Origin of the sequence: Chryseobacterium cucumeris (assembly GCF_001593385.1) — a bacterium.
GTDB classification, from domain to species: Bacteria; Bacteroidota; Bacteroidia; order Flavobacteriales; family Weeksellaceae; genus Chryseobacterium; species Chryseobacterium cucumeris.
This window is the reverse complement of record NZ_LUVZ01000001.1, coordinates 346,030-461,372: the sequence shown is the minus strand read 5'-3', so window position 1 is coordinate 461,372 and position 115,343 is coordinate 346,030. Positions and strand designations below refer to the sequence as shown.

General features: G+C 37.3%; 88 protein-coding genes, 1 tRNA gene and 1 pseudogene (2 of these 90 only partly in view). 64 read left to right on the top strand and 26 right to left on the bottom strand.

The features are described from left to right. A protein-coding gene (locus A1704_RS02090) for a DUF4142 domain-containing protein (RefSeq protein WP_062670010.1) crosses the window boundary here: on the top strand, window positions 1–234 show its 3' end. Its footprint begins 378 nt before the window's first position; the window shows 234 of its 612 coding nt (coding positions 379–612); its start codon lies beyond the left edge, outside the window; its stop codon occupies window positions 232–234. A gap of 122 nt (window positions 235–356) precedes the next feature. On the opposite strand, the gene A1704_RS02085 is transcribed toward A1704_RS02090, so the two are convergent. Next, on the bottom strand, window positions 357–815 hold the full coding sequence (locus tag A1704_RS02085; RefSeq protein ID WP_062670008.1) for a PA2169 family four-helix-bundle protein: 459 nt from the start codon (window positions 813–815) through the stop codon (window positions 357–359). 253 nt (window positions 816–1,068) lie between these two features. On the opposite strand from A1704_RS02085, the gene pnuC reads away from it, so the two are divergent. Further along, window positions 1,069–1,665 carry a nicotinamide riboside transporter PnuC gene (pnuC, locus tag A1704_RS02080; RefSeq protein WP_062670006.1) on the top strand — a complete coding sequence of 199 codons (597 nt, stop codon included), beginning with the start codon at window positions 1,069–1,071 and terminating at the stop codon, window positions 1,663–1,665. Further along, window positions 1,652–2,683 (top strand): acyl-CoA dehydrogenase family protein, encoded by a 1,032-nt coding sequence (locus A1704_RS02075; protein WP_062670003.1) that lies wholly within the window; start codon window positions 1,652–1,654, stop codon window positions 2,681–2,683. The genes pnuC and A1704_RS02075 overlap by 14 nt, the downstream gene beginning before the upstream one ends. A gap of 463 nt (window positions 2,684–3,146) precedes the next feature. On the opposite strand, the gene A1704_RS02065 is transcribed toward A1704_RS02075, so the two are convergent. After that, window positions 3,147–3,220, bottom strand: a tRNA-Ala gene (locus tag A1704_RS02065). Between the two features lie 172 nt (window positions 3,221–3,392). Between A1704_RS02065 and A1704_RS02060 the strand changes: the two genes are divergently transcribed. Next, window positions 3,393–3,929 (top strand): GNAT family N-acetyltransferase, encoded by a 537-nt coding sequence (locus A1704_RS02060; RefSeq protein WP_062669998.1) that lies wholly within the window; start codon window positions 3,393–3,395, stop codon window positions 3,927–3,929. A 7-nt stretch (window positions 3,930–3,936) separates the two neighbouring features. On the opposite strand, the gene A1704_RS02055 is transcribed toward A1704_RS02060, so the two are convergent. Both A1704_RS02055 and A1704_RS02050 read right to left on the bottom strand, forming a co-directional pair. Then, entirely contained in the window at window positions 3,937–4,296 is a 360-nt protein-coding gene (locus tag A1704_RS02055) for a VOC family protein (protein ID WP_062669996.1), read from the bottom strand. Between the two features lie 64 nt (window positions 4,297–4,360). Further along, a complete protein-coding gene (locus A1704_RS02050; protein WP_062669994.1) occupies window positions 4,361–4,585 on the bottom strand; it encodes a hypothetical protein in 225 nt (74 codons plus the stop codon). Between the two features lie 341 nt (window positions 4,586–4,926). Between A1704_RS02050 and A1704_RS02045 the strand changes: the two genes are divergently transcribed. After that, window positions 4,927–6,507 (top strand): autotransporter outer membrane beta-barrel domain-containing protein, encoded by a 1,581-nt coding sequence (locus A1704_RS02045; RefSeq protein ID WP_062669992.1) that lies wholly within the window; start codon window positions 4,927–4,929, stop codon window positions 6,505–6,507. Between the two features lie 649 nt (window positions 6,508–7,156). Here A1704_RS02045 and A1704_RS02040 read toward each other — a convergent pair. From A1704_RS02040 to A1704_RS01950, 19 genes are all read right to left on the bottom strand, one after another. Next, complete coding sequence (locus A1704_RS02040; protein ID WP_082798683.1) at window positions 7,157–8,224, bottom strand: glycosyltransferase family 4 protein; 1,068 nt, start codon at window positions 8,222–8,224, stop codon at window positions 7,157–7,159. 11 nt (window positions 8,225–8,235) lie between these two features. Beyond that, window positions 8,236–9,456, bottom strand: coding sequence for a DUF1972 domain-containing protein (locus A1704_RS02035; protein ID WP_062669988.1), 1,221 nt, complete (start codon window positions 9,454–9,456; stop codon window positions 8,236–8,238). A gap of 126 nt (window positions 9,457–9,582) precedes the next feature. Continuing rightward, window positions 9,583–10,659 carry a glycosyltransferase family 4 protein gene (locus A1704_RS02030; RefSeq protein ID WP_062669986.1) on the bottom strand — a complete coding sequence of 359 codons (1,077 nt, stop codon included), beginning with the start codon at window positions 10,657–10,659 and terminating at the stop codon, window positions 9,583–9,585. A gap of 1 nt (window position 10,660) precedes the next feature. Next, window positions 10,661–11,896, bottom strand: coding sequence for a glycosyltransferase family 4 protein (locus tag A1704_RS02025; RefSeq protein WP_082798681.1), 1,236 nt, complete (start codon window positions 11,894–11,896; stop codon window positions 10,661–10,663). Continuing rightward, the gene (locus A1704_RS02020) at window positions 11,841–12,584 is read right to left on the bottom strand and encodes an acyltransferase (protein WP_062669982.1); all 744 of its coding nucleotides are present in this window, start codon (window positions 12,582–12,584) and stop codon (window positions 11,841–11,843) included. The genes A1704_RS02025 and A1704_RS02020 overlap by 56 nt, the downstream gene beginning before the upstream one ends. Beyond that, entirely contained in the window at window positions 12,581–14,890 is a 2,310-nt protein-coding gene (locus A1704_RS02015; protein WP_062669981.1) for a hypothetical protein, read from the bottom strand. The genes A1704_RS02020 and A1704_RS02015 overlap by 4 nt, the downstream gene beginning before the upstream one ends. A 119-nt stretch (window positions 14,891–15,009) precedes the next feature. Beyond that, on the bottom strand, window positions 15,010–16,314 hold the full coding sequence (locus tag A1704_RS02010; protein ID WP_062669979.1) for an O-antigen ligase family protein: 1,305 nt from the start codon (window positions 16,312–16,314) through the stop codon (window positions 15,010–15,012). Window position 16,315: 1 nt separating this feature from the next. After that, window positions 16,316–17,431: a glycosyltransferase family 4 protein gene (locus tag A1704_RS02005; RefSeq protein WP_062669977.1), complete on the bottom strand. Its 1,116-nt coding sequence runs from the start codon at window positions 17,429–17,431 to the stop codon at window positions 16,316–16,318. After that, complete coding sequence (locus A1704_RS02000; RefSeq protein ID WP_062669974.1) at window positions 17,422–18,648, bottom strand: lipopolysaccharide biosynthesis protein; 1,227 nt, start codon at window positions 18,646–18,648, stop codon at window positions 17,422–17,424. The genes A1704_RS02005 and A1704_RS02000 overlap by 10 nt, the downstream gene beginning before the upstream one ends. Further along, entirely contained in the window at window positions 18,645–20,792 is a 2,148-nt protein-coding gene (locus tag A1704_RS01995) for a GumC family protein (protein WP_062669972.1), read from the bottom strand. Before A1704_RS01995 ends, A1704_RS02000 begins: the two co-directional genes overlap by 4 nt. Before the next feature lie 10 nt (window positions 20,793–20,802). Beyond that, complete coding sequence (locus tag A1704_RS01990) at window positions 20,803–21,534, bottom strand: polysaccharide biosynthesis/export family protein (protein WP_062669970.1); 732 nt, start codon at window positions 21,532–21,534, stop codon at window positions 20,803–20,805. Window positions 21,535–21,540: 6 nt separating this feature from the next. Continuing rightward, window positions 21,541–21,981, bottom strand: a complete 441-nt coding sequence (locus tag A1704_RS01985; protein WP_062669968.1) for a response regulator — start codon at window positions 21,979–21,981, stop codon at window positions 21,541–21,543. Between the two features lie 114 nt (window positions 21,982–22,095). Next, entirely contained in the window at window positions 22,096–24,363 is a 2,268-nt protein-coding gene (locus A1704_RS01980; RefSeq protein WP_062669966.1) for a PAS domain-containing hybrid sensor histidine kinase/response regulator, read from the bottom strand. A gap of 2 nt (window positions 24,364–24,365) precedes the next feature. Beyond that, complete coding sequence (locus tag A1704_RS01975; protein ID WP_062669964.1) at window positions 24,366–25,502, bottom strand: FIST signal transduction protein; 1,137 nt, start codon at window positions 25,500–25,502, stop codon at window positions 24,366–24,368. Beyond that, window positions 25,503–26,852 (bottom strand): sigma-54-dependent transcriptional regulator, encoded by a 1,350-nt coding sequence (locus tag A1704_RS01970; protein WP_062669961.1) that lies wholly within the window; start codon window positions 26,850–26,852, stop codon window positions 25,503–25,505. Between the two features lie 200 nt (window positions 26,853–27,052). Further along, the gene (locus tag A1704_RS01965) at window positions 27,053–28,096 is read right to left on the bottom strand and encodes an MlaD family protein (protein ID WP_062669959.1); all 1,044 of its coding nucleotides are present in this window, start codon (window positions 28,094–28,096) and stop codon (window positions 27,053–27,055) included. A 12-nt stretch (window positions 28,097–28,108) separates the two neighbouring features. Then, window positions 28,109–28,879 carry an ABC transporter ATP-binding protein gene (locus A1704_RS01960; RefSeq protein ID WP_117753079.1) on the bottom strand — a complete coding sequence of 257 codons (771 nt, stop codon included), beginning with the start codon at window positions 28,877–28,879 and terminating at the stop codon, window positions 28,109–28,111. Window positions 28,880–28,888: 9 nt separating this feature from the next. Further along, the gene (locus A1704_RS01955) at window positions 28,889–29,653 is read right to left on the bottom strand and encodes an MlaE family ABC transporter permease (protein ID WP_117753078.1); all 765 of its coding nucleotides are present in this window, start codon (window positions 29,651–29,653) and stop codon (window positions 28,889–28,891) included. A 38-nt stretch (window positions 29,654–29,691) separates the two neighbouring features. After that, window positions 29,692–30,354, bottom strand: coding sequence for a BON domain-containing protein (locus A1704_RS01950; protein WP_062669955.1), 663 nt, complete (start codon window positions 30,352–30,354; stop codon window positions 29,692–29,694). 250 nt (window positions 30,355–30,604) lie between these two features. On the opposite strand from A1704_RS01950, the gene A1704_RS01945 reads away from it, so the two are divergent. The 7 genes from A1704_RS01945 (at window position 30,605) to A1704_RS01915 (ending at window position 37,571) form a co-directional block, all read left to right on the top strand. Further along, complete coding sequence (locus A1704_RS01945; RefSeq protein ID WP_062671545.1) at window positions 30,605–31,978, top strand: L,D-transpeptidase scaffold domain-containing protein; 1,374 nt, start codon at window positions 30,605–30,607, stop codon at window positions 31,976–31,978. A gap of 8 nt (window positions 31,979–31,986) precedes the next feature. Further along, window positions 31,987–32,862: a universal stress protein gene (locus tag A1704_RS01940; protein ID WP_062669953.1), complete on the top strand. Its 876-nt coding sequence runs from the start codon at window positions 31,987–31,989 to the stop codon at window positions 32,860–32,862. A 122-nt stretch (window positions 32,863–32,984) separates the two neighbouring features. After that, window positions 32,985–34,172 (top strand): PAS domain-containing sensor histidine kinase, encoded by a 1,188-nt coding sequence (locus A1704_RS01935; RefSeq protein ID WP_062669950.1) that lies wholly within the window; start codon window positions 32,985–32,987, stop codon window positions 34,170–34,172. A gap of 15 nt (window positions 34,173–34,187) precedes the next feature. After that, complete coding sequence (locus tag A1704_RS01930) at window positions 34,188–35,240, top strand: response regulator (protein ID WP_062669948.1); 1,053 nt, start codon at window positions 34,188–34,190, stop codon at window positions 35,238–35,240. 81 nt (window positions 35,241–35,321) lie between these two features. Beyond that, complete coding sequence (locus tag A1704_RS01925; RefSeq protein WP_062669946.1) at window positions 35,322–35,693, top strand: hypothetical protein; 372 nt, start codon at window positions 35,322–35,324, stop codon at window positions 35,691–35,693. Between the two features lie 69 nt (window positions 35,694–35,762). After that, on the top strand, window positions 35,763–36,179 hold the full coding sequence (locus A1704_RS01920; protein ID WP_062669944.1) for an Hsp20/alpha crystallin family protein: 417 nt from the start codon (window positions 35,763–35,765) through the stop codon (window positions 36,177–36,179). 12 nt (window positions 36,180–36,191) lie between these two features. After that, window positions 36,192–37,571, top strand: a complete 1,380-nt coding sequence (locus A1704_RS01915) for an MBL fold metallo-hydrolase RNA specificity domain-containing protein (protein WP_062669942.1) — start codon at window positions 36,192–36,194, stop codon at window positions 37,569–37,571. 10 nt (window positions 37,572–37,581) lie between these two features. Here the strand turns inward: A1704_RS01915 and A1704_RS01910 are convergent, their stop codons facing one another. Next, entirely contained in the window at window positions 37,582–38,877 is a 1,296-nt protein-coding gene (locus A1704_RS01910; RefSeq protein WP_062669940.1) for an NRAMP family divalent metal transporter, read from the bottom strand. A 416-nt stretch (window positions 38,878–39,293) separates the two neighbouring features. Here A1704_RS01910 and A1704_RS01905 point away from each other — a divergent pair, with 416 nt between their 5' ends. The 49 genes and pseudogenes from A1704_RS01905 to A1704_RS01665 all read left to right on the top strand — a co-directional run bounded on the left by A1704_RS01905 (window position 39,294) and on the right by A1704_RS01665 (window position 105,595). Beyond that, on the top strand, window positions 39,294–39,950 hold the full coding sequence (locus tag A1704_RS01905) for a MarR family winged helix-turn-helix transcriptional regulator (RefSeq protein WP_062669938.1): 657 nt from the start codon (window positions 39,294–39,296) through the stop codon (window positions 39,948–39,950). Between the two features lie 42 nt (window positions 39,951–39,992). Further along, window positions 39,993–41,483 carry a phytoene desaturase family protein gene (locus A1704_RS01900; protein WP_062669936.1) on the top strand — a complete coding sequence of 497 codons (1,491 nt, stop codon included), beginning with the start codon at window positions 39,993–39,995 and terminating at the stop codon, window positions 41,481–41,483. A 1-nt stretch (window position 41,484) separates the two neighbouring features. Further along, window positions 41,485–42,321, top strand: a complete 837-nt coding sequence (locus A1704_RS01895) for a phytoene/squalene synthase family protein (RefSeq protein WP_062669934.1) — start codon at window positions 41,485–41,487, stop codon at window positions 42,319–42,321. Between the two features lie 57 nt (window positions 42,322–42,378). Then, window positions 42,379–42,846 carry an SRPBCC family protein gene (locus A1704_RS01890; protein WP_062669932.1) on the top strand — a complete coding sequence of 156 codons (468 nt, stop codon included), beginning with the start codon at window positions 42,379–42,381 and terminating at the stop codon, window positions 42,844–42,846. 1 nt (window position 42,847) lies between these two features. Continuing rightward, window positions 42,848–43,300, top strand: coding sequence for a sterol desaturase family protein (locus A1704_RS01885; RefSeq protein WP_062669930.1), 453 nt, complete (start codon window positions 42,848–42,850; stop codon window positions 43,298–43,300). Then, window positions 43,297–43,986 (top strand): lycopene cyclase domain-containing protein, encoded by a 690-nt coding sequence (locus A1704_RS01880; protein ID WP_062669928.1) that lies wholly within the window; start codon window positions 43,297–43,299, stop codon window positions 43,984–43,986. The genes A1704_RS01885 and A1704_RS01880 overlap by 4 nt, the downstream gene beginning before the upstream one ends. After that, the gene (locus tag A1704_RS01875; protein ID WP_062669926.1) at window positions 43,976–44,524 is read left to right on the top strand and encodes a lipocalin family protein; all 549 of its coding nucleotides are present in this window, start codon (window positions 43,976–43,978) and stop codon (window positions 44,522–44,524) included. Before A1704_RS01880 ends, A1704_RS01875 begins: the two co-directional genes overlap by 11 nt. A 26-nt stretch (window positions 44,525–44,550) precedes the next feature. Continuing rightward, window positions 44,551–45,141 (top strand): GTP cyclohydrolase II, encoded by a 591-nt coding sequence (gene ribA, locus A1704_RS01870; protein ID WP_062669924.1) that lies wholly within the window; start codon window positions 44,551–44,553, stop codon window positions 45,139–45,141. A 317-nt stretch (window positions 45,142–45,458) separates the two neighbouring features. Then, window positions 45,459–45,758, top strand: coding sequence for a hypothetical protein (locus A1704_RS01865; protein WP_062669922.1), 300 nt, complete (start codon window positions 45,459–45,461; stop codon window positions 45,756–45,758). Between the two features lie 233 nt (window positions 45,759–45,991). After that, window positions 45,992–46,666 carry a MarR family winged helix-turn-helix transcriptional regulator gene (locus tag A1704_RS01860; protein WP_062669921.1) on the top strand — a complete coding sequence of 225 codons (675 nt, stop codon included), beginning with the start codon at window positions 45,992–45,994 and terminating at the stop codon, window positions 46,664–46,666. A gap of 209 nt (window positions 46,667–46,875) precedes the next feature. Beyond that, window positions 46,876–47,136 (top strand): hypothetical protein, encoded by a 261-nt coding sequence (locus A1704_RS01855; protein WP_238590563.1) that lies wholly within the window; start codon window positions 46,876–46,878, stop codon window positions 47,134–47,136. Between the two features lie 137 nt (window positions 47,137–47,273). After that, window positions 47,274–51,621: pseudogene (locus tag A1704_RS01850) on the top strand (CusA/CzcA family heavy metal efflux RND transporter). A gap of 2 nt (window positions 51,622–51,623) precedes the next feature. Then, window positions 51,624–52,778 carry an efflux RND transporter periplasmic adaptor subunit gene (locus A1704_RS01845; RefSeq protein ID WP_062669917.1) on the top strand — a complete coding sequence of 385 codons (1,155 nt, stop codon included), beginning with the start codon at window positions 51,624–51,626 and terminating at the stop codon, window positions 52,776–52,778. 42 nt (window positions 52,779–52,820) lie between these two features. Continuing rightward, complete coding sequence (locus A1704_RS01840; protein WP_062669915.1) at window positions 52,821–53,285, top strand: heme-binding domain-containing protein; 465 nt, start codon at window positions 52,821–52,823, stop codon at window positions 53,283–53,285. A gap of 75 nt (window positions 53,286–53,360) precedes the next feature. Continuing rightward, the gene (locus tag A1704_RS01835; protein ID WP_062669913.1) at window positions 53,361–55,868 is read left to right on the top strand and encodes a cation-translocating P-type ATPase; all 2,508 of its coding nucleotides are present in this window, start codon (window positions 53,361–53,363) and stop codon (window positions 55,866–55,868) included. A 37-nt stretch (window positions 55,869–55,905) separates the two neighbouring features. Further along, window positions 55,906–56,295 (top strand): hypothetical protein, encoded by a 390-nt coding sequence (locus A1704_RS01830; RefSeq protein WP_062669911.1) that lies wholly within the window; start codon window positions 55,906–55,908, stop codon window positions 56,293–56,295. Between the two features lie 70 nt (window positions 56,296–56,365). Next, window positions 56,366–56,809 (top strand): thioredoxin family protein, encoded by a 444-nt coding sequence (locus tag A1704_RS01825; protein WP_062669909.1) that lies wholly within the window; start codon window positions 56,366–56,368, stop codon window positions 56,807–56,809. A gap of 5 nt (window positions 56,810–56,814) precedes the next feature. Further along, the gene (locus tag A1704_RS01820) at window positions 56,815–57,741 is read left to right on the top strand and encodes an FAD:protein FMN transferase (RefSeq protein ID WP_062669907.1); all 927 of its coding nucleotides are present in this window, start codon (window positions 56,815–56,817) and stop codon (window positions 57,739–57,741) included. Next, window positions 57,738–57,959, top strand: a complete 222-nt coding sequence (locus A1704_RS01815; protein ID WP_062669905.1) for a DUF4266 domain-containing protein — start codon at window positions 57,738–57,740, stop codon at window positions 57,957–57,959. Before A1704_RS01820 ends, A1704_RS01815 begins: the two co-directional genes overlap by 4 nt. A gap of 35 nt (window positions 57,960–57,994) precedes the next feature. After that, window positions 57,995–59,185 carry a DUF3570 domain-containing protein gene (locus tag A1704_RS01810; RefSeq protein ID WP_062669903.1) on the top strand — a complete coding sequence of 397 codons (1,191 nt, stop codon included), beginning with the start codon at window positions 57,995–57,997 and terminating at the stop codon, window positions 59,183–59,185. A 569-nt stretch (window positions 59,186–59,754) separates the two neighbouring features. After that, complete coding sequence (locus A1704_RS01805) at window positions 59,755–60,342, top strand: Crp/Fnr family transcriptional regulator (protein WP_062669901.1); 588 nt, start codon at window positions 59,755–59,757, stop codon at window positions 60,340–60,342. A 54-nt stretch (window positions 60,343–60,396) separates the two neighbouring features. Next, window positions 60,397–61,080, top strand: coding sequence for an MBL fold metallo-hydrolase (locus tag A1704_RS01800; protein WP_062669899.1), 684 nt, complete (start codon window positions 60,397–60,399; stop codon window positions 61,078–61,080). Between the two features lie 288 nt (window positions 61,081–61,368). Continuing rightward, window positions 61,369–62,688 (top strand): aspartate kinase, encoded by a 1,320-nt coding sequence (locus tag A1704_RS01795; RefSeq protein WP_062669897.1) that lies wholly within the window; start codon window positions 61,369–61,371, stop codon window positions 62,686–62,688. A 925-nt stretch (window positions 62,689–63,613) separates the two neighbouring features. Then, window positions 63,614–64,339 carry an NUDIX hydrolase gene (locus A1704_RS01790; protein WP_062669895.1) on the top strand — a complete coding sequence of 242 codons (726 nt, stop codon included), beginning with the start codon at window positions 63,614–63,616 and terminating at the stop codon, window positions 64,337–64,339. Between the two features lie 15 nt (window positions 64,340–64,354). Next, on the top strand, window positions 64,355–65,839 hold the full coding sequence (locus tag A1704_RS01785) for a xylulokinase (RefSeq protein ID WP_062669893.1): 1,485 nt from the start codon (window positions 64,355–64,357) through the stop codon (window positions 65,837–65,839). Between the two features lie 106 nt (window positions 65,840–65,945). After that, entirely contained in the window at window positions 65,946–67,274 is a 1,329-nt protein-coding gene (gene xylA / locus A1704_RS01780) for a xylose isomerase (RefSeq protein WP_062669891.1), read from the top strand. 93 nt (window positions 67,275–67,367) lie between these two features. Further along, entirely contained in the window at window positions 67,368–70,262 is a 2,895-nt protein-coding gene (locus A1704_RS01775; protein ID WP_062669889.1) for a SusC/RagA family TonB-linked outer membrane protein, read from the top strand. Between the two features lie 12 nt (window positions 70,263–70,274). Continuing rightward, on the top strand, window positions 70,275–72,233 hold the full coding sequence (locus tag A1704_RS01770) for a RagB/SusD family nutrient uptake outer membrane protein (protein ID WP_062669887.1): 1,959 nt from the start codon (window positions 70,275–70,277) through the stop codon (window positions 72,231–72,233). 79 nt (window positions 72,234–72,312) lie between these two features. After that, window positions 72,313–73,500 carry a mannonate dehydratase gene (gene uxuA, locus A1704_RS01765; RefSeq protein ID WP_062669885.1) on the top strand — a complete coding sequence of 396 codons (1,188 nt, stop codon included), beginning with the start codon at window positions 72,313–72,315 and terminating at the stop codon, window positions 73,498–73,500. A gap of 19 nt (window positions 73,501–73,519) precedes the next feature. Then, on the top strand, window positions 73,520–74,335 hold the full coding sequence (locus tag A1704_RS01760) for an SDR family oxidoreductase (RefSeq protein ID WP_062669883.1): 816 nt from the start codon (window positions 73,520–73,522) through the stop codon (window positions 74,333–74,335). A gap of 127 nt (window positions 74,336–74,462) precedes the next feature. Then, window positions 74,463–75,881 (top strand): glucuronate isomerase, encoded by a 1,419-nt coding sequence (gene uxaC, locus A1704_RS01755; RefSeq protein ID WP_062669881.1) that lies wholly within the window; start codon window positions 74,463–74,465, stop codon window positions 75,879–75,881. 4 nt (window positions 75,882–75,885) lie between these two features. Continuing rightward, the gene (locus tag A1704_RS01750) at window positions 75,886–76,884 is read left to right on the top strand and encodes a sugar kinase (protein ID WP_062669879.1); all 999 of its coding nucleotides are present in this window, start codon (window positions 75,886–75,888) and stop codon (window positions 76,882–76,884) included. Next, window positions 76,881–77,513 carry a bifunctional 4-hydroxy-2-oxoglutarate aldolase/2-dehydro-3-deoxy-phosphogluconate aldolase gene (locus A1704_RS01745; RefSeq protein ID WP_062669878.1) on the top strand — a complete coding sequence of 211 codons (633 nt, stop codon included), beginning with the start codon at window positions 76,881–76,883 and terminating at the stop codon, window positions 77,511–77,513. The genes A1704_RS01750 and A1704_RS01745 overlap by 4 nt, the downstream gene beginning before the upstream one ends. Before the next feature lie 4 nt (window positions 77,514–77,517). Continuing rightward, on the top strand, window positions 77,518–78,792 hold the full coding sequence (locus tag A1704_RS01740) for an MFS transporter (protein WP_062669876.1): 1,275 nt from the start codon (window positions 77,518–77,520) through the stop codon (window positions 78,790–78,792). 174 nt (window positions 78,793–78,966) lie between these two features. Further along, entirely contained in the window at window positions 78,967–80,685 is a 1,719-nt protein-coding gene (locus A1704_RS01735; protein WP_117753076.1) for a glycoside hydrolase family 43 protein, read from the top strand. A gap of 86 nt (window positions 80,686–80,771) precedes the next feature. Further along, a complete protein-coding gene (locus A1704_RS01730) occupies window positions 80,772–82,379 on the top strand; it encodes a glycoside hydrolase family 43 protein (RefSeq protein WP_062669874.1) in 1,608 nt (535 codons plus the stop codon). A 100-nt stretch (window positions 82,380–82,479) separates the two neighbouring features. Next, window positions 82,480–83,352: an alpha/beta hydrolase gene (locus tag A1704_RS01725; protein ID WP_062669872.1), complete on the top strand. Its 873-nt coding sequence runs from the start codon at window positions 82,480–82,482 to the stop codon at window positions 83,350–83,352. A gap of 32 nt (window positions 83,353–83,384) precedes the next feature. After that, window positions 83,385–84,761 (top strand): glycoside hydrolase family 43 protein, encoded by a 1,377-nt coding sequence (locus A1704_RS01720; protein ID WP_062669870.1) that lies wholly within the window; start codon window positions 83,385–83,387, stop codon window positions 84,759–84,761. A 2-nt stretch (window positions 84,762–84,763) separates the two neighbouring features. Continuing rightward, window positions 84,764–86,701: a glycoside hydrolase family 97 protein gene (locus A1704_RS01715; protein ID WP_062669868.1), complete on the top strand. Its 1,938-nt coding sequence runs from the start codon at window positions 84,764–84,766 to the stop codon at window positions 86,699–86,701. A gap of 25 nt (window positions 86,702–86,726) precedes the next feature. After that, window positions 86,727–87,947, top strand: a complete 1,221-nt coding sequence (locus tag A1704_RS01710; RefSeq protein ID WP_062669866.1) for an SGNH/GDSL hydrolase family protein — start codon at window positions 86,727–86,729, stop codon at window positions 87,945–87,947. Window positions 87,948–87,964: 17 nt separating this feature from the next. Next, window positions 87,965–90,487 carry a glycosyl hydrolase 115 family protein gene (locus tag A1704_RS01705; protein ID WP_062669864.1) on the top strand — a complete coding sequence of 841 codons (2,523 nt, stop codon included), beginning with the start codon at window positions 87,965–87,967 and terminating at the stop codon, window positions 90,485–90,487. A gap of 269 nt (window positions 90,488–90,756) precedes the next feature. Next, window positions 90,757–93,495 (top strand): T9SS type A sorting domain-containing protein, encoded by a 2,739-nt coding sequence (locus tag A1704_RS01700; protein ID WP_062669862.1) that lies wholly within the window; start codon window positions 90,757–90,759, stop codon window positions 93,493–93,495. Between the two features lie 400 nt (window positions 93,496–93,895). After that, on the top strand, window positions 93,896–96,529 hold the full coding sequence (locus A1704_RS01695; protein ID WP_082798680.1) for a beta-glucosidase: 2,634 nt from the start codon (window positions 93,896–93,898) through the stop codon (window positions 96,527–96,529). Window positions 96,530–96,581: 52 nt separating this feature from the next. Continuing rightward, window positions 96,582–98,570, top strand: a complete 1,989-nt coding sequence (locus A1704_RS01690) for an alpha-L-arabinofuranosidase C-terminal domain-containing protein (RefSeq protein ID WP_062669858.1) — start codon at window positions 96,582–96,584, stop codon at window positions 98,568–98,570. Between the two features lie 128 nt (window positions 98,571–98,698). After that, window positions 98,699–100,399 carry a ribulokinase gene (locus tag A1704_RS01685; RefSeq protein ID WP_062669855.1) on the top strand — a complete coding sequence of 567 codons (1,701 nt, stop codon included), beginning with the start codon at window positions 98,699–98,701 and terminating at the stop codon, window positions 100,397–100,399. A 33-nt stretch (window positions 100,400–100,432) separates the two neighbouring features. After that, window positions 100,433–101,143: an L-ribulose-5-phosphate 4-epimerase gene (locus tag A1704_RS01680; RefSeq protein ID WP_062669853.1), complete on the top strand. Its 711-nt coding sequence runs from the start codon at window positions 100,433–100,435 to the stop codon at window positions 101,141–101,143. 39 nt (window positions 101,144–101,182) lie between these two features. Then, window positions 101,183–102,679, top strand: a complete 1,497-nt coding sequence (araA, locus tag A1704_RS01675; protein ID WP_062669851.1) for an L-arabinose isomerase — start codon at window positions 101,183–101,185, stop codon at window positions 102,677–102,679. A gap of 27 nt (window positions 102,680–102,706) precedes the next feature. After that, window positions 102,707–103,864: an aldose epimerase family protein gene (locus A1704_RS01670; protein WP_062669849.1), complete on the top strand. Its 1,158-nt coding sequence runs from the start codon at window positions 102,707–102,709 to the stop codon at window positions 103,862–103,864. 3 nt (window positions 103,865–103,867) lie between these two features. Beyond that, a complete protein-coding gene (locus tag A1704_RS01665; RefSeq protein WP_062669847.1) occupies window positions 103,868–105,595 on the top strand; it encodes a sodium:solute symporter family transporter in 1,728 nt (575 codons plus the stop codon). 613 nt (window positions 105,596–106,208) lie between these two features. On the opposite strand, the gene A1704_RS01660 is transcribed toward A1704_RS01665, so the two are convergent. Together A1704_RS01660 and A1704_RS01655 are read right to left on the bottom strand one after the other, a co-directional pair. Beyond that, window positions 106,209–107,783, bottom strand: a complete 1,575-nt coding sequence (locus A1704_RS01660; RefSeq protein ID WP_262486807.1) for an RICIN domain-containing protein — start codon at window positions 107,781–107,783, stop codon at window positions 106,209–106,211. An 803-nt stretch (window positions 107,784–108,586) separates the two neighbouring features. Continuing rightward, the gene (locus A1704_RS01655; RefSeq protein WP_062669843.1) at window positions 108,587–109,273 is read right to left on the bottom strand and encodes an NUDIX hydrolase; all 687 of its coding nucleotides are present in this window, start codon (window positions 109,271–109,273) and stop codon (window positions 108,587–108,589) included. A 516-nt stretch (window positions 109,274–109,789) separates the two neighbouring features. On the opposite strand from A1704_RS01655, the gene A1704_RS01650 reads away from it, so the two are divergent. The 3 genes in view from A1704_RS01650 to A1704_RS01640 are tightly spaced (at most 32 nt apart) and all read left to right on the top strand, a layout consistent with a single transcriptional unit that may run on beyond the window. Continuing rightward, on the top strand, window positions 109,790–112,165 hold the full coding sequence (locus tag A1704_RS01650; RefSeq protein ID WP_062669840.1) for a glycoside hydrolase family 127 protein: 2,376 nt from the start codon (window positions 109,790–109,792) through the stop codon (window positions 112,163–112,165). Window positions 112,166–112,197: 32 nt separating this feature from the next. Then, a complete protein-coding gene (locus A1704_RS01645) occupies window positions 112,198–114,099 on the top strand; it encodes a sialate O-acetylesterase (protein WP_062669838.1) in 1,902 nt (633 codons plus the stop codon). Between the two features lie 28 nt (window positions 114,100–114,127). Continuing rightward, a protein-coding gene (locus tag A1704_RS01640) for an MFS transporter (protein ID WP_062669836.1) crosses the window boundary here: on the top strand, window positions 114,128–115,343 show its 5' portion. The gene runs 230 nt beyond the window's last position; 1,216 of the gene's 1,446 nt are visible here — the first part of the coding sequence; its start codon is at window positions 114,128–114,130; the stop codon falls past the right edge of the window.

Sequence of the window (115,343 nt, the reverse complement as noted above, 5' to 3'; positions counted from 1 at the left end):
CTGGATGCCGAAAAGCAGAAGATGTATGATGACCTGAAAGCTAAGAAAGGTAAAGACTTTGACAAAAAATATACAGATCTAATGGTCAGTGATCATAAAGAAGATGTGGAAGCATTCAAAAAAGAGGCGTCAGAAGGAACAGAAGCCTCATTAAAATCTTTCGCAGCGAAAACCCTTCCGACACTTGAACATCATTTGCAGGAATCGGAAAAAGCTAAAAATGCGGTCAAATAATATTGAGTTTTTATGACCTGCATCATAAGTATGAGCATACAATATTTAATAATTTTGAATTGATTAAATATTATTTTGTTCTTGATTATAGTAAGCTCCTCTTTTTAAGAGGAGTTTTTTGATTATTCTTTCTTTTTATATTCTTCAATTTTCTTGAATTGTCTGTAAGAATCTTTAAGGATACGAAGCTGTTCAGACACAATCTCAGTACTTTTTGGGCTGAGCTCACCTGTGTCCAGGGCATTTTGATAAGCTTCAATAGCTGCTTTTTCGCCAAATACCACATTTTCTAATGTAGATTCTATGAGATTTCCCATGGTAAAAGAATTTTTAATGTCAATCCAAGTTCTGTGAACAGCTCCTGCCATGGACGTTGAGTCCTCCGGAGTGCCTTGCTTTTCTGTGATGAGGTTGATCAGTTCATTTTTCATGATTTTCGACTGCGAAATCATATGTTCGTACTCATCTTTTACATCCGGATACATTTCCCATACTTTTCCCTCAACTTTTTCAAAGCCTTCCTTTCTGTCGTTGGTAATGTGAAGTAAGTCATTAAGTACTGATATTTCTTGATTGTCCATAATATAAATTTTTAGTTATCCATAAAATTATAATTTCCCTCATCGACTCCTTATAATCGTGATCATATCCTGTAAATAAAAAAACAAAGTCCTTTCTTTTTTCAACAAAAAGCTGCACCTTTGCCGAACAATGGGGTGCTACAAAACAGTGGCTGAGATGATACCCAGGAATGTATTTCCACACCTGATCCGGATAATGCCGGTGTAGGGATTGCTTACTGATCATCTCATCATTTGATTTCTAATAATTAATATGATGCAGGACATTTTAAAACAAATTACCTTACCGGAATGGTTCGGAGTCTTATTTTCAGTCATTCAGGTTTTACTGGCCCGTAAAAACAATGTCAACAACTATCTTTTCGGAATTGCGGGGATTCTGCTTACGCTGTATGTGATGCTTACTTCCAAGCTGTACGCTGAATTTACCTTAAATCTTTATTATCTGATCATGAGCATCTATGGATGGTTATATTGGAAATTCGGAAAGCAGAAATCAGAAATGGAAATCTCTGTTACCACCACCACAGAAAAATGGATTACGGGAGGAATTGTTCTGGGAACTTTTATCTTATTCTGGTCTTTTCTGACCCATTTTACAGACTCGGATGTTCCTATCTGGGATTCTCTGGTGAGTGCTTTTGCCTGGGCGGGAATGTGGCTGATGGCGAGACGGAAAATTGAAAACTGGGTGATACTCAATGTCAGTAATATCATTTCTATTCCTTTAATGATTCATAAAGAATTGTATCTCTATGCTGTTTTGACGTCATTCTTATTTTTAGTAGCCATTTCCGGATATATAGAGTGGCAAAAAATTATTAAATCGAAGGCTAATGCTGAGTACTAAAGAGATCAGACGGGAACTTCATGGAGCCCCTGTAATTTCTGATAAAGTAATGCAGCATATTCATGAAGAAAAACTGCTTAAAATATGGGTTCCCAAAAAATATGGAGGACTCGGCTATCGTTTTGAAGAAGGACTTAACACCTTATTTAGCTGTGCAGAAACCGATGGAAGCTTTGGCTGGATGCTGACACTTTGTGCCGGAGCCAATTATTTTTCCAGAAATATCAAGCCTGAAATTGCTCAATTACTGTTTATCCATTCTGAAACCTGCTTTGGTGGCAGCGGAATGGTGGGAGGAACTGCAGAAAAAATAGACAACAGCCACTATCTGATCAACGGTTCATGGAATTTTGCAACAGGTGCACCTCATCTTACCCATTTTACATTGAATGCCAAAATTACAGAAAACGGAAAACCTTTAATGGATGGTCATGGCAATGGAATAATTCGATCATTTATTATTTCGAAAGAACAAGCTGAGGTTATTCCCAACTGGAAATCTATGGGAATGAAGGCCAGTGGCACCTATTCATTCATTGTTGAAAATGTGCTCGTTAATGAAGACTATAGTTTTGTTTACGATACTTTTTTCACCAATGATATTCTGGACACTATTCCTTTTCGGATTTTTGCAGACTTGACACTGTTGGTCAACTATTTTGGAATGGCTTCTCATTTTATTGAAGAAGCAGAATATATTCGTCCTGAGATCCATTTCAAAAGTTTCGCAGAGTCTGTTGAAAAGCATTTGGAAAAAGTATTGCAAATTGCCGGAGAAGTAGAAAATATACTTGGTGATCACAAAGATATTTCTGAAGGATATCAAAACGAAATCCACCAATATGGAGTAGAGCTGGTTCAAAGATTATCCCATCAGATGCTTACTATTTATACACAGCTGGGAATCCGGGCTACGGATATTAATTCTGAAGTGTATCAGGTGTTCTGTGATTATTTTACAGCTGCGATGCATTCTAATTTCAGACCTTCTGCTGATGATTTGGACTTTTCTTTTTGAGTAGAAAATTCTTTGTTAATAAACTTTTTATCTAATACTGATCTATTTCAGATCAAAATATTTTAAATACAATTTTGGAGAAAAAGAATAAAAATTTATGGGTATTGAGATTATTTGGTATTTCGTATATATCTGCGATTTCTTTTAATAAAAAAATTTCAATAACCTTCGGTAATAGAGAAATATCCATTTGTGAATTAGATTTATGTCTACTGTTCATAATCCATAGACCTCCATCATGACCTTCCTTTATATCTTTCCACTTTAATTGATAAGCATCTCTATAGAAAAGAGTCCATAACTTTGCTCTAACACAATGCAACATTTAAAGGTTATTAAAAGTGGAACTAAAAATCTTTGAAAACTATACCATTCCTTTTTACAAAATAAACCCTACAAAAATCAATTTTTGTAGGGTTTATCATATTTTCGTACATTATATACATTTTATAATTGCACTAAGTGGAGAATACGGGATTCGAACCCGTGACCTTTTGACTGCCAGTCAAACGCGCTAGCCAACTGCGCCAATCCCCCGTTTTTTTGTAAGGCGATACAAAAGTAAGTATTTAAATGATATTTGCAACTATTTTATAATTTTTATTGAATTAAAATTAATGGAAATAGGCTCAATGACCATAAAAATCCATCATTATCCCTAGAATAAATTCCTAATTAACCTATTTTTGTCTGAAATTATAATACAATCATGCAACTCTATACAAAAAGATTAGTTCTTCGGGATATTACGATTGATGACAAACAGGATATTTTCGATTACCGCTCAGATGCCGAAGCCAATAAATTTCAAGGCTGGATTCCTGAAACCCTGGAAGAAGTGGAAAGTTTTATCCAAAGAAACACAACTGAATTCAACCAACCTGAAAGCTGGTATCAGCTGTTGATTACTGATCAAGAAACAAAAGCAGTCATTGGAGATATCGGAATTCATTTTATTGGAGATGAAAATGTACAGGTAGAACTTGGAATTACCTTAAACACCTCATTTCAGGGTAAAGGGTATGCTTCTGAGGCTTTAAAAGGTATCATTGATTTTCTTTTTAATGATTTACAAAAACACAGAATTACAGCTTCCGTAGATCCTGACAACACTGCTTCTCTTCAACTGATGGAAAGAATTGGTTTAAGAAAAGAAGGGCATTTTGTGAAAAGTCTGTTCTGGAAAAATAAATGGGTTGATGATATTATTTATGCAGTTCTTCGTGAAGAATGGGTTACAGAATAGATGCCTTTCAGATATCATTGTTTTGCTGTACTACGCAAAATGAATTTCCTTCGGGATCAAGAAGAACTACATAGTCAGCATCATCTTCGTAATTCCAGCCTGGCATCTTTCCAGCCCCAATACTAAGAAGCCGCTCTACTTCCTGCCGCTGATTATCAGTTATCAGGTCCATATGATGTCTCTTTGGCTGTTCCGAACTGGTTAATTTTAATGATAACTGCATTCCATCTCCTTCCTTTGGTATCAGAATGGCAAAGTCAACATCAGGCTCATTCTTTATTTTGTAGTGCAAAGCTTCACACCAAAATGCAATTGCTCTGTTCAAATCCGCAACGCCCCAAACGATGGATAATATTTTTAATTTCATTTCAGTGTTGTTTTAAATAATAAAGAATTTAAGATCTTATAACTCTATTCTCAAAAAGAAATAATTACAAAACGGTATATTTTTCGTAAAATGGAGTGAATTTTGTTCTTACAATCGTTAAAGTAACTAAACCATTGCAAATCAAATAGGATACGATCATTGTATGAAACCACTTTTTAACCGTAACTGTAATCCAGTTATCATTTTCGATCAATGAATACATCTCTTTTTTTAAGTGCGTAATCACATGATCCTTTTTCTTTCCGTTTAATGAAAATAAGTCTTTCATAATCTTTGGTAATCTTTAATCATTTTTAGTTTAACAAGTCTTTATGTTGGCTTATTTCATGGGGTTAGTTTTATTATTCCAAATATAGTGAAATAATAAAAAATTACTTTATGACGCCAGTCATAAAAGAATACCAGTTACAAGTCCAGAATAACGGACTTTAGTTTTTAAGGTTGTCTGATTTGTTATATGATACAGCCTATTCTTTGATATTAATATTTGTGGATATTTTTCCACAAGCCTGTACATGTATTTCCACGGCATTCGAAGAATTTTTACATCTCTATTAGCATACCTTTACCCCGTAATAATATCAATTATGATATGTAAAACAATAATGAATGGTTAAAATTTATACAAAATTATTTATAGCAGTATTAGCTTTAAGCTCTACTTTTGCTTTTGCCCAGGCAGGAAATGTTGGTATTAATACTGCAAATCCAGGCTCCACTATGGATATTAATGGATCATTAGCAGCAAATTATAATGCTGTTATTACAAATTCTTATAATTTGAACTCATCAGATTTCCATGTTGCTTATAATGGTGGTTCCAATGCTGTTTTTAATCTCCCTTCCGCAGTCAGTGGGGCTGGGAATTATAAAGGACGTATTTACAGGATTAAAAATAATACAAACTTTAGTATTACAGTAAATTCTGCATCTCCCGAGACTATTAATGGAAATCCCAATGTTCTTGTACCAGCAAATCAAAGTGTAGAATTAATCAATACCGGGCTTACAGGAGCTTCTTCTACATGGGAAATCCTTTCAAAAGGAAGTTCTTCTACAGGAGATTATATTATTGTAAAACCAAACGCTATTCAAACAGTATCTACAGGGTCGGACGTTACATTTGGGTCTGTAATTGCAGCCAATAATATTACTTATAATGCCGGTGTTTTTAATTTGAAAGCCGGGAAAACCTATGTTCTCCGTTGCCAACTGCATGCTACAGAGTTCTCACTAGCTGGAGGTTTCTTTGTCTATGAGTGGGTTGATGCTTCAAATAATTCTGTTCTTCCCTCCAGTACCACCGGTGTTGTTGATGCGATAAATAATTATCCTGCCACTTCAATAGGAGGCCAGCCAGAAGCCTATGCTATTTACAGACCTACAGTGGATACCTCTGTAAAAGTACGATTAGGAGGAGCAGGAACAGCTCAGTTGAATCCTCAGATAGGATTTATGACTGTTACAGAGCTTGCTGGAGGGAATGGAAACGGAGGAACAACGATTATTAATAACAATATTACCGCAAGCAATGGTCTTACATTATCAGGTACAGATGTAAAACTGGGAGGAACCCTCTCACAAGCTACAGATATAGCAATGGCGGGAAACAATTTAAGTATTAATGGTACAGGAAAAGTCCTGATGGGGACCAATACGGTGCCCGCGGGTGCATCAAATGCAAAAGTTATTATTGATAATGGGACTACCAACGGTGCTCTTCAAATTAAAGATGGTACTCAGCAGTTGGGGTATGTCCTCACAAGTGATGCCAATGGTTTGGCAACATGGTCATCCACTGTTACTACAGCGTTCGCCAATAATTGGACACCATATACCGGGACATTAATAAATCCTTATACAGGCGGAACTGGAGCTGCAGGATTAAATACGGGAGTTCAGGTAACTATCCCTGCAAAAGGATGGTATTTTTTCCGATGTGGAGTTGCGATCAATTCTGATTGTAATGATTACTTTTTTTATATTAACGGTATTGGTGATGTCTGGAGAAGCTACTGTGGCTCAAACACTGCTGCATTCATGTTTCCAAGAGATCAGAACCGTGTATTATATTTTGCTACACCAGGAACCTACACTGTGTTAGCTGGTAAAACAAATGGAGTAGTTCCGACCTCATTCAATGCTGGAAACCCTTCTTTTTATCTGGATTTTGTAAAATTCCAAAATTAAATAGCGGCTTTTATGCTAAGGTTCAGCGATTCTAAAAACACAGAAAAAACTACAAGGATTATTTCTTTGTAGTTTTTTTATGGATTAAAATCACTACTTTTTCCCTACAAAGGAAAAAATAGTGATTTGATGTGATTTGTATTGATAAATTTTGTGTCTTTTATTTTTAGAGATAATTTGTATTGTTTTTTATTCTAAATTTATAAGGTCTTTAAAAGTATTCTACTCTTATTATAAGTGTTGAATTACCATACAAAAGCAATGTAGAACTACATCATATCCAATCACTTTATTGATGATTGGGCTCTAAAAAGCTCATTTTTATTTATAAGTAATTCTCTACAATAAAATTTTGCGCAATTTTATTGTAAGATTTTAAATATGTATAACAACAGTTAGTTTTCAATTGACTTTTTAGCTTTTACTGCTTTTAAAAGATGTTAGAAGTTTTATAAATCATGATGAAGCCAATTACTTTTTGCTCATCAGGAGAAACAGAGCATCCTTGCTTTCTTTGTTTATTACTTGCCCTTAGTTATTCTCATGAAGGGTTTCTACTAAAGTGCTCGCAGCATCTTGTTTTATAATTAGTGATAGAGCAGTTTATACAAGAGATTCCAAAAAATGACAGTGAATAAATGAAACAATCTTAGTTGTACTCTAATTCTTTTATCCTTTTTTTCCAGCTCAGGAAATGATTAATACTTTTAATGATTTTGAAAACAGCTATAAATATAAAAAAGGAGATTAATGAAGAATAAATAGAGTAGCTTTTAAAAAAAACATACTGAACGAGAAATGTCAGAACATTAATCAAAATAAAAGTAATACTTATTTTTTTATGAGAAAAACCTAATAAAAGAAGAAGATGATGGATATGGGTTTTATCTGCTTTGAAAGGTGATTTTCCTCTTAATATTCTATCAGTATACACTCGTATAGAATCAATTACGGGAATAGTAAATACAAAAAGTATAAAAAATACTCCATAAGGAAAAGTTGTTGTATTGTTATCAAACTTTGTGATGAAAATTCCCAGACATATCAATAAATATCCTAAAAATAGCGAGCCTGAATTTCCTAAGAAAATTTTATTTTTCTGAGAAAGATTATATTTTAGAAAAGCTATAATACTTCCAACAAAAAGTATAGCTACTCTTGCCAGCCCTAAGTTGCCTTCTATTAACATGATAATAAAGAACAAAACAAATCCTATTCCTGCTACACTACCTGCAAGCCCATCCACACCATCTATAAGATTAAAAGCATTAACTGCTGTTACGATAACCAAAACAGTGAGCAGATACTGGAAGTATGTATTAATTTCATAGATTCCGAACAATCCGTATAAAGATGAAATTCTTATTCCGGAAGTCGCTATAATGATACTTACACAAACTTGAATGATTAGTTTATAAATGGCTTTAATATCAGTTTTATCATCTAGAGTTCCCACCAGAAGTAAAATATAAGAGGTTACAATAATTGGAAGTATTATTCTCCAGCTTTTATCTGCGGAAATTTCAATTAATAGTAAAATAATCATTCCAATAGCCAGACCTCCAATTAATGGAATAGGAGTGTAATGTATTTTTCTTGTATTGGGAACGTCTACCAATCTAATTTTTTTGGCAATGATTCTCATTACGGGGATTATACAGATTGATAAAATGAAGGCAAGGGTTCCCGATATTAATAGTTCTATAAAATCTTTCATGGTACTTTGTTTTAAATGGGTTCACTGGGATTATTGAATAACTGTATGTTTTTCAGATGCTCTAAGTTGTACTTTTCAAGGATTTTTTTCTCCAGGTTACAAATTACAGGATATACTTTTGCTTTGTTTTTTGCAGTAAATGTTTCTTCAATAAGATTATGGTATTTTTTTGCGATTTTTTTCCAGATATATCTTCTTTCCGCTATCTGCTTCATCCTGATTGCACAATTTTGAAGATCTTCATTTTTCAGTTGAGCCAAAATATTTTTCAATTCTTCTGCATTTGAAAAATAGAATGCCTGATTTTCTGTAGTTGTTCTGTTGTAAGAAACACCATTGCTGATAACCGGTAGTCCTAAAAACATGGCTTCCACTAAAGAAGGATTGGTACCTCCTGCAGAATGACCGTGAATATAAAGCGAAGCATTTCCACGAATAAGATCTATTGTCTCTTGCTCATAAATTGGATCTAAAAGATGAATATTTTCGAAATCTGAATATTGCTGTTTCAATTCCACACCATATTGACTATTCTTCCAGTTACCAACCATTACGAGCTTGCGGCCAGGAAATTCGCTGAATACTTTTAAAATAGTGTGAACGTGATTCTCTGGTTCTATTCTGCACACTTTTACGGCGTACTCACCCAGTAAAAAAGGATATTCTTCAATATTTTTTGATGTGGGAACCAAATTTACTTTTGTGTGGTCTGCCCCATATTCTATTACCCTGCTGATTGTTTTATATCTTAAAGAAGTATAATCCTGAATAGATTCATTATCAGAAATATCAATATCAGAAAACTGTACTGCCAGTTTTTCTGCCCACCATAAATATAATTTGGCTGCTAATGACCATTTATCTCTCTTCCATTCGATACCATCTATGGAAATAATGATTTTTTTACTGGTAAACAGTTTTACAAATGGAAGAAGCCAGGCTCCGGCTACCCCTAAAATCAGTAAAACATCACAGTAAAATAATGAATGAATAATAGACCATGTATCATATGCAATACTCTGAACTCCATTGGCGTCTAGAGGAATATATTTTAGTCTGGCTCCTTTCCAGCTTTCGCTCCTTTCTTTTTCTGGGTATTTTTTTGAGGAACAGTATACTGTAAAATCATAGGTATCTGAGAGCTCTTCTACAAGATGAGCAGCTAAAGTTTCAAATCCTCCATAATTGGCAGGTAAGCCAACGGTTCCGATAATTGCTACTTTTGTTTTCATAATTAGTTGTATTTAAAAAGAGTATAACTATTCATGTTCCAAAAGTAAATTAGGTTGTAATTTATTGATAATCAGTATTTTATTTTTGTAAATACTTGTGCATAATTCCAAAAAATGGAAAATCTGTTATAAACTGGAAATAATATGGATTGATTCTTTCTCAAAATACTCCTCCGAGAACATCAGACTTTTAGCATAAGCTGCATCACTGAAAGATTGATAAATAATTCTATCTTTTAATATATAGTTTATTTTTTCAGATAGCTCATTTATATTTTTAGAATTAACCCAAAAACCATTTTCACCATTTTTCACAAGCTCCGTAACGCCGCCAATTGGCGGAACAATAGCAGGAAGACGATATCGCATTCCTTCCAGAATAGTTAATCCAAATGTTTCAACCCAAAGATCGGGATGAGATAGATTGACCACTAAATCAGCCTCACGGTAAAAAATATGAGTGTCAACCTGAGTAGGATAGATTTTCAGATTTTTTGGAATTTCTTTCATCCTGAAATAATCTAAAATTTCCTGCTCTGAAGCATTGACTACCAGTTTGAAAATATATTGTGAATTTTGTTGTGCCAGCTGCAAAAACTCGTTTACCCCTTTGTATATTTTTAAAGAGCATATCATTAAAACCACCGGAACTGTATTTTGATGATTTTGAAATTGGTCTGCTTTTTCAACAAAATCCTGTTCCAATACATTGTAAAGAAGAACCTGGTTGTTGATCAGAGATTCCTGCCTCAAAAGAAATTCTGAAACAAAAACAATCTTATGGGCTGTAAATTTTGCTATTCCAAAAAGCAAATTCTTAAAAATAGCAGGCTTGATTGAAGTTTCGTGGATATGATAGATTACTTTGCAGCCTTTTATTTTTCCGGCAATAGCTGCTCCAAAAGGAAGCACAGTATTGATATAGAGAATATCTTTTCTTTTCAGGAAAAACAAAAGCTTTATCATTAATAGAAACTGACAGAGAAAGAAATTACATATTCTTGTGACAGGATTGGGTGAAAAGCGATACCAGAAATAATGATTTCTCACTTTAGAAATATCAGAAAGAAAACCTTTTCTTCCACCTGAAGTAAAAAGATGGGTTTCCATACTATTTTTTGTCCAGGCTTTTAATGACTGCATCAGTACCTTTGGACTTCCGCTATAATCATTTAATAAATGGATGGCAACAATTCTTTTCATTTCAGATTTGATTATAAATTGTATTCAGATATTCACCTCTTTTTTCCCAGGAAAATCTTTCCAGATAATGTTTTCTTGCCCCGGTACTCATTTCTTTCCTTAGATTTTTTTCCAGAAAAAGCCTTAGTAATGCATAGCTGAGCTTCTCAATGGTTTCATTGTATTCCTGCTGTGGAATTGCAAAGCCACAGGTACGATTGATGAACTCTCCAGGGCCTTCATTTTCAAGACATACCACCGGTAATCCAAATGAGAGTGCTTCCGGAACTACCATTCCTGCCCCTTCATGTGACGGAAATAAAAATACTGATGATTGTTCATAGATTTTCATGAGTTCTTTCCGGTCAATCCATTCTATTATTTCAATGAAATTATTCATTTCAAGACTGCTGATAAGGGACTGGTAAGATTTTTTCTGTTCCCCCGTTCCAATAAGAGTAAGTTTGCATAATGCTTTATCTTTTTCTGAAATTTGATTAATGAATTGGGCAAAAGATTTTATTGTTAAATCAAACCCTTTTAAGGGAACGAACCTTCCTACGCTGATTATCTTAAAGTCTGATTTTGGAAGTAGTTCTTTTTTCTGGAAAAAGTCTTCTGATGCTACTGAAGGATAAAGTGAGTATTTGCCTTTACCCGGCTTCAGTTTTTCCGGAACACTGCTATTCATACACCAAATATGATCTGAATGCTGAATTGTATTTCTTAGTGATACGGAAAATTTCCAAAAGCAATTTTTGATCAGCCAGATAAGGCGGTCTTTAATTAAATATTGTATTGAATAATCTTTCAGATATTGTTTTGGAATCAGAGGATGATGTCCTACCGGTCCCCAAACCATAGGCTTATTAAGTTTCCATAAAAAGCTTGGCGTCCAATCATTATGAAAGTTGACATTATGAACAATATCAAAATCCAGTTTTTGTTTTTTGATAAAAGAGACAACTTTCTTTTGCCACAGATAGTAATAAAACATGGCACCGAGATTTCCTTTTTTCCAGAAGCGCATCCAGTAAGGAAGATCAAAATAAAGGAATTGGATATTCATATATACAGGATCAGGATTTTCTGCCATATATTTTTCAATATGGATTTTATTATTTTCTCTTGTAATGGCAATTATTTTTCGGAACCGGGCAATCTGATATACAAAATTCCAGCCCATGGCATCTTCCGAACCTTTATAGGGATTTACGGCATAGCAAGTCGCCAGTATAATCTGATTGGTAGTCATCATAAGTTCTCATTTTTATTAGTTTTGCAGGTACACCTCCTATAATACTGTTGTCTGGAAATGATTTTGTAATAACACTTCCTGCTGCTAAAATACAGCCGGAGCCAATTTCTACGCTGTCCAAAATTGTAACTTTACTGCCAATCCAACAGTTTTTGCCTATTTTAATTCCTTTTCGATTCACGCCCTGATGTCTTATGGAAATATCAGGATCTTCATAATTGTGATTTTCCGGATGGCAGCTAAGGTATTGTCCTACAATACAGTCGTCACCAATTTCAAGACCTCCGGAACCTCCGAGATAAGCAAATTCTCCAATCCCTACATTATTTCCAATTTTTATTTTTTCTCCAATATTATTTAATGAAGTAGAAACTATAATTCTGCTGAAAGCCCCTATAGAAACATTATTTCCAAATTCTATCCCCTGTTTAGCCAGTGCAGAAATATAAACGTCATTCCCTAATCTCAGAAATTTTCCCCATTGTATTTTTGAAACATTGAAGAATCCTACACGTTTTCCCAAAAGCATTCCTTTTGGATTTCTTAAAAAGAATATCGTCTTCAGTCCTCTGATGAGACTCCAGAACTGAACCCAAATCAGCAGGAATACGGCTCCGGAGTTTAATGCCTTATCTAAAGTAAAGTCCGGATTTCTGAGCTTTATGATTTTTTCAACAATTGTTTTCATTTTGCAGCAATTATAGTGTTCATTATAGTACCTAAAGTGGTGTCCAAATCATTATTTTCGATGGAAAGATATTTGATCTTCGGATCTTTTTTTTCCAGTTTTGAGAATAATCTGCCGTATGATGCTGTCAAAGCACATATTGAATGATAGGAAAGTTCTTTTTTTCTGCCCAGAATTTTTTCGGGAGCAGCATACAGAAAAAAATTAAATTTGGGTTTTAATAGCAGATGATATCCGTTTTCTGTGATGCCTTCCGGAAGTTTGATATTGCTTCTTTTACTATCTGCAATAAAATCAAAATAATATCTGTCATACAATACAATTTTTCCTCTTAACACATATTTCAGATAAATAATAAATTGTCCAATAATATAATCTGCATAGTAATATGTAAATCTTAACAATGAGGAGAAAAAATGATCATTCTTACCTTGTCTTGGCAGAGAATTTACAATATCCTGATGCGCTTTTTCTTTTCCCTTTGTAAATACACTCAATATCGGAAGGAGAGAAGGTCTGTGTCTGAGAACTTTTACAGGTCTTCGGTAGCGTTTTTCAATGAGCTCCGAAACTTCAGAAATAACCGTTGATTTTCCAACACCATCTACACCACTGAAAGTAATAATGAATCCTCTTTCTGAAAAAATATCTTTTAAATAGCCGCCGAGATTCTTAAGGAATAAAAATCCTCTGTTGCATTCTTTGTTTTTCAGCATTGTAATACATTCTGTTTTACTTTTCATTATTGTTTCTGAGGTATTCTCATATACAAAACTTTTATATGAATCCGGAATTTTACTATTATTTAGGGTATAAAAATAATACAGGTATTTTGCCGTATCTTGTGGAGATGATATTTTAATTCCATATCTGTTCTGCTCCGCATGATCTATCATTCTGTGTGTTTCCATAAATTCAAGATGTTTCCACTTCAGCTGATAAATAAGATCCAGATTAAGAATCTTAAGATCATGAGTAATAAGCCTTATGTTGTACATGAATGATTTTTTGACAATTTTTATTCTGTTGACCAGACTGTTCTGTTTTAGAAATACAGCCATTTTTGAAGCATCCTGGAAGGAGATAACAAGATCAATATCAGAGTTGAGAGGGAGGTTTTCCGGTTCTTTATCATGGAATTTCAGTGCAGCATATTTCTGAGGATATAAGTAATCAAAAATATCCATGATAAGAAGCTCTCGTTCGGTTTTGATTTCAGTAAGATACATATTCAAGGCCTCCGACCATACTTTTAAAAGCCAATGAATCTGAAGATGCCATTGTTCTTGTTCAGAATACAATTTCAGGTAATAAAGCACATTGGTCAGCAGATAGAATTTCAGATATTTTTTAAGTTCATTATCATTAAAATTAAATGCAGTTTTATTGTGCTTTCTGATTTGTGTCCAGGTTTCTTTCCATGGCATATGCTGTACAAGGATACTGTTCTGTATGATAAAGTGAAAGAAATCAAATCCTTTAGGTTTTTCAAATGAAGCCAGTTCCCAATCGTATATTCCAAGGATATCATCTTTTACACAGCAGTTCCAGGGAGTAAAATCCCCATGAGAAAAGGATAAGTGTATCATTTCATCTTTATCAATATTTTCCAGAATCATTTTAAGTTTTCGCATCAGATTTGGAGGGATCCGGTTATCATCAATTGTGGTGAAGTTTTCTATCAATGTGCCGAAATGTTTCCAATTGGATATTTTAATGGCAGTCTGATATTTTTCTTTGATTCCCTGAAGAGCTTTAGCATGAATTCCACTGAATTTCTTTTGTCTCTTTCCGTTATTTGAAATATCAGAAAGCCTTAATACATAATCATTAATTAAAGATGCAGAAGGTGTTGAATACAATCTGTTGGTTCCGGAGTAGGTGATGATTTTATATTCTTTATTGATAAGATTTTTTGCATTTTTTGTCGCAGCAATTTTGAAGAAGCATTTGTCTGCAAATAAAACGGCTTTGTTATTAGGGCCTGGAGTTCCGGTAAATATGGCCCAATCATTCATGATGTCAAATAAAGGGTTTTCTTCTGAGGTATAATATAAAGTCTCTTTTTTGAATACTACTTTCTGCAGATTCAGAAAGAATATGAGATGCACAACGAAGGCAAATAATTTTCCCTTAATCGTTGTTATATTATAGAACTTCAGGAATAAAGGCTTTTTTGATCGCGAATTCCAAAACCATCGTACACTTCCATCCTGGTTGGGAATATAAGAAAATGAGATTCTTTTACTTCCTGTCTGCTGTTTCAGATACAGTTTATATCCTATGTTTTTAAATAAGTTTCTCATGATGTTCTATTTTATATTAACATAGGATATAAACATCTTGCCAATTATTTAAGTTATTGAATTTGTGTTGTTTGTGTTGTTTTTTAGTGAGATGTGTTTTCCAAAAAATGGAAAAAAAACTATAGAATGGAATTTTTTTCTATAAGATCAGGTCTTTTTCTTTTAAGAACAATTTTTTGCAGCCTGGTAAGATGGTTGCTGTTTTTAATAGCCACGGAAAAGATTATAATTTGGTAAAATAAAATTCCGTAATTGCTTTCTCCAAATATTCCAAACTCAGTAAAAGAATTGATGATAATAGGAATAAGGATTCCAATGAGCATAAGTTTTGTTTCTTTGGGTTGGGACATTATTGATTTTAGAGTAAAAAAGACCTGAAAAAAAACAATGGTGAGCCCAATAAAACCAAGATTCATAAGAACCTGCATGAATGTATTATGAGTCATTTTTCCCGGATAGGTGTGGGCGCTCTGAAAAAACTCTTTATAGTCTATTCTCATAAATCCAAAGCCAAAAAGTGGTTCCCTTGGTAATCCTTCATTAATTAAAGCTTTCCAGAAAGGAAGTCGCCCTGTAAGGCTCATTACTTCTTCCAGACGAGACTGATCGCCACCCTTTAAAATGATACTGTAAACCGCAAAGGGAGCTATTATCGCCACCACTCCGATAATGGCAAATTTTAAAGTTTTTTTCTTGGTCTGATTAACGTGGAAAAATATAATGAGTAAAATTCCGATAAGTGAAGATCTTGATCCCGTCATATAAAGTGCATACATAATGATGATGATCTTTATAATGGTCCAAATCTTATTTTTAAAACGGTAAAGATCAAAAATAAGACAGGCACAACCCACACCGGCAAGCATTCCAAGCTCATTGGGATTCATTAATGTACCGCCAAGTCTGGCCTCTTCACCTCCGTCAGTAAGACGGAAAAAGATATCAGGAGCAATCCATAGCCCGATAACAAAGACAAGTTGCAATACAAATACAGTGTTTCCTAAAAGATGATAAAGGCGGATGCTATGGCCTTCAAAATAAATATCCAGTATTTTTAAACTTTTTACAAAGAAATAAGCAAAGACAAAACTCTGAAAAGTCATAAACCATTGCAGTGCACTGAATCCCGGATTGGTACTCCAGGAGAATGATATAAATCCTAAAGTCAGATAGCCCATGTACAGGATAGGGGAGAAAATATTTTTATAGGACAATGAATTTACTCCGCCATAATTGATGATTTTTTGATAAACAAGAATAGAAGAAATCATAACCCCCATTCTACCTACTATCTTTATTCCCCTTGTGATAGCAACATTTTCACTCCACGTAAAAAAGCAGGCTACCATTAGCAGCAGAATAATAAACAATTGATTATTTGTTTTTTTTAGAAAGAGCTGATGTTTAGGGGATAAGGTTTCCATATCAGATATTGTAGAGTTGAGTATTCATATCGTCAAGAATTTTTTTCCAGTCAAAAGCTTCTTCCACCATTTGTATAGCATTTTCCGACATGGCGATATACTTTTTCTGATGTTCCCATACTTCAGAAATTGTTATAAAAGAGTGCGTAAGTAGAGTAGGATCAGGGGTTGGAATACAAATGCCGGCGTCATATTTTTCTACAAGGTGGCCGATGTTCGTATTTCTGGTGACAATACAGGGCTTTCCAAAGTCGGCGGCTTCAATAACTGAGACAGGCAGGCCTTCATTTCTGGAAGGATGCACGAAAATATGCATTCTTTTGATTAGATTATTTTTTTCTTCTCCGAACTTACTTCCCAGCAATTCTACTTTGTCACTTATATTATATGATTTTATGGTATGGATAAGATCATTTTTTTCAGCCCCGTCTCCTACAATCCAAAGTTTGGAATTAGGCTTTTTTCTGGAAAAAGCAGCGTAACTTTCAATGAGAATGTCCAGACCTTTTGTATGAATATCCAGTCTGCCAACAAACCCGAAAATAATAGGTTCTTTGAGATTACTGCAATAATTGCTGGTATTTATTCTATCATAGCCATAGGTGATCAGAACACCTTTTGAGGTTGGAAAAACAGAATTGAGACCTTCTATTTCACTTTCTCCTATACAATGGATTTTAGAAGCGTTTTCAATGACTTTTTTTTCAAATATTTTAAAGTAAATCTTTTTTATATATTTGCTTTTCTTCATGGCAATACTATTATATGCACCATGAGGAGTTATTACATATCGGTAGTTATTTTTCTTTAAAAATTTACTTAAAGAAGCAAATATGGGAATCCATCCTCCATGAAAATGAAAAACTGTAGCCTGATCAGCGGCCAGAATTTCTTTTTTAAGATCTTCGGGAATAGAAAAAGGATTTCTTTTTTTCTTAAAAATCTTTGTTATGAATGTCCTTTCTGGATAGTTGATTTCTGTGTTTTCAGAAACACCCCATACTTCTACATTCCCTTTGTTTTCGGCCTGTTTTGTAGCGATATTATATACCACTTTATTAACGCCGTTCATTTTTTCGGGGTTCGCTTTTCCTAATATTAAATGTACTATGCCCATACCGAAATTTGTTTTTTGTTTAGAATTATTTTCCAGTAAACAATCATTACAATCTGATTAACTGCTAATCCGGCTACAGCGCCATAGAGCTGCCCGTATTTTAATAAAAAATGGAAACTCAGAACCGAAAAAACAAAGGATATACAATATCCGATAAAGAACGCCTTATTTTGCTCTAAAATTCTGATAGAAATCCGGGTTGGATAACTGTACAGGATTACAATATATAAAGCTGAGATCAGCTTAATGACAAATCCATATTGATGGTATTTTTCACCTCCGAGAATAATAATCAACGAATCTGAAAAGGTGAAAAAGCAAACGATTATAATAGCTAACAGGGCTATAGCCTTCCTTATCTTGAGAAGAAGCTCTTTTTTTTCCTGATTTTTATTTTGATAATAAAGCTGAGCTGTTTTAGGAAGGTAATAATTTTCAATGGTTTGTAAGATAATATTGATAATTCCGAAGAAGGATTGAACAAGCCTTAATGCTCCCAAAGCATTGATTCCTAGGTATACACCTGCCGCAAGGGTGAAGAAATTACCTGAAAGCCATTGAAGAACAGAAGCGCTTAAAAGCCACTTACCCTCTGTAAAGTAATAGCGCAAAAGTGAGGTGTTTTTCAGATTGAAATCTGCATTTTTTATAAGATATCCTATGCCGGGAACAGATGCTGCAATGTTTACAATACCGATAATATATAAGCTTTTCCATAAAGTAAGGGACGTCTCAAATCCAAGTAGAGGGAAAATAATAATAAAGATAGTATCGATAAAAAGGACAATTTTAATATGATCTATGGTCAGTAATATTTTTCTGAGAAAGTCCTGTAAAATATAGGCTGAAACAAAAACTATTAAGGCAGAAAGATTGTTTTTCACAAATGCTATTGCCGGAACAGGAAGAAGAGTAATAAAAAAAACAAGCAGGCTGAACATGGAAATCAAAACCAATGAAGCCATAAATGCAAAGCCCAGTGATTTTTTACTGAAATTCTTTGCTGATAAAATCTGAAAAGGCTGAACAATAAAGGCATTAGAAATGCCTACCAGAAAATAGGTTATTAAAAGGATTGATGAAAATATTCCAAATTCAGAAATACTTAGTTTTCTCACCACTAAAAAGGTCAGAAGAAAATTGCTCCCGCTGAATATGAGCTGATCTGTAAAAACCAACACAGAGGCGCTTTTAAATATTTCATGGATTCTTTTCACGATTTATATTTGTTTATAATACGTTTAATAGTCGTTATCAGACTAGGGTTGTATCCTTCTTTATTCAAAACGAACCAAAGATTGGAAAGTCTGTATTCGTCTTTTAAAAGTTCAATGTTTGTTATGTTTTTGGCTGCGGTTTTTCTGCTGTCAAGTATGAACAGGTTCTGATCTGCAATATTCATAAAAAGTAAAGGTAGCTTGCCTTGTTTTATAGACTGATTATTGATAATGCAGATATTGCTTTCCTTCATTTTTTCACGAATAAGATTCCTGATATCCTGAGCTGTAAGCTTAAGGTTTTCCTCGGCTGATAAATTGATGTAATGATCTGCTTCTGAATTGCTTAAGGTTCCGGCTGCATCTACTAACAGAACTATTCTGGATTGCAGTTGTAATGCTTTGATGATATTTTTTGCATGAAATGTATGCTGCTGTGCTTTATCATATGAAGTAATACAAATCTGACTTTTATCTTTTATTATTTCTTTAAGCTCCATTTCCAAAACATTTTCCAGAAAATGATGCATTATTTTTTCTTTCTTTTTGATAAATGGAGTAGAGAATGCTATGGGTATGGAACTGTTTTTTTCAATAGTGAAAATATCATTCACCTTGGCTTTGGCAAAATGTACTGCATAAATCAGGAAAATAGAAGCAACCATACTCATAATAGCAGCAACGATAATAATGATAGAACGCATAGGTGAAACAGGCTCCTGTGGCAGTTCTCCCCGGGAAATAATTTTATGAAATGAGATCTTTGCAGCTTTTGCGATCTCGGCATCTATTCTTTTTTCATTGAGAAAATTATAGTTTTTTTCATAGAGATTAAATTCTCTATTCATGATATTCAATAGTTTTTCCTTTTCAGGAAGACCTATGAAAGCTCTTTCTGCAGTCTGAATATCATGTTCTATATCATTGTATTTTATCTGTAAATTTTTCTGGGTATTTTGTATGCTTTCAGTTTGATAATCAGTGAGGTCTTTAATTTTTGTGTCAATGATCTTTACTTTTTCATGTTCAGGCGTGTAGGTAAGTAATAATTCCTTTTTTTCAGCCTGTAGCTGTTTCATGTTTTTTACCATTTCGGTAGAAAGAAGATCATTGAATGCCTCAAAGTTTGTGGCCAGATCAAGATAATTATCTTTTCCTTCCGTAATATAGCTGTTAAGACTTTTGATGGCGTCAAGATTCATTTTGAGATTACTCTGTTGAATTTTTAGCTGGGCTATTTTTCTCAAATCCGTTTCAGTCTCCTGTGGGATATTGATAATATTTTCTTTGTTTCTATAATTTTCAATACGGTTTTCTGTTTCAGATAATTTATTGTTAGCCTGTCCGATTTCTCCTTTTAGAAAATCAACAGTAGTATTGGCTGCCCGGTATTTATTTTCAATATAATCTTCAATATATGTTTCAGCCAGTGTATTTACAAAAAGACTTGCTTTGGCTGGGACATTACTTTTAAAGTTGATTCTGATAACGGGAACATCTTTGTCAACGGCAACAATGTCGAGACTTTTATTAATCTTTTCTAAAAGTTTCTCTCTGCTTAAAAATACAAAATCGTAAAAATCAATAATTTGTGCATTAGGTTTGGACAGAAGATAATCATCATTTTTTGTGATCAGTATCCTGCCTCCTGGAATGCTAACAGGAATTCCGAAGGTACCTTTTAACTCCTTTGTGGAATCTGAAGTAAACAGCAGATAGTTCTTTGATGATATGATATGTAAAGAAAATGTCTTATCATAGTTTTTTTTATCACTTAATGTAGCTTCTATTTTTATTGGAGAGTCTGTAAACAGCTCTACAGAGTGCATTTTTCCTTTACGGTATATTTCTGTGGAAAAGGATAATTTTTTTAAAGTTTTTTCAATGAGTGAAGAAGACTTGAGAACTTCAATTTCTGTACTGATTTTGTTGGAAGATGCGAATACATCAAAATCTTTAAAAAGATTTGCACTGGGCACACCTTGCTGGGTATCGGCAAGTTTTAGTTTTGCCGTGCTTTCAAACATGGGTGTAACGTAATTCAGATATTTTTTTACGGCCAAAACAGAAAATATCATTGCAAGAACTACTATGGGCAGCCCTCTTAACAGAGGTTTGAGAAACCGAACATTTTCGTTATTCATGGTGTAAGTTTTATAACAGACCTATTAAAATTGCAGCAGCAGAGGTTACGGTTGCAAATGGAATAATTGTGGAGATTCGTTTATCAAAATCTTTACTTTTCTTAGAGGGTACAATTACATAGTCTCCCGGATGAAGTATGATATTCTGATTGGGAACATCTTTCATTTTACTAAGATCAATATTGGTAATCCTCACATTTTCGCCCTCCTGTCTTAAAATTTTTATTAACCTGAGGTTGGCGTACATTTCAAAACCTCCTGCTTTTGAAACCAATTCCAGTAATGTATTCTGATCTTTATCTACCTGGATAACAGCTGGATTTCTTACTTCCCCCATTACCGTTATTTCTTTATTCAGGACTTTGACATCAATCACGGGGTTTACCAGCCATTTTTTTAGCTTGGTTTTAATTTCTTCTTTCAATTCAGGAACCGATTTTCCAACAACAAAGGTGGTTCCCAGTCTGGGAATTTCAATATTTCCATGTTTATCAACCAGAAGCCATTTGCCATAAACCTCGTTAGAATTATAAATTCCATATACAGAACCTACACTTAGATCATCCTGGCCCCATACAGAAAGCGTAATTTTATCATCTTTTCGGATTTTGTATTCATAATCCGGATCAAAACTGAAATCCTGCATATTTCTGGATGCCTGCTCTTCTTCCAGAACATTATAGGTCTTACAAGAGCTGAGAAGAAAGAGAAAAATAACTGATATGATGAGTTTTTTTACCATAGATTATTAGAATATCATTGAAAAAAATTTGCGAAAACCTTTAAGTTTGCCTTGAGACATTTCTTCTTTAATTTTTAAAATTTTTTCTATCGTTTTTACCATTTTCTCACAGACATTTATATTTTTCGTTAAATAATCAAATGCTCCATATTTAAGTGCATTTACTGCTGTATCTATATTTTCCTGCCCGGAAACCATGATGACGTAAATATTAGGATCAAAACGTTTTATTTTTTTTAGAACTTCAAATCCATTCAGGTCTTCCATATTATGGTCCAGAAAAATAATGTCCGGTTTCTGATAAAGTTCGTCCAGACAATCTTCGCCGCAGCTAAAAGAGGTAATGTCTTCATAATGATGGTTTTTCAGATACTGCTGATAAACATTTGAACAAAAACTGTCATCATCCACAATAAAGAGTTTTAGATTTTGATTATTTGTTTCCATTTTGTTTAATTTAAAAACAATATTTCTACTTCCATGCCTTTTGTTAAGTGGTTGATTGTTAGTTGTTTATATTTGTGTTTTTTCCATAATATGGAATGATGTCTAGATTTTGGATTAAATAGATTGGTTTATTTCATCTTTCAATTGAGTGACCACAATTTCAAGGGTCTGTTTTATTTTCTCGAACAAGGAATATAAATCAGGCAATTCTTTATTTTGTTCTATAGTAATTAATTCAAGCTGCTTTACTTCACTTTCAATAGAAGTGATTCCTATAGCTTGTATACTAGGTTTGATTTTATGGATCAGCTTTGCAATTTCAGCATAGTCTTTCTCATCAAACGCCTTTTGAATTAACGGAATTGTTGTTTCAGTCTGTCCAATAAATATTGACAGCATTTTCCGCATAAAATCTTTATCTCCTCTGCTGAGTATCTGTATGTTTTTAAGGTTGTAGAAATTTTCACGTGCCTCCGGCACTGTCTTTATAGTATTTTCAGGGATTTTAACGTACTTGTAAATTACTTTGAGTAAATTTTCTTCATTAAAGGGTTTTGTGATATAGTCATTCATTCCTGCATTAATACAGGTGTCTATTTCTGTTTTAAAAGCATTAGCACTTAGTGCTATCACAGGGACTTTAATCCCAAGTTCGTTTCGCAGTATTTTAGTTGTTTCAATACCATCCAATTCTGGCATTTGTAAATCCATCAGAATAATGTCAAATTGTTCCTTGCTTAATATTTCTAATGCTATTTTACCATTTTCAGCTTTGACAACGAAACATTCAAAATGTTTCAGAGATCTTTCTGCAACCAGCTGATTGAGCGGATTATCTTCTACCAGGAGCACTTTTGTACCCGCAATAGATATATTTTGATTTTTCCAATTACTTTCTTTTAAAGCTTTTTCATCACCCTTGTCTAAAATCAGAACTATTGTAATACATGTTCCTGAGTTTTTTTCGCTTTTTACATTAATTTCTCCTTTCATAAGGTGAACAAGTTCCCGGGTAATAGACATTCCCAGACCTGTACCTCCATACTTTCTTGAAATTGAACTGTCTTCCTGATTAAATTTTTTGAATATATTGCGTACATATTCTTCACTCATTCCAATACCGGTATCCGTAATGCTGATCGAAATGGTCTGTTGGTTTAAAAAACTTTTCAGCACATTAGCTTCAACTTTGATATACCCTTCGTTGGTGAATTTCAAAGAATTACCAATGATATTATAGAGCACCTGTTCAAGTCTTAAAGAATCTCCTTTTAAAACCGGGAAAATATCTGAAGAGAAATCTGTAATAAGTTTAAGCTTTTTTTCTTCTGCTTTTGGCTTGAGAACGGAAGTGACTTTTTGAATACTGTCTTTTAAAGAAAAGCTTTTAATTTCCAAAGACATTTCTCCGGATTCAATTTTAGAAATATCGAGTATGTTATTAATAATGGATAATAAGTGCTGTGAAGCGTTATAGCTGTTTTCTACAAATTGTTTCGGTTCATCAGCAAGGTTGCTTCTTTTGAGTTCTCTCAGAAAACCAATGATACCGTTAAGGGGTGTTCGGATTTCATGGCTCATATTGGCAAGAAAAACCTCTTTAGCCTTGGACGCTTCCAGTGCTTTTGCTTTTTCAAGTTTTAACTCTTCTTCCAATTTTTTTTGGTCAGTAATATCAAGGTGGATTCCAATGGAGCCTAACAGATTTCCCTGATCATCATAATTAGGAGCACCGCTTACTGCCCACCATCTTATTTCTCCTCTCTTGTTTCTTACAGGAAGCTGATATACACTGGAAATTCCCTTTTTTCTCAGTTCTATCTGTTCTTGTAAAAACCGGACGTTATTTTCTCCGTACAAAAAGAGTGTACTTGGATTTTTACCCATTACTTCATCCAGTTCAAACCCTGACACATTACAAAAGCATTGGTTAGCATAGCGAATAATTTCATCATTATCTACTTCAATGAGTCCTAAGTTCATGTTTGCAATAATATTCCGGTATTTTTCCTCTTGCTGCTTGATATAATCTTCTGCTCTTTTTCTTTTTCTAAGCTGTTCAGAGAGATACAGTGAAAGTTCTTTAAGATCTTCTGATTTTTTTATTTCAATATCAGAATCAATAATTTTTAATGATTCATAGAGGTTACTGATAGACTCATGTTTGAGTGTATTTTCATTTTTAAGACTTTGATATAGCTCCTGATATTCTTCTTCACTTTGTTTGAAAGCATAGTCCATCAGCTCTTTATCTCTTTCAAAGGATTTGTAAGATTCATTAACTGCATGAATGAAATTTTTAAATTGCGGATGATTTTTGCAATCTTCCGTAAGATATTTATTGATCTGTCTTTCGAGTAAATTGTGAAATTTGGTTTCCATAGCTATTCAATTTCATTAACTGTGGTGATGGTAATAGTCTGATTGTGCAGAGCACAGTTGCCGAACGGGCTTAAAGGAGATAACTCTCCGTAGGAGTAAAATCCGGTTAGTACAGTACTTGATTTAAAAACATCACGTACGATGTCCACTTCTTCATAGACTCTGTCTCCCAATACTATTTTTCTTCCTACACAGCTTATAATAATTCCCAGTTTAGGAGTATGTGTATTCATTTTAAGACATTGATTGGCTGCATCATTGGCTGCATCAATAAGTCTGTCCATGTTGGCTTTCATAAACCTTACTTTACTTCCTTCCGGCAAATCTCCGGCAAAAATCATCGTGTTATCTTTAATGGAAAGAATTGTTCTCACTACTGATAAAGAATCTTGGTGCATTGTAAGAGACAATGGAAAAAGAAGAGCAGAGGCGGGAAGGTCTTCGGCGTATTTCCCCAAATATTTTTTATAAAGATCTAATGCATTTTTATTATCAATTTCATAAAGAACATTATCATGTGACTTGGTCACCACTCTTTCAAGCCCAAAGCTTTCCCAGCCCCCAATTGAAGAATGAGATAATTCCAGGTTTGCGCCATAAAATCCAATGGCCAGAATCTTATTGGGTTCAGGAACCTGATTGAGTCCAACTACAGTTTTTTCAAATTTATCTCCATCCCCAGCCAGCCCACCAGAAATCAAAACTTCCTCGGGGCGGCTGGCATTAAGTCCGCGAACCAATTGACTGCCATTAACCTTACTGCCATCGGACAAAATAAAAACCCATTTAAGATCCTGAGAAGGAAGGTTTTCAATTAATTTTTTTCCTGCATCATAGCTGCATGAAAAGTCTTCAATATCAATCTGTGATGTTTTTATGTAAGCTGTTGAAAAGCTGATTATGGTTAAAGCTACCGTATCATCATAGACTTCATTACAGAAAATTTCTCCCGAAGAAGAAGACAGGGCTATCTCGGCATTAGGAAACTTTTCCTTTAAAAGAAGATAAAAGTTATCCTCTTCAATAATACTTCTGGCTCCATATCCTATAATGATTTGAGCTTCCTGATAGTTAAGCTTTTCATCATTTCTTTCATATTTGAATTCTCCGTCCGTAAAAAGTAATTTAGCAACTTTCATCTAGTTATTTTCGATTTCAAGGTTATTAATAAGATTATATATAGTTGATTTGCCTATATCTAATAATTTTGCAGTTTTAATGACATCATTATTATTTTTTTTTAGAAAATGCAAAATAATATCGGTGGTATATTGTTTTAGCGTTTTTTGTTCATTGAGAAAAGATTCTGAGTCTTTTTCCAGATTGTAGAAATTAATGTCTTCTGCTGTAATTTCGTGATGGTCACACATCACACAGGCCAAATCAACAACGGATTTTAGCTCTCTTACATTTCCCGGGAAATGATAATCCAGAAGCTTCTTCCTTGCATCTGAAGATAAGCTTAAAGGTTTGCTCTTATTTTCCTTTGCGAAAAGATCTATAAAGTGTTTGGCCAAAATCAAAACATCCTGATCTCTTTCACGTAAAGGAGGAAGTTCAATGGGAAGGCCAATAATCCGGTAATAGAGATCCTCACGAAAATTTCCTTTTTTAACTTCTTGTGCAAGATTCTTATGTGTAGCTGTGATGATCCTTACGTTCAGTTCAATTTTCTGTTTTCCACCTACTCTTGTGATCTCTCGTTCCTGTAAGGCACGAAGAAGTTTGCTTTGAATGTTAAGATCAAGTTCTGCAATTTCATCTAAAAAAATAGTTCCTCCATTGGCCTGTTCAAATTTTCCGCTGGCTCTTTCTGTTGCACCTGTAAAAGCTCCTTTTTCGTGACCAAAAAACTCACTTTCTACAAGTTCTTTAGGAATCGCAGCCATATTGACAGCGATAAAAGGCTTGTTCTTTCTTGATGAATTATAATGGATGGCCTTCGCAACAACTTCTTTTCCGGTGCCGGTTTCTCCGGTAATGGAAACATTGATATTGGAAGTAAGTGCTTTATTAATTTTAGAAAATATACTTTTTATGGGATGGCTTTGTCCAATGATTGTTTTTTCAAACGTATATTTTTTTTCGAGCTCGTCTTTAAGATCTTCGACCTCTTGTTTTAAACTGATGTTTTCTTTCAATCTCATGATAGAATTCCACAAAAGTTCTTTTGTATGGTCATTCTTTACAATATAATCCTTGGCTCCCAGCTTTAGAAAATTGATGGCAACTTCAATATTTTCCTGTCCGCTGATAACAATAATCGGGAGATCAGGATATATGTTTTTAATCTGTATAAAAAGTTCATCGCCCTGAATGTCTGGTAGCCCAAAATCAATACAAATGATATCTGGATTAAGATAAAGATTGGAAAGGCAGTCCTTTGCATTGTTGAATAACAGAACTTCATAATCAGGATTTAGCTGGAGATGATATTTTAGCATTTCTCCAAAAAAAATGTCATCATCAACAATAAAAATTTTACACATTTGCGTTGGTTTTAGTTTTTAAGTTTACTACTAAAATAATGAATTTTCATTATCTAATGAATTATTTTGTTGTAAAGATTAATAATTTGAAGTAATAATTAATTATTGTTGAATATCTGATGTGGAGTTGTGTAAGCAAAATCTCTATATTAATTACAGGATTAAGTACGTGTGGGTTTAAATTTTCACTGGGTAGGCTTTTATTTATTTGCCGCTTTTTTTTTGAAATATCCTTTTAATAAGAAATTATTTCTTGCTGCCGCCTCCAATTCTCTGAGTTCATCGACTCCTTTACCGATATTATTAATTGTGGAATCTACTGATCTGCCTAATCTGGGGTTATCAACCAATTTGGAAACAACGTTTTCTTCATTGTTGATTTTTGAGGTGAATTTTTTTAGATCATCAGAAGATTTCTCCAGATTATCCAGTGTTTTTTCCAATGAAGCAGCCAAAGTATCGTTTGTAGTGATTTTGGAAAGTATATTGTTTTTATCATTGAGCTTTTCGGCAAAAATACTGATCTGCCTTGAGCTGTTTTTTAAGTCAAGAACACTGCTTTCTACATTATCGCTCCAATTTTTATCAGTAAATATTTTATTAATGATTCCATCTTTGTTGCGAAGGGTAGGAGTAAATGATGCGAAATCATTCACGCTCGTCTGAATATTTTGTACTGTTTTATCTATCCGATTGGCAAAATCTTTACTGGTCATTACTTTTACCAATAAACCATCCTTATTATTCATTTTGGCTGTGAAATCAACCAAGCCGGTGGTAACGGTCTGGATATTGTCTGCACTTTTCTTGATACTGAAAAGTACATCTTCAATTTCTGTAGTTTTATATGAAGCAATTACTGCGTTATTATCAACCACTTTGGAAGAACCTGTTCCCGGAGAAATAACTAGTACTTTATCACCAACCAAACCGTCTGAAGCAATGCTTGCCACCGCATCTGTTTTGATATATCGCTGAACATTCTTTTTGATGCTCATTTTTACCATTACCAATGAATCAGAAATAAAGTCTATTTTACTGACAGTTCCGATGTTAATTCCTGAAAGGCGTACATTGCTGCCTTGTTTTAATCCGCTTACATTTTCGAATTCTGAACGCAAAATAAAGTTTGTACCGAATATATTTCTGTTAAGGCCAATAAAATAAATGGTCAATATAAAAAGAATAATTCCAGCTATAACGAAGACTCCTAATTTCAGATTGTTTGATGATTCATTTTTCATGACGTGTTATCTTTATTTTTCAAAAAATGACTTTACCCAAGCGTCTTTACTGTGCTCAATCAATTGATAGGTTCCTTCAATATTGACTTTCCCATCTTTCAGTACAATAATCCGGTCACTGGTATACTTTGCACATAGGAGATCATGGGTGATGATAATAGAGGTTGTATTAAACTTTTGCTTAATGCTGCAGATAAGCTCTATAATTTCTTTGGCAGTAATTGTATCCAATCCTCCGGTAGGTTCATCATAGATCATAATTTCAGGCTTTATAATCAGAGCTCTTGCAAGGCCTATTCTTTTTCGCATCCCTCCTGAAAGCTCTGAAGGCATTTTATCAATCGCTTCTTCAAGCCCAACATTGTATAATGCTTCAGTAATAGCCTTATTTATCTCTTCTTCACTTAGTTTTTTATTATGATGCTGTAAAGTGAACGCTAAATTTTGTCTCACTGTCATAGAATCATATAAAGCTCCGTTTTGAAACAGAAAACCAATTTTTTTTCTCACCTTGTTAAGCTCTTCTTCATTAAGGTTGGTTATGGCTTTTCCGTCAATATAGATGTCTCCTTCATCAATTTTGGTAAGACCTACAAGGCATTTTACCGTAACGGACTTTCCTGAACCTGATCTACCTAGTATCACCAGATTTTCTCCTTTTTTTACCTGAAAACTTATCCCGTCCAAAACCTTATTATTACCATAGGATTTATATACATTTTTAAACTCGATAAGAGGTCCGTTAGCTACAGGCATGGTAAATTCAGCATTCATTTTTTCCATATGTTTCCATTACAGTTCAAAAAATAAATCCGCAATCTGTACTGCTATCAGATCAATAATAAAGATCATCAGGGAAGCTGAAACTACGGCTGTGTTGGCCGCTTTTCCTACACTTTTTGTTCCTCCTTCAGCAGTAAACCCATGATAACAGCCGATAATTCCGATAAAAAAACCGAAAAAAAATGTTTTTAGGGTTGCGGGAAGAAGATCGGCATATTCCAGAGAGTCAAAAACATGGGAAAAATAATGGCTGATACTATTATCTCCGTGAATATTGATCCCTATAAAACCTCCTATGATTCCTACCAAATCTGCAAAAACAACTAAGATGGGTATCATTAATGTTGTGGCAAGAGTTCTTGTTACCACAAGATAGCGGTAAGGATTAATGGCAGAAACCTCCATAGCATCAATCTGTTCGGTAACCTTCATTGAGCCAAGCTCGGCACCTATTCCGGAGGATACTCTTCCTGCACAGATTAAAGCAGTAATAACCGGGGCAATTTCTCTTATTAATGAAAGTGAAACCATCCCAGGTATCCAGGATTCAGCCCCAAATTTTGACATCGCCGGACGGGATTGAATGGTAAGTACCAACCCCATGATAAAAGCGGTTACGGTTACCAGAGGCAATGACTGATATCCCACAACAAAACATTGTCTGGTAAACTCTTTATATTCAAAACCGGGTTTCACCATCTCTCTGAAAAACCGAGCAGAAAAGGAGGCAATATTGCCTGCAAGAGCAAAGCTTTTTGTAAGAAAAGATTTCACAATATTATGTTTAATTTCTGATAACCGGAATCGTTTACTTATACATTGTATTCATAATCGACTTCCAGTTTGTTTTTTAAATGTTTAATACCAGGCGTTTTCCAGGCAATCCGGCCTGCTTCTTCCTTTTGCTGCCATGAATGGACAGTTCCTGTCAGGGTTACTGTTGTACCAGATACAGAGACCGTTATTTCTCTTTCATCAACAGCACTTCTTTTCAATGCTTCCTCTACTTTTTTCTTGCTGACAACATCTTTAGTATCAGGATTGATGGTGATATTATTAAAGATACCTTTTATTCCAGGGAGGAATTGTATTGCATTTTCAGTAATCTCTCTCTGATAATCCCAGGGAAGCTCACCATCCAGATCTACCCATCCGTTTTCTACCTTAACCTTTATCTTATCCTGGGGAATAATAACATTGGAAGTAAAAGCACTGATGATTTCAGCGCCAATTTCGATATCAGTTTTTACTTTTGAATCCGGAAGTTTTACCTGGATGTTTTCGACCAGTACTTTTACTCCGCTTACATTTCTGGCTGCATTCTCAGCCTGTTTTTTTTTCACGATACTATCAACAGTACCTGTTAATGAGACAACACCATCTGATGCAGTAACTCCTATTTCTGCCGGATGCAGCATAGGTTCCCATTTGATGGCTTCCTGAACATCCTGTTGTAATTGTTCATTTGTTTTCATTTGTAGTTAATTTTATGCCTCAAAGTTCAGAAAGACTTACTGTAAAAGGAATGATGGCAGTCATTCTGAAAAATGATGTTCATCATAGTGAAACTAATGTTTCGGTTTTTAAGTTGATCTTTCAAAGACAACTTATGATCACATTTATAAAAGAAAGATGCAGTAAAGGGCAATATCATTTTTTTATGTGATAAGGGTCATTATTCATAATGTTTTGAATTTGGAATTTTACATGATTAAATTCGGGATTATGAAAAATTTATTGAATTGGATAGCGGTCATTTTCGGTATTACATTTTTCTCTGGACAAGATGTCAGCTCTGTAAATCAAATAGAACTTGTATTGAGTAATAAAACTGAACTTTCAGAATTGAACTTTCCAAAATCTGTTAATCAGTTTTATAAACAGCACCAGTTTGAATATGTGTGGACTCATTCAACTATAAAACAAGACCTGCTTCAGGACGCGATTCTTTTACTTAAGGATGCAGGTAAGAAGGGATTGTCGGCAAAAGACTACCATCAGGAGAATCTTACTAGTGAAAGATTGAATACTTTAAGAAATCAACCTGAACAGACAAATACTAAGGACAATGCAGTAACGGATATTTTAATGACAGATGCACTAATTACCTTTATCAACGATCTGCATTTTGGAAAATACAATCCTTTTTTTAGTTCGTCTTTTATTGATAGTAATGATGATATAGAGGGCTTTCAAGCTGGAGAGATATTGTATCAGGCAGTTAAGAAAGGTGATTTGTCAAAAGCAGTTCTTGATGTTGAACCTAAAATTAAGGAATATATTGATCTTCAGAATTACCTGAATATGATCTTTAAAGGTAATAGTGTCTCCAACCAGGAATCAGAAATTAAAAAGATAGCCATTAATATGGAGCGTTTACGCTGGATGGATGTTGGTAGAGATGTCTATCTGTTGGTAAATATTCCTTCTTATTCTCTGGATTTTGTTCAAAAAGATAAGATACTCACGTATAATGTGATTGTAGGAAAGCCTTCTACTCCTAGTCCTGTTTTAAAAAGCACAGTTGATTATTTTACAACAGGCCCTGATTGGAAAGTTCCTCAAAATATATTCATAAAAGAGATGCTTCCTAAAATAGTAAAGAACAGTCAGTATCTGGAAGAACATCATTATTCACTGTATAACAGATCAGGAAAAGCAATACCCGTTACATCATCGAATTTGAAACAAGTTTATAAAAATCCATATCAATACAGTATAAGGCAGTCTTCAGGCTGTGATAATGCACTTGGAGCAGTCGTTTTCAGATTTTCAAATTCCTATGGAGTGTATCTTCACGATACCTCTCAGAAACAATTATTTGGCAAAAGCCAACGGGCTTTAAGCCATGGTTGCATCCGTGTAGAAAAGGCTGGCGAGCTGGCTGGTGAGCTGCTGAAATATGATGGTGCTGCAAATGAAATTCCGCTTATGAAATCTTTGATGGATCGTTATGAAAGAAAAGATTTCGTTTTAAGGCAGCCCGTTCCAATCATGATCACATACCTTACCTGCCGTATAAAAAATGGACAGCTTGTGTTTTATAATGACATTTATAATCTTGATCCTATTTTGGAAAGTAAACTTCAATTTAAATAACTGAAATAATGAGAACAATTGTAGTACCCACTGATTTTTCGGAGCCCGCCAGAACTGCCGCAGAATATGCTCTTCATCTGGCACATGCATTAAAAAGTAATCTAGAACTATGTCACGCCTTCAATATTCCTATTGAGGAACCAATGTTCGGACAGACCGCATGGGCCTTGTATGAATATCCTGTATTAAAGAAAGAATATGAGGACGAACTAAAGAAAGAAGTTAAAAACATTGAATCCGAAGAAAAAAAAATCTGGGGTGAGGATGCTTTTCCCTTTCATCCTTCTATCTATTATACATGTGAAACAGGAGATCCGATCCGACTGATTAATGACACAGCGGCGAGAAACAGAACATTACTGGTGGTAATGGGAATGAAGGGAGCGAGTAATCTTGCACGATTCCTTCTGGGAAGTAACAGTATCAAAATGATTGAACATACGGAATATCCGCTACTTCTCATCCCATCAGGATATCAGTATAAAGATCTGAAAAAAATTGCATTTGCAACAGATCTGAATGTACAGGATATAAAAATATCACATGCACTCATCAAATTTGCGGACTATTTCAATGCTGAGCTTCTTATTACCCATATTACAGACACCGCTGTTGATCTCATAGAAAATATCTCCTATCAGCAGAAGAAAGATACTTTTTTTAAAGATCTTGAGGGAAAAATCTGTTATAACTATATTGAAAGCGACAGTATTGATACAGGATTGAATATTTTAAAAGATAAAAATATAGATATGCTGGTTATGGGACATCAACAAAAAGGTTTTATAAGAAGGCTTATTGCCGGTAGCCATGCAGCCAGACAAGCTCAGAATTTACAGATTCCTTTATTGATTATTCCGGAAGGAGGTCATATCTATTTTTAGATTCTAAAAATATGGACGAAAATAATAATTAAGAAATATGTATTTTGTTGACATATTAAAGTGTTTTACAGGAAATTGATTTAAAATACTTATCTTTAATAAGGGTAAGTATTTATTTTTTTATGGAAAGCGCCAGGCTCTTGCAAGCAATTATAGAAACAGCAATAGACGGAATTATTACTATTGACAGTCAGGGTAGGATTGAAAATTTAAATCCCTCTGCATTAAAGATATTTGGGTATAAAGAAGAAGAGTTAATCGGTAAAAATATTTCTGTATTAATGCCGGAACCCCATCACAGCAGACATGACGGGTATCTGTTGCGTTATCAGCAGACAGGAGAAAAAAAAATAATTGGTAAAGGCAGAGAGGTAAAAGGTCTTAGAAAGGATGGCTCCCAATTTCCGTTCAGACTTGCTGTAAGCGAAGTCCAGCTTCAAAACAGGGTTATTTATACTGGGTTTATACACGATCTCTCTAAGGAGAAAGAAGCTGAGGAATTTCTTAAAAAATATACAACTGAGCTGGAAGAGCTGGTTGAGAAGAGAACAAAATCTCTTCAACAAATGTTAAGTGCTTTGGAAAAGGCAAAAGAAGAAGCGAATCTTTCTCTTGAGAAAGAAAAAGAGCTTAACCGCATGAAAAGTCGTTTTGTATCTATGGCTTCGCATGAATTTCGTACCCCTTTAAGCTCGATGCAACTTTCTGTAGTTCTCATTGAAAAGTATCTTCAGCTTGCTGATCATTCTCAGATCCTAAAACACCTTCATAAAATAAAAAATGCAATCACTGGTCTCAATGGAATTCTTAACGATTTTCTTTCTCTGGAGAAGTTGGAAGCTGGTATTGTAACCCCGGATTATCAAGAGTTTGATATAATAAAATTCTCGGAAGAACTTGTAGAAGAAATGCAGTTGATAACCAAAGACAATCAAATTGTAATTTATCAACATACCGGAGTAGAAAATATTGTAAATCTGGATCAGAATTTATTAAGGAACTGTCTTATGAACCTCATCAGCAATGCGATCAAATACTCCGGAGAAGATACGCTTATTGAGTTTTGTACAGAAATAAATAAAGAATATTATCAGATGACGGTAAAAGATAACGGAATTGGAATACCTGAAGATGACCAGGCAGGGCTTTTTCAGCCTTTTTTCAGAGCTCATAATATTGGTAATATTCCGGGAACCGGCCTGGGATTAAATATTGTTCTACGGTATGTTAATCTGATGAATGGAAAAATTGATTTTAACAGCGGACCTGGTAATGGAACTCAGTTTACGTTGTCTTTTAATAGAAAATAACAGTTTTATTATTTCATGGAAAAAATAAAGATATTGATCATTGAAGATAATGATGACATCCGGGAAAGCACTTCCGAAATTCTGATGCTGGCTGGATATGAAGTTTTGCAGGCAAAAAATGGTAAACAGGGAGTAGAGCTGGCCATCAAATATATACCTGACATCATATTGTGTGATATTATGATGCCGGAACTCGATGGGTATGGGGTACTGTATCTCTTAAGCAAGAGAGAAGAAACTTCACTGATTCCCTTTATCTTTATTACTGCTAAAGCGGATAGGGCAGAAATACGAAGAGGAATTGAAATGGGAGCAGATGATTATCTGACAAAACCTTTTGATGATATTGAACTTTTAAATGCAATTGAGGGCAGACTTAAGAAAAAAGAACATCAGAAAAAGTTTTATAGCAGTAACTCTGAACAGATGGATCATCTGTTTCAACCTGTAAATGGTCTGGATGAGCTGAAAAAATCTTTTGATGATCGCAAAATCAAAATCCTTAAAAAGAAACAGATTATATACGCGGAAGGTGATACAGCAAATACAGTATACCTTATACTTTCCGGGTCGGTGAAAACTACAAAAATGACAGAAGATGGAAAAGAGCTGATGACCTGTGTATATTACCCTGACGAATATTTTGGAATTACCTCATTGTTTACAGGAAGAGAGTATAAAGAAACGGCCGAAGTACTTGAAGATGCTGCCTTGCGCTCTATTCCCAGAGAGGAGCTGGATCAGTTGGTATGTAAATATCCTGATGTGGCAGAAAAGTTTATTAAAATTCTGGCGCAAAGTGTTGTTAACCATGAACAGCAGCTTTTACACCTTGCTTATTTTTCAGTAAGAAAAAGAATGGCGGAAATCCTCAGCAAATTATACCAGGCCCATTCAGAGACAGGAAATTTTGAAATTTCCAGAGAGAATCTTGCTTCTATGGCCGGTATGGCTATCGAAACAGTGAGCAGGATACTTGGAGATTTTAAAGAAGAAGGTCTTATTGACAGAAATGCAGGTAGAATTACAATTTTGGACATTACACGATTACAGAAAATGAAAAATTGAAATACAGATCATTTTTAATAATGATTTTGAACACGGTTGGCTTTTTTATTCTTCAATACATTTGATGAATGAAAAAAAGCTATGAAAGTGATCGCGTACAATACAAGTCAGATTGACAAACAATTTCTTGCTTTAGCCAATCATAAAAGGCATAAAATTACCATCATCAGCGTTCCGTTGGATGAGGCAACAGTATATTTTGCCGAGGCAAAAGATGTTGTTGTCATTAACGGTAACGACTGTTCTGTTTCATCCGTTATTCTTAAAATTCTTATTTCTTTAGGAGTCAGATATATTATAGCATGGTTTAAAGATCCATTTAAAGATGATGTACCCGAAATAAGAAATGATAGATTACGATGGGCGTCTGTCAGAAATGCAGATCCGTCCGATGCCTATGAAGTTATCGATATTATTAATAGGTGGCAGAAGGATGATGACGGTCACAATTAAATGCAATGACTGTCACTGTTTCTGAATATGTCTTATGGTACCTTTGATCTCTAATCAAATACGATTATTATGAAAACTTTAGCCCAAAAACAATCTGCAGCAAAACTATTAACAGAAGAGTTCTGGAGTACAAATGAGATTCTTAACCAGCCTGTTAAAATAGAACATTCAGTCAATATTATTGATAAAAACGGGAATTATAAGATATTGGTCAATGCTCCCGGTTTTAAGAAAGCCGATTTTAAGGTAAGGGTGGAAAACGGCATTTTGAATATTCAGGCTTATACATCAGGTAAAAAAGAGGAAATTAAGAAAAATTATGTTAGGAAAGAATTTTTAACCTCTTCTCTTGCAAGGAGTTTCAGACTTCCGGAAGGTATTGATGTCAGTAATATTAAAGCTCACTATAGAAATGGCCGCCTGTACATCAAAATGGGCAAAGCAAATACTGTAAAGCAAATGAATAAAAAAGTAAAAGTCCAATAAAATTGTATTACCATGAACGCTATAACTCTAACATCACTCGGCGGTGCAGAAACTGTTACCGGATCGAAGCATTTATTAAAAACTCCTGAACTTACAATCTTAATTGATTGTGGCTTGTTTCAGGGAGTAAAATACCTTAGAGAGCAAAACTGGATGCCACTGAATACCGATGTTTCGGAAATAGATGCCATTATTCTTACCCATGCTCATCTTGATCATTGCGGATATATTCCGCTTATCGTAAAGAATGGATTTAAAGGTAAAATTTACATGAGTGGCCCTACTAAGGAACTTACAAAGCTAATATTACTTGATAGCGCCAAACTTCAGGAGGAAGATGCCGAAAAAGCCAACCGTCATCATTATACAAGACATAATCCGGCAAAACCTTTGTATACGATAAATGATGCAGAAAGATCTTTTAAACAGTTTTATGTGATTGATGAAAATGAGGAAATTAGACTAAGCGATCATATAAGCTGTATGTTTAAACCCTGTGGACATATTATAGGAGCGTGCTCTGTAAAAATTACCTGCTTTGGGAAAATAATAGTTTTTTCTGGAGATATTGGAAGAAATCACAGTGCAGTTTTAGCTCCTCCCGATTTTTTTTCCCAAGCTGATTTTTTGGTTATGGAATCAACTTATGGGGACAGACTTCACGAAAATAAAGACTTGTCTGATCAGTTGGAGTATTGGATTAATAAAACCATAAAAGACCGGGGAAATATAATTATTCCCTGCTTTGCGGTTGGACGGGCACAAGAAATCATGTATATCCTTCAGGAACTTAAAAACGAAAATAAAATCCCAGTCAGTATTCCAGTGGTTCTGGATAGCCCTATGGCAGCTTTAGCCACCGAAATCATGGTCAGGTACTCTGGATACACTTTGGTTGATACCCAGAAATGGAATGATATTATTGAAAAGATTTATATCACAAAAGATTATACTGAAACTCAGGAAATCATCGCAGAAAAAAAATCAAAAATTATCATTGCGGGAAGTGGTATGATTACTGGCGGAAGAGTGCTGGAATATCTGAAACACTATATTGGGGACAGTAGAAATACGGTCCTCATTGTTGGATTTCAGGCTGAAGGTACAAGGGGGAGAGCACTGCTCAACCGGTCTCACGAGCTGAAAATGCACGGGAAATTCTATGAGGTCAGAGCCCATATTGCAGAAATCACGGGACTATCTGCTCATGCAGACCAGTCTGAATTAATAGAGTGGGTTAAAAAATATGAAATTCCTCCCAAGCAGATTATGCTTGTTCACGGAGAATCTTCTGCATTGGAGGCACTTAGGGTGAAAATTCAGACAGATCTTCAGGTTCCGGTTAAAATTCTTAAAAAAGATGAAGAAATTATTTTAACACAAGTGGAATAGGAATTATTATTTAAATAGTAAACAACATTGCCACAGAAGCGGTGGCCATAAAGAAAAATGTCGCCCATAATAAAATTTTTGAAAGCCATCTGCTTTTAAATTCTCCCATAATACTTTCACTTGCTGATATCCGGATAATCAGAAACAAAAGAGGTACCGCTGCTATGCCATTGAGAACTGCGGGATAAACAAGAGCTTTTACTGGGTTTATACCGATAAAATTCATACAAAGGCCAATAAGGGTAGAAATAATAATAACCATATAAAATCCTTTTGCTTTTGTAAATTTCATATCTAAACTGGCTTTCCAGTTAAGAGCTTCTGAAACGGCATAAGATGCTGATCCTGAGAGGACGGGGATAGCAAGCAAACCCAGGCCGATGATGCCAATGGCAAATATAATTTTGGATATCAATCCAGAATTTGGAAATGACTGCACTAAAGGTTCCAAAGCTTTTGCCGCATCAGCTGCGGTATTAATATCTGTTATATTAGCGCTATGCAAAACGGTTCCTCCGACCAAAATAATACACCATGTGGTAAATTCGGAAATGATCATGCCTATATTATTATCTTTTCTCATCGCATGAATATGACGCCATCCGATTTGGGGTTTCCCATCTTGTATTAACCCCTTTTTATTTTCTTCTTCCACTTCCTGTGAAGCCTGCCAAAAGAACATATAAGGGGTAATAGTTGTTCCAAACACTCCGGTTATTATGAAAAGAAAATTAAATGAAAATTCAAAATGAGGAATAACAGAGGCTTTTAGTATTTCTTTCCAGGGTTGATCAATGATGAATACAGTAAGAGGGTAGGCAAGAAGAGATAATGCCAGCCACTTTAGAAATTTTGAATACACCTGGTAGCTGGTGAATATCTCCAAGACCAATATACTGATAGTAAAAACAAGCATCAGTATGATAATATCAACAGGGACAATTAATTGTGCGGCAGCGGCCATTGCTCCAATATCCGCCCCGATATTAATCGTATTGGCAATCACCACAAGCCCTACTGAACTGTACAATATTCTCTTACTGTAATGCATTTTGATTACTCCCGTAAGCCCCTTACCGGTAACCATTCCTATTCTTGCACAAGCTTCCTGTACCGCAATCATAAAGGGAAGCATATAAAGTGCTGTCCATAGCTGTCCATAACCAAATTGAGCTCCTGTCTGAGAGTATGTTGCAATTCCAGACGGATCATCATCGGCAGCACCAGTCGTTAATCCCGGACCTAATAACCCAAAGAATTTTCTTATCCTCCTGGTGTGGGTTTGAACGTAACGTTTGGCAGACATATCGTAATAAAGATTTGTTTTCTACAAGATACTATTAAAATGACTAATAATCAATATGTTTTTTCAATTCCATTATACATAATATATTGCAATACATACATTAATAATTAAAAAAGCCCGGGATTTATATTGTAAAATAGCGACCAAGTCAACAGCGTAATCTTATTAAAGCGTTTGATATTTATAAATATTAAGTTTATAAATATACTATATGTTTTTAATTTCTTTCTTATGATTTCATTTTTTTTAATCTAATTGATGATATGTAAAATATTGTTTATTAGTGTTTTATTGTTTTGTTTCCTTTTGTTTAAAACCCAATCTTTGTATTTCTTTAATTAATAATTTTTAAATAAAACAATTTAAAGTATATTTATATACATATTTTAGTATATTTGTATACTAATTTGATTGATATGAATTTTGATCTTTTAAAATCAGTTTTGGAACTTGTTCATCAATTCATTCAGCAAAATGAAAATAAGGCATTATATAATAATGATCTTCAAGGGTTTATACATTGGATTAATGATTGCCATAAAAATCCTTCTGAATCAGAAAATCCTTGGTGGGTAGGGAAGGAGTTAGGAAGAAGTTCCGAGAGTATTATTAATACTTTACTTATAAGAATAGGACGGTTTGCGAAAATGTATTCCCGTTCAATTGGGAATTCTGTTTTTTCAAGCCAGGATGATTTTATTTATCTGATCAGTTTAAGGACAAGGGGAGCAATGTCTAAAATGGAACTTATCGGCCATAATGTAAGTGAAAAATCTTCAGGGATACTAATTATTAACCGTTTGATTCATAATGGTTGGGTTGAACAGACAAAATCTCAGGAAGATAAAAGAAAAAAATATATTCAGATAACAGAAAAAGGAATTTCGGTGCTTGAGGAGCATATGCAGGAGATTCGTAAAGTTTCAAAGATAGTGGTGGGGAATTTGACCCGTTCTGAACAAATGTTACTCATTACCATACTTTCTAAATTGGACCAATTCCATGATTCTTTTTACAAAATGAATTTGACAACTGCCAGTTTGCTGGATATGGTGAATAAGGAACTCAATTGATACGATATAAGATTATCTGTTAAAACTATTAGATAAATACCAATGAATACTGGAAACTTAAGAAAGAGAATTGCAGTGATAGGTTCTGGATTTTCAGGACTCTCAGCAGCTGCTTATGCCGCAAAATCCGGCAATGAAGTGCATGTATTTGAAAAGCATAACCAACCTGGTGGTCGTGCAAGGCAATTTAAAACAGATAAAGGCTATGTTTTTGATATGGGCCCTAGCTGGTACTGGATGCCTGATATTATTGAGAGATTTTTCAATGATTTTGATTGCAAAGTGTCTGATTTTTTTACACTTGTTTCCTTAGACCCACAGTTTGAAATGGTTTTCTCAGGAGAAAAAGTTTCTGTTCCTGGAGATAATGATGCTATAAGAGAACTTTTTGAAGCAACAGAAAGTGGAGCAGGTAATCAATATGACAGATTTATGGAGTCTGCTAGATTTAAGTATGAAATCGGAATGAAGGAATTTGTTACCAAGCCCTGCTACAGCTGGCGTGAATTTGCTTCTTTAAAAATAGCAAACAGTGCTCTCAAGCTTGATCTTCTCAGCAATTTCCGAAAGTATGTATCAGGATACTTTTCTGATGAAAAATTAAAATCTCTGATGGAGTTTCCGGTTATATTCCTCGGAGCTTCTCCCCAGCAGATTCCTGCTCTGTACAGTCTTATGAATTACGGAGGCTATGTTTTGGGCACAAAATATCCTATGGGAGGCTTTTATCAACTTGTTCTTGCTATGAAAGAGGTAGGAGAAAAGCAGGGTGTAACGTTTCATTTTAATCATGAAGTACAAAAAATAAATACGGAAAAAGGAAAGGTATCTTCCATACTAGTGGATGGTAAAACATATGAATTTGATGCGGTCATTGCTTCATCAGATTATCATCATACAGAAAGACTACTTCCCAAATCGCTCAGAAACTATAAAGATGAATATTGGAAGACGAGAACCTTCGCCCCCTCTTGTCTTATTTATTATTTGGGAATAAGAGGAAGAATACCCCATTTAAAACATCATACTTTGTTTTTTGAAAATGAACTTGATAATCATATAGATTGTATTTATAAAAATAAAAAATGGCCCAAAAAGCCTCTCTTTTACACATGTTGCCCTTCCAAGACAGATCCGGATGTAGCTCCTGAAGGTTGCGAGAATCTTTTTTTACTGCTACCCCTTGCCCCTGGCATACATGATGAGGAACCTGTTAGGGAAAAATATTTGATGGAAATGCTTGAAAGAATTGAAAAACATACCGGTGAAACCGATCTTATTTCTAGAATTGAATATAAAAGAAGCTATTGTGTAAGCGATTTTATCTCTGATTATAATGCTTATGAGGGTAATGCCTACGGGTTATCTAATACTTTATCACAGACGGCAGTTTTAAAACCCAAGATAAGGAACAGAAAGATTGGGAATCTGTTCTATACAGGACAGTTGACGGTTCCCGGTCCCGGAGTTCCTCCCTCGGTAATTTCAGGGAAAATTGTGGCGGCTGAAGTTAGTAAACTAAAAATAAAATAATATGAAAAAGCTGTTTGATGAATTGTCTTACGAAGTAAGTAAGTACACTACACAAAAATACAGTACCAGTTTTTCGTTGGGAATACTTGCCCTCAAGCCTGCTATCAGGCCTGCTATTTATGCTATTTATGGTTACGTGCGCCTTGCAGATGAAATTGTAGATAGTTTTCATGGCTATGATAAAGAAAAGCTTCTGAAGAGATTAAAAGCGGAAACCTATGAAGCGCTTGAAGATAGAATATCACTCAATCCTATTTTGCATTCATTTCAGGAAACGGTTCGGAAGTATGATATTGATATAAAGCTGATCAATCAGTTTTTACATAGTATGGAAATGGATCTTCATAAAATTGATTATAATTCTGACCTGTACAAAGAGTATATATACGGATCTGCAGAAGTTGTAGGATTAATGTGTCTGCAGATATTTACAGAAGGTGATAAGCAGCAATATGATAAGCTTAAACCCTTTGCAATGAAATTAGGATCTGCTTTTCAGAAAGTAAATTTTTTGCGGGATCTTAAAGATGATTATCAGCTTTTAGGAAGAACTTATTTCCCATCTCTGAATATGTCAGTCTTTGATAATATAGTAAAAACGCAGATTGAAAATGAAATTGAAGAAGAATTCAAAGAAGCATTGCAGGGAATTAAGAAACTGCCAGGATCATCCATTTTCGGAGTATACCTTGCCTACAGATACTATCTTTCCCTGTTTGAGAAAATAAAAAGAACAAGCTCCCAGAATATGTTGCAGCAAAGAATCAGAATTGCCAATTCACAAAAGTTGCTGGTTGCGTTCAAAAGTTATATCCGTTACAAATCTGCTTATTTCTGACCGTAGAATACAGGATTAAAATGATTGTTGAAGTGTTTAACAATTGATAAAAAATAAATGATGTACAGATTATACAGAGAGCAACAGCTGAGTTGCAGCATTGAAACGGCATGGAGTTTTTTTTCATCGCCTCATAATTTATCAGAAATAACCCCTGAGAGCATGGGCTTTGTTGTTCTTTCCGATGTTAAGGATAAGCCTATTTTTAAAGGAATGGAAATAGATTACACAGTTTCTCCAGTGCTGGGAATTCCGATGAAATGGAAAACCGTTATAAGCCATGTAAAAGATCATGAAAGTTTTACAGACTTTCAGAAAGAAGGTCCATACAAGTACTGGAATCATTTTCATGAATTTATCCCTAATGAGAATGGAGTACTCATGAAAGACACAGTAGATTATGAACTGCCGATGGGAATTTTAGGTAAAATAGCCCATCAGTTATTTGTAAAAGAAAAACTCAGAAGTATTTTCGATTTCAGATACAGAGTTCTGGATGATCTTTTTAACGATAAACATAATTAAAATGAATATTCTGATCGTTTTGGGAGTATTTATTTCAATGGAAGGAGCTACATGGCTGATCCATCGGTATATTATGCATGGCTTTTTGTGGTTCCTGCACCGGGATCATCATGATCACAGTCATGATGGCAAGCTTGAAAGGAATGATTGGTTCTTTTTCATTTTTGCAAGCCCGGCTATTGCTTTATTATATCTGGGAGTACAGCAGAATTTCAGTTATTGGTTTTTTATCGGTCTGGGAATAAGCCTCTACGGAATGGCCTATTTCTTTGTGCATGATATTTTTATTCACCAGAGAGCAAAAATTTTTACAAAAGCAAAAAACCCTTACTTCCTTGCCATAAGACGGGCCCATAAGCAACATCACAAACATTTGGGTAAAGAAAAAGGAGAATGTTTTGGCTTTTTGTGGGTTCCTGTTAAATATTTTAAAATGTATTTCAATAAAAAATGATGCCTTATACTTACATACTGATTAATTTTTTCACGATCATTATTTGCTTTATTGCATCTTTTGACAGAAGAATACAGTTTAGCAGATTTTTTGGAAAGTTTCTTCTGTCATCGACCATTGTGGGAGTTCCTTTTATTGTCTGGGATATATGGTTTACCGCAAATGGAGTATGGTGGTTTGATCTCAATTATACCTTAGGATTTAAAATAGCAGGACTTCCTGTTGAAGAATGGCTGTTTTTTTACTGTATTCCTTTTGCATGCGTTTTCACTTATTACTGCATTGAGAAATTCTATCGTCTTGATTGGGCTGGTGCTTTTAATAATCTCATCGTATTCACGTCATTTATTATCCTTGGTGTGGTTGGTTTTCTTTATTATGAGAAAATATACACGCTTCTTACCGTAATTGTAACACTGCTTACCCTATTTTATCTTCATTTTATTGCTCAAAAAGAATGGATAGGAAAGGTTAGTCTCGTATATCTGATATTGATGCCCGGTTTTTTTGCAGTGAATGGAATCCTGACAGGTTCTTTTATTCCTTCGCCGGTTGTTAATTATAATCCCGATGACTTTTTAGGGATTAGAATGGGAACTATCCCTGTAGAAGATGCCGTTTATGGTTACAGTCAGTTTTTACTTAATATTTATTTCTTTAAAAAAGTAACTAAAAATGAAAAATAAATTCATTCTTACATTATTATCAAGTTTCACGTTGTTAATCATTTTGTTTTCTTGTTCTTCTATGCCCGAAAAAGCGCAGCCTATTGATCGATTTGATGTCAATAGATATTTAGGAACATGGTATGAGATAGCCCGATTCGATTATCGCTTTGAAAAAGATCTTGATAATGCAATCGCTCAGTACAGTCTTAATGAGGAAGGAAATGTAAAAGTAGTCAACAGCGGATATAATTTTAAAAAGAATAAATGGGTGTCTGTTAATGGAACAGCTAAATTTAGAGGAGACAAAAACACTGCAGCTCTGAAAGTGAGCTTTTTCGGCCCTTTTTACAGCGGATATAACGTCGTAGCCCTGGAAGATTACAAATACGCCTTGATTGCTGGAAAAAACTTAGATTATTTGTGGATTCTATCCCGTGAAAAGACCGTTCCCGAAAACATAAAACAAAATTTTCTCAGTAAAGCTCAGGAGATCGGTTATGATACTTCAAAATTGATATGGGTAAAACAAGACAGAAAAAGTCCGTTTGAAAAATAGATTATATTAACTTAAAATCAGAAAAAATGCTCAAAATACAAGCTCGATCAAAAATACCTACAGAATATGGGATGTTCATGGTGTATGCATTTTCGGAGAATGAAGAAGACTGGAGTCCCCATCTGGTTTGGGTAGCAGACAATACAGATTTTAATACAACTGTCAATGTTCGTTTTCATTCAGAATGTATTACAGGAGAAGTTTTTCATTCCAAAAAATGTGAATGTGGACAACAACTTGATGCTGCTATGAAATATATGTCGGAAAATGGAGGAGTGATCATTTACCTTCGTCAGGAAGGAAGAAATATCGGAATCATTAATAAACTCAGGGCATATGAACTTCAGGAGAAAGGATTGGATACTGTTGAAGCCAATTTGAAACTAGGACTCCCGGCAGACGGAAGAAACTTTGACATAGCCGTTGAAATGTTGAATATTTTAGAGGTCGGGAATATTAATCTGTTGACCAACAATCCGGATAAGATCAGATCAATAGAGAACAGTGGGATTATTCTCAACAACAGAATTCCTTTGGAAATTGATTCCAATGAAGTGAATGAAAGTTATCTTGTGAAAAAGAAAAAATACTTTGGCCATCTTTTAGAGAAGATTTAATGCCTTTTGGGGATAATGTTTTAGGATACATTTAAATTCAGATGTCATGGGAGAAAATTCTGCTAACCGGTGATACCGGATAAATTGGTAAAAGAATGATCAGCGTCATAGTAGCATAAGGACATAAAGTGATATACTGCTGCAGAGAATATTGTAGGATGCATGAAAGATTATGTCATTGGTTATGAGACGCATAATTAAATGAAGTGTGGTTTTTAAAATGATGATTTAATATTTTAAGATATTTTTAACATATTAACGGACGTTTTAGGCATGGACATTGTTTATTTATATACCAATTACTAAAATATTATATTATGAATAATTCAGATTATAACAAAGCGGAAAATGCAGTTAATGAAACAGAAAACTCTTTAAAAAATGCGGCTGATAATGCAAAATGGAAGATCAGTGAATTAGCGGATAAAGCAAAAGATTATATCAATGAAAAAAGAGATAATGATCAGGAAGCGACGCAGGAAGACTGGTTAGATAAGGTAAAATCAAATGTGTCCGAGGCATGGGAAGATATTAAAGATAAAGCCGATGAAGCTTGGGAAAGTACAAAAGATGCCGCTGAAGATGTGAAGGCTGAATGGAGAAAAAGAACAAATTAATTCAAAAACCTCATACGACAAGCTGTCCGAAAATTTATCAGTTTCGGACAGCTTTCTTAATTTTTAATTTGGTTTATTTATATTCTTTTTTGCTTGTTGAGAGATTTACATAAATGTTTCAAAAATAGTAATTGGTTCCTCTTTTTATTATTCCTTGAATAGACACAATATACAGTGAGCAAAGAATTGATATTAAATTAAAAGCAGGTATATTTGCATAGTATTTAATTGAAATGAATTTTACCCTTATCAAAGAATTTATGACTCTTCTTGAGCAATTTGAGTCAGAGAATAAAACATCTTCACATTCTTATCCACCTACTATTGAAGGCTTTAAATCATGGATTTCCGGTGGAGAGAACCTTGTTGATGAGCCGTATTGGGAAGGAAAAGAGAATGGCAGGAGTGCTGAAAGTGCAATTAGTACCTTACTGGTCCATATAAACCGATACGCTAAAACCTATTCAAAGTCAGCTATTATTAATTCTGAATTTTCTACTCAGGAAGACTTTATTTACCTTATCAACTTAAAAGCTTTTGGCGAAATGACCAAAATGGCACTCATCAAAAAAAATATACATGATAAGCCAGTTGGCATGCTTGTTATTGCAAGACTGCTTCGTCAGAAACTTGTGGAGCAGACAGAGTCTGATATGGACAAACGAAGCAAGCTCATCCGTATTTCAGAAAAAGGATTGATTGTTCTCGAAAGACAAATGGAAAAAATTCGTCAGGCAACGAATATTGTTGCCGGAAATCTTACCTATAAAGAAAAGATGGATCTCATTCGTATTCTTAACAAGCTTGATGCTTTCCATTATCCTATTTTTTCGCGAAATATTAACTCTGATGAACTCATTAATATTGTCTATGACGAATACGCTATCAACAAAAAAATTATGGAGTAGTTTTTAGTAAAACTAAATATAAATATGTAATGATTAGCTTATTTAAAATTATTCTTAACTAAAAATTTGATAATTTTGATAGCGTGAGAAAGTTGATTTCCATATTGTTGCTATCATTGTTTTTAGTTTCTACAACTGAATTGTATCAGTTTTTGAAAATACCGCTCCTTATAGAGCATTATATAACGCATAAAAATCTCAATCCTGAAATGTCACTTGCTGCATTTCTGAAAACCCATTACGACCACCCTGTGAAAGACAGTGACCATGATCAGGACCAGAGATTACCTTTTGTATCACATGCAAACCTGTTGTCTGTGGTTTTCACTATTAATCCTTCCTTAGATTTTCATTGTGTAGAGAAGGTGTTTACTCCTATTGAAATCAAGAAGACCTTTTACAAAAGTGCGCTTTACAATAAGGAAATTCTTAATTCTATCTGGCAGCCGCCAAGATTTCGTCAATCTTAATCTGTTTTTCTCAGTCATTTTTTGATTGGGAAGGTATTCTGTTTCCTTATAGGTGTTTGCATGATATGTAGATGCTTGGGGCTACGTTTCAGGATACCAGAATTTCATTACAATAATTAAGATAATCAATCATTTTTATGCTTACAAAAATCATTGAGTTTTCTGTAAAGAATAAACTCATTATTGCATTGTTGGTATTGGGACTTATTGGTGTAGGCACCTATCAGGTTACCAAATTGCCAATAGATGCTGTTCCGGATATCACCAATAATCAGGTACAGGTCATTACGATGGCACCCTCTTTTGGTGCAACAGATATAGAACGGCTTATTACCTTTCCTATAGAACAGGCCAACAATAATATTTCAGGATTAAAGGAGATCAGGAGTTTCTCCAGGTTTGGACTTTCTCTGGTTACCATTGTCTTTGAAGATGATGTAGACATCTATTGGGCAAGGCAGCAGGTCGCCGAAAGGCTCCAACAGATACAGTCCGTTATTCCACAGGGAATAGGAAATCCGCAGCTTGGACCTATTTCGACAGGACTTGGCGAAATTTTCCAGTATGTAGTGAGGCCTGAAAAAGGATATGAAAAAAAATACAATATCACAGAACTCCGCACCATTCAGGACTGGATTGTAAGAAGACAGCTTTTGGGAGTAAAAGGAGTGGCAGAGGTGAGCAGCTTCGGAGGCAAGCTGAAACAATATGAAATTGCTGTAAATCCAGACAGGCTTAATGCCTATGGAATAACAATCAATGACGTATTTGATGCATTGCAGGCCAACAATCAGAATACAGGAGGTGCCTATATTGAGAAAGGACCTACTGTTCTATATATCAGGAGTGAAGGGTTAGTAGGAAGTATTGAAGAAATCAACAATATTTCTATTGCGACAAAAACAAATGATGTTCCGTTGTTTATACGGGATATTGCTGAGGTAAAGCAGGGGTTTGCAACCCGTTATGGGGCCATGACCTTTAATGATGAGGGAGAAGTCTCTGGAGCTGTAGTAATGATGCTCAAAGGCGAGAACAGTAATCAGGTCATAAAAAATGTAAAGGAAAAAATTGCCCAGGTTCAGAAATCGCTTCCGAAGGGAGTGGTGATAGAGCCATTTCTGGACAGAACCAAAATGGTGAACAATGCCATTGGAACAGTAGAAAAAAACCTTACGGAAGGAGCATTGATTGTAGTCTTCGTACTCGTTTTATTTCTTGGGAATATAAGAGCAGGTTTGCTGGTTGCCTCTGTTATTCCTTTGGCGATGCTTTTTGCAATATGTATGATGAACCTCTTTGGAGTCAGCGGAAATCTGATGAGTCTTGGGGCCTTGGATTTCGGGCTGATTATTGATGGAGCAGTGATTATTGTGGAATCTGTTTTACATCAGTTCAGTCATAATTCAAAGTTTAAAAAGATTTTCTCTGTCGGAAAATCAGAAATGGATACCGTCGTTATAGAATCTGCAGGAAAAATGATGAACAGCGCCGTTTTCGGACAGATTATCATTCTGATTGTCTATCTCCCGATCCTTACCCTGCAGGGAATTGAAGGCAAAATGTTTAAGCCTATGGCCCAGACCGTAGCTTTTGCACTGCTGGGAGCATTTTTGCTCTCACTGACCTATATTCCAATGATGAGCGCGTTATTGCTTAGAAAAAGAAGCGGTAAGCCTACATTATCAGACAGAATGATGAAAAAGGTAGAGAAGGTATATCTGGCAGTTTTGCTCAAACTTCTCAGAGTGCCCAAAATAGTTTTTGGGATAGTGGCAGTCTTATTTATAACTGCTGTTTTCATTTTGTCCAAAATGGGTGGTGAATTTATTCCTTCCCTTGAAGAAGGTGATTTTGCCGTAGATACCAGGGTTTTACCTGGAAGTAATCTGACGACAACTATCGAAAGTACCCAGAAAGCAGCACACATTCTCAAATCCAGATTTCCCGAAGTGGAAAAAGTGGTCACAAAAATTGGAAGCGGAGAAGTTCCTACAGACCCGATGCCGATGGATGCTTCTGATATGATGGTTATTCTAAAAGATAAAAAAGAATGGACTTCAGCGTCCACTTTTCCGGAGCTGGCTGATAAAATGGGGAAACAACTGCAGGATGTACCAGGAATTACTGCCAGCTTCCAATATCCTGTTCAGATGCGTTTTAATGAACTGATGACCGGGGCAAGACAAGACGTCGTGATCAAAATTTTTGGGGAAGACCTTGATGTACTTTCCCAAAATGCCCAGAAGCTCGGGAAGATTATAGAAACAGTGGAAGGAACCCAGAATCTCTATATAGAACCTGTTTCGGGAATGCCGCAGGTAATCATTGAATACAACCGTCCTCTGATCGCTCAGTACCATTTATCTGTTTCAGATATCAACCGTGTGGTTAATACCGCATTTGCGGGGCAAAGTACCGGATTGGTTTTTGAAGGTGAAAAACGCTTTGATATGGTCGTACGTCTGGATAACAAAGACCGGAAAAATGTTACCGATATTAAAAATCTTTTGGTTCCTACACCATTTGGAAATCAGATTCCGCTGTCCCAGCTTGCTAAAGTGGAAGTGAAGAATGGTCCCAATCAGATTCAGAGGGAAAATGCCCAACGAAGAATTGTAGTAGGTTTTAATATCAAAGGCAGGGATGTTCAGAGTATTGTAGAAGAACTTCAGCAGAAGGTAGATCAGAAAATGAAACTTCCTACAGGATATTATATGACGTATGGAGGTTCGTTTGAAAACCTCAATAATGCCAAACAGCGTCTCATGATAGCAGTTCCCATTGCTCTGGCTCTTATTTTCGTAATGCTTTTCCTTGCCTTTAATTCCGTTAAAGAAAGCTTGTTAATTTACACCGCGATTCCACTTTCTATTATTGGTGGTGTATTTCTGATGGCACTTAGAGGAATGCCTTTCAGCATCAGTGCGGGTGTGGGATTTATTGCTCTATTCGGAGTGGCAGTACTCAATGGAATTGTGCTGATCTCAGAGTTTAACCGTCTTCAAAAGAGAGGAATTAAAAATATTGTAAGAATCATTACAGATGGTGGAGAGTCGAGGCTTCGTCCGGTGCTGATGACAGCATTTGTTGCTTCCTTGGGGTTTATTCCGATGGCTGTCAGCAACGGAGCAGGAGCAGAAGTACAAAGACCTTTGGCCACAGTGGTCATTGGAGGACTGATGGTCGCAACTTTTCTTACTCTGTTCGTCTTACCATTATTGTATGTAACTATTGAAAAAGGATTTAAAAATGAAAAAAATAAAAAATAAAAAACAGATTTCCGTTCTGGTCTTTATTATATGTTTCGGTTTTGCGGGGCAGGTAAACTCCCAGACTTCCGTTACATTGCAGGATGCTGTTGATATTGCTTTGAAAAATAACAGAAATCTTAAAAATGAAAAATTAAAATCAGAATATACAAAAGCCCTTATCAGGTCATCATCTGATATTCCTCAAACGGGAGTAACAGTAGATTATGGTCAGATCAACAGTGCACTGACGGATATGAAATTCGGAATTTCACAGAATATCGCATTTCCGACTGTGTATAAAAAGCAGAAGAATGTATACACGGAAGAATGGAAAAAGTCTCTGCTGAATGTTTCTCTTAAGGAATATGAACTGAAGAAAGCGGTGAGTCTTACTTTTTATAATATCCTGTATGCGAAACAAAAAGAAAAGCTGCTTCAGGAAACATTAAAGCTGTACACTGATTTTCTCGATAAGGCAAATATCCGTCTGAAAGCAGGAGAAAGCAATATTCTGGAAAAAACTACGGCTTCCAATCAGAAATCTTCTATTGAAATTCAGCTGAAGCAATTGCGACAGGAGCTTACTGTGTTGGGATATCAGCTTCAGTGGCTTTTAAATACAGAAACAGATTTCCTTCCTGAAGATCAGAAAATTTACCATGGAGGTCTTAAAGAGGAGCTTAGCTTGCATCCGGCTATTAAAGTATTACAGCAACAGAAAAATATTTCTGAACAGCAGATTGCCCTTGAAAAAGCAAAAATGCTTCCCGGACTTCAGCTGGCCTACAACCTCAACAGCTTTAGAGGGACGGGTGCTGATGAAAAAGTCTACAACGGTGCACCACAGTTTCATTCTGTACAGCTTGGGGTTTCGGTTCCTGTTTTTTCAGGCGGACAGAAAGCCAGAATTCAGGCCGCAAAAATTGCTGAATCTGTTGTGGACAGTGATATTGCCAACATGGAATTCAACCTGCAGAATCAATACAGAAAGGCATCCGGAATTTATCAGGCTAACCTTGATATTGTTTTGCAATACGAAAACTCGGAACTGAAAAATGCCGATATCATCACTGAAACAGCTAAAAAACAGTTTCTTGCCGGCGAAATCAATTATCTGGAATTTGTCATCCTGATCAATCAGGCGGTTACTTTAAAAAACAGCTATACCGATGCAGTCTGGAAACTGAATCAGAGTGCTATAGAGCTGGAATATCTCACTTTAAATCCATAACAATGAAACGTACATTTAAAATTATATCATATTCCCTGTCAATAATAGGATTGCTCATGTTTTATGAGTGTCGAGACCATGGAAAAGCCAAGCCGGCACCAGCCGCAGTATCTTCTAAAGATGAAAATGTTGTAACGCTTACGGATGCTCAACTGAAAAATGCACCTGTCGTAACAACGGTACTTTCTTTACAGAAGATTTCCTCTGTTTTAAAACTTAACGGAATGATAGATGTACCACCGCAAAATCTGGTTTCTGTCAGTATTCCTTTAGGCGGATACCTGAAATCGAGCAGCCTGCTTCCGGGAAAGCCGGTATCAAAAGGGCAGGTGATTGCAGTGATAGAAAATCCACAGTTTATTCAGCTTCAGCAGGATTATTTAATGGCAAAATCTAAAAATCATTTTGCCCAATTGGATTATAACCGCCAGAAAACCCTTAACCAAAGTCAGGCCACCAGCGATAAGGTAATGCAGCAGGCTCAGTCTGAAATGAACAGTCAGAAAATCCTGATGAACTCCCTGGCTCAGCAGCTCCGCCTTATCAATATCAATCCTGAATCTCTCAATTCGGGAAGTATTCAAAAAAGTGTACCGGTTTACAGCAGTATCAATGGCTTTGTAAGCAAGGTCAACGTGAATATTGGTAAATATGTGAATCCCTCCGATGTCCTTTTTGAACTTATTAATCCGGATGATATTCATCTAAATCTCAAAGTATATGAAAAAGATCTGGTAAATCTGAAGAAAGGGCAGAGGTTTGCTGCCTATACCAATGCCGAACCTGATAAAAAATACTATGGTGAAATTCTGCTGATCAGCAAAGATGTAAACCCGGGCGGATGGGCTGAAGTACACTGTCATTTTGAAAAATATGACCAGAGTCTTGTACCGGGAATGTATATGAATGCCGAGATCGAAACTAGTACTTCTTTTTCCAATGCTGTTCCCGAGCAGAGTATTGTCAATTTTGAAGGAAAAGACTTTGTCTTCGTTGAAGAAAAAAAACAGACCTACCGATTGACTCCTGTAACATTAGGTGAAACAGAAAACGGATTCGTACAGATTATGAATACTGACGATTTTAAGAATAAAAAAATAGTCATCAAGAATGCATATACACTTCTTATGAAACTTAAGAACACTGCAGATGAATAAAAATTATAGTAAAATAAAAGAACTTATCAATAAATACAAATTATGAAAACATCATCTTTAATAAAAACAGGAGCAGGTTTTATAGCCTTGTTTCTGATTGTGATTCAGTTTTTTGATACTGATAAAAATATTGCAACAGTTCCTTCGGATAATGCCATTGAAAAACATTATCAGGTTCCGGTTCATGTACTGGGATTATTAAAAACAAGCTGTTATGACTGCCATTCCAACACCACGGCTTATCCGTGGTACAATAACATACAGCCTGTAAAATGGTGGCTAGCAGATCATGTGAACTCAGGAAAACGGCATCTCAATTTTGATGAATTTAACAGTTATTCAAAAGAGAAAAAGTTAAAGAAACTTGATGAGGTTGCAGAAACCATCAGAGAGGGCGAAATGCCCCTTACATCCTATACTGTTGTTCATCAGAATGCAAAGCTGACTGATACCCAAAAGTCAGAAATTGAACAATGGGTAAATGAGGTGAAAAAGCAGATTGAATAGGAGGCTGTAAAAAAACAGAAATAGTACCCTGATATAACAAAACAATCAGTAAATTTAATATCATATCCATTTCGTATGAATTACAATATACCGGAAAATTTGAAAGGGCTTACAGAATCTGAAGTAGCCGCTTCCAGAAAAAAATACGGATATAACCGTCTCGAAGCGGTTAAGAAAGAATCATGGGCAGATCTTCTTCTCAACATCCTTAAAGAACCGATGCTGATTCTTCTTATATGTGTTTCCTTCATTTATGTGCTTACAGGAGATTATGGCGAGGCTTTATTTATGTTTGCTGCTATTGTTGGAGTTACTGCAATTTCTTTTTATCAGGATAACCGGAGCAAAAAGGCACTGGAAGAACTTGAAAAATTGAATGAACCTTTAAGTAAAGTAATCAGGGATTCAAAGATTTTAGATATTCCTACTTTTGAAATAGCAGTCGGAGATCTGTGTATTACCGAAGAAGGAAACCTCATCAATGCGGACGGAAGAATTGTTCATAGCAACGATTTTTCTGTCAATGAATCTTCCCTTACCGGAGAGAGCTTTTCTGTTTTCAAGGACAGCAAATCTGAAGATAATAAAGTCTATAGCGGAACAATTACAGTTTCCGGACTTGCGGTTTTTAAGGTTGAAAATATTGGAAAGGAAACAAGAGTAGGAAAAATAGGACAGTCCATACTCAATATAAAAACAGAAATATCTCCTTTACAGCTTCAGATCAGGAACTTTGTAAAGGGGATGGCTGTTATCGGGCTCATCATCTTCCTGGCAGTATGCATCTTCAGCTTTGTCAAAACAGGAGATTTTGTGACCAGTTTATTGAGTGGGCTTACATTAGCAATGTCTGTTCTTCCTGAAGAAATTCCTGTAGCCTTTACGACCTTTATGGCCTTGGGCGCATGGAAACTGATGCGGGAAGGAATTATTATTAAACGAAGCAGTATTGTAGAAACGCTGGGAAGCGTTTCTGTAATCTGTACTGATAAGACAGGAACGATTACGGAAAACTCCATGCAATTGAAACATCTGTATGATTACCGTTCTGACAGAACTTATGAAGAAACAGAGTTTGAGACAACAGTGCTGCATGAACTCATTGATTATGCGATGTGGAGTAGTGAACCTGTACCTTTTGACCCCATGGAAATAACACTACATAAGGTCTATGAACAGAATCGTAAGCCTGATCAAAGAAAAGACTATCAGCTGTTTCATGAGTACCCGTTGGAAGGTAAACCGCCGATGATGACCCATCTTTTTGAAAATGAGCAAAAAGACAGAATTATAGCAGCTAAAGGAGCTCCGGAAGCCATTATAAGTGTTTCCAGTCTTTCAGAAGAAGAAAAAAATAAAATAAGAACGTTAATAAAGAATTTCGGAGAACAGGGATACAGAGTTCTCGGTGTTGCCAGATCTCATTTTGAAGGAAATGATTTTCCGGATAAACAGCAGGATTTTAAATTTGATTTTTTAGGATTGACCGTATTTTATGATCCTCCCAAAAAAGGAATAAAAGAAGTATTTAAACATATCTACGATGCCGGTATTAAAGTAAAAGTCATTACAGGAGATAATGCGGATACTACCAAAGCCATTGCATTGCAGGCAGGAATAGAAAACAAGACTCTGCCTGTTAATGGAAGTGAAATAGCAGGGTATTCACAAACAGAGCTTATAAAAGTTTCAGAAGATACCACTTTGTTTACAAGAATGTTTCCTGAAGCAAAGCTCGAAGTGGTTTCTGCCTTGAAAGCTCAAGGCCACGTAGTGGCAATGCTGGGAGATGGTGTGAATGACGGGCCAGCTTTAAAGGCAGCTCATATTGGAGTGGCCATGGGAAATAAAGGGACTGAAATTGCCAAATCAGCCGCAGCACTGGTCATCACCAATGATGATCTGGATAAACTCGTAATTGGGGTTGCTGCAGGAAGAAGAATTTATGCCAATATAAAAAAAGCGGTCCAGTATATTATTTCTATTCATATTCCTATTATACTCACTGTTTCTTTACCTTTGTTTTTGGGTTGGGTATTTCCACATATATTCACTCCGGTACATGTTATTTTTCTGGAATTGGTTATGGGGCCAACATGTTCCATTGTTTATGAAAATGAGCCAATGGAAAAAAATGCAATGAAAAGACCTCCAAGAGCACTGACAGATACTTTTCTGAACTGGAGAGAACTCACAATAAGCATTATTCAGGGACTCATCATTACGGCAGGAATACTGTGGATATATCAGTATTCTCTTGGTCTGGGGAATGATGAACCTAAAACTAGATCATTGGTTTTCAGTACTTTAATATTTTCTAATATATTACTCAGTCTGGTAAACCGGTCTTTCTATTATAGTATTTTTGAAAGTTTTAAAAATCGTAACTTTTTATTGACAGGAATTTCCGTGTTGGTTCTTGTATTATTGCTTTTTATTCTTTACGTAAAGCCGGTATCAGCATTCTTTAGTGTAACTCCGCTTGAAGCAAAAGAATTGGGAATGACATTGATTGTTGCTGCTATTTCAGTTTTGTGGTTTGAGCTTTATAAGTTGATGAAAAGATATTTGGGAAGAAGATAAAAAATATTTGTAATAAAATATTTCATAATTTTGAATAGTGAAAAAGTTGATTTCCATATTGTTGTTATTTTTATATTTGGTTTCTACAACCGAATTGTATCAGCTTTTGAAAATCCCGGAATTGGTCGAGCATTATTTCGAACATAAAGAATTGAATCCGGATATGACACTTACCGCGTTTCTAAAAACACATTATGATCATCCTGTGAAAGATGGAGATTACGGTAAAGATCAGAAACTTCCCTTTATCATACATTCTGCGCCTTTGTCATTGGTTTTTACGATTAATCAGGGATTCAGTTTTGAAACGGGACCATATCATTTCAGTTCTTTAGAATGTCATAAAATCCCATCAAAAGACGAAGATCTTTGTTATAAAGGATTTCTGAATTCCGTATGGGAACCACCAAGGGTTTCTTTTATATAATTCAGTCTCAATTTGGTTTGTGCTCACAGACCAACATCATCAATTATTTTATATCATTAATTTTATAATAATGAAAACACTATTTTCAGCCATATTAATGGTTGTATTCGCTATTGGCATTCATGCGCAAAGCCGTTTGGAAAATGCCAAAAAACAAGCTTCCCAAAATAAAGAACTTATCTTATTGAATTTTTCAGGTTCAGACTGGTGTATTCCGTGCATCAAACTTCACAAAAATATCATAGAAACTGATGAATTTAAAAAGTTGGAGTCGGAAAATTTCATCGTTTATATCAATGCAGATTTTCCAAGAAATAAAAAGAATCAGCTTTCCTCTGAACTGAAAAAAGAAAATGCTTCGCTTGCCGATCAATACAATCAAAAAGGATTATTTCCATATACATTGTTATTGAATCCTGAAGGAAAAGTCCTGAAAAGCTGGGAAGGACTGCCTTCGGAAGATGCGCTGGCTTTCAGCAAAGAGATAAAAAGTATAAAAGAAAATCAAAAATAAAAAGTATGGTAAGAGAATTCAAAAGACCTCAGAAACTAATGGGGAACGCTTTTGAAATTACTGTTGTAAGCGATGATGAAAATTTGGCAAATCAGCATATCGATGCAGCGATTAACGAGATTCGCAGAATTGAAAAGCTCTTGACGACATTCAGTGAGGAAAGCCAGACCAATCTCATCAATAGAAATGCCGGAATCAAGCCTGTAAACGTGGATTGGGAGATTTTTGATCTGATTGAAAGAAGCCTTAGAATCAGCAGAATAACAGACGGATATTTCGATATTTCCTATGGTGGAATCGATAAAAGTTTCTGGAATTTCGACAAGGAAATGAGAGAGCTTCCGAATCCTGAACTGATTAAAGATCATCTGAAACTAGTAAATTATCAGAATATTATTCTTAACCGCGAAGAGCAAACTGTTCTGCTAAAAGAAAAAGGCATGCGGATTGGCTTTGGAGGAATCGGTAAGGGGTATGCTGCTGAAATGGCAAAACAGATGCTTCAAAACAGAGGTGTCACTTCCGGAATTGTAAATGCTTCAGGAGATTTAACGACCTGGGGAAATCAGGCAGACGGAAAGCCCTGGACTGTGGGAATTGCCGATCCTGATAACGCAAAACAGCCGTTTTCTTATATGAATATTACAGATATGGCGGTTGCAACTTCGGGAAATTATGAAAAATTCGTCGTTATCAACGGTAAAAAATATTCTCATACCATCAATCCCAAAACGGGAATGCCTGTTTCGGGCGTAAAAAGTGTTACGATCTTTTGTCCTAACGCAGAAATTGCAGATGCAATGGCAACTCCGGTAAGTATTATGGGAATTGATGCGGCCCTCCATATGATCAACCAGATCAACCATCTGGAATGCATCATTATTGATGATCAGGACAAAATTTATTCATCTCAAAACATTAATCTAAAATGAAAAACCTTATAAAAATATTCGGCTTCTTACTAATCACCGTTGCTTCAGTACAGTCTTGTACAACGGTAAAAGAGTACGAGAAAAACAAATTAAACGATGCCGAAATGGCTCTTGGAAACAGAAAAATTGAAAAAACCGAACTGAGCTTTCAATCGTACAGAGAAGGATCTTCAGGTGCGAATGCAGGAAAAGTAGGTGGCGGTTGCGGATGTAATTAAAAAGAGTAATCGTAAAATTTAATTGTGATTCAAGAATGAAAAAAATAATCGTAAGTGTTATTGCTCTTTTCGGAATTTTCAATGCAAAAGCACAGGAAAATACAAACAATGAGCAGCCTAAAAAGCTGACTTTTGATGAAGCTAATTTAGTTTCAAGCTATTATAAACAAAACGGCAATAACTCTGCTGTTACGGGAGGAATTGGTACAGAAAAACTAACCGATATTTCCAATACCATCGATGTAACCATGGTAAAATATGACAAGAAAGACAGAAAAAATAAATTCGATCTCAGTGTCGGGATCGATCATTATACTTCTGCTTCGTCGGATATGATAGATTTGAAAGCCAATTCATCCGCTTCCCATGCAGACAACAGAATTTATCCTGCATTGAGCTGGAGCCGTGAAAATACGGATAAAGGAACCACTTTAATGGCGGGTATTTCTACTTCCTTCGAGTTTGATTACACATCGTACGGAGCAAACATTGGGTTTTCACAAAAGACAAAGAACAGAATGGGAGAGTTTACGGCGAAATTCCAGGCTTATCTGGATCAGGTAAAACTGATTGCACCGATTGAACTGAGAACCAATGGAAGTACAGGAGGAGAACATGATAACTATGGAACAAGCGGAAGAAATACTTATGCTTTGTCACTATCATATTCACAAATTATCAATCAGAACTTTCAGGTTGAATTGTTGGCGGATGGTGTTCAGCAGACAGGATATTTGAGTTTACCTTTCCATAGGGTTTATTTCAATGATAATTCCGTCCATCAGGAAACTTTGCCGGATAAACGGTTTAAAATTCCTTTGGGAGTAAGAGCAAATTATTTCCTCGGCGACAAAGTCATTTTGAGAACTTATTATCGTTATTACACTGATGATTGGGGCTTGAAATCAAATACATTCAGTTTAGAAACGCCTGTGAAAATTTCACCTTTTGTTTCGGTAACTCCATTTTACAGGTATTATTCTCAGACTGCAGCCAAATATTTTGCACCATATCAGCAACACACGGCTTTTGATGACTTTTATACCAGTAATTATGATATGTCAAAATTCAGCAGTAATTTTTACGGAGCGGGAATAAGAATCAGTCCGAAGAATGGTTTATTTGGTGTTGAAAGGCTGAATATGTTAGAAATCAGATACGGACATTATACAAAATCCGTAGGAATGAAATCTGATATCATCTCTCTGAATTTGAGATTTAAGTAAAATTTTTTTTTAGTTAGAATTTTGAAGATTAACATTCAATTAAGATCTATTTATTAAAAAACTGCGCCAGCTGTCTTTAGTTGGCGCAATTTGGTTTTTTGTGACCAAAACGAGTACTCAAACACTTTAATGCAGAAACAAGAAATAGGTTCAGACTCACTTCGATAGTTTAAGTATTATTTCCTTATTAATTACTGACTTACCATTATCGTTATAATGATATTTTAACATTAGGAAGGACGTCTATGGTCTGTTTTTTTAAATTAAAAGAAGTGTATCTTTATAAAATAAACTGAGATTTCTGTACGATTGGAACGAGAGGAGAGAAAAATCTCAAAAAAATCATAGATATCAGCAATGGAAATACATATGGCATCTAATGGTGAGTTCAATTACCGGATTAGTATTTTTATGAGTCAACACTTTAGCTTTCATTTATTTTCCATGACTACTAAATTTCAGGAAGGTATAAAAGCCAATTTTAATAATACCGGACATAATACTTGCCCAATGGATTGGACATGTAATTCATAGAATTTTAATAACAATAGTAAATATAAATAATAGAAATGAGTAATGTATTGGAAAATTACTTATGGTCAACAGGACAATTATCAACTGAGGAAGTCAACTTTTCTTTACAGTTTTTTAAACCGATTCGTTTAAAAAAAGGAGACTTTTTTATTCGTGAGGACGAATCATGCCGTTATATTGGATTTATTGTTTGTGGTGGAGTAAAAGCATATGCTCTTGATAAGGATGGTAAAGAAAATGTAACGTGTTTCAAATTTGAGAATGAGTTTGTTACCTCTTTTCAGGAGTTTGTACAACAGAAGAAATCAATAAGGAGCATCAGGGCTATAGAAGATAGTATAATTTATAGAATTAATTTCCCGGATTATCAACAGTTGCTTACCCACGTGACTGCTTGGAACGAAGTTATAAAATCAGTGATGGAACTTGAGTATAGCCAAAAAGAAAGCTATATGATTAATTATAATAATAGGTCGGCTTTGGATAAATATAGTTATATTCTCACTAACGAACCTATACTCGTAAAACGAGTTGCAACCCAGGATCTGGCATCTTACCTGGGCATCACCCAGAGATCGCTTACACGGGCGAAGGGACAAATACACAGACCCAATATATTATAGGACAAATGTCCTTATGTTATCTTAGGTAGCACTGTAGATTTGTACAAAAAAAATATGCTACGTCAAATTGCTCCCGAAGTATTTCAGATTTCATTAATGCCACGAAATAGCATCAATTGCTATATAATTGAGGGTGTATTGGTAGATTCCGGAATACGGAGTTCATATCGCTCTGTAAAGAAAGCTGTCCAGAAAATTCCCGTTTATCAGCATATACTGACTCACGCCCATGCAGATCATCAGGGTTGTAGTGATCAGATTTGTGCTGAGTTTGAAATACCATTACTCTGTCATCCTAACGAAGTTTTTAGAACTGAAACAGGTATGGTAACCAACGACTATCCAACTCCACAGCATTGGATAGCAAAGCTACAGCAAAAGTACTGGGCAGGTCAGGGACATAAAGTAAAGCAGACAATTGTTGAAAATGATATCATTGGAGATTTTCGGGTAATAGAGACCCCTGGCCATTCTGCAGGTCATATTTCTTTATTCCGTGAGCGGGATGGAGTATTGATCATCGGAGATGTGGCCACAAATATGAATTTGCTTACCACAGCAGTTGGTTTGAGGCTCCCACCCAATATATTTACATCAGATCAAAGGCGAAATGTCCAATCGCTCAAGAAATTGGCAACACTTAACCCTGCTATCATCTGTTTTGGTCATGGCCCCGTAATGAGAAATACCGATCGGAAGTTTGAAAAATTTGTAGAGAATTGCAGCGTTTCTGGTTAAAAATAGAATACAATGAAATTGCTTGCGTTTTATTGTTCCTATCTGAAAACTCATGATAAGAATTTTAAATTTAACTCATACTTTTTTTATAAAGATTAACAAAAAAGTGTATATTTGCCCAGCAAAAAAAGAAAATGATATTATCTAACTTAAAAAAAGGAAAGAAACAGTACTTACGTCCAACGTCGTGAGTCATTTTCCTATTGGTTAGAAATTAAATAAAAAAGGAGCTTGTCATCACGACAGGCTCCTTTTTTTTATTGATAAAAATTAACAATTAATCTTATTATGAAAGTATTGAAATTTGGAGGGACGTCAGTAGGAAGTCCGGAACGTATCGAACAGTTATTACCAATAATCAGATCTCAGCAATCAGATAAACATTTGGTGGTTTTGTCAGCTGTTTCAGGTACAACAAATGATTTGGTGAAATTATCTGAGCTCTATGAAAACAAAGATATTGAAGCGGCCTACAAGCATATTGATGGACTACAGCAGAAATATATAAAATTTGTAAATGAATTATTTAAAACTGAAAAAGGAATTTTGGAAGCTTTAGCTTTCATTGACAAGATTTTTGATCTTTTTTATCAGTTCAAACATAAAAATTTTTCTTCTACAGCAGAACGTATTATTCTTGCGCAAGGTGAGATTATTTCAACGACCCTTTTTCATTTATACTTAAAAGAAAAAGAAGTTTCTTCTGTATTATTATCAGCATTAGATTTTATGGTAATTGATGAAGACAAAGAACCTAATATTGATGAAATAAGAAAACAGGCAGCTGTTGAAATTGCAAAATATCCGGAAGATACTTTATTCATTACCCAGGGGTATATATGCAGAAATGCTCAGGGCGAAATTGATAATCTGCAAAGGGGAGGTTCTGATTATACCGCTTCCTTGCTGGGAGCAGCATTACAGACAGAAGAAATTCAAATCTGGACAGATATTGATGGTTTTCATAATAATGACCCGAGATATGTGCAGAATACAAAATCTATAGCCAGACTTAGTTTTGATGAAGCAGCCGAACTTTCGTATTTTGGCGCTAAAATCCTTCATCCACAAAGTGTGTTTCCTGCCAGAAAATATAATGTTCCTGTAAGGTTATTAGATACCATGAATCCATCTGCCGTCGGAACATTGATTTCTGGAGAGGCTACCAATCAAAATCAAATTGTGGCAATAGCTGCTAAAGATGGAATCACGGCTATCCGTATTCAATCTTCACGTATGCTGATGGCCTATGGTTTTTTGAGAAAGGTTTTTGAAATTTTTGAACGATACAAAACACCTATAGATATGATTACAACTTCTGAAGTAGCTGTTTCCCTAACCATTGACCAAACGGAAAATCTTTCTGAAATTATAAGAGAACTAAACACCTTTTCAGCTGTTGAAATTGACAGTGAGCAATCTATTATATGTATTGTGGGGGATTTCAGGAAAAATAATCACGGATATGCAACTATTGTCTCTGAAGCAGTAAAACATATTCCAATAAGAATGATCTCCTACGGAGGAAGTGAAAATAATATTTCATTATTAGTTCCTTCAGCTTTTAAGGTAGAAGCTTTGAGATCATTGCATAACAGACTGTTTTAGAAAAATAGATAAGTACTGAAGAAAAATGATATAAAATTTGATTCAAGTTAACGATATCAAAATGTACCACAAAAATAGAGATTTCTTTAAACGGTGATGTATATGGCACAGGCATTGTTAATACTAAAAGAAGTTTTGAAGAGAAAACTTGTTTAACACCACATCACTTTACTTATAATTCATTTTGAACTTTAACCTCCCTATTGACACGGGAGGTTTTTTTATATTATAAGAATATCCAAGACTATCTCTAACCTTTTTATCTGCTATCATATGAAAGAAATTGCTTATATGGTTGGATAGAGACATTGCCATGTTTTCAGGATTACAACAGATCTTTGGTTTATCTGATCCAGAAATGAGCTTGGAATTTATCCCTAAAACCCTGGAAAAACATTGAAGGAAGCTTTTCGTAAGAAAACTGGACAAGTTAAACATGTACAGTTTTTTTACCTTTATTCATGAAATTTTCAAATAAACACGTTGCTTATATACCACTTTTTCATGTTTGCATAATGATATTAAATTGTTGTTTAAGTTAATTGTTTCGTAATTATTTGTAGTTAGAGTGTAAAAAATGGTAATCCAAAATGAAGATTTACCTCTTTTTTAATAATGAAAAGTGTGCTTTTTACATTTTTTTTTCGTGCAAAATGAAAAAAAAATTAACTCTTCTTATCATAATATTTAATCGGAAAAAAATAATCTTTTTAAGAGTATTTTAAAATTGCAATTGATTGTGAATTCATATCTTATGAAATAAGTAAGTGTAAAAACAATGATAACCTTATCATATTTTTTATACAATTCATATCATAAAAATTCGATATGTAAATCATTGATAAGCAGTAGATAATAGCGGATTTATTTTTTTTATTCAGATGAATTTTTATATTTGTAATGTTACCAAAATGTTAACGAACTAATGAATCAGAACTTTATCCATACCTATGTCTCTGTAGATTGTGTTGTATTTGGATTTGACCATGAAAACCGGTTGAATATATTACTAGTACAACGCCATGTTGATGATGTACCGTTGGAAAAACAGATCAAACTTCCAGGAAGCTTAATTTTCAGTGATGAAGATGTAGACGATGCTGCACAAAGAGTACTTCATGAACTTACAGGGATAAAAAAAATGGTTCTCAAGCAGTTTAAATGCTTTGCCGATCCTATGAGAGCAAGTAATGCGCATGATATCAAATGGATGGATCAGGAATATAAACATCATATAGACAGGATTATTACAGTTGCTTACCTTTCTCTTTGTAAAATAGATCACAAGATCAACAGTACAAAATATGAAACCGTAGACTGGTATCCTGTTGATGAGGTTCCTTTGCTGCCTTTTGATCATAACAAGATTATCAATGAATCTTTAATGGAGATCAGAAAATGGATTGAATCTGACTTCTCCATTATTTTCGAACTGCTGCCAAAAAGATTCACCATAAGACAGCTCTATCAGCTCTATAGCGCTTTAAATGAAAAGAATATTGATATCAAAAATTTCCATAAAAAAATATCTTCATTCCCCTATATTGTTCCCTTGGATGAAATTCAAAAAGATGTATCACACCGTGCAGCAAGATATTACAGGTTTGATGCAAAGATTTACAAGAAAAACAATACAAAACTTATAAAATAATTCCTTTAAAAAATTATGTACTTACTAGGCTATGACATTGGCAGTTCTTCTGTGAAAGTGTGTCTCATTGAGGCGTCCAGCGGAAAAGTGATTGCTTCTGAATTTTCTCCCAAAAAAGAGATGAAAATCACTGCTATAAATCCCGGATGGGCAGAGCAAAATCCGGTAGACTGGTGGATCAATCTGAAGTTGGCACACGAAGCTGTCATGCATGAATCCGGAGTACATGCAGAAGATATTAAAGGAATCGGGATTACCTGGCAGATGCATGGGCTGATTCTTGTAGACAAAGATCAGAACCTTTTAAGACCATCCATTATCTGGTGCGACAGCCGTGCTGTACCTTATGGTGAAAAGGCTTTCAAAACCATAGGAGAAGAAAAATGTCTTTCACATCTGTTGAATTCACCGGGAAATTTTACCGCCTCAAAACTTGCATGGGTAAAAGAAAACGAACCTGAGATCTTTGAAAAGATAGATAAAATAATGCTTCCCGGAGACTATATTGCCATGAGACTTTCAGGACAGATAGGAATGACCATTGAAGGGTTATCAGAAGGAATATTCTGGGATTTTAAGAATAACTGCATTTCAGAAGATATTATTAACCACTATGGAATTCCTGAAAGTTTCTTCCCGGAAATTGTACCTACATTTGGTATTCAGGCAACAGTTTCAAAGTCAGCATCAGAAGAATTAGGCTTAAAGGAAGGTACACCTATTTCTTACAGAGCAGGAGACCAGCCCAACAATGCGCTTTCCCTGAATGTCTTTAACCCTGGAGAAATTGCCTCTACAGCAGGAACTTCAGGAGTGGTTTATGGAGTGCTGGACCAGCTGGAATATGATAAATTATCAAGGGTTAATACATTTGCCCATGTCAATTACACACCGGAACAGATCAGGCTTGGGGTTTTACTGTGTATCAACGGAACCGGAATTTTAAATTCCTGGCTGAAGCACAATTTTGCAACTTCGCTTTCTTCGTATGGTGATATGAATGATATGGCTTCACTTTCACCCATCGGATCTAAAGGATTAAGCATTATTCCTTTTGGAAACGGAGCTGAAAGAGTGCTGGAAAATAAGGATACAAGCTGTTCAATTCACGGAATAAACTTTAATATCCATTCAAAAGGCGATATTCTTCGGGCAGCACAGGAAGGTATTGTATTCTCTTACGAATATGGAATGGATATCATGAGAAATATAGGCATGGATATCCAGGTGATCCGTGCCGGAAATGCCAATATGTTTTTAAGTTCGATTTTTCGCCAGTCGCTATCCAGTGTCAGCAACGCGGTTATTGAACTTTATGATACCGATGGAGCGGTAGGAGCAGCAAGAGCTGCCGGAATGGGAATAGGATTTTATTCAGATTCCAGAGAAGCATTCTCTTCACTCGAAAAAATAGCGGTGATAGAGCCCGAACACGAAAAACAGGAACAATATTTAGAAGCCTATGCCAGATGGAAACATCATCTTAACGAAATAATCTAGGACCATTACACAGCATTTTTCATCCTCTTACTGACTTTTCAGAATCAGTGAGAAGGGAATTTCTACGCAAAAAATTAAAAACAGAAATAAAAATAATCAAATAAATATGAACACTTTAACAGGTACAAAAGAGTTTTTTACAGGTATTGAAAAAATTAAGTTTGAAGGGAAAGAAAGTAAGAACCCTTTGGCATTCCGCTATTATGATGCGGAAAAGATCGTGATGGGAAAACCAATGAAAGACTGGACAAGATTTGCGATGGCATGGTGGCATACCTTATGTGCCAACGGAAGTGATCCTTTCGGAGGTCCTACCATTCACCACCCATGGGATATCGGAAACGATCCGGTAACCAGAGCAATGCACAAAATGGACGCAGGTTTCGAATTCATGTCTAAAATGGGATTCAATTACTACTGCTTCCATGATATCGATCTGGTAGACCCTGCCAGCAACTGGAAGGACTACGAGAAAAATATGCAGACTATTGTGGAATATGCAAAACAAAAACAGCAGGAAACAGGAATTAAGCTTTTATGGGGAACAGCCAATGTTTTCACTCATGAAAGATACATGAACGGTGCTTCTACCAATCCAAATTTTGATGTAGTAGCCTGTGCAGGAACTCAGGTGAAAAATTCAATAGATGCCACGATAGCGCTTGGTGGTGAAAATTATGTCTTTTGGGGTGGAAGAGAAGGATATATGAGCCTTTTGAACACAGACATGAAGCGTGAAAAAGATCACCTTGCGCGTTTCCTTTCCATGTCAAGAGACTATGCCCGCCAGCAGGGCTTTAAAGGAACTTTCCTGATTGAGCCAAAACCGATGGAGCCTACCAAACATCAGTACGATTATGATTCTGAAACAGTAATCGGATTTCTTAGACATTACGGATTAGACAAAGATTTCAAATTGAATATCGAAGTGAATCACGCTACATTGGCAGGCCATACATTCGAACATGAGCTTCAGGTTGCAGTTGATGCAGGACTTTTAGGAAGTATTGATGCCAACAGAGGCGATTATCAGAACGGTTGGGATACAGATCAGTTCCCAATTGATTATTACGATATGGTTCAGGCATGGCTTGTATTGCTTCCAGCAGGAGGTCTGGGAACCGGAGGGGTGAATTTTGATGCCAAAATCAGAAGAAATTCTATTGATGCTGAAGATCTGTTCATTTCCCACATCTCAGGAATGGATGTATTCGCAAAAGGTCTTCTTGCTGCAGCTGATATCCTTGAAAATTCAGATTACAAAAAGCTGAGAACAAACCGTTATGCTTCTTTTGATAACGGAAACGGAAAAGCATTTGAAGAAGGCACACTTACACTGGAAGATCTGCAGAGAATAGCTCACGAAATCGGCGAACCACAGCCAAAAAGCGGAAAACAGGAATTGTTTGAAGCCATCGTGAATATGTATATATAATTAAAAATAAAAGGCTTATAAACACTAAGGATTTTTATACACAATAATTATTAAAGAGCCTTTTATTCAACAACTAATATTAAAATAATAATTATGAACCGATTTTATTTCAATAAAAGCAATAGAGCAGCACTGTTTTTTGCAATGACTCTGTTGCCTTGCGGCATAGCATATTCACAGGTTAAGAAAGATACAGTAGCTAAAGAAAATAAAATAGATGAAGTTGTTGTGATAGGATATGGAACCCAGAGAAAAGAAGCTGTGACAGGTTCTGTAGCCACTGTAAAAGGAGATGCCTTGCGTGAAGTACCTTCTGCCAACATTACCCAGGCATTACAGGGAAGGACAGCTGGGGTAGATATCTCGCAAACATCTACAAAACCGGGTGCTGCCATGCAGATTCGTATCAGGGGAACACGATCTCTTACAGGAGATAATAACCCACTGATTGTATTGGATGGTATTCCTTTCGTAGGATCACTGGGAGATATAAGCTCTAGTGACATCAAAAGTATTGATATTCTCAAAGATGCTTCTGCTACAGCCATTTATGGATCAAGAGGAGCAAACGGTGTTATCCTTGTTACCACCAACAGAGGGGCAAAAGGACAGAGACCTAAATTCAGTTATAACACCTTTACAGGAGTTCAGACCTTATTTTCAAAATATCCGATGATGGATGGCCCTAAATTTGCGCAGTTGCGTGCTTATGCCATTCCAGCAGGAAATACAACACCTTTGTATTCCAACGGGGCGGATGAAAATAGCAGTGTTAATACAGACTGGCAAAGTTTGTATTATAAACCTGCCATGATGACCAGTCATGATATTGGCGTATCTGGAGGAACAGAAGGTGGAAATTATAATGTAGGCTTGTCATACTTCAAGCAAAATGCATTAATCCCTATTCAAAGTTATGAAAGATTTGCTCTTCGTATGGCGATTGATCAGCAGGTGGGATCTATCTTTAAGTTCGGTTTCACTACCAATACAAACTATTCCGTTTCTGAAGGAAATGGGGTAAACCCGGGAGCTGTTTTAGGATATTCTCCTATTGCTAATCCTTACAATGCGGACGGAACTCCGAAAAGAGTAATGAGTACAGCTGGCGGTATCGATCAGACATGGATTTATACAAGAGGAAGCCTGGGGAATCTGGGAGATAAATATATCGATGAGACTAAGGCCTTCGCATCCTATAACAATCTTTACGGGGAAGCCAGCCTTCCGATCAAAGGATTAAAGTACAGATTAAATGTAGGGTTGGATTACCGTACTTCAAACAGCGGAAATTACTCCGGTGTAGGAGTCTTTAATACGAATCCTCTAGGTCCTTCCGCAGCCGGAAGAGGGAATAACCAGACCTACCACTGGGTGTTGGAAAACCTTTTAACGTATGACCGTACATTTGGTAAGCATAAAGTAAATGCTGTAGCACTTTATTCAGCAGAACAGAATAAGTATACAAGCTCATACATGAGTGCAAAGAATGTTCCGGCAGACTTTTTCCAGTATTATAACTTAGGACAGTCGCCTCAGGCTGATATTACCGTAAGACCTGAAGACCAGGTGTACTGGAAAACAGGCCTGCTTTCAGCGATGGGAAGAATCATGTATACGTATGATAACAGGTATATGCTTACGGCGACACTTCGTGCTGACGGATCTTCAAGGCTTGCTCCGGGAAACAAGTGGCACACCTATCCCGCATTATCACTAGGGTGGAATGTTACCAATGAATCTTTCATGCAGAATATCAAAGTGATTAATCTCCTTAAATTCAGAGCCGGATGGGGACAGACCTCCAATCAGGCAGTGGATCCATATTCTACGATGGGAAGATTTAACGTTGCTCCTTATAACTACGGAAGTGCAGGAAGTACAGGGATATATGGAAATCAGCCGCCTAACCCAAGCCTGGGATGGGAATATTCAAAAACACAAAACTACGGAGTAGATTTCGGGATCTTGAACAACCGCCTTACGGGGAGTGTGGAGTATTACAAAACCCATACCTATGACCTGTTAACACAGAAAAGCCTTCCGGCATCAAGCGGATGGTCTTCCATTGTTTCCAATGTAGCAGAAACAGAAAATAAAGGAGTTGAAGTTTCTTTAAACGGGGTTATTTTCGATAATCCGGATGGATTTACCTGGGAAGCAGGAGTTAATTTCTATACCAATAAAAACAAAATTTTATCGCTTGCATCAGGAACAGAACGTGACATCAATAACTCATGGTTTGTAGGGCATAATATCAATTCATTATACGATTATCAGTACATCGGTCTTTGGCAGGCAGGCGATCCTTACCAGAATATTCTGGAACCGGGTACTGCTGCAGATGTTGTAGGATCTATCAAAGTTCTTTACACCGGAGGTTATAATGCTGACGGAACACCGGTAAGAGCAATTGGACCGGATGACAGACAGATTTTTGATACGGCTCCGAAATTCCAGGGAGGATTTAATATGCGCTTTGCTTACAAAAATTTTGAACTGAGCACAGTCGGAGCTTTCCAGCATGGGGGAATTTTGGTAAGTACCATTTATGGATCTGCAAGTTATCTTAACCGATTAACGGGAAGAGGAAATAACGTAGATGTAGACTACTGGACAGAAGACAATACAGGAGCTTATTTTCCACGTCCGGGGCGCCATCTGAGTGGTGATAATCCGAAGTATTCTTCTACTTTAGCTATGTTTGATGCTTCTTATCTTAAGCTTCGTACCATTACCTTAGGATATAATGTTAACAAAGATTTTTTAAAGGACCTGAAAATTACCAGCTTAAGAATTTACTTCACCGTAACCAATCCTGTTGTACTATTCTCACCGTATCATAAGTTCTCAGGGATGGATCCGGAACCGAACTCTTTCGGAAATGAAAATCAGGCGGTAAGCGGATATCAGAGCCGCCAGCTTGTTATAGGAACCAATAACCCTTCCACAAGAAATTACTTAATGGGACTTAACTTAACCTTTTAAAACTGTATTGTCATGATAAATTTTAATAAAAAACTGTTATTAGGAGCAATCTTTTTATCCTTAACATTTACAGGTTGTAATGAAATTCTTGATGAACAGCCAAGATCAATATATACCGCTGATTATTTTAATACACCGGATGGTGTTAATCAGGGATTTACGGCTTTATACAGGCAGATGAGATTACTGTACGGCAATGGCTACTTTATGAGCAATTGTCAGAACGGAACTGACGAATCTACCTGGGCACAGAGTGCGGACGGTAACTTTAAGGAATTAGATATGTCCGGAAACGGGATTATCAATTCCAATACCTTTCCTACAAGTATGGTCTGGAACTCTGTATTCCCGTATATCAATACTGCCAACGGAATTATTGAAAAAGGACCAGGATTCGGAATCGCAGAATCTATGATCTCTGAAGCCCGTTTCTTCCGCGGTTTTTACTATTTCATGCTTGTACAAACGTATGGAGGAGTTCCACTGGATTTAGGAACAGGAGAACTGAAATATAACACTTTACCTTCCACCTCTTCCGTAAGAAATACCGTACCGGAAGTATACACAAAAACTGTTTTTGCTGACCTTAAAAAAGCAATAGAAAATCTGCCGGCATCACCAAGGGTAACCGGAGGTGTCACTAAAAATGTAGCAAGACTAATGCTTGCCAAAGCCTATCTTACTTACGGATGGTGGCTGCAGAATCCAAACGGAATTCCAACGTATCCTGAAGCAGCAAGAACTGACCCGGACGGACACAATGCCCAATGGTATTTTCAGCAGGCTTATGATATTGCCTTGGAAGGAATCAACAATCCCGGTCCTTATGCGCTTCAGCCTACCTTCTATGATGTGAATGTAGGTTCAAATGACAGAAATACCGAATCGATGTTGTATGCAGATCATACTCAGTCGAGCACATACTATAACGAAAGTGATCCTGTAGGATTCGGATCAGGCTGGGCTCCGGACAATTTTGCAGCATGGATGCAGACCTGGAACTATACTGCCATCAAAAGTAGTAGAACAACAGCATGGTTAGGGGCAGACATTGTTAGCCCCGTACAGAGAGAAGCATCACAGCCTTTGGGACGTCCTTGGGTTCGTATGTGTCCTACCTTGGGAGTTATTAAAAATACTTTTGCAGATAAAACCAACGATTCCCGTTATGACGGAACTTTTGTAACCACTTACAGAGGAAACTGGAACAAGAATGGAACGGGGTTAACTACAGTTCCCGTACTTTATAATGCCAATAATCTGCCTGTACAGCCAGGAGGTGCTATTTTAAGCTTCCTTAATGATGACAGCCAGACTCCTTCTTATCCTACGGGAGCAGGGCAAAGTGGTGTGGGAGCAGGAACTCTGTCAGGAAGAGCAGACTGGGTCATTGCACCGAACGGAATCAGCAGAATTGTATATCCTGGTCTTTGGAAAATAGGAACTTACCGTACCGATGATCCAAACGGCTTAGGATATCCGAATGCAGGATTAACACGTCCTTTCAGCGTTGCCAAATTCTCAGAATTCTATTTTATTGCCGCAGAAGCAGCTGTAAAAGGGGCTTCAGGAGCTATGACAGCCAGAGATCTTATCAACGTCATCCGTGCCCGTGCCGGAAAATGGAAGTTCAATAATGCACAGAATACCGCTTATGTAGCAGATAACAGTGCCGCAATGACTGTTGCTACGCCATCTGTAATTACCATTGATTATATCCTTGCAGAAAGATCCCGTGAATATTACGGAGAATTCTACAGATGGTATGATCTGGTACGTACACAGAAGTGGGGAGATTATGCAGCAAGTTATCAGATTGGAGGAGCTTCTTATGGAGATCATGCTCCGCAAACGGTTACTAGAACGATAAAACCATTTCATTATCTGAGACCGATTCCTCAGAACCAGATCGATGCCATGGAAGTATCGGCAGATATTAAAGCAAAATATCAGAATCCGGGATACAATTAATTTCATTCTACATTCATATCAGTAACAGAGTAGGTGTGAAAAGCACCTGCTTTGTTTATCTGAATTAAATTTTAAAACTATGGAAAAAACCTGGCGTTGGTTTGGCAAAAAAGACAAAATAGCACTCAGTACACTTCGTCAAATAGGAGTAGAAGGAATTGTTTCTGCCCTGCACGATATCCCAAACGGAGAAATCTGGAATTCAGAGTCCATCAATGATTATAAAAACTATATAGAAAGCCACGGACTTCGCTGGTCTGTTGTGGAAAGTCTTCCCGTAAGCGAAGCCATCAAATACGGAGGTGAAGACCGTGACTCTTTAATAGAAAATTATATCACAAGCCTTGAAAATCTGGGTAAAGCAGGAGTTAAAACAGTTTGCTACAACTTTATGCCTGTTCTCGACTGGGCAAGGACCGATCTTTTTCACGAATGGGAAGATGGTTCATCCTCACTTTATTTTGACAAAGCCAAGTTTGCGTACTTCGAAATTCATATCCTTAAAAGGGAAGGTGCAGAAAACGATTACAGTCCGGAAACCCTTCAAAAAGTAGAAGAATTAAAAAATACATTAACAGAAAAAGATAATCATGACCTGATAGACTCAGTCATTGTAAAAACACAGGGATTCGTGAATGGAAATATCAAAGAAGGAGAATTGAATCCTGTAGAAAAGTTCAAAAGTCTGCTGGCTTTGTACGATGGTATAGATAAGCATCAGCTTCGTCAGAACATGAAATATTTCCTTGAAAAAATAATGCCTGTCTGTGAAAAATGGAGTATCCAGATGTGTGTACATCCTGATGATCCGCCTTTTTCATTACTGGGATTACCAAGAATAGTGACCAATGAAGAAGATATTGACTGGCTGCTGCAGGCTGTTGATAACCCTCACAACGGAGTAACCTTCTGTGCCGGATCTCTCAGTGCCAACCTTCAGAATGATGTTCCAAAGCTTGCGCAAAAATTTGCTCACCGTACCAAATTCGTTCACCTGAGAAGTACAAATGTCTTTGAAAACGGCGATTTCATCGAGTCTCATCATCTGGGAGGAAGAGGAAAGCTCATTGAAGTGATCCGTGTATTCGAAAAAGAAAATCCTGATCTTCCTATGAGGATTGACCATGGTAGACTTTTAACGGAAGATATTGACAAAGGATATAATCCCGGTTACTCATTTTTAGGAAGAATGCTGGCATTGGGCCAGATAGAAGGAGTAATGGCTGCCGTTCAGTCAGAATACAGAAAAATTAATCTGCGTTTGTAATAAAATAGTAAAAAGTAAAATGAAAGACCTGTTTAGTATTAAAAACAAAGTAGCAGTAATCACAGGGGCTTCAGGCGTTTTGGGAGGCAGCCTTGCCAAAAGTTTTATAGAGGCCGGAGCAAAAGTTGTCGCACTGGGAAGAAACCAGGAAACACTGGATGCCCGGGTAAAAGAACTTACAGATTTGGGCGGGGATGCACTTGCTGTAGAAGCCAATGTGATGGATATTGAAAGCCTTGAAGCCGCTTCCTTGAAAATAAAAGAAAAGTATGGCAGCATTGATATTCTGCTTAATATAGCAGGTGGAAACATTCCGTCAGCAACCTTATCACCCGAACAGTCATTTTTTGATATGGATATGAAAGGATGGGCTGAGGTTACCGATCTCAATATCAACGGGACAGTTTACCCCAGCTATGTTTTCGGAAAAGTAATGGCGGAGCAGGGAAGCGGAAACATTATTAATATTTCTTCCATGGCCGCCTATTCAGCAATTACAAGAGTAGCCGGATATTCTGCCGCCAAATCCGCAATCACCAATTTTACCCAATGGATGGCCTCTGATCTGGCATTGAAATTCGGAGATAAAATACGCGTTAATGCTGTAGCACCAGGATTTTTCATTGGTGATCAGAACCGTGCTATTCTGTTGAATCCGGACGGAAGCTTAACCGAAAGAAGTAAAAAAGTAATGGCCAAAACACCCATGCAGAGATTTGGAGAAGTAGAAGAACTGAATGGGGTTGTACAGTTTCTGTGTTCAGATGCTGCAAGTTTCATCACAGGAGCACTGATTCCTGTTGACGGAGGTTTCAGCGCATTCAGCGGAGTATAAAAAGCTAATTTCTTCATATCATCAAACAGAACCTAGTGGTTTCATTAAGGGTTCTGTTTTTAAAATGCCGGCTTTCATGAAGTCAGAAATAAACGACAATTAAAATCCAGGATTGTAACAACAAATAATGAGTAATTCCACTAAAAATAAAGACGTTTTCGGAGAATTGTTTTTGCTTGAATCAGCAAAAGCAGAAAATCTGTATTTCGGTTATGCTAAAGATATGCCGGTTATTGATTATCACAATCATCTTGAGCCAGATGTTATTTCTGCCAATCAGAACTTCCGTTCTCCAACGGCTATCTGGCTGGATGGTGACCATTACAAATGGAGAGCCATGAGAAATTTTGGCATTGATGAACAGTTTATTTCAGGAAATGCTTTAGATCAGGAAAAATTCATGAAATGGGCCGAAGTGGTGCCTTATACCCTTCGCAATCCGCTGTTTCACTGGACGCATCTGGAACTCAAAAATACTTTTGGTATCAACAAATATTTATCACCCAATAATGCAGATACGGTGTATCATCAGATGAATGAAAATCTGCAGACAGACGGCTTTTTACCACAATCCATCATTCAGAATTTTAAGGTAGAAGCGTTGTGCACTACAGATGATCCTGCCGATGATCTGGTTCATCACAAGGCTTTAAAAAACAGTGGATTTAACACAGCTGTTCTTCCGGCTTTCCGCCCTGATGCCTATATCAATATGATTAATCCTGAACAGTATCTTTCAGGAATTAAAAAGCTTGAAAAAGTATGTGGATTTTCCATCGTGTCAGCTTCTGATCTGTTGAATGCACTTCAGTCCAGAATCAATTATTTTGTGGAAGCAGGAGCAAAAGTAGCTGATCACGGCTTTGAATATTTCCCGGATACCACAAAGTGGAATCAAAACCTTGAAAAAGAATTTTCCGGATTCCTGAAAGGGAATATTTCAACATTTTCCGACCCGGATGCCTTATGCGGCTATATGCTGAAAGAGCTTTGCAAAATGTATGCAGAAAAAGGCTGGGTACAGCAGTTTCATGTAGGGGCAACCCGAAACAACAATTCAGAAATGTTCAGAAAAATGGGAGCCAATGCAGGATATGATGCTATTGGAGAACCATATTATGCACAGCGATTGAGCGTTTTGCTGGATGCATTGAATTCAGAAGAAAAACTGGCCAAAACCATTATATACAATCTGAATCCGGCATTTAATGAAGTTCTGGCAACTCTTGCCGGAAATTTCAACGAAGGAGGTATTAAATCCAAAGTACAGTTTGGAGCAGCCTGGTGGTTTCTTGATCAGCTCGACGGGATGACCAAACAGATGAACACACTTTCCAATATCGGTTTGATAAGCACTTTTGTCGGCATGTTGACCGATTCCCGAAGCCTGCTGTCATTCTCAAGACATGATTATTTCAGAAGGCTTTTGTGCAATCTGTTCGGAAGTGAAATGGAAAGAGGTCTTCTTCCCGATGATGAAAAATGGGTAGGAAAGATCATTCAGGATATCTGTTATCACAATACAAAAAATTATTTTGAAATCTAATACCATGCACGACTCGACGAAAATACTATGTTTCGGGGAACTGCTTCTCCACTTTGCCCCGGATTCCGAAGGAAACTGGTTGAACGAGCAGTCTCTGAAAATGTATGTGGGCGGTGCCGAATACAATGTAGCGGCAGCACTTTCCCAGTGGAAGAATTCTGTGAAATTATTATCAGCTTTACCTGAGAATTTTGTTGGAAATCACTTAGAATTTCAGCTTAACAATAAAGGAATAGAAGTTCTTGCAGAAAAAACTCAAGGGAGAATAGGAACATTTTACCTTTCTTCTGATGGAGATATGCAGAACGCTTCAGTGGTTTACGACCGATTTCCGTCTGTTTTTACCCAATCGGATTTTGAAACTTTCAGTGATGATGAGATATTTTCAGGAGTAAAATGGCTGCATATCAGTACCATCACACCGGCTTTGAGTGACAATGCATTCCGTAAATGTTTACAGATCATGAAAGAAGCCAGAACAAGAAATATTACAGTTTCTCTTGATCTGAATTACAGAGCATTGCTTTGGCAAAACCAGAATCCTCACAAAATTAAAGAGCTGATGCCTTTTGTGAACGTTCTTATGGGAAATATCTGGTCTGTAGGGCAGTTCCTGGATATTCCGGTTAAATATGAGCTTAACGGAAATTTCGATGATGAAAACCTTCTGAAACAGGCTGAAAAAACAGCATTGGAAATCAGGAAGCAATTTCCGGATGTGGAAAAAATTGCGAATACCTTCCGCTTTACAAACGGGGAACAGGTGAATTACTTTGCCACCTTATTTGCTGATGAACAGCTTTTGATTTCAGAAAAATATAATTCAGATACCATTAAAGAAAGAGTAGGAAGCGGTGATTCTTTCATGGCCGCTTTAATTCATGGAATTTTAAAAGGAAATCCTGATCAGCAGATCCTGGAAGATGCGACAAAAGTTGCTTTTAAAAAGCTTTTTGTAAAAGGAGATACCATTGATGAAAGCATTAATTTCGAAACATTATGAGTGAAATAGTACAAAAAATAAAAGAACAGAAAATCGTTCCGTTGTTTTATAACGAATCGTTTGAGGTCTCAAAAAATATCGTAAAAGCTTTATACGAAGCAGGAATCCGTGTGATAGAATATACCAACCGCGGTCATCAGGCATTGGAAAATTTCACTAAGCTGAAAGAAATTTCCCATACAGAATTTCCTGATCTTCTGTTAGGAATCGGGACGGTAAAAAACATACAGGAAATGGATGATTATGCTAACGCAAAAGCAGATTTCATCATTACACCGGTTATCAGTGAAGCATTGGTAAACCATGCTCTCGAAAAAAATCTCCTTCTGATTCCGGGCTGCTTTACCCCTTCTGATATCAATATCGCGCATCAGAATGGGTTAACACTGGTTAAAATATTTCCGGCTGATGCCTTAGGAAAGAACTACATCAAATCGGTACAGCCTGTTTTTCCGGGAATGAATTTTATGCCCACCGGAGGAATCCATGCTGAAACTGAAGATATCAGTGAATGGCTCAATGGAGGTGCCATAGCAGCAGGGCTGGGAAGCTCTCTCATCGGAAAAGATAATAATGAAGAAGAACTGACTCTGAAAACAAAAAAATTATTACAACAACTTAATCAATAACTCAATGCAGGCTCCTCAAAACCTCAATATAAGATGGTGGATGCTGTCCCTTGTCTTTCTCGCCACTACGATCAATTATCTTGACCGTCAGGTAATGGGTTTGCTGAAACCTGTGCTGGAAAAAGAATTCAGCTGGGATGAAAAAGACTACAGCTATATCGTTATGGCTTTTACCACGACATATGCCATCGGTTATATGGCGATGGGAAGGTTTATAGACAAGGTCGGAACCAAAATCGGGTATGCAGTTTCCCTTATTGTATGGAGTTTGGCCTCGATAGGACATGGTCTTGTCAAAAGTACCATCGGGTTTATCATTGCGAGAAGCACGTTGGGAATCAGTGAAGCAGGAAACTTTCCTGCTGCCATCAAATCAGTGGCTGAATGGTTTCCCAAAAAAGAAAGAGCACTGGCAACGGGAATTTTTAACTCAGGAGCGACGGTGGGAGCTATTTTGGCGCCGCTACTGGTTCCGTTCATTCTTGGACATTACGGCTGGAGGCAGACTTTTGTGTGGATTGGAGCTTTGGGCATGATTTGGATTATCCTTTGGTGGAAATTTTATGCCGTACCGGAAAAAACAAAAAATCTCAGCAAGGAAGAACTGCAATACATTAAAAGTGATCAGGCTGAAAAAGCAGAAGAGAAAACCAAAATTCCTTTATCGGAATTACTCAAATATAAAGTAACATGGTCGTTTGCCATCGGTAAAATGTTAACCGATCCTATCTGGTATTTCTTCATGTTCTGGCTGCCGGCCTATTTCTCGGATGTATTTAAAATGGATTTAACAAAACCATCGCTTCCGTTAATTATTATTTACAGCGGAACCACGATCGGAAGTATTGGTGGAGGATATCTCTCATCATTTCTGATCAAAAAAGGCTGGGCCATCGGAAGAGCCAGAAGCATTACCATGTTATTGTTTGCTTTGATGGTAGTTCCGGTCATGTTCTCAAAATATGTAGATAATATGTGGATGATCACAATCATCATTGCCTTTGCAACAGCTGCACATCAAGGATGGGGAGCCAATCTTATGACAACGGTCGGAGATCAGTTACCCAATAATTATGTCAGTTCTGTCATTGGTTTTGGCGGAATGCTGGGCTCAGCGGCAGGAATTATTTTTCCGCTTTTTATCGGAATTGTTCTCGATGCCTTTAAAAAATCAGGAAATATCAACGGAGGCTATAATATTATATTTTTCATAGCCGGAATATCCTATGTTACAGCCTGGGGATTAATTAAAATAGTCAACCGGAAGAAAACCGCTTAAAATATATAACGATCGGTAAACGATTATAATGATAAATATAAATGCCATTTGCTGAGTATAACGACTTGGCGAACCTTAAAAAGATAGTCGTTAAAAAATTTGCGGACTTAGCGTTAAAAAGAACAACACCTATTCAAAAATATACATTTTAAAAACTATAAAAAAAGAATAACAATGAAACAGAATATAATGAATTTAGCTTTTTTCAGGAATAAAACGAATATCCTTGCAGCAGCAGCTTTGCTCTCGGTGACTACTATTTCTGCCCAGACTTTCTCAGACTTCAATTACCGTGGAAACGATAAAATATACAATGATAACCCTCTTAAACCAGACGAATTTTATTCCCCGATTCTTCAGGGCTGTTATCCCGATCCCAGTATTACCAGAAAAGGCGAAGATTACTATCTCGTAAACTCTTCATTTTCAATGTTTCCGGGAGTTCCTATTTTTACTTCTAAAGATCTTGTGAACTGGAAACAGGTAGGGCACGTTCTGGACAGACCTTCACAGCTTAAGGTTGAAAAATCAGGCGTTTCCCATGGAATTTATGCCCCGGACATCAAATACAATAAGCACAACGATACTTTTTATATGATCACTACCCAGTTTGCAGGTGGTATTGGAAATATGGTCGTAAAAACCAAAGATCCGGCAAAAGGATGGAGCGAAGTTCAGAAACTCAATTTTGAAGGTATTGATCCTGCTATTTTCTTTGATGATGATGGAAAAGCATATATCGTTCATAATGATGCTCCACCACAAGGTAGCGAGCAGTACAATGGCCACCGTGTGATTAAGATGTGGGATTATGATCTCGAAAAAGACCAGGTAGTTCCGGGTTCGGATAAAATTATTGTAAACGGAGGGGTAGACCTTTCCCAAAAACCCATCTGGATTGAAGGGCCTCATATTTACAAAAAGAATGGCAAATATTACCTGATGTGTGCAGAAGGAGGAACCGGTGGTAATCACAGTGAAGTTATTTTTATGTCCGATTCTCCCAAAGGACCTTACGTTCCGGCTGATAATAATCCGATTCTGACGCAGCGCTATTTCCCAAAAGACCGAAAAGAAAAAGTAGACTGGGCAGGTCATGCAGATCTGGTAGAAACACCGGAAGGCCAATATTATGGAGTATTTTTAGCAATTCGTCCGAATGTCAGCAATCGTGTTAACAAAGGCCGTGAAACTTTTATTCTTCCTGTAGACTGGAGCGGAACGTATCCTGTGTTTCAAAATGGCCTGGTTCCGATGAAACCAAAATTGAAAATGCCACAAGGTGTTCAGAATCAAACCGGACAAACCGGATTTTTCCCGAACGGCAACTTTACATACAACGATAAACTAACCGATAAAAACCTCGATTTCCGTTGGATTGCCATGCGTGGTCCTCGTGAAAACTTTATTACGGTTACAAAAAACGGAGTGAAAGTAAACCCTTTTGCCACCAATATCAAGGCATTGGCTCCGGTTTCTGCATTGTTCCACAGATTGCAGCATGAATCTTTTGAAACTTCTGTAACCCTGGATTTTAAGCCTAAATCAGAAAAAGAACTGGCAGGAATTACCTGTTATCAAAGCGAAACATTTCATTATGTTTTCGGAATCACGAAAAAAGATAAAGATTTCTACATCGTATTGGAAAGAACAGAAAAAGGCCAATCAAAGCTGATCGCCAGCGAGAAAATTTCATTATCCAAACCGGTTAAACTGCAGGTTGTTGCCGATAAAGATGAACATAGCTTTAATTATTCACTGGATGGCACGAATTATAAAAATTTGGGAGGACCGGTTTCAGGAGATATTCTTTCTACTGATGTAGCGGGAGGCTTTACAGGAAGCCTTATCGGGCTTTACAGTACATCTTCCAATGATATTGTACCGAATTAAGTTAGTATTAGCAATGTCACACTGAGCTTGTCGAAGTGTTCCTTTTAAGATTGTAAAGAATTAAATCGAACCAAAATATCAAAACCTTGAAAATCAAAAAATCTTATATAGTTTCTTTATTGGGATTTATCGGGCTGAATCTTCTTTCAGCCCAGGTAAATCCTTCCGGAAAACAGAGTACTGCATTTACCAATCCCATCATCTGGGCAGATGCACCGGATTTATCCATTACCAGAAACGGAAACGATTTTTACCTGATCAGTACCACCATGCATCTGATGCCGGGAGCTCCGGTAATGCATTCCAGGGATCTGGTACATTGGGAAATGTCTGGTTATGTCTTCGATACTTTGAATGACAACTCGAAATATGATTTATTGAACGGAACCGTTTACGGTAGAGGTCAATGGGCTTCTTCAATCCGTTATCATAAAGGAGAATATTACGTTTTATTCTCTCCAAATGATGAACCTTTCAAATCTTATTTCTATGTGACTGATGATCCTGAAAAAGGAAAATGGAAGCTGATCACCAGAACACGGCATTTTCATGATGCTTCACTGTTTTTTGATGACGATAACAGAATATATATTTTCACTTCCAACAAAGTTTTTGAACTGAGCCCCGATTTTAAAGAAGTGATCGGAAATCCGGATGGAACTGAGGTATTTCAGAAAGATGCTTCGGAAACCGGACTTCTGGAAGGAAACCAGATCATCAAAAGAAACGGAAAATATTATATGATGATGATATCCTGGCCCAAAAACGGAAAACGCCGCCAGATCGTCTACAGAGCAGATAAAGTGATAGGCCCTTACGAGAAAAAAGTCGTTTTGGAAGACAATTTTTTAGGGTTCTCTTACGCAGGTCAGGGCGCTTTGATTGATGATAAAAACGGAAACTGGTATTCTCTTATTTTTCAGGACAGAAATGGAGTAGGACGTGTTCCGCTGCTGCTTCCCGTACAATGGGAAAATGACTGGCCGGTACTGGGAGATAACGGAAAAGTTCCTCTGAAGGGAGAAGTTCCGCTTCCGCTATTCAAAGCAAAAAATCATCTTGTAGAAAGCGATGAGTTCTCTGATAAAACAATGAAAATCCAGTGGCAATGGAATCATAATCCGGTGAATGAAGCCTGGTCTTTATCCGAAAGAAAAGGCTTTCTGAGACTGAAAACCAGCAGAGTCGTGGACAATCTGTACGCGGCACCCAACACTTTAACCCAGAGAATGGAAGGTCCAACCTCTTCAGCAGTTATCGCAATGGACCTTAAAGGAATGAAAGATGGAGATGTAGCGGGTTTCAGCGCCTTCAACGGGGATTCCGGGATATTGTCAGTAGTGAAGGAGGGTGAAGAAAAATTCATTGTTTTTTCAACCAACGAAGTGAGCCTGGACAATAAGACAAAAGCCATTACTGGAGTTAAAAAAGAAGAAAAAAAACGGATTCCTCTCAATTCGGATAAGGTTTTTCTCCGTATTGATGCTGATTTTAACCTCGGGAAAGATCTTGCAGACTTTTATTACAGTACCGATCAGAAGAAATGGACCGAAATTGCAAAAGACTACAAAATGATCTTTGATTACCGGAGATTTTTTATGGGATCCAAATTCGCAGTTTTCAATTATGCCACTAAAAATACCGGAGGTTTCGTAGATGTGGATTTTTTTAGGATCAATGAAACTGGAAAATAATAAGCAGAAGCAAAGAAAATGTGTGATAAATAAGCAAAGAAATAATACGCTATTATTTTTTTAACTGAAATAATAAGTGTTAAAACTACAAATAAAAATCATGAATAAGTCAGTTGTATTAGCATTAGGTTTCATGCTGTCAGGAGTTTTTATTTCTGCACAGGTTTTTGATAAAAAAGTACCACAGGATTTCGATACAGAAAAAAAGGAAATTCCACACGGAAAAATTGATACTATACAGTATTCTTCGGCAACGGTTGGAACTACACGTAAAGCTTTGGTATATACGCCTCCCGGATATAAAAAAGGTGCTCAATATCCCGTTCTATATCTGCTACACGGTATTGGAGGAGATGAAAAAGAGTGGTTTAAAAATGGAACTCCGCAAATTATTTTAGATAATCTCTATGCCAAAGGAAAACTTTCTCCCATGATCGTTGTACTTCCCAACGGCCGGGCGATGAAGGATGACAGGGCAACCGGAGACATCATGGCAAAGGATAAAGTAGAAGCTTTTGCAACCTTTGAAAAAGACCTGCTGAATGATCTGATTCCCTTTGTAGAAAAAAAATATCCTATTAAAAAAAACAGAACTGACAGAGCGATTGCCGGACTTTCCATGGGTGGTGGACAGACCCTGAATTTCGGACTGGGAAATATCGATAAGTTCGCATGGGTGGGAGCCTTTTCCGCAGCTCCAAATACAAAAGAACCTCAAGTTCTTCTCCCGGATCCATCCAAAGCTAAAGATTTACAACTTCTCTGGATCTCATGCGGAGACCAGGACAGGCTAATGCCTTTCAGTAAAAGAACGAGTGACTATCTTACAGACAATAAAATTCCCCATATTTTTTATATAGAACCGGGCGGTCACGATTTCAAAGTGTGGAAAAATGATCTGTATCTGTTCTCACAGTTGCTTTTCAAACCTGTCAATCAGGAAGAAGTCAATCGTATTCTGAAGTCACAATAAATACAGGATTAAGCTTTTAAATCCAAATTTCTATGAATATCCGTACAATACATATAAGTTTCATTTCGCTGATAGGTTTATTTTCAATGGGAACTGCGCAGAACCCTATTATTCAGACCAATTACACTGCAGACCCGGCACCAATGGTGTACAATGACAGGCTGTATGTGTACACTACCCATGATGAGGATGACTCCACCTGGTTTACCATGAACGACTGGAAAGTGTATTCCACCAACGATATGGTGAACTGGACTGATCACGGAACAATTCTTTCCTATAAAGATTTCGACTGGGCAAAACGCGATGCCTGGGCCGCACAATGCGTAGAAAGAAACGGAAAGTTTTTTTTATACGTTCCGATGTGGTCGAAAGCCAATGACAAAGGTGCTATAGGGGTTGCCGTTGGCGACAGTCCGTTGGGGCCTTTTCATGATCCGCTGGGAAAACCTCTTGTTCAGAGCGAATGGGGAGATATTGATCCCACCGTTTTTGTGGATGATGACGGACAGGCTCATATGTATTGGGGAAATCCTAAATTAAAATACGTAAAGCTGAATGAAGATATGATCTCCTATTCCGGAAATATTATAGAAGTTCCGATGACCGAAGAATCATTTGGAAAAAGGGACGGAAAACCTAACCCGGAAAGACCCACAAAATACGAAGAAGGCCCGTGGCTGTACAAAAGGAAAAACCTGTATTATCTTTTCTGGCCAGGTGGTCCGCTTCCTGAATTCATAGGCTATTCTACAGGTAAAACAGCACAGGGACCCTGGAAATATGGAGGAATTGTTATGCCTACGGAAGGGAAATCATTCACCAATCATCCCGGTGTTATTGATTTCCGGGGGAAAACCTATTTCTTTTATCACAATGGTGCATTGCCGGGCGGAAGCGGGTTTACAAGATCAGTAAGTCTGGAAGAGCTTACCTTCAATAAAGACGGATCCATTTCGCCATTTAAAATGACTAACGGAATTACAAAAGCTATCGCAACAGTTAATCCTTATTCATTCAATCAGGCAGAAATGATTGCCTGGTCGGAAAATGTAAAATCCTATCAGAATAAAGAGGTTGGTGTTTTCATCAAAGCAAAGAAAAATGGAGCGTATACCAGTGTAAAGAACGTTGATTTCCGGAAAAAAGGAGCTAGTTCTTTTTCTGCAAGGGTCGGAACTACCCATAACAGTGACGTCACAATGACCATTCATTTGGATGCTGTGAACGGACCGGTTGCTGCAACGGTAAAGGTTCCGCTGACGGGCGGTGATGACCGCTGGGAAACCGTAAAAGTTCAGTTGACTGAAAAAATTACCGGCATTCATGATCTGTATTTTGTATTCAATGGAAAAGCCTCAACAGATATTATGTATTTCGATTACTGGACCTTTCTTGAAAATAATTAATTATGAGAAAAAAAGTTTTATATATTGTATTCAGTTTATTCCTGATCAGCAAAAGCTTTGCGCAGGTAGCAGAGATTGCAAGTCCGGATGGACAACTGAAGCTTCATGTTTTTTCAGAAGAGGGAAAAGCATCATATAATGTTATCCTTCAGGGAAAAGCAATGCTTGAAAAATCCCCGCTGGGTTTGGTAACCAATGAGTCCGACTTTTCAAAGAATCTGAAATTTTTGGACAGCAAAAAAGATATCATTTCTAAAAAATATACGAACGAAAAAATCAAAAAATCTGAGGTTCATTATAATGCGAATACTTTAACCGTTAATTTCATAAATACAGATCAGCATCAAATAAGCATTGAATTTCAGGTGAGCAACAACAATATTGCTTTCCGTTATAATATTCCACCAATGAAAGAACGGCTGAGTGTTGTGGTACAGTCAGAAAATACAGGGTACAGATTTCCGTCACAGACTACTACTTTTCTTTCACCTATGATGAAGCCGATGACGGGATTTGCCCGTACAGCGCCAAGTTATGAAAGTGGTTATAAAGCTGATGCTGAGCTGGGAATACCATCCGATTATGGATACGTTTTCCCGGGTCTGTTCCATATCGGAAATGAAGGCTGGGTATTACTTTCTGAGACAGGAGTGAACAGTACATATTGTGCCTCACACCTTGAAACCACAGCAGAAAAAAGCCTTTACAAAGTAGCATATCCGAGCATTGCTGAAAATAACGGTTTCGGAAGTACCGGAGCAGCCGTTTCTCTTCCCGGAAAGACACCGTGGAGAACAATTACAGTGGGGAATTCTTTAAAACCTGTTGTGGAGACCACAATTCCTTTTGATGTGGTAGATCCGATGTATGAGCCTTCACAGGAGTATCAGTTCGGAAAATCTACCTGGAGCTGGATTCTGTGGCAGGATAACAGTATGAATTATGATGATCAGGTGAAATTTATAGACCTTGCTGCTGCACTGAAATATCAGTTTATTCTTATGGATGCGCTTTGGGATAAAAACATAGGAAAAGACCGCATGAAAGAGCTTATTCAATATGCAAAATCTAAAAATGTCGGGGTATTACTCTGGTATAATTCCAACGGTGCTGCGAATGATGCACCGATGGGACCTAGAAATAAAATGAGCTCATCCATTGAACGGAAAAAAGAAATGAAATGGCTGAAAGAAGCAGGCGTAAAAGGACTGAAAGTGGATTTCTTCGGAGGAGACAAACAGGAAACCATGCGTCTTTACGAAGATATTCTGTCAGATGCCAATGATTTTGGACTAACCATTATTTTCCATGGAGCTACTTTACCGAGAGGCTGGGAAGTAATGTACCCGAATTATGCAGGAAGCGAAGCCGTTCTTGCCTCAGAAATGCTTTATTTCTCAGAAGATGTACGGAAACAGGAAGCTTTTTTTGCCACACTTCATCCTTTCATCAGAAATACAGTGGGAAGCATGGAGTTTGGCGGAACTTTCCTCAACAAATATTTAACAAAATCCAACAGGGATAAAAATAAAAGGCATACCACAGATGGCTTTCAGCTGGCTACAGCAGTCCTGTTTCAGAATCCCGTTCAGATGTTTGGCATCATGCCGAATAATCTGACCGATGCTCCGGAATTTCAGCTCAGCTTTATGAAAGAAGTTCCGACACTTTGGGATGAAACAGTCTTCATAGACGGCTATCCCGGGAAGTATGCCGTGGTTGCGAGAAGACATGCGGATCAATGGTATGTGGCTGGTGTAAATGCTGAGAAGCAATCCCAAAAACTGAAAATAAAGCTTCCGATGTTTGCAGGGAAAACAGTTAGATTCATTAATGATGATGCGCAGGGAAATTCATCAGAAAAAGAAGTAAAAGTGAATGCAAAAGGTGATTTTACGATTGAAATTCAGCCGAACGGAGGATTTGTACTAAGAAATTAAAGATTGATAACGAAAAACAGGAAAAATGCGCTTCAAAAACATATATATCTTTATCATTTCGGGATTTTTGGTTTCCTGCACTTCCCCCCGGAGTCTGGAAAAGCAGTCATCCAAAGATCAGTGGCTCACTACCTGGGCAACGGCTCCCCAATTGGTAGAACCCAAGAATCTTCCACCGGAACCGGGGCTTTCGGGGAACACCCTGCGTCAGATTGTGCGTGTATCTGTGGGTGGGAAAAAATTACGGTTACGTTTTTCCAACAAGTATTCCATGGATAGTCTGGCGGTAAAAGCGGTTTCCATTGCTGTGCCGTCCGATAGCAGCAATGTGGATGCAGCTACCATCAGATCATTAACGTTTGAGAAGAAAAACAGTTTTAAAATTGCTCCCGGATCTGATATTTATTCTGATGAAGTAAACTTTAACCTGAAGCCTAATTCGTTACTGGCTATTACAATTTCCTATACAAAAGTAACCCAATCTGTCACCGGACATCCGGGGTCAAGAACAACCTCTTTTATTGTTAAAGGTGGGCAGGCCAATGCTGCAGTATTTAAAAATCCTGTAAAAACAGATCATTGGTATTCGCTTTTTAACATCGATGTAAAGACCGGTGAACCTTCGTATGCGGCGGCTATTATGGGGAATTCCATTACCGATGGAAGAGGATCGGGAACCAACAGACAGAATCGCTGGCCGGATATTTTTTCTCAGCGGTTATTGGCTAATCCTTCTACCAGGAATATAAGTGTCCTTAATTTCGGAATTGGTGGGAATTGTGTAGTGCGTGGCGGTTTGGGTCCTACAGCACTCGACCGTTTTGATTATAACATCCTCAATCAGCAGGGCGTAAAATGGCTTATTATTCTGGAAGGAGTGAATGATCTGGGAGGAACAAGAGATCCTGAAGACGCCTCCAAAAGAACAGAAGAACTGATTGCCGCTTACCAGGTGATGATTGATAAGGCACATGCTAAAGGGATCAAAGTGTACGGAGCAACAATTCTTCCTTTTGGAAAGTCATTCTACGACAAACCTTTCCGTATCGAGGCCTGGAAAAAAGTAAACGAATGGATAAGAAACAGCGGGAAGTTTGATGCCGTCATCGATTTTGCAAAACAAATGCAAAGTGAAAATCCGGAAGTCATCTTAAACGATATGCACGATCATGATTTTCTTCATCCCAATGAGGCCGGCTACAGGAGAATGGGAGAATTTGTGGATCTGAACTTATTTAAAAATTAAAATCAAAAAGATATAGTATGAATTTTACAAAAAACATTTCGCTGTTTCTTACGTTGTTGTTTATATTTTTTGTAAAAGCAACCGAACCATTTATTTCTTTTGCTAAGACAGAAAATTCGATGGTATTGAAAGAGCGTAATTCAGGTTTGATGCTTTTTTCAGATAGTGATTCAGATAAAGGAATTCTGCGGGCCGTTGCGAATCTTCAATCTGATTTTCAAAAAGTAACCGGTGTCCAGCCAAATCTGGTTTCCCAAAACCCTGGAGTAAACGGAATGATCATCATTATTGGTGAAGCAGGTAAAAGCAAGACCATTGATAATTTAATTCGTCAAAAAAAGCTGGATGGAAAAGCATTAACAGGGAAAAGAGAAAAATATATCATTCAGAATGTCAGTGATTCTTTTCCGGGCGTTTCTGAAGCCATTGTGATTGCAGGAAGTGATAAAAGGGGAACGATTTACGGAATTTATGAAATGTCTCAGCAGATAGGTGTTTCACCATGGTATTATTGGGCAGATGTTCCGGTTGAGAAAAAAGATAATGTATACTTTAAAAAAGGAATCTATACCGATGGTGAGCCTGCTGTAGAGTATCGCGGTATTTTCCTTAACGATGAAGAACCTTCACTCGGGGGCTGGGCCAGAGCAACATTTGGCGGAGTAAACAGTAAATTTTATGAGAAAGTTTTTGAGCTGATCCTGCGTCTTAAGGGAAACTATATCTGGCCGGCAATGTGGGGAAAGGCATTCTATGACGATGATCCTCTGAGTGGGCCGTTAGCCAATGAAATGGGTATTGTCATGGGAACTTCTCACCATGAACCTATGGCTTTGGCACAAACTGACTGGCATAGGTATATCAAAAAAAATAACCTCCCGAATGTCTGGGATTATGCTAAAAATGCAGAAGTTTTACAAAAATTCTGGAAATCCGGACTCGAAAGAAGCAAAAACTGGGAAAAACTTGTTACAGTAGGGATGAGGGGTGATGGTGACGAAGCAATGGGAGAAGGAACTAATATTTCTCTGCTGGAGAAAATTGTAAAAGATCAGCGTAAAATCATTGCTGATGTTACAGGAAAAAAGGCTGAGAAAACACCCCAGGTCTGGGCATTGTATAAAGAAGTTCAGGACTATTATGATAAAGGAATGAGGGTTCCGGATGATGTGATCCTGCTGTTCTGTGATGATAACTGGGGAAATGTAAGAAAGCTCCCTGATCTTTCGAAACCTTTGCATAAAGGAGGCTATGGAATCTATTACCACTTCGATTATGTCGGCGGCCCGAGAAACTCAAAATGGATCAACATAAGCCCCATCCAGAGAGTATGGGAACAGATGAATCTTTCTTATGAACACAAAGTAGATAAGCTTTGGGTCGTGAATGTGGGAGATTTAAAACCGATGGAGTTTCCGATCAGTTTTTTCCTGGAAATGGCCTGGAATCCAAAGCAGTTTAATGCTAAAAATCTTTTTGAATATACTGAGAAATGGACCGCTCAGCAGTTTGGTGAAAAACATGCCGGGGAAATTGCCCGGATGATTAACCTATATTCCAAATACAACAGAAGAGTAACGCCTGAAACCCTTGACAGCAAAACGTACAGCCTTGAAAATTATCATGAATTTGAAACGGTTTTAAATGATTACAGAGCATTGGCCGTAGAAGCTTTACGGTTAAAAGAACAGATTCCTACCGATTATCAGGATGCGTATTATCAGTTGGTTTTGTACCCGATTGATGCATGCAGTAATTTATACGAAATGTACTATGCGGTGGCAAAAAACAGGGAACTGGCAGCGAAAAAAGATCCTGAAGCCAATTTCTATGCGGATAAAGTGAAGGCATGTTTTGAAAGAAACGCTTATCTGGATAATCAATACAATAATGTGATTGCCGGTGGAAAATGGAAGCATATGATGGACCAGATGAGAATAGGATATAAAAGCTGGGCAGACGGAAAAGAAAATATAATGCCTGAAGTGACCTATATTTCTGAAGCCGAGGTTCCCAAAGAAAAAATATTTCAGGAGAAAAACGGCTATGTTTCCATTGAAGCAGAAAATTTTGCAAGAATGAGCAATTCTGACCGAATCCATTGGGAAGTGATTCCTGATTTTGGAATAACAAAGTCGGGAGTGACAACGTTTCCGCAGAATGCCTATCCAAAAGCCGATGAAAATATCTGGCTGGAATATGATATCAATTTTGAATCAAAAGGGGAGTTTGAAGTCCAGTTATTATTAGCTCCGACTTTAAATTTTAATCATAATAAAGGATTGCGTTATGAGGTTTCCTTTGACACCGAGACTCCGCAAATTGTCAACTTCAACGGCCATTACAAAGGAGAATTGGGAAGATGGCAGTCTGAACATATTATTAAATCTATTACAAAGCATTCGGTTCAGCAGGCTGGAAAGCACACGTTACGTTTCAGAGTGCTGGAACCCGGCATTGTCCTTGAAAAACTCCTGATCAACACCGGAGGATTAAAACCCTCTTACCTGGGCGCTCCCGAAAGCGAAATGCTTTACTGAGTGGCCCAATACTCATCACAAACAACACTTTAATTATGAAACATTAATCTTAATTCACATTCCAATCTGAAATACAGTTCCCTCACAGAGAATGAAGAGAAAGAACAGCGAATGATTTTGTAAGCAACTTTATTTAACAGATCGCTGCCTGATATCATTCAGGGTATTTTCCTGACGGTTTTTGAAAATGAACCGTCTTGATGGGGAATCTATTGCCCTTACATTAATTGTCTTCAATCAAAATCACGACTATCTAAAACTAAACCATTATGAAAAAAATTTTAAAACTTCTCAGCATTCATTCTATATGTTTGCTTTTCAGCTGTCTGTTGCATGGGCAGCTTACTACGGTAAAAATTGATAAGAATACTGTTTATCAGAAAATAAGAGGATTCGGGGGATTTGTCTGCAGTCCCCAGTTTGCCTATAACCATATGTCTACCTCAGAAATTCAGACGCTTTGGGGCGCTTCCAGTGAAGGTGGATATAATATTATGAGATTATATATTCCCGAAAATAGCAGCAACTGGAGTTCTGTATTAGCTACAGCACAGCTCGCCAAATCTATGGGGCTTACCATTTTTGCTTCGCCCTGGACCATGCCCGCAGCCTGGAAAACCAATAACCATGTGAATGCAGTGTATACTGATGCGAACGGAGTACAGCAGATCGGATATTTAAAGCCGGAAAACTATCAGGATTATGCCCTTTATCTTAACAGCTTTGTTACCTATCTCCAGAACAATGGAGTAGATCTTGATTATATCTCCATTCAAAATGAACCGGATGAAATGGCACAGTATCAGGGATGCATCTGGACCCCTGCACAGATTACTAATTTTATCAAAAATTACGGACAGCTTATCAACTGTAAAGTGATTGCCCCGGAAAGTGTGGGATTTACGGATAATTTTGCCAGTGCTTTGCTGGATCCTACAGCAATGGCTAATTTTGAAGTGTATGGCGGGCATCAATATGGGCTTATGCAGTCTACTTACAAACAATTTCAGAATTATAACAAAGAAATCTGGCAGACAGAATATCTGATCAACTGGAACTCATCATCTACCCAGCCGGCAAGAGATTTCAGCTGGAATACCGATGCATTTACCTTTGCCAGCAGCGTCAACAATGCTTTATTGGGTAATATCAATGCATGGATCCATTACTCTGCCAAACGCTATTATGGCTTAATGGGTGACGGAACTTACGGAACTCCCGCAGGTGTAATGACCAAAAGAGGCTATATTCTTTCACATTATGCCAAGTACACAACAGGAAAAACGAGAATAGAAGCTAAATGGGATGACAAAACCGGAGTTTTACAAGGCTCTTCTTATATTTCCCAGGATGGAAATCAGGTTGTTCTTATGGTCATCAATCCTTCTCAGAACACGTATAGCTTGAAGGTTGACTTGCCTTTTTACACAACTTCAGGAACAAAAGTATTGACCAATACACAATCCAATATGGTTACCACACCTATTTCTTTGAGTACAGCAACATTCCGGCCTACTGCTGATATCAGCCCTTCCAGTGTCATGACATTTGTTTTTAATAAAAGCGGCGACAGACCTGCTTCTCTGATGACAGGCGGAGATATTCATTATAATAAAATCGAAACACAAACTACTACCAGTACAGCTTTTGGGACAGGATTCAATATCAGCAATACAACGGTGACGTTCTCTAATCCAAGCCCTCTTATCAGTAATAATATGACTGCGGCTAACGGATATCTTCAGCTTAATGACCGGTACAATAAACTGATCCTGCATGTAAACAGCTATACAACAGCGGGACAAAGCTATTCAGACAATACGACTTTATATTACATCAACAGTCAGGGCGTAACGAAATCATATAATTACGGCAAGATTAATTTTCCGCAGGGAGGAAACTTCGATATCACCTTAGATATTTCAAGACAGGTGCTTACAGACGGGTGCAAAGGAATTTTAGGATTGAGAAATTCCAATTACAGCTCTGTACTGACCCTTAATCTGGGAGATGTTTATTTCAATGTAGGTAATGAAATTGCTTCAAAATTCGGAGGTACCTATTCCGCAAGCGACAGCTATCTGATGGATGCACTGGAAAATGGCTACTACACTTCTGTAGACTTCAGAAATGCAGCAGGAGTTACTTCCTCCAATAACTGGCAGCCTATGAGTGCTAACTCTAACAGCATTTATTATGTGAATTCAAACGTAAGTTCATCTGCCAATAATGTGATTTCAGGTACAGCTTGTTCAAATCTTGTCCTTTCCGGTCAGGGTATGGATTTTCAGGTGCCGTTTAACTTCACAGCCAATACAGCTTCTTACAGCCGTATATTTAATGGTTACGATGTGTTGATCCTTCCATTCCAGGCTAATATACCTTCCGGAGTTACCGCTTATCTGATGTCTCCGAATGCCAGTAATATCAGTTGTACCGCAATTTCAAACGGGATCATTCCTGCAAATACTCCGGTAATCATCAATGCTACAGGAAATATTACTTTCAGCGGTACAGGAAATGTTTCCACACCCAAAGCAATCACTGTGAATCAGATGAACGGAGTTTACCAGGGCATCAAAGTTCCGGCGAATGCTTATGTGCTGAAAACAGAAAACGGAGTAACAGGCTTCTATAAAATAACTGCCGGAAGTGAACCTGCAATAGGATCTTTCAAAGCATATCTTACAGAAGAAAACGCCTATTCAGCTAATGTTCTTCCTTTAAATTTCGGATCGTTAAGTGCCAGAAACATTTCTGCTGAAGCTAAAAAAGAAGGGATAAAAATATATCCTAACCCGGTAAAAGCAGACCTTTTCATTGATTCTGATTTGTCAGAAGCAACTGCCATCATTTTTGATGCTAGAGGAAGCGTTATCAGAACCGGGTTGAAAATAAATTCAGGGAAAAACCAAATTAATGTGGGGAATTTCCCGGCTGGTATTTACTTTATTGAGGTTACTCAAAAAAATAATACAGTCGTAAAACAAAAATTTATCAAAGAGTAAATTGAGTCCAAAGCCATCATGAGCACTGCTTATGGTGGCTTTATTTCCACAATCTGGTAGATGAAAACCAAAAGTAAGTAGGATTTATTCTTAATTTAAGTGTATTATTTACATTTATTTAAAATAGAACGTTATATTTGTTTTTCATTGCATTGTTGTTTAATGATACTGGCAATTTGTATAAAATAAGAATGAAAACATAATTATCCGTGAAAATCTGTAAAATCAGTGGGTTGAAATGATTAATCACAAAATCAACAACCATTTTTCGGACTTTGCTAACCCCATTCTTATAAAGAAATATGCGCAGTCATCTGTGAAAATCCGTGAAATCTGTGGTTAGAAAATCATTAATTACAGCATCCACAAAGTCTTAGGACTTTATTGAAACCATATACCTATGAAAAGAATTGTAATAATCCTATGTGCAACCCTTGCAGCACCTTTATTTTTTGCCCAGAGCCATTATAAATACCCATTCAGAAACCCGGATCTTCCGGTTAATGAAAGAATAGAGAACCTTCTTTCTTTATTGACCACAGAAGAAAAGATAGGAATGATGATGGATAATTCCCAGGCAGTTCCCCGTCTGGAAATTCCTGCCTACGGATGGTGGAATGAAGCACTTCACGGAGTGGCAAGAGCAGGAACAGCCACAGTTTTTCCTCAGGCAATCGGGATGGCAGCCACATGGGATGTTCCGGAGCATTTGAAAACTTTTGAAATGATCTCTGATGAAGCACGGGCAAAATACAACAGATCTTTTGATGAAGCCCAAAAAACAGGGCGGTACGAAGGACTTACCTTCTGGACACCCAATATCAATATTTTCCGTGACCCAAGATGGGGAAGAGGCCAGGAAACCTATGGTGAAGACCCTTATCTTACCTCTATTCTCGGCGTTGCTGCAGTAAAAGGTCTGCAGGGAAACGACCCGAAATATTTTAAAACCCACGCTTGTGCCAAACATTTTGCAGTACACAGCGGACCGGAATGGAACCGCCACTCCTACAATGCAGAAATTTCAAAAAGAGATCTGTATGAGACCTATCTGCCGGCTTTTAAAGCATTGGTTCAGGAAGGGAATGTAAGAGAAGTAATGTGTGCTTACAATGCTTTTGACGGGCAGCCATGTTGTGCAAACAATACTTTACTTACTGAAATCCTCCGTGGAAAATGGAAGTATGACGGAATGGTAGTCTCAGACTGCTGGGCACTGGCCGATTTCTTTCAGAAAAAATACCACGGCACCCATCCTGACGAAAAAACAACCGCAGCAGATGCCCTGAAACATTCCACGGATCTGGAATGCGGAGATACCTATAACAATCTGAATAAATCTCTGGCAAGCGGACTGATTACCGAAAAAGATATCGATGCGTCGATGCGCAGAATCCTTAAAGGCTGGTTTAAACTGGGAATGCTTGATCCGAAATCTTCCGTTCACTGGAATACCATTCCGTATTCTGTAGTCGATTCTGAAGAACATAAAAAGCAGGCACTGAAAATGGCACAAAAGTCAATTGTGCTGATGAAAAACGAAAAGAATATTCTGCCTCTCAGCAGAAATATTAAAAAAATTGCCGTTGTAGGACCAAACGCTGATGACGGATTGATGCAGTTAGGAAACTATAATGGAACCCCTTCTTCCATTGTAACGATTTTAGAAGGAATCAAAACCAAATTCCCGAATGCTGAAATTATCTACGAAAAAGGAAGCGAAGTCACAGATCCTTCTTCCAGAACGTCATTATACCAGAATTTTATCAGTCAGAAAAACGGTGCGAAAGGAATGAAAGTAGCGTTTTTCAATAATAATGAATTCAAAGGGCAGCCGGCCAATACTTCCGTAAATTCTACTGCCATCAGCTACAACAGCTTTGGAGGAACCCGGCTTGCACCCAATGTAGGAAGAGAAAATACCTCAGCCATCATTTCAGGGATTTTCAAAAGTACCTACACAGGAGAGGTCGTGTTTTCTGCTTCCACTTCCGATATCTATACCCTTTTTGTGGACGGAAAAGAAATCGCAACAAGAAAAGGACCTGATGCAAGACATCCTTCAGAGTTTCCTGTAAAAATGGAAAAAGGAAAAGAATACCAGATAGAACTGCGTCATACACAAAAAGGAAAATATGTAAGCATCAGCTTTGAAGTCTACAGAAAAGACCCTGTTAATTTTGCTTCGGTGAGGGAAAAGGTGAAAAGTGCAGACGTCATTGTCTTTGCAGGCGGACTTTCTCCAAGTCTGGAAGGTGAAGAGATGATGGTAAATGCAGAAGGCTTCAGAGGAGGTGACAAAACTTCGATTGCCCTTCCTAAAGTGCAACGGGAACTGTTAGCGGAGCTTAGAAAAACCGGAAAACCTGTTGTTTTTGTTCTTTGTACCGGAAGTGCTCTGGGATTGGAACAGGATGAGAAAAATTATGATGCCCTGTTGAATGCCTGGTATGGCGGACAATCAGGAGGAACGGCCGTAGCAGATGTTTTGGCAGGGGATTATAACCCTTCAGGAAAATTACCCATTACCTTTTACAAAAACCTTGAGCAGCTGGATAACGCTCTTTCAAAGACAAGCAAACACGAAGGATTTGAGAATTATGATATGCAGGGAAGAACCTACCGTTATATGACGGAAAAACCTCTTTATCCGTTCGGGCATGGCCTGAGCTATTCAAAATTTGTTTATGGAGATTCAAAACTCAGCAAAAATACTATCAATACCAACGAAAATGTGACGATCACAATTCCGGTAACCAATGTTTCAGAAAGGGATGGCGAAGAAGTCGCTCAGGTCTATATCAAAAGAAATAATGATACCCAGGCACCGGTAAAAACGTTAAGGGCTTTTGAGAGGACTTTAATCAGATCTAAAGAAACAAAAAATATTCAGCTGACCCTCTCCAAAGATTCATTTGCCTTCTATGATGAAAAAGCAGATGATCTGGTTTCAAAACCCGGCGATTATACCATTTTTTATGGCGGAACTTCTGATGATGCCGTGTTGAAAAGCATTCCATTAACAGTAAAATAAAAATTGATTCAAGACAAATTGAGACATGCTTTAGTTTTCAAAATAACGATCTATGACAACCAAAAATAAAATATTTTCCATCGCGATTTCCCTCAGTGCTGCTTTTTTTTCGGCTCAGAATAATACGGTCCGTACCTTTAACCTGGATCTGAAAGAAACCTCTACACCTATTAAAATACAGCCCACCATGTACGGGATTTTTTTTGAAGACATCAATTTTGCAGCAGATGGCGGATTGTATGCTGAACTGATTAAAAACCGCAGTTTTGAATTTGACGAACCATTTACAGGATGGAAACAGCCCAACACAAAAACACTTTCTCCTAACCTGGATTCCGGGTTTCTGACCATTTATTCTGACCCTGCCAAAACCAATAAAAATTACGCAAGAATTACCGTTCTGAACGATAAAAATTATATTCTTGAGAATGAAGGATTCAGGGGAATAGGCCTTCATCAGGGAGAACAATATGATTTCAGTTTTGATCTCGAGAATGTTTCAGGAAATATTGCTGCGGTAAATGCAAGTCTTGTTGATGAAAATGGGAAGGAAATTTCTTCAGTTTCCACACTTATAAAAAGAAACGGATGGCAGAAGTATACAGCAGTTTTCAAAGCACCGAAAACTGTAGAAAAAGCAAAACTGCGAATTACATTTACCGGAAACGGCATTGTGAATATGGATATGATCTCACTTTTCCCACAAGACACCTGGAAAGGCAGAAAAGGAGGTTTGCGAAAAGACCTAGTTCAGAAATTATATGATCTGCAGCCCGGATTTTTGAGATTTCCGGGAGGTTGTATCGTAGAAGGAAGAACCTTGGCAGAACGCTATCAGTGGAAAAAAACAATAGGAAATATAGCAGACCGTGAATACCTTATCAATAAATGGAGTACAGGATTTCCGCACAGGCTTACACCGGATTACGGACAGTCTTTCGGGCTGGGATTTTATGAATATTTCCAGCTTTCCGAAGACCTGGGTGCAGAACCTGTTCCTATTCTGAGCTGCGGAATGGCATGCCAGTTCAATACCGCAGAACTGGTGAAAATGGAAGACCTTGATCCCTACGTTCAGGATGCCCTGGACCTGATTGAATTTGCCAACGGAGATTCCGGCACAAAATGGGGTAAAATCCGTGCTGAAATGGGGCATCCAAAGCCTTTTAATTTAAAATTTATCGGAGTGGGAAATGAACAGTGGGGAGCGGATTATATTGAACGCTATAAAGTTTTTGAAAAAGCAATTCATACAAAATATCCTGACATAAAGATCATTTCCGGAAGCGGACCGTCACCTGACGGCGAGTTCTTTGAATATGGCTGGAAAGAACTGAAGCAGCTTAATGCACAGATTGTTGATGAACACTATTACAACTCTCCCGAATGGTTTATGAAAAATGCAGGCAGATACGATCAGTATGACCGTTCCGGGCCAAAAGTTTTTGCCGGGGAATATGCAGCCCAGTCTGTAGGAGTGGTAAAGCCTGATAATAAAAATAACTGGCTGACGGCCCTTTCAGAAGCCGCTTTTATGACCGGTCTTGAAAGAAATGCAGATGTGGTTTATATGACTTCCTACGCACCGCTTTTTGCCCATGCTGACGGCTGGCAGTGGACGCCCGATCTCATCTGGTTCAATAATCTGAAATCCTACGCGACCCCGAATTATTATGTTCAGAAATTATTTTCCAACAATAAAGGAACGGATGTACTGAAAATAGAAAGTAACGGAAAAGCCTTGTCCGGGCAGGAGAAGTTATATGCTACAGCTGTAAAAGATGCCAAAAATAATGAGATCATTATTAAAATGGTCAATACTGATACTCAGGCTAAAACGGTAAATATCAAACCAGAAACTCTGAAAATCGGTAAAAAAGTAACCAAAATTCTTCTGTCTGCCCCGCAGCTTTCCAGTGAAAATAACTTCGATGCTGAACCTGTGAAACCCAAAGAGGAGAATTCAGAAGCTAAAAAAGGTGAATTTTCAACAGAAATTCCGAGCAATTCTTTGGTTGTTTTAAAGGTGAAAACAATTTAAAAAACTGTTTTATAGTATGTTATAAAAAATAAGTGTACTTTTAACATTTATTTAAAATAGAATCTTATATTTGTTTTTATCTCATCAGGAGAATTTAAAATCTCAATAATCAAAAACGTTTCACCACCATGAAAAAATATGTTATCGGGCTGGACTACGGTACAGATTCCGTACGGGCCGTCCTTATTGATACTGAAAACGGTTCCGAAATAACTTCTTCAGTCAGCTACTACCAGAGATGGAAGGAAGGCCGATTCTGTAATCCTTCAGCCAACAGTTTCAGACAGCATCCTTCAGATCATATTGAAGGTCTGGAAAAAACGATTTCAGAAATAGTAAAAGAAAGCGGGATACCGGCAGAGCAGATCGTCAGTATTTGTATTGATACTACAGGCTCTTCACCGTTACCAGTAACAAGTGATGGAACTGCTCTGGCGCTGGTTCCGGGATTTGAAGAGAATCCCAACGTCATGATGGTTTTATGGAAAGACCATACTGCCATTCGTGAAGCCGAAGAAATCAATACCCTTGCAAGAACCTGGGGTGGTGAAGATTATACAAGATATGAAGGCGGTATTTACTCTTCAGAATGGTTCTGGGCTAAAATACTGCACATCAGCAGAGCAGATGCAGAGGTAAAAAACGCTGCGTACACCTGGATGGAGCACTGTGATTATCTGACCTATCTTTTATCAGATCATAAAGACCTGGCAACATTCAAAAGAAGCCGTTGTGCTGCCGGCCACAAAGCCATGTGGCATGAGTCGTGGGGCGGTCTGCCTTCCGAAGAGTTTCTCAACAGGCTAGATCCTTCTCTGGGAGCGCTCAGAGGAAGATTATACAAGGAAACCTATACTTCAGATGAAATTGCCGGCTACCTGAATGAAGAATGGGCCGCAAAAACCGGTCTTACCACCAAAACCATTATTACTGTAGGAACTTTTGATGCCCATTCAGGCGCAGTAGGAGCTAGGGTGGAAGAAAATACCCTGATCAGGATCATGGGAACTTCTACCTGCGATATTATGGTGGCCTCACAGGAAGCTATCGGAGATACAACCGTAAAAGGAATCTGCGGACAGGTTGACGGCTCCGTAATTCCGGGACTGATAGGGCTTGAAGCAGGACAGTCAGCCTTTGGAGATGTGCTGGCATGGTATAAAGATATCCTGATGTGGCCGGTTCACCAGGTGATGATACATTCCGAAAATATTTCAGAGGAGCATAAAACAAAGCTCGCTGAAGAAATGGAGGACGGACTTATCAGAGAATTGACTCTTGAAGCAGAAAAAATTCCTCTCTCAGATAGTGTTCCGATTGCATTGGACTGGGTAAACGGAAGAAGAACACCGGATGCAGACCAGCAACTTAAGGCAGCAATTAGTCAGCTTTCTCTGGGAACAAAAGCTCCTCATATTTTCAAAGCTTTGGTGAATGCCATTTGTTTCGGAGCTAAGAAGATCGTTGACCGTTTTGAAGAGGAAGGGGTGAAAATCAATAAAGTGATCGGAATCGGAGGAGTAGCAAGGAAATCACCGTTTATCATGCAGACCCTTGCTAATGTTCTGGATATGCCGATTGTGGTTGCCGCTTCGGACCAGACTCCCGCGTTAGGGGCTGCTGTTTATGCGGCTGTATCTGCAGGAATTTATCCGACCGTTCAGGAAGCAAGCATGAAAATGGGCTCCGCATTTGAAGCGGAATATCAGCCGAAAGCGGAAGAAGTACAGCACTACAGAGAATTAATGCAGCAATACCAGAAGCTCGCTGATTTTGTAGAATACAATACCAAACTGAAAAACAACAGGAAAGAACTTCAGAACTCCTGATTTTCCATTTTAACCTTTTGAATGATACTCAAAATGAATACCTATAAAGAACTCCAAAGAGAATGTTATGAAGCGAATATGCAGCTGGATGCCCTGAAGCTGGTGGTCTATACTTTCGGGAATGTAAGTGCTGTAGACCGTGATAAAGGCATTTTTGCCATTAAACCAAGCGGTGTCCCTTATGACATTTTAAAGCCGGAAGATATGGTGATTCTGGACTTTGATGCCAATGTCATTGAAGGCAGGCTCAGACCTTCTTCCGATACCAAGACCCATGCTTACCTGTACAAAAACTGGGAAAATATCGGTGGAATTTCCCACACGCATGCCATCTATTCCGTGGCGTGGGCACAGGCACAATTGGATATCCCTGTTTTCGGGACAACCCATGCAGATCATCTTACGACGGATATTCCCTGCGCCCCACCGATGCGGGATGAACTGATTGAAGGAAACTACGAATACAATACAGGAATACAGATTCTGGAATGCTTTAAAGAAAAACAGTTCTCTCCGGAAGAAGTGGAAATGGTTCTGATCGGCAATCACGGTCCGTTTACCTGGGGGAAAAATGCGGAGAAAGCAGTCTACAACAGCAAAGTACTGGAAACCATTGCCGAAATGGCGTACCTCACCAGGCAGATCAATCCTGATGCAGAACGTCTGAAAGACTCACTCATCAAAAAACATTATGAACGTAAACACGGCAAGAATGCTTATTACGGACAGGAATTTAAACACTAAACATTTCAAGATAAACAACTATTAACGATCAACAAAACTATGTTAACACCTCTCAATACCAAAGAAGTCTGGTTCATCACAGGAAGTCAGCATTTATACGGACCAGAAACACTGGCACAGGTAGCAGAACACTCACAGAAAATTGTGGCAGAACTTGAAAAATCTTCTTTCATCCCGGTAAAAGTTATTGTAAAGCCAACGGTAAAAACTACCGAAGAGATATTTGAAACCATTGCAGCAGCCAATCATGCAGAAAACTGTATAGGAGTAATTACGTGGATGCATACTTTTTCACCCGCTAAAATGTGGATCAGAGGGCTAAAAATTTTACAGAAGCCTCTTCTGCATCTGCATACCCAATTCAACAGAGATATTCCGTGGTCTACCATGGACATGGACTTTATGAACCTTAACCAGGCGGCTCATGGAGACCGTGAATTTGGTTTTATGGTAAGCAGGCTCCGAAAGAACAGAAAAGTCGTGGTAGGGCACTGGTCAGAAGAAAGAGTTCAGAAGCAAATTGGTGACTGGAGCCGTGTTGCTGCAGGCTGGGACGACTGGCAGGGAGCTAAATTTGCACGTTTCGGAGATAATATGCGGTTTGTTGCCGTTACAGATGGAGATAAAGTGGAAGCTGAAACCCGGTTCGGTTTTTCAGTCAATACCTGGGGAATCGGTGATCTTGTAGGCGTTATCAATTCTGTAAGTGAGGGAGAAATAAAAAGCCTGATGGAAGAATATGAATCTTCTTATCACATGGCAGCCTCCCTTTTGGAGGGAGGAGCCAACAGAAGTTCGCTGCACACCGCTGCAAAAATTGAATTAGGACTTGAGAAGTTTTTAAAAGACGGTGGATTTAAAGGATTCTCTGATACTTTTGAAGACCTTCACGGGCTGGAGCAGCTGCCGGGAATTGCCGTACAGAGACTGATGCAGAAAGGATACGGATTTGCAGGCGAAGGAGACTGGAAAACCGCAGCGCTCGTACGTGCCATGAAAACAATGGGGCAGGGCCTTGAAGGTGGAAATGCCTTTATGGAAGATTATACCTATCATTTAGACCCTTCCAATCCTTCCATTTTAGGCTCACATATGCTGGAAGTAGATCCTGTGCTGGCTGCCGCGAAACCTTCATGCGAGATCCATCCGTTGGGAATCGGAGGGAAAGCAGATCCAGTTCGTCTTGTTTTTAACTCCAGAGGAAATATTGATTCTCTTAATGCTGCCCTGATGGACTTTGGAAACCATTTCAGACTGCTAATCAACAAGACCAGAGCATTGGAAATTACAGAAGAGCTGCCAAAACTTCCGGTAGCAAGAGTTTTATGGAAACCTCTTCCTGATTTATATACGGCCGCAGAAGCCTGGATACTGGCAGGAGGGGCACACCATACATGTTACAGTGAAAATATTTCAGCAGAACAGCTGGAAGATTTTGCTGAGATAGCAGGAATTGAATCATTAGTCATTGATGAAGATACCAGAATGCGTGACTTTAAAAATACACTTCGTTGGAATGAAATGTATTATCGTTAATTAATTGTAAAAAATATGTAAATAATTATGAAAAAAGCAACACATAATAGCATTTTTATTTTATTATTTTTAATTATTTTCGGCTGCGGAAAAGAAAATAACAAACAGGATATTTCAGGGAAAATGGAGAATGTTCATACTTCAGACTATGGAGTTATGCCTAAGGGCGATTCTATTAAAAAATACACATTAAGCAATAAAAACGGGATGAAAGTTGAGGTTATCAACTTCGGCGGAATTATCACTTCCTTAACCGCTCCGGACAGAAACGGGAAATATGAGGATGTAGTCCTTGGCTTTACAAAACCTGAAGGATATTTCGATGGTAATCCTTATTATTTCGGGGCTTTGATCGGAAGATACGGCAACAGAATTGCCAATGCAAAATTTACACTAGATGGCAAAACCTATGAAATCAACAAAAATGATGGTCCCAACAGCCTTCACGGAGGAAAAGAAGGGTTCCACACCAGATTCTGGAATATTGAAGTGGTAAAGGATGCAAAATTTCCAACATTGAAATTATCTTACACCAGTGCAGACGGTGAAGAAGGATATCCGGGGAAATTAACAACAACCGTTTTTTACACGCTTACAGACGATAATGCATTGGAAATTTCGTATGAAGCTGAAACAGATAAGCCTACTGTAGTGAATCTTACCCAACATTCTTATTTTAACCTTTCAGGGAATTTTACTAAAACAATTACCGATCATGAATTGCAGATCAATGCGGATCATTTTCTTCCGGTGAACGAAACCTTAATTCCTACGGGTGAGCAGAAAGCTGTAAAAGGAACTCCTTTTGATTTCACGGTTTCAAAACCGATTGGAAAAGATATCAGTGCAGACGATGATCAGCTGAAAAAAGGAAAAGGATATGACCATAACTGGATTTTGAATGGAAAAGGTTTGAGAAGTATCGCCAAAGTGTATCACCAGGGAACAGGAAGATCAATGGAAGTCTTCACAGATGAACCCGGTGTGCAGTTTTATTCCGGAAATTTTCTTGACGGAAAGTTTGATACCAAAACCGGTGGTAAAAATGAATTCAGAACAGGGTTCTGCTTAGAGACACAACACTTCCCGGATTCACCGAACCAGCCTTCTTTTCCTTCTACAGAATTGAAGCCCGGACAGAAATACCAGTCGAAAACCATCTATAAATTCTCCGTAAAAAAGTAAACTATGGGAAAATTAGCAACTATTGATATCATCATATTCCTGATCTATTTTGTAGTGGTAGCTTCTTACGGATTATGGATCTATAAAAAGAAAAAGTCTGAATCTACAGGAAGTAAGGATTATTTCCTTGCGGAAGGATCTTTGACCTGGTGGGCGATCGGAGCCAGCTTAATTGCCTCCAATATCTCTGCTGAGCAGTTTATCGGAATGAGCGGTGAAGGTTTCTTTGTCGGAATCGCTGTTGCCGCTTACGAATGGATTGCTGCTCTTGCGCTGATCATTATTGCGGTCTGGTTTATTCCAATCTATCTTAAAAATAAGATCTATACCATGCCCCAGTTTCTGGAAAGAAGGTATAACAAATCTGTTTCGCTGATCATGGCAGTATTCTGGCTGTTTCTATATGTTATTGTGAATCTTACTTCCATCCTTTATCTTGGTGCTCTTGCCATCGATACTTTGCTGGGAGGAGAACATCTTCACGGCATTATGATCGGTCTTTTGCTTATGGCTCTTCTGATTGGTCTTGGAGGAATGAAAGTAATTGGATATACAGACGTTATACAGGTGGCAGTCCTTATTATCGGAGGTTTTGCAACAGTTTATATGGCGTTGCAGATTGTGGACCAGAGAATCAACGGAGCCGCTGTAGGAAATGCGTTGGCAGGATTCAATACCCTGATCAATGAGGCTCCGCAGCACTTTAAGCTGATTCTTCAAAAACCAACAACTACAACCACTACTTTGGCAATGCCTCAGAACCTTGAGGTACAGAAATATGTGGTGTTACCGGGTCTGGCCATGTATTTTGCCGGTCAGTGGATTGTTAACCTGAACTATTGGGGCTGTAATCAGTACATCACCCAAAGAGCTTTGGGAGCAGATCTGAAAACAGCAAGAACAGGGATTCTGTTTGCAGGTTTTCTGAAATTATTCATGCCTGTAATTGTTATGCTTCCGGGAATTGCTGCTTATGTATTATATTCCAAAGGACACCTTCCGGGATTCAATGGAGTGAAAGATGGGGCATATTCTGCAATATTGGGATTCTTACCAGTAGGATTGAAAGGATTGGCCATTGCCGCGTTGACAGCAGCGATTGTAGCTTCACTGGCAGGAAAAGTGAACAGTATCTCAACCATTTTTACCCTGGATATCTATAAGAAATACCTTAAAACAGATGCCACCGAGATTCAGATGGTGAGAACAGGCCGCTGGGTTATCATTATCGCAATGATGGCAGCACTGGCCTTTACCTGGACAGATGTTTTGGGAATTGGTGGTGAAGGAGGTTTCACATTTATCCAGAAATACACAGGCTTTATCAGTCCTGGAGTTTTTGCCATGTTCCTTTTGGGAATGTTCTGGAAAAGAACGACTGGTACAGCCGCTTTGGTAGGAGTTATTTTAGGGTTTGTCCTGGCCATTTTCTTCAACAGCTTTGCCGTTGAAATTTTCGGGAAAGAGACGTGGATGTATACAGCATTCACTTATGAAAAGCTGGAAAATGGGGTGGTTCATACCATTACCGAAATTCCTTTCCTGATTAATATGGGATGGTCGTTTTTTATCACCATCATCGCCATGATCCTGATCAGTCTTGCAGGTCCGAAAATTAATCCTAAAGCCTTTGCCATTGATGTAGCAATGTTTAAAGTAGACAACAGGACATTAGTTTTGATTGTGATGACACTGCTTTTACTGACCGCCTTGTATGTAAGGTTTTGGTAAGTGAATGGTCGATAGTGAATTCGTTTCACTTGTCAATTTTAAATTCATCATTGACTGGGAATCAAAATTGACTTTTTAAAAGTGAATGGTCGATAGTTAATTCGTTTCACTTGTCAATTTTAAATTCATCATTGACTGGGAATCAAAATTGACTTTTTAAAAGTGAATGGTCAATAGTGAATTCGTTTCACTGTCAATTTTAGAAATTCATCATTGACTGGGAAGCAAATTGACTTTTTAAAAGTGAATGGTCGATAGTGAATTCGTTTCACTGTCAATTTTAGAAATTCATCATTGACTGCGAAGCAAATTGACTTTTCACATAAAAAATAGGATGCTGGAAAAAGCATCCTATTTTTTTATTTCAGAATTAATTATATGCACTTTATGCATCTGTATGGCACTTAGTTTAATCGTTTGATATTGTTTTTAAGACTATTCTATACGTAAGTTTTTGTAAACGTTGATTATATGGAAAAAGTGAAAGGGCAATAGTGAATTCGCTTTATTGTCAATTTTTAAAAATTCACCATTGACTTGCGAAGCAAAATTGACTTTTCACATACAATAAAAAAACAGGATGCTTAAAAAGCACCCTGTTTTTTTATTGATATCAGTTCATCCCAATATATTTGAACTTGAACAACTGACAGGACGTACCATAATAATCCCAAAGGTGTAAGTTTGAATTGCCATCCATGGTACAGTTGGGAATATCCCAGCCACGTGTAGGGTCCACCTTGGACAGGATTTTATAATAACCATTGGAGACAGCAACTACCTGCCAGGCTTGTGCATCATTACCATAGTTCTGCCAAAGTCTGATCGAAGTTCCCAGTGTATTGCTGTTACTGGCTAAGTCAATGCAGCGATTGGTTGCACTCGCTTTGGATACAAAACGCCAGTAACCATTGCCGGCGTCAATTGCAACCCAGCGCTGTGCAGCAGCACCATTCCTTGTCCATGGTCTTAACACTGCGCCATTGGCATCCTCTCCGGATTTTAGATCAACTACTTTATTGGCATCGGTCTGAAACTCGATCTCGTAAATGCCATTATTAACCAGGCTGCTGGTTGTATTACAGTTTCCAACAGGATAATTGGAGGATGCATATTGCTGGAACCACTGTTTAACTGGTGCGGCGCAGGCTTCCCAATCGTTGTTGTAGGCTGTTCCTGCATTAGGATCGCCTTTGTGGAGGAGATTATCCGGGGCAAGAACATTCCAGCTTACATTGCCTGACTGATCCACGATATATTTTAAATTGGCGCCAAATCCGCTTCCGCCTGCCGTACCTGTTGTACCGATACCGAAGGTACCATATCCCTGAGGTGCCCAGTCGGTCTCGGTAATGGCAATTGGTGCAATGTCTGCGATTGGTTTAACATTGATATTCCATGCATTCTGAAAGGCTTGATAGTTGCTGAGACCGCCCCAGTAAGCCGGATAGATATGAACAGCATAACCAATATTACCACCTGTAATCTGGTTATTGACATAGCCTTGGTAATGGGATTGCCATCCTGTACCCGGTATCCAGCAAACATTATTGGCTCCATTGTTGCGAATGATGTTAACTAATGGCTGGAAGAAGTTTTTAAGTGCTGCAAAGTGCTCGTTTCCTGTCGATCCCCATGTGCCATTTGTACCCAGAATCTCAACAGGTTCGTTGGCTAATTCGAACATCACATTGTCAGCGTTCTTTAGCCCCGGATGTTGCGACAAAAAGGTCCATACGGTTTTAAGATAGCTATGATAGGCATCGTTCACAGCAATACGATTTGGACATACGCCTGGCGGACGTAGGATGACATACATTCCCAGGCTGCGGGCATGGTTAATCAGCGGGATTATCACCTGATCTGTATAAGTTACCAGGCGGTTATAATTGAATCTTGAGATATCGTTCTCTGGGATAGCCGGTCCGGGATCATTGGTCCAATACGGATCAATATGAAGGCGGATGTAATTGAGATACCAGCCATCAGCAGCACTGGTGAGCTTGTTCATCACAGCCTTATTATAGTTCAGTGCGCCCTGTACATTGTAATTATCCCAGGTACAGTAGCCGGAATTGGCGCCATACTGACAGCCATTGAACCAGGGGCTTGGAGTTATGGCGACACCATGTAAGACAACATTATTGTCACACGGATCTTTAAGGTATCTGCCTCCAACATGCAGCATTGGTGTTGCTGCCAATGCTCTTGCGCTAGCGCCGGCACTTAAGTTGGAGTCAGGGTCTTCTAGTAAATTTTTTTCATCCATCGTAGAACAGCTGGAAAGAATGATTAACAGAAAGGCCAGAAAAAGCCACATTTTGTTTGTTCTCATAATTTGATATATTTAAAGTTTGGTCTTATTTTTTAGCCATCAATATTTTGATTCTTCATAATGCGCAGGAGTATTGCGCAGATAAGTAAAACTTCTTAATTTTTATTAACGGTGGATTTGAATAAGGATTGATTTCAGATTACTAAACCGTTTAACCTGTTTGACCCCATATTTCCTTACCTAATTTTTCAATACTGGTTTCAGGTGGAATACTGGAATCATTTCTATTCAGTTTGCAATTGGAAAATCTTTTTCTCTCTTTTTTCTGGTTCCCACGAAGTTAAGTTCGGGGTTTGTGAAAATTTGAGTTGTTGTTAAATATGGTTATTAGTTTTGTATAAAAATACATATAATATTAAATATAAATCAATGTTTTATTAAAAATTAACAAAAAATTACATATCATAAATAAGATTATAAGTCATATAATTATAATGCATTGTGTGGTAGGAGAAAAGAAAAAACCTTATCATAAATTTTTATTACGATCATTCTGAAAAAAGACAAAATAACTATTTGTCCTGCTGGAAATTTCCACCAGGAACACAAAAAAATCTCACAAAAGTGAGATTTTAATAAGAGTATGCTGAATTTTCTATCATTCTAAATTGTTAATTTTCTGGAATACTTTTTCCAAAATTAAACAGGTTGGTCTATCAGATTTTAAACATAAATCCCTGTGAGATTTTTTTATTGTATTTTTTTTCATCAAAACGGTAAAGAAAAGACCCTTTTCTGGATGACGTCATATCCTTTTTATTCGTATTCACAAGGATATCCATGCTGTTGATCTTGCTGGTAAAATTTCGCTTGTCAAATTTTTCATCAAAAATAGCTTCATAAAGATTCTGAAGATCTTTCATTGTGAACTTTTCAGGAAGAAGCTCAAATCCTATAGGTCCTGTTGAAGCTCTTCTCCTCAGCCTGGCTACAGCATCCTTTACCATTTCGTTATGATCGAAGATAAGATCAGGAGCTTTCTGTAGTTCCACCCATTTTGCACTGTACTGCTCATTGATCTGGATATCTTTCTCAATATTGATCAGTGCATAATAGGAGATAGACATGATTCTGGCCGTCGGCTCACGGTTAATTTCCGTATAACATTTCAGCTGTTCAAGATAAATGTTTTCAAGACCGGTCAATGTACACAGAACTCTGTTAGCCGCTTCATCAGAGGTTTCCTCACTGCCAACGAAGCCACCCATCAATGACCATTCGCCCATTTGAGGTTCAAAATTTCTTTTTACCAAAAGGATTTTAAGATTTTCGCCGTCAAAACCGAAAATGATACAGTCAACAGCAACAAGGTGTTTGGGATATTGGGAGTAATCCTCAGTCATCTTTTATATTTTACTACAAAGGTAAATCTTTTATGGATATGATATTATATAAATGTGATTCATACACTTTTTTAATCCGGATGATTTATTTCATTAAAATTATTCTTAAAGCATATTTTGGGAGCCTGATCAGTCAGCAAAACTTAAAATTATCACTGAAATGAGGTTAATCATACATGAATTGAATGTTAAAATTGTGTTAAAATATAAATTGATGTTGATAATAATTAATAAACAGGACTTAACGTTAAAAATACGATAAGGTATTTGCTATATTGTTGAAATTTCTGCCAAAACATATCCTGAAGTCATTTTTATAGGGAATCGCATAACTTCAGCGCTTTGTTTTTTTTGTGATCTGATTATCTTATTTTTTATGATAAGGTAATGTGTTTTCTGTTATTTTTAGGGCTTTACCGGAAGTTTTAAATGAAAAAATAATGGATTCAGACTCCGGATATGTTTCGTATATAGATTCTTTCTATTATTTTAGAAATGTTGAATTAACATTTATCCATGACCCCAAAACTTTCGGTTATTTTATTGTGTTTTGCTTCATTTGCCTCAGCGCAGATGAATAAGAAAATTCATTATTTCCCTTTAGAAACTGTAAAGTTATCAGAGAGTGTTTTCAATAAAGCTATGATGGCAGACCGTCAATATCTCATGGCAATGGAATCTGACAGGCTGCTGGCTCCTTATCTTAAAGAAGCCGGGCTGAACCCCAAGGCAGATAATTATCCTAATTGGGAAAATACAGGATTGGATGGTCACATAGGAGGACATTATATTTCCGCATTATCCCTGATGTATGCTTCTACAGGAGATACCGCAATACAACAGAGAATTGATTATATGATCAGTGAGCTGGAACGTTGCCAGAAAGCCTCTCCGGACGGATACATTTCAGGGATTCCCGACGGGAAAAAGATATGGAAAGAAATAAAACAGGGAAATATTCGCGCTTCAGGCTTCGGTTTGAACGACAGGTGGGTACCTTTATATAATATTCACAAACTGTACTCAGGACTGCGAGATGCGTATTGGTATGCCAGAAATGAAAAAGCAAAGGCAATGCTTATAAAGCTTACAGATTGGATGGCAAATGAAGTTTCAGACCTTTCTGATGAGCAGATACAGGATATGCTGCGTAGTGAACATGGAGGGCTCAACGAAGTTTTTGCAGATGTTTACGAGATCACTCATGACCGGAAATATCTCAAACTGGCTCACCGTTTTTCCCATCAGGCTATTCTTACACCGCTTTTATCAGGAGAAGATAAACTTACAGGACTGCATGCCAATACACAGATTCCAAAAGTAATCGGCTATAAACGTATTGCCGATCTTGAGAATAATACGTCCTGGAGTAATGCCGCTGATTTTTTCTGGCATAACGTTACAGAGAAAAGATCTTCAGTTATTGGAGGTAACAGTGTCAGTGAGCATTTTAACCCTGTCAATGATTTCAGCAGTATGATAAAAAATATTGAAGGTCCGGAAACCTGCAATACCTATAATATGCTGAAGCTGACCAAAGAGCTTTATGCAACGTTGCCTGAATCTTACTATATCGATTATTACGAAAAAGCACTATACAATCATATCCTTTCCACAGAAAATCATGACAAAGGAGGCTTTGTTTACTTTACGCCAATGCGTCCCGGACATTACCGGGTGTATTCGCAGCCTCAGACCAGCTTCTGGTGCTGTGTGGGATCCGGAATGGAAAACCATGCCAAATATGGGGAAATGATTTATGCCCGGTCGGATAAGGATTTATATGTAAACCTGTTTATCCCTTCAACATTGACATGGAAAGAGCAAAAAGTAGTGCTCCGCCAGGTCAATAACTTTCCGGAAGTTCCCGAAACAACATTGATTTTCGATGCTGCAGGAAAATCAGAATTTCATGTAAAACTTAGATGCCCGGAATGGACGACACCTTCAGAAGTAAAAATTCTGATCAACGGAAAACAGGAAAAAGCACAGCGTGGTTCTGACGGCTATTTTACCCTGACTAAAAAATGGAAAAAAGGTGATGTTGTGAAAATGACCCTGCCGATGCATCTTTCCGCAGAACAACTTCCTGACCGCTCCAGTTATTATGCATTTAAATACGGTCCTGTAGTGCTTGCCGCAAAATACGGTACCGAAAACCAACAGGGACTTCTTGCGGACGATAGCAGAGGCGGCCATATTGCTCATGGTCCGCAGATCCCTTTAAACGAAATTCCCGTTATCCTTGGAAATTCTTCAGAAGTTGTCAGTCATGTTGCGCCTTCGAACAATAAACCGCTCAACTTTACCGTTACAGGTCTTTATCCGTTTGAAAAATTCGGGAAAGGTTTAAAACTTGTACCGTTTTACAGTATTCAGGCAGAAAGATATATTTTGTACTGGCCTCAGGCTGACAAAAATGGAATAGAAAATATACTGAAGCAAAGAGCAAAAGAAGAAGCAGAAACCAGAAAGCTGGATATGATCACCGCAGATAAGATCCAGCTGGGCGAACAGCAGCCAGAATCAGATCATTTTATAGAAAGCAAAGACTCTGGTACAGGATATATGGAAGACCGCCATTTCCGTGATGCCAAAGGCTGGTTCAGTTATCGGATGAAAAATACCGGAAAAAATGCTTCATACCTTTACCTGCTGTACTTTGATGCGAATACCAGCCGTACGCTGAATATTGAGATCAACGGTAAAAAAATCATGACTCAAAATCTGGAAGGAAAGTCAGGAAGTTTACCTCAATATCTGATTGTTCCGATTCCGGATTCAGAAAAGAATAAAGAAAATCTTAGTGTAAAATTCCTTGCAGATGAAAAACTCATGACCGCTAAAGTCATTGAAGTCCGGTTACTGACAGAAAATTACGAAAAGAAATAAAGCTGAACCAACATTAAAAACAGATTTTTTCCATGAAGAACAGAACTCTATATTTATTATTTTTTCTTGCAGCTATTTGCAGTTTTCATGCAAAGGTAAGGCTTCCGGCATTGGTTTCAGACGGAATGATCCTTCAGAGAAATCAGGATCTTAAAATCTGGGGATATGCCGATGCAGGAGAAAAAATTACAATTAAGTTTATCAATAAAACCTATAATGCCACAGCAGACCAAAGGGGAAACTGGTCTCTTATGCTTCCAAAGCTTAATGCCGGAGGTCCATATACCATGATGATTAATGAGATCACCCTTAAAGATATTCTCATTGGTGATGTATGGGTAGCCTCAGGACAATCCAATATGGAACTTCCGATGCGCAGGCTGACCCCTTTGTATGAAAATGAAATTAAAAACGCCAATAATCAGAATATAAGATTCTTCACTGTTCCGCAGAAATATAATTTTAAAGCTCCGCAAAATGATCTTGAAGGCGGGAAATGGGAAAGTACCAATCCTCAGACTATTCTTGATTTTTCGGGAGTTGCTTATTTTTTTGCGAAAGAACTGAATGACAAAAACAAAGTTCCTGTAGGAATCATTCATACCAGTCTGGGAGGCTCTCCGGTTCAGGCCTGGATGGATGAAAAATCACTGAAAAAATATCCGGAATATCTCGCTGAAGCAGAAAAATGGAAAAATGATGACTTGATACAATCTACAGAATCCCAGGAAATATTATTAAGCAAAGCATGGTATGCAGAGCTGGATCAGAGTGATATTGGGTTCAATCAGCACTGGGAAAAAGATAACGCTAATGATTCCGGATGGAAAAACATGATGGTTCCGGGATCGTGGGAAGATCAGGAAGGTTCATTTGACGGTTCGGTATGGTTCCGTAAAGAAATTATCCTGCCAAAAGGAGTGGATCAGAAAACGGCATTTCTCAATCTGGGAAGGATAAAAGATGCCGATATTACTTACATCAACGGAATCAAAGTAGGCAATGTAACCTATGAATATCCGCCACGCTGGTATGACATTCCGAAAGGTGTTTTAAAAGAAGGAAAGAATATCATTACGGTTAGAGTTATTAATGGCAGCGGAAAAGGACAGTTTATCGCTGATAAGCCATATTATCTGGAAATCGACGGTCAAAAAACAGACCTTAAAGGCGAGTGGAAATATAAGATAGGTACAAAAATGGAAAAAATGGCTCCCGGACAGACATTTATCCGCTGGAAACCGGTAGGTCTTTACAATGCCATGATTAATCCGCTGATCAATTATAAAATCAAAGGATTTATCTGGTATCAGGGTGAAAGTAATACCGGGAAACCAAAAGAATACGGAGATTTGCTTTCAACAATGATTTTAGATTGGCGTTCAAAATGGAACAAGACTGATCTGCCGTTCTTCATTGTGCAGCTGGCCAATTTCATGGAGAAAAAAGATGAACCGATTGAAAGCAACTGGGCTGAGCTGAGAGAACAGCAGAGACAGGTCTCTCTCAATGTTCCTCATACAGGTCTTGCAGTAACTATTGATGTGGGAGAATGGAACGATATTCATCCGCTCAATAAAAAATCAGTGGGGGATAGGCTGGCTTTACAGGCGCTGAAAATCGAAGGTAAAAAAATCATAGCTGACGGACCCGTTTATCAGTCAATGAAAACAGAAGGCAATACCATTATTTTATCCTTTAAACCCGGTACAGATGATCTGATACAGGGAAGCCTTAAAGGTTTTGCCATACAGCAGAAAGACGGCCGTTATCAATGGGCAAAAGCAGAAGCAAAAGGTAATAAAGTCATTGTCTGGAATGATCAGGTCACCAATCCTGTCAATGTACGCTATGACTGGGCAGATAACCCTGATGGGAATCTTAAAAACACAAGCGGGCTGCCTGCTTCACCTTTTACAACAGAAAAAAATTAATTTAACATAGAAAATCTCATCAAAATCAATGGATAATCAACCGCAAAAGATATCGGTAATAGAAAAAGTAGGGTATAGCCTGGGAGATCTGGCAGCCAACCTTGTTTTTCAGACCTTAGTAACCTATCTGACTTATTTTTATACAGATATTTATGGACTCAAGGCAGAAGATGCTTCTGTGATCACCCTTACGGTAGGTTTAATTGCCGGATTTGGTTTTAACCCGCTTATCGGAGCGCTGGCAGACCGTACAAGCTCACGATGGGGGAAATTCCGTCCATGGATTTTATTTACCGCTGTACCGCTCGGTATTGCAGCTCTGTTAGCCTTCAGTACACCTCACTTTTCCTATCAGGGTAAAATGATCTATGCTGCGGTTACCTATTCATTATTACTATTATTGTATGCATCCAATAACTTACCATATGCTGCTCTGAGCGGTGTTATCACGGGAGATATGGGAGAAAGAAACAGTATTTCTTCGTACCGTTTTGTAGCGGTGATGTTTGCCCAGTTCTTTGTACAGGTATTTATGCTGCCTATAATTTTATACGTAGGACATGGAGACAAAGCACAGGGAATTGAAACCGTTATGACATGGCTAGCTGTGATCGGATCCGTCATGTTACTGATTACCTTTTTTACCACCAAAGAGAGAATCATTCCCAAGCCAGAGCAGAAATCGAGCCTGAAAGAGGATTTAAAAGATTTGTTCCAGAACAGGCCATGGATTATTATGCTTACCGTGACTGCATTTATATTTATCACATTGGCCATGAAAGGAGGATCTTATGTCTATTATTTTAACAACTATGTGGATGAAAATGCATTGAAGAGCTTTATTTCGCCAATTACAGCATTTTTTAATTCGGCAGGGATGAATTTCTTTGGGGAAGATCCGAAATCTGCTGGGTTCGGATTATTTAATGCAGGAGGAATTGTCATGATGATTGTAGGCATTACTTTTTCTAAAAAACTGGCAGACCGATTTGGAAAAAGAGATACTTTTATTGCTTCATTATTCATATCTACATTATTCATCCTCGCTTTTATATTTTATCCTCCGAAAGCAGTGGGAATGATGTTCCTGTCACAGATTTTACACGGATTCTTTTATGGAATCAGCACACCGCTTTTGTGGGCAATGATTGCTGATGTGGCAGATTATTCGGAATGGAAAAACAACCGCAGGGCAACCGCTATTATCTTTTCTGCCATGATGGTAGGATTGAAAGTAGGTCTAA

What these genes read in the sequence shown, in the direction of transcription:
- A1704_RS01900 (WP_062669936.1), top strand. Translation starts at nt 39,993, where the DNA reads ATGAATACTGGAAACTTAAGAAAGAGAATTGCAGTGATAGGTTCTGGA.
- A1704_RS01775 (WP_062669889.1), top strand. Translation starts at nt 67,368, where the DNA reads ATGAACCGATTTTATTTCAATAAAAGCAATAGAGCAGCACTGTTTTTT.
- A1704_RS01785 (WP_062669893.1), top strand. Translation starts at nt 64,355, where the DNA reads ATGTACTTACTAGGCTATGACATTGGCAGTTCTTCTGTGAAAGTGTGT.
- A1704_RS01680 (WP_062669853.1), top strand. Translation starts at nt 100,433, where the DNA reads ATGAATACCTATAAAGAACTCCAAAGAGAATGTTATGAAGCGAATATG.
- A1704_RS01805 (WP_062669901.1), top strand. Translation starts at nt 59,755, where the DNA reads ATGAGTAATGTATTGGAAAATTACTTATGGTCAACAGGACAATTATCA.
- A1704_RS01960 (WP_117753079.1), bottom strand. Translation starts at nt 28,879, where the DNA reads ATGGAAAAAATGAATGCTGAATTTACCATGCCTGTAGCTAACGGACCT.
- A1704_RS01810 (WP_062669903.1), top strand. Translation starts at nt 57,995, where the DNA reads ATGAAAAAAATAATCGTAAGTGTTATTGCTCTTTTCGGAATTTTCAAT.
- A1704_RS02025 (WP_082798681.1), bottom strand. Translation starts at nt 11,896, where the DNA reads ATGATGACTACCAATCAGATTATACTGGCGACTTGCTATGCCGTAAAT.
- A1704_RS01875 (WP_062669926.1), top strand. Translation starts at nt 43,976, where the DNA reads ATGAAAAATAAATTCATTCTTACATTATTATCAAGTTTCACGTTGTTA.
- A1704_RS01645 (WP_062669838.1), top strand. Translation starts at nt 112,198, where the DNA reads ATGAAGAACAGAACTCTATATTTATTATTTTTTCTTGCAGCTATTTGC.
- A1704_RS02055 (WP_062669996.1), bottom strand. Translation starts at nt 4,296, where the DNA reads ATGAAATTAAAAATATTATCCATCGTTTGGGGCGTTGCGGATTTGAAC.
- A1704_RS01965 (WP_062669959.1), bottom strand. Translation starts at nt 28,096, where the DNA reads ATGAAAAATGAATCATCAAACAATCTGAAATTAGGAGTCTTCGTTATA.
- A1704_RS01990 (WP_062669970.1), bottom strand. Translation starts at nt 21,534, where the DNA reads ATGGTAAAAAAACTCATCATATCAGTTATTTTTCTCTTTCTTCTCAGC.
- ribA (WP_062669924.1), top strand. Translation starts at nt 44,551, where the DNA reads ATGCTCAAAATACAAGCTCGATCAAAAATACCTACAGAATATGGGATG.
- A1704_RS02085 (WP_062670008.1), bottom strand. Translation starts at nt 815, where the DNA reads ATGGACAATCAAGAAATATCAGTACTTAATGACTTACTTCACATTACC.
- A1704_RS01750 (WP_062669879.1), top strand. Translation starts at nt 75,886, where the DNA reads ATGCACGACTCGACGAAAATACTATGTTTCGGGGAACTGCTTCTCCAC.
- A1704_RS01910 (WP_062669940.1), bottom strand. Translation starts at nt 38,877, where the DNA reads ATGTCTGCCAAACGTTACGTTCAAACCCACACCAGGAGGATAAGAAAA.
- A1704_RS01975 (WP_062669964.1), bottom strand. Translation starts at nt 25,502, where the DNA reads ATGAAAGTTGCTAAATTACTTTTTACGGACGGAGAATTCAAATATGAA.
- A1704_RS01650 (WP_062669840.1), top strand. Translation starts at nt 109,790, where the DNA reads ATGACCCCAAAACTTTCGGTTATTTTATTGTGTTTTGCTTCATTTGCC.
- A1704_RS01865 (WP_062669922.1), top strand. Translation starts at nt 45,459, where the DNA reads ATGAATAATTCAGATTATAACAAAGCGGAAAATGCAGTTAATGAAACA.
- A1704_RS01985 (WP_062669968.1), bottom strand. Translation starts at nt 21,981, where the DNA reads ATGGAAACAAATAATCAAAATCTAAAACTCTTTATTGTGGATGATGAC.
- A1704_RS01945 (WP_062671545.1), top strand. Translation starts at nt 30,605, where the DNA reads ATGAAAAATTTATTGAATTGGATAGCGGTCATTTTCGGTATTACATTT.
- A1704_RS01695 (WP_082798680.1), top strand. Translation starts at nt 93,896, where the DNA reads ATGAAAAGAATTGTAATAATCCTATGTGCAACCCTTGCAGCACCTTTA.
- A1704_RS01885 (WP_062669930.1), top strand. Translation starts at nt 42,848, where the DNA reads ATGAATATTCTGATCGTTTTGGGAGTATTTATTTCAATGGAAGGAGCT.
- A1704_RS01715 (WP_062669868.1), top strand. Translation starts at nt 84,764, where the DNA reads ATGAGAAAAAAAGTTTTATATATTGTATTCAGTTTATTCCTGATCAGC.
- A1704_RS01970 (WP_062669961.1), bottom strand. Translation starts at nt 26,852, where the DNA reads ATGTGTAAAATTTTTATTGTTGATGATGACATTTTTTTTGGAGAAATG.
- A1704_RS01690 (WP_062669858.1), top strand. Translation starts at nt 96,582, where the DNA reads ATGACAACCAAAAATAAAATATTTTCCATCGCGATTTCCCTCAGTGCT.
- A1704_RS02045 (WP_062669992.1), top strand. Translation starts at nt 4,927, where the DNA reads ATGGTTAAAATTTATACAAAATTATTTATAGCAGTATTAGCTTTAAGC.
- A1704_RS01880 (WP_062669928.1), top strand. Translation starts at nt 43,297, where the DNA reads ATGATGCCTTATACTTACATACTGATTAATTTTTTCACGATCATTATT.
- A1704_RS01820 (WP_062669907.1), top strand. Translation starts at nt 56,815, where the DNA reads ATGGTAAGAGAATTCAAAAGACCTCAGAAACTAATGGGGAACGCTTTT.
- A1704_RS01710 (WP_062669866.1), top strand. Translation starts at nt 86,727, where the DNA reads ATGCGCTTCAAAAACATATATATCTTTATCATTTCGGGATTTTTGGTT.
- A1704_RS01740 (WP_062669876.1), top strand. Translation starts at nt 77,518, where the DNA reads ATGCAGGCTCCTCAAAACCTCAATATAAGATGGTGGATGCTGTCCCTT.
- A1704_RS01925 (WP_062669946.1), top strand. Translation starts at nt 35,322, where the DNA reads ATGAAAGTGATCGCGTACAATACAAGTCAGATTGACAAACAATTTCTT.
- A1704_RS01835 (WP_062669913.1), top strand. Translation starts at nt 53,361, where the DNA reads ATGAATTACAATATACCGGAAAATTTGAAAGGGCTTACAGAATCTGAA.
- A1704_RS01745 (WP_062669878.1), top strand. Translation starts at nt 76,881, where the DNA reads ATGAGTGAAATAGTACAAAAAATAAAAGAACAGAAAATCGTTCCGTTG.
- A1704_RS01705 (WP_062669864.1), top strand. Translation starts at nt 87,965, where the DNA reads ATGAATTTTACAAAAAACATTTCGCTGTTTCTTACGTTGTTGTTTATA.
- A1704_RS01895 (WP_062669934.1), top strand. Translation starts at nt 41,485, where the DNA reads ATGAAAAAGCTGTTTGATGAATTGTCTTACGAAGTAAGTAAGTACACT.
- uxuA (WP_062669885.1), top strand. Translation starts at nt 72,313, where the DNA reads ATGGAAAAAACCTGGCGTTGGTTTGGCAAAAAAGACAAAATAGCACTC.
- A1704_RS01790 (WP_062669895.1), top strand. Translation starts at nt 63,614, where the DNA reads ATGAATCAGAACTTTATCCATACCTATGTCTCTGTAGATTGTGTTGTA.
- A1704_RS01940 (WP_062669953.1), top strand. Translation starts at nt 31,987, where the DNA reads ATGAGAACAATTGTAGTACCCACTGATTTTTCGGAGCCCGCCAGAACT.
- A1704_RS01915 (WP_062669942.1), top strand. Translation starts at nt 36,192, where the DNA reads ATGAACGCTATAACTCTAACATCACTCGGCGGTGCAGAAACTGTTACC.
- A1704_RS01665 (WP_062669847.1), top strand. Translation starts at nt 103,868, where the DNA reads ATGGGAAAATTAGCAACTATTGATATCATCATATTCCTGATCTATTTT.
- A1704_RS01720 (WP_062669870.1), top strand. Translation starts at nt 83,385, where the DNA reads ATGAATATCCGTACAATACATATAAGTTTCATTTCGCTGATAGGTTTA.
- A1704_RS01815 (WP_062669905.1), top strand. Translation starts at nt 57,738, where the DNA reads ATGAAAAACCTTATAAAAATATTCGGCTTCTTACTAATCACCGTTGCT.
- A1704_RS01825 (WP_062669909.1), top strand. Translation starts at nt 56,366, where the DNA reads ATGAAAACACTATTTTCAGCCATATTAATGGTTGTATTCGCTATTGGC.
- A1704_RS01950 (WP_062669955.1), bottom strand. Translation starts at nt 30,354, where the DNA reads ATGAAAACAAATGAACAATTACAACAGGATGTTCAGGAAGCCATCAAA.
- A1704_RS01920 (WP_062669944.1), top strand. Translation starts at nt 35,763, where the DNA reads ATGAAAACTTTAGCCCAAAAACAATCTGCAGCAAAACTATTAACAGAA.
- A1704_RS01700 (WP_062669862.1), top strand. Translation starts at nt 90,757, where the DNA reads ATGAAAAAAATTTTAAAACTTCTCAGCATTCATTCTATATGTTTGCTT.
- A1704_RS01760 (WP_062669883.1), top strand. Translation starts at nt 73,520, where the DNA reads ATGAAAGACCTGTTTAGTATTAAAAACAAAGTAGCAGTAATCACAGGG.
- A1704_RS01655 (WP_062669843.1), bottom strand. Translation starts at nt 109,273, where the DNA reads ATGACTGAGGATTACTCCCAATATCCCAAACACCTTGTTGCTGTTGAC.
- A1704_RS01770 (WP_062669887.1), top strand. Translation starts at nt 70,275, where the DNA reads ATGATAAATTTTAATAAAAAACTGTTATTAGGAGCAATCTTTTTATCC.
- A1704_RS02015 (WP_062669981.1), bottom strand. Translation starts at nt 14,890, where the DNA reads ATGAGAAACTTATTTAAAAACATAGGATATAAACTGTATCTGAAACAG.
- A1704_RS02060 (WP_062669998.1), top strand. Translation starts at nt 3,393, where the DNA reads ATGCAACTCTATACAAAAAGATTAGTTCTTCGGGATATTACGATTGAT.
- A1704_RS01840 (WP_062669915.1), top strand. Translation starts at nt 52,821, where the DNA reads ATGAAAACATCATCTTTAATAAAAACAGGAGCAGGTTTTATAGCCTTG.
- A1704_RS01930 (WP_062669948.1), top strand. Translation starts at nt 34,188, where the DNA reads ATGGAAAAAATAAAGATATTGATCATTGAAGATAATGATGACATCCGG.
- A1704_RS01980 (WP_062669966.1), bottom strand. Translation starts at nt 24,363, where the DNA reads ATGGAAACCAAATTTCACAATTTACTCGAAAGACAGATCAATAAATAT.
- A1704_RS02020 (WP_062669982.1), bottom strand. Translation starts at nt 12,584, where the DNA reads ATGAAAACAATTGTTGAAAAAATCATAAAGCTCAGAAATCCGGACTTT.
- A1704_RS01935 (WP_062669950.1), top strand. Translation starts at nt 32,985, where the DNA reads ATGGAAAGCGCCAGGCTCTTGCAAGCAATTATAGAAACAGCAATAGAC.
- A1704_RS01670 (WP_062669849.1), top strand. Translation starts at nt 102,707, where the DNA reads ATGAAAAAAGCAACACATAATAGCATTTTTATTTTATTATTTTTAATT.
- A1704_RS01860 (WP_062669921.1), top strand. Translation starts at nt 45,992, where the DNA reads ATGAATTTTACCCTTATCAAAGAATTTATGACTCTTCTTGAGCAATTT.
- A1704_RS01725 (WP_062669872.1), top strand. Translation starts at nt 82,480, where the DNA reads ATGAATAAGTCAGTTGTATTAGCATTAGGTTTCATGCTGTCAGGAGTT.
- A1704_RS02005 (WP_062669977.1), bottom strand. Translation starts at nt 17,431, where the DNA reads ATGGGCATAGTACATTTAATATTAGGAAAAGCGAACCCCGAAAAAATG.
- A1704_RS02035 (WP_062669988.1), bottom strand. Translation starts at nt 9,456, where the DNA reads ATGAAAACAAAAGTAGCAATTATCGGAACCGTTGGCTTACCTGCCAAT.
- A1704_RS02050 (WP_062669994.1), bottom strand. Translation starts at nt 4,585, where the DNA reads ATGAAAGACTTATTTTCATTAAACGGAAAGAAAAAGGATCATGTGATT.
- A1704_RS01685 (WP_062669855.1), top strand. Translation starts at nt 98,699, where the DNA reads ATGAAAAAATATGTTATCGGGCTGGACTACGGTACAGATTCCGTACGG.
- A1704_RS01855 (WP_238590563.1), top strand. Translation starts at nt 46,876, where the DNA reads ATGTCACTTGCTGCATTTCTGAAAACCCATTACGACCACCCTGTGAAA.
- A1704_RS01735 (WP_117753076.1), top strand. Translation starts at nt 78,967, where the DNA reads ATGAAACAGAATATAATGAATTTAGCTTTTTTCAGGAATAAAACGAAT.
- A1704_RS02040 (WP_082798683.1), bottom strand. Translation starts at nt 8,224, where the DNA reads ATGAAAGATTTTATAGAACTATTAATATCGGGAACCCTTGCCTTCATT.
- pnuC (WP_062670006.1), top strand. Translation starts at nt 1,069, where the DNA reads ATGATGCAGGACATTTTAAAACAAATTACCTTACCGGAATGGTTCGGA.
- uxaC (WP_062669881.1), top strand. Translation starts at nt 74,463, where the DNA reads ATGAGTAATTCCACTAAAAATAAAGACGTTTTCGGAGAATTGTTTTTG.
- xylA (WP_062669891.1), top strand. Translation starts at nt 65,946, where the DNA reads ATGAACACTTTAACAGGTACAAAAGAGTTTTTTACAGGTATTGAAAAA.
- A1704_RS02010 (WP_062669979.1), bottom strand. Translation starts at nt 16,314, where the DNA reads ATGGAAACCTTATCCCCTAAACATCAGCTCTTTCTAAAAAAAACAAAT.
- A1704_RS02075 (WP_062670003.1), top strand. Translation starts at nt 1,652, where the DNA reads ATGCTGAGTACTAAAGAGATCAGACGGGAACTTCATGGAGCCCCTGTA.
- A1704_RS01890 (WP_062669932.1), top strand. Translation starts at nt 42,379, where the DNA reads ATGATGTACAGATTATACAGAGAGCAACAGCTGAGTTGCAGCATTGAA.
- A1704_RS01800 (WP_062669899.1), top strand. Translation starts at nt 60,397, where the DNA reads ATGCTACGTCAAATTGCTCCCGAAGTATTTCAGATTTCATTAATGCCA.
- araA (WP_062669851.1), top strand. Translation starts at nt 101,183, where the DNA reads ATGTTAACACCTCTCAATACCAAAGAAGTCTGGTTCATCACAGGAAGT.
- A1704_RS01845 (WP_062669917.1), top strand. Translation starts at nt 51,624, where the DNA reads ATGAAACGTACATTTAAAATTATATCATATTCCCTGTCAATAATAGGA.
- A1704_RS01995 (WP_062669972.1), bottom strand. Translation starts at nt 20,792, where the DNA reads ATGAATAACGAAAATGTTCGGTTTCTCAAACCTCTGTTAAGAGGGCTG.
- A1704_RS01660 (WP_262486807.1), bottom strand. Translation starts at nt 107,783, where the DNA reads ATGCTGCATGTTGGAGGCAGATACCTTAAAGATCCGTGTGACAATAAT.
- A1704_RS01795 (WP_062669897.1), top strand. Translation starts at nt 61,369, where the DNA reads ATGAAAGTATTGAAATTTGGAGGGACGTCAGTAGGAAGTCCGGAACGT.
- A1704_RS02030 (WP_062669986.1), bottom strand. Translation starts at nt 10,659, where the DNA reads ATGAAAAGAATTGTTGCCATCCATTTATTAAATGATTATAGCGGAAGT.
- A1704_RS01905 (WP_062669938.1), top strand. Translation starts at nt 39,294, where the DNA reads ATGAATTTTGATCTTTTAAAATCAGTTTTGGAACTTGTTCATCAATTC.